101 protein-coding genes and 1 tRNA gene (1 of these 102 running past the window's edge) are annotated in these 115,343 nt (G+C 35.1%); 41 read left to right on the top strand and 61 right to left on the bottom strand.

The features are described from left to right. Nucleotides 1-794 precede the first annotated feature (794 nt). The 8 genes from AC5YGG_RS17800 to AC5YGG_RS17835 form a co-directional block, all read right to left on the bottom strand. A complete protein-coding gene (locus AC5YGG_RS17800) occupies nucleotides 795-1,091 on the bottom strand; it encodes a VanZ family protein (RefSeq protein WP_496145782.1) in 297 nt (98 codons plus the stop codon). Between the two features lie 55 nt (nucleotides 1,092-1,146). Continuing rightward, nucleotides 1,147-1,524 (bottom strand): glycine cleavage system protein GcvH, encoded by a 378-nt coding sequence (gcvH, locus tag AC5YGG_RS17805; RefSeq protein WP_045492676.1) that lies wholly within the window; start codon nucleotides 1,522-1,524, stop codon nucleotides 1,147-1,149. A 107-nt stretch (nucleotides 1,525-1,631) separates the two neighbouring features. Next, nucleotides 1,632-8,693, bottom strand: coding sequence for a T9SS outer membrane translocon Sov/SprA (sov, locus tag AC5YGG_RS17810; RefSeq protein ID WP_496145873.1), 7,062 nt, complete (start codon nucleotides 8,691-8,693; stop codon nucleotides 1,632-1,634). Between the two features lie 57 nt (nucleotides 8,694-8,750). Next, entirely contained in the window at nucleotides 8,751-9,335 is a 585-nt protein-coding gene (ruvA, locus tag AC5YGG_RS17815; RefSeq protein ID WP_496145783.1) for a Holliday junction branch migration protein RuvA, read from the bottom strand. 195 nt (nucleotides 9,336-9,530) lie between these two features. Continuing rightward, entirely contained in the window at nucleotides 9,531-10,829 is a 1,299-nt protein-coding gene (locus AC5YGG_RS17820; RefSeq protein ID WP_496145784.1) for a carbohydrate porin, read from the bottom strand. Between the two features lie 504 nt (nucleotides 10,830-11,333). Then, nucleotides 11,334-13,622, bottom strand: a complete 2,289-nt coding sequence (locus AC5YGG_RS17825; protein WP_496145785.1) for an NADP-dependent malic enzyme — start codon at nucleotides 13,620-13,622, stop codon at nucleotides 11,334-11,336. Between the two features lie 15 nt (nucleotides 13,623-13,637). Then, a complete protein-coding gene (locus AC5YGG_RS17830; protein ID WP_496145786.1) occupies nucleotides 13,638-14,489 on the bottom strand; it encodes a BadF/BadG/BcrA/BcrD ATPase family protein in 852 nt (283 codons plus the stop codon). Between the two features lie 85 nt (nucleotides 14,490-14,574). Further along, on the bottom strand, nucleotides 14,575-14,838 hold the full coding sequence (locus tag AC5YGG_RS17835; protein ID WP_496145787.1) for a hypothetical protein: 264 nt from the start codon (nucleotides 14,836-14,838) through the stop codon (nucleotides 14,575-14,577). 354 nt (nucleotides 14,839-15,192) lie between these two features. Between AC5YGG_RS17835 and AC5YGG_RS17840 the strand changes: the two genes are divergently transcribed. From AC5YGG_RS17840 to AC5YGG_RS17875, 8 genes are all read left to right on the top strand, one after another. Further along, nucleotides 15,193-15,651 (top strand): GtrA family protein, encoded by a 459-nt coding sequence (locus AC5YGG_RS17840; protein ID WP_496145788.1) that lies wholly within the window; start codon nucleotides 15,193-15,195, stop codon nucleotides 15,649-15,651. A gap of 3 nt (nucleotides 15,652-15,654) precedes the next feature. Continuing rightward, nucleotides 15,655-16,383 (top strand): lysophospholipid acyltransferase family protein, encoded by a 729-nt coding sequence (locus AC5YGG_RS17845; protein ID WP_496145789.1) that lies wholly within the window; start codon nucleotides 15,655-15,657, stop codon nucleotides 16,381-16,383. A gap of 40 nt (nucleotides 16,384-16,423) precedes the next feature. Then, complete coding sequence (locus AC5YGG_RS17850) at nucleotides 16,424-18,193, top strand: MFS transporter (protein WP_496145790.1); 1,770 nt, start codon at nucleotides 16,424-16,426, stop codon at nucleotides 18,191-18,193. Between the two features lie 94 nt (nucleotides 18,194-18,287). Beyond that, nucleotides 18,288-19,244, top strand: a complete 957-nt coding sequence (locus AC5YGG_RS17855) for a DUF3810 domain-containing protein (protein WP_496145791.1) — start codon at nucleotides 18,288-18,290, stop codon at nucleotides 19,242-19,244. Between the two features lie 743 nt (nucleotides 19,245-19,987). Beyond that, entirely contained in the window at nucleotides 19,988-21,496 is a 1,509-nt protein-coding gene (locus tag AC5YGG_RS17860; protein ID WP_496145792.1) for a thioredoxin domain-containing protein, read from the top strand. Nucleotides 21,497-21,568: 72 nt separating this feature from the next. Beyond that, nucleotides 21,569-21,733: a bacteriocin-like protein gene (locus tag AC5YGG_RS17865; protein ID WP_164463080.1), complete on the top strand. Its 165-nt coding sequence runs from the start codon at nucleotides 21,569-21,571 to the stop codon at nucleotides 21,731-21,733. Nucleotides 21,734-21,816: 83 nt separating this feature from the next. Next, nucleotides 21,817-24,009, top strand: coding sequence for a peptidase domain-containing ABC transporter (locus AC5YGG_RS17870; RefSeq protein ID WP_496145793.1), 2,193 nt, complete (start codon nucleotides 21,817-21,819; stop codon nucleotides 24,007-24,009). Between the two features lie 74 nt (nucleotides 24,010-24,083). Then, a complete protein-coding gene (locus AC5YGG_RS17875; RefSeq protein WP_496145794.1) occupies nucleotides 24,084-25,382 on the top strand; it encodes an HlyD family secretion protein in 1,299 nt (432 codons plus the stop codon). 844 nt (nucleotides 25,383-26,226) lie between these two features. Here the strand turns inward: AC5YGG_RS17875 and AC5YGG_RS17880 are convergent. The 7 genes from AC5YGG_RS17880 to greA all read right to left on the bottom strand — a co-directional run bounded on the left by AC5YGG_RS17880 (nucleotide 26,227) and on the right by greA (nucleotide 32,156). After that, nucleotides 26,227-26,300, bottom strand: a tRNA-Met gene (locus AC5YGG_RS17880). Between the two features lie 44 nt (nucleotides 26,301-26,344). After that, the gene (locus AC5YGG_RS17885) at nucleotides 26,345-27,637 is read right to left on the bottom strand and encodes a TlpA family protein disulfide reductase (RefSeq protein WP_496145795.1); all 1,293 of its coding nucleotides are present in this window, start codon (nucleotides 27,635-27,637) and stop codon (nucleotides 26,345-26,347) included. Nucleotides 27,638-27,698: 61 nt separating this feature from the next. After that, nucleotides 27,699-27,923, bottom strand: coding sequence for a signal peptidase (locus tag AC5YGG_RS17890; RefSeq protein ID WP_496145796.1), 225 nt, complete (start codon nucleotides 27,921-27,923; stop codon nucleotides 27,699-27,701). A gap of 8 nt (nucleotides 27,924-27,931) precedes the next feature. After that, nucleotides 27,932-29,905 carry a T9SS type A sorting domain-containing protein gene (locus AC5YGG_RS17895; RefSeq protein WP_496145797.1) on the bottom strand — a complete coding sequence of 658 codons (1,974 nt, stop codon included), beginning with the start codon at nucleotides 29,903-29,905 and terminating at the stop codon, nucleotides 27,932-27,934. A gap of 75 nt (nucleotides 29,906-29,980) precedes the next feature. Then, nucleotides 29,981-31,168 (bottom strand): ATP-dependent Clp protease ATP-binding subunit ClpX, encoded by a 1,188-nt coding sequence (gene clpX, locus AC5YGG_RS17900; protein ID WP_496145798.1) that lies wholly within the window; start codon nucleotides 31,166-31,168, stop codon nucleotides 29,981-29,983. A gap of 68 nt (nucleotides 31,169-31,236) precedes the next feature. Further along, nucleotides 31,237-31,626 carry an HIT family protein gene (locus AC5YGG_RS17905; RefSeq protein WP_076553673.1) on the bottom strand — a complete coding sequence of 130 codons (390 nt, stop codon included), beginning with the start codon at nucleotides 31,624-31,626 and terminating at the stop codon, nucleotides 31,237-31,239. Nucleotides 31,627-31,685: 59 nt separating this feature from the next. Further along, a complete protein-coding gene (greA, locus tag AC5YGG_RS17910; RefSeq protein ID WP_076553674.1) occupies nucleotides 31,686-32,156 on the bottom strand; it encodes a transcription elongation factor GreA in 471 nt (156 codons plus the stop codon). A gap of 109 nt (nucleotides 32,157-32,265) precedes the next feature. On the opposite strand from greA, the gene AC5YGG_RS17915 reads away from it, so the two are divergent. The 4 genes from AC5YGG_RS17915 (at nucleotide 32,266) to AC5YGG_RS17930 (ending at nucleotide 35,624) form a co-directional block, all read left to right on the top strand. Beyond that, the gene (locus AC5YGG_RS17915) at nucleotides 32,266-32,724 is read left to right on the top strand and encodes a hypothetical protein (protein WP_496145799.1); all 459 of its coding nucleotides are present in this window, start codon (nucleotides 32,266-32,268) and stop codon (nucleotides 32,722-32,724) included. 9 nt (nucleotides 32,725-32,733) lie between these two features. Continuing rightward, nucleotides 32,734-33,183, top strand: coding sequence for a D-aminoacyl-tRNA deacylase (gene dtd / locus AC5YGG_RS17920; protein WP_496145800.1), 450 nt, complete (start codon nucleotides 32,734-32,736; stop codon nucleotides 33,181-33,183). Between the two features lie 9 nt (nucleotides 33,184-33,192). After that, nucleotides 33,193-33,786 carry a hypothetical protein gene (locus AC5YGG_RS17925; protein WP_496145801.1) on the top strand — a complete coding sequence of 198 codons (594 nt, stop codon included), beginning with the start codon at nucleotides 33,193-33,195 and terminating at the stop codon, nucleotides 33,784-33,786. A 194-nt stretch (nucleotides 33,787-33,980) separates the two neighbouring features. Beyond that, nucleotides 33,981-35,624 (top strand): S8 family peptidase, encoded by a 1,644-nt coding sequence (locus AC5YGG_RS17930; protein WP_496145802.1) that lies wholly within the window; start codon nucleotides 33,981-33,983, stop codon nucleotides 35,622-35,624. A 62-nt stretch (nucleotides 35,625-35,686) separates the two neighbouring features. Here AC5YGG_RS17930 and AC5YGG_RS17935 read toward each other — a convergent pair whose 3' ends face one another. The 8 genes from AC5YGG_RS17935 to AC5YGG_RS17970 form a co-directional block, all read right to left on the bottom strand. Further along, nucleotides 35,687-36,199 (bottom strand): hypothetical protein, encoded by a 513-nt coding sequence (locus AC5YGG_RS17935; protein WP_496145803.1) that lies wholly within the window; start codon nucleotides 36,197-36,199, stop codon nucleotides 35,687-35,689. A gap of 57 nt (nucleotides 36,200-36,256) precedes the next feature. After that, nucleotides 36,257-36,796 (bottom strand): hypothetical protein, encoded by a 540-nt coding sequence (locus AC5YGG_RS17940; protein WP_496145804.1) that lies wholly within the window; start codon nucleotides 36,794-36,796, stop codon nucleotides 36,257-36,259. Between the two features lie 154 nt (nucleotides 36,797-36,950). Then, nucleotides 36,951-38,324: a DUF4153 domain-containing protein gene (locus tag AC5YGG_RS17945; RefSeq protein ID WP_496145805.1), complete on the bottom strand. Its 1,374-nt coding sequence runs from the start codon at nucleotides 38,322-38,324 to the stop codon at nucleotides 36,951-36,953. A gap of 42 nt (nucleotides 38,325-38,366) precedes the next feature. Then, nucleotides 38,367-38,852, bottom strand: coding sequence for a Coq4 family protein (locus tag AC5YGG_RS17950; RefSeq protein WP_496145806.1), 486 nt, complete (start codon nucleotides 38,850-38,852; stop codon nucleotides 38,367-38,369). Between the two features lie 75 nt (nucleotides 38,853-38,927). After that, a complete protein-coding gene (locus AC5YGG_RS17955; protein WP_496145807.1) occupies nucleotides 38,928-39,224 on the bottom strand; it encodes a hypothetical protein in 297 nt (98 codons plus the stop codon). 73 nt (nucleotides 39,225-39,297) lie between these two features. Beyond that, entirely contained in the window at nucleotides 39,298-39,588 is a 291-nt protein-coding gene (locus tag AC5YGG_RS17960) for a winged helix-turn-helix domain-containing protein (protein ID WP_045492574.1), read from the bottom strand. A 73-nt stretch (nucleotides 39,589-39,661) separates the two neighbouring features. After that, nucleotides 39,662-40,279, bottom strand: coding sequence for a hypothetical protein (locus AC5YGG_RS17965; RefSeq protein ID WP_496145808.1), 618 nt, complete (start codon nucleotides 40,277-40,279; stop codon nucleotides 39,662-39,664). Between the two features lie 148 nt (nucleotides 40,280-40,427). Next, nucleotides 40,428-41,192 carry an enoyl-CoA hydratase/isomerase family protein gene (locus AC5YGG_RS17970; RefSeq protein ID WP_496145809.1) on the bottom strand — a complete coding sequence of 255 codons (765 nt, stop codon included), beginning with the start codon at nucleotides 41,190-41,192 and terminating at the stop codon, nucleotides 40,428-40,430. A 313-nt stretch (nucleotides 41,193-41,505) separates the two neighbouring features. Between AC5YGG_RS17970 and AC5YGG_RS17975 the strand changes: the two genes are divergently transcribed. Then, nucleotides 41,506-42,054, top strand: coding sequence for a phage tail protein (locus AC5YGG_RS17975; protein ID WP_496145810.1), 549 nt, complete (start codon nucleotides 41,506-41,508; stop codon nucleotides 42,052-42,054). 194 nt (nucleotides 42,055-42,248) lie between these two features. Continuing rightward, nucleotides 42,249-43,076, top strand: coding sequence for a T9SS type A sorting domain-containing protein (locus AC5YGG_RS17980; RefSeq protein ID WP_496145811.1), 828 nt, complete (start codon nucleotides 42,249-42,251; stop codon nucleotides 43,074-43,076). Between the two features lie 87 nt (nucleotides 43,077-43,163). On the opposite strand, the gene AC5YGG_RS17985 is transcribed toward AC5YGG_RS17980, so the two are convergent. Genes AC5YGG_RS17985 through AC5YGG_RS17995 form a run of 3 tightly spaced genes read right to left on the bottom strand, consistent with a single transcriptional unit; the run spans nucleotide 43,164 to nucleotide 47,378 of the window. Then, nucleotides 43,164-45,851 carry a DEAD/DEAH box helicase family protein gene (locus AC5YGG_RS17985; protein ID WP_496145812.1) on the bottom strand — a complete coding sequence of 896 codons (2,688 nt, stop codon included), beginning with the start codon at nucleotides 45,849-45,851 and terminating at the stop codon, nucleotides 43,164-43,166. Between the two features lie 49 nt (nucleotides 45,852-45,900). Next, nucleotides 45,901-46,596 carry an SMUG2 DNA glycosylase family protein gene (locus AC5YGG_RS17990; protein ID WP_496145813.1) on the bottom strand — a complete coding sequence of 232 codons (696 nt, stop codon included), beginning with the start codon at nucleotides 46,594-46,596 and terminating at the stop codon, nucleotides 45,901-45,903. A gap of 5 nt (nucleotides 46,597-46,601) precedes the next feature. Further along, nucleotides 46,602-47,378, bottom strand: a complete 777-nt coding sequence (locus tag AC5YGG_RS17995; protein WP_496145814.1) for a DUF4241 domain-containing protein — start codon at nucleotides 47,376-47,378, stop codon at nucleotides 46,602-46,604. A gap of 300 nt (nucleotides 47,379-47,678) precedes the next feature. Here AC5YGG_RS17995 and AC5YGG_RS18000 point away from each other — a divergent pair, with 300 nt between their 5' ends. Next, complete coding sequence (locus AC5YGG_RS18000) at nucleotides 47,679-48,356, top strand: CPBP family intramembrane glutamic endopeptidase (protein ID WP_496145815.1); 678 nt, start codon at nucleotides 47,679-47,681, stop codon at nucleotides 48,354-48,356. 88 nt (nucleotides 48,357-48,444) lie between these two features. Here the strand turns inward: AC5YGG_RS18000 and paaZ are convergent, their stop codons facing one another. The 18 genes from paaZ to AC5YGG_RS18090 form a co-directional block, all read right to left on the bottom strand. Continuing rightward, complete coding sequence (gene paaZ, locus AC5YGG_RS18005) at nucleotides 48,445-50,940, bottom strand: phenylacetic acid degradation bifunctional protein PaaZ (protein ID WP_496145816.1); 2,496 nt, start codon at nucleotides 50,938-50,940, stop codon at nucleotides 48,445-48,447. 114 nt (nucleotides 50,941-51,054) lie between these two features. Beyond that, a complete protein-coding gene (locus tag AC5YGG_RS18010) occupies nucleotides 51,055-51,882 on the bottom strand; it encodes an alpha/beta hydrolase (protein WP_496145817.1) in 828 nt (275 codons plus the stop codon). A gap of 60 nt (nucleotides 51,883-51,942) precedes the next feature. Continuing rightward, nucleotides 51,943-52,521, bottom strand: coding sequence for a transposase (locus AC5YGG_RS18015; protein ID WP_496145818.1), 579 nt, complete (start codon nucleotides 52,519-52,521; stop codon nucleotides 51,943-51,945). Between the two features lie 67 nt (nucleotides 52,522-52,588). Next, a complete protein-coding gene (locus AC5YGG_RS18020) occupies nucleotides 52,589-53,182 on the bottom strand; it encodes an acyltransferase (RefSeq protein ID WP_047382988.1) in 594 nt (197 codons plus the stop codon). Nucleotides 53,183-53,301: 119 nt separating this feature from the next. Beyond that, the gene (gene pcaF, locus AC5YGG_RS18025; protein WP_496145819.1) at nucleotides 53,302-54,507 is read right to left on the bottom strand and encodes a 3-oxoadipyl-CoA thiolase; all 1,206 of its coding nucleotides are present in this window, start codon (nucleotides 54,505-54,507) and stop codon (nucleotides 53,302-53,304) included. A gap of 138 nt (nucleotides 54,508-54,645) precedes the next feature. Beyond that, a complete protein-coding gene (locus AC5YGG_RS18030) occupies nucleotides 54,646-55,353 on the bottom strand; it encodes a DUF6624 domain-containing protein (protein WP_496145820.1) in 708 nt (235 codons plus the stop codon). Nucleotides 55,354-55,377: 24 nt separating this feature from the next. Next, a complete protein-coding gene (locus AC5YGG_RS18035; RefSeq protein ID WP_065393403.1) occupies nucleotides 55,378-55,791 on the bottom strand; it encodes a PaaI family thioesterase in 414 nt (137 codons plus the stop codon). Nucleotides 55,792-55,793: 2 nt separating this feature from the next. Then, nucleotides 55,794-56,108 carry a hypothetical protein gene (locus tag AC5YGG_RS18040; RefSeq protein ID WP_496145821.1) on the bottom strand — a complete coding sequence of 105 codons (315 nt, stop codon included), beginning with the start codon at nucleotides 56,106-56,108 and terminating at the stop codon, nucleotides 55,794-55,796. 102 nt (nucleotides 56,109-56,210) lie between these two features. Then, the gene (locus tag AC5YGG_RS18045; RefSeq protein ID WP_496145822.1) at nucleotides 56,211-57,341 is read right to left on the bottom strand and encodes a 3-hydroxyacyl-CoA dehydrogenase NAD-binding domain-containing protein; all 1,131 of its coding nucleotides are present in this window, start codon (nucleotides 57,339-57,341) and stop codon (nucleotides 56,211-56,213) included. 134 nt (nucleotides 57,342-57,475) lie between these two features. Next, nucleotides 57,476-58,276, bottom strand: coding sequence for an enoyl-CoA hydratase/isomerase family protein (locus AC5YGG_RS18050; protein ID WP_496145823.1), 801 nt, complete (start codon nucleotides 58,274-58,276; stop codon nucleotides 57,476-57,478). A gap of 149 nt (nucleotides 58,277-58,425) precedes the next feature. Further along, nucleotides 58,426-58,863 carry a 1,2-phenylacetyl-CoA epoxidase subunit PaaD gene (paaD, locus tag AC5YGG_RS18055; RefSeq protein WP_496145874.1) on the bottom strand — a complete coding sequence of 146 codons (438 nt, stop codon included), beginning with the start codon at nucleotides 58,861-58,863 and terminating at the stop codon, nucleotides 58,426-58,428. A 280-nt stretch (nucleotides 58,864-59,143) separates the two neighbouring features. Continuing rightward, complete coding sequence (gene paaC / locus AC5YGG_RS18060; protein WP_496145824.1) at nucleotides 59,144-59,893, bottom strand: 1,2-phenylacetyl-CoA epoxidase subunit PaaC; 750 nt, start codon at nucleotides 59,891-59,893, stop codon at nucleotides 59,144-59,146. Nucleotides 59,894-60,000: 107 nt separating this feature from the next. Then, nucleotides 60,001-60,282 carry a 1,2-phenylacetyl-CoA epoxidase subunit PaaB gene (paaB, locus tag AC5YGG_RS18065; protein WP_002981782.1) on the bottom strand — a complete coding sequence of 94 codons (282 nt, stop codon included), beginning with the start codon at nucleotides 60,280-60,282 and terminating at the stop codon, nucleotides 60,001-60,003. Between the two features lie 6 nt (nucleotides 60,283-60,288). Further along, a complete protein-coding gene (locus AC5YGG_RS18070) occupies nucleotides 60,289-60,720 on the bottom strand; it encodes a hypothetical protein (protein ID WP_496145825.1) in 432 nt (143 codons plus the stop codon). A gap of 11 nt (nucleotides 60,721-60,731) precedes the next feature. After that, nucleotides 60,732-61,667, bottom strand: a complete 936-nt coding sequence (gene paaA, locus AC5YGG_RS18075; protein ID WP_496145826.1) for a 1,2-phenylacetyl-CoA epoxidase subunit PaaA — start codon at nucleotides 61,665-61,667, stop codon at nucleotides 60,732-60,734. Between the two features lie 96 nt (nucleotides 61,668-61,763). Next, nucleotides 61,764-62,849, bottom strand: coding sequence for a 2Fe-2S iron-sulfur cluster-binding protein (locus tag AC5YGG_RS18080; RefSeq protein ID WP_496145827.1), 1,086 nt, complete (start codon nucleotides 62,847-62,849; stop codon nucleotides 61,764-61,766). Further along, nucleotides 62,849-64,165, bottom strand: coding sequence for a phenylacetate--CoA ligase family protein (locus AC5YGG_RS18085; protein ID WP_496145828.1), 1,317 nt, complete (start codon nucleotides 64,163-64,165; stop codon nucleotides 62,849-62,851). The genes AC5YGG_RS18080 and AC5YGG_RS18085 overlap by 1 nt, the downstream gene beginning before the upstream one ends. Nucleotides 64,166-64,417: 252 nt before the next feature. After that, nucleotides 64,418-64,996 (bottom strand): TetR/AcrR family transcriptional regulator, encoded by a 579-nt coding sequence (locus AC5YGG_RS18090; protein WP_496145829.1) that lies wholly within the window; start codon nucleotides 64,994-64,996, stop codon nucleotides 64,418-64,420. 391 nt (nucleotides 64,997-65,387) lie between these two features. Here AC5YGG_RS18090 and clpB point away from each other — a divergent pair, with 391 nt between their 5' ends. The 8 genes from clpB (at nucleotide 65,388) to AC5YGG_RS18130 (ending at nucleotide 74,725) form a co-directional block, all read left to right on the top strand. After that, entirely contained in the window at nucleotides 65,388-67,982 is a 2,595-nt protein-coding gene (gene clpB, locus AC5YGG_RS18095; RefSeq protein ID WP_496145830.1) for an ATP-dependent chaperone ClpB, read from the top strand. Between the two features lie 196 nt (nucleotides 67,983-68,178). After that, nucleotides 68,179-69,183, top strand: a complete 1,005-nt coding sequence (locus AC5YGG_RS18100; RefSeq protein WP_496145831.1) for a zinc metalloprotease — start codon at nucleotides 68,179-68,181, stop codon at nucleotides 69,181-69,183. Nucleotides 69,184-69,373: 190 nt separating this feature from the next. Then, nucleotides 69,374-69,910: a hypothetical protein gene (locus tag AC5YGG_RS18105; protein ID WP_496145832.1), complete on the top strand. Its 537-nt coding sequence runs from the start codon at nucleotides 69,374-69,376 to the stop codon at nucleotides 69,908-69,910. A gap of 20 nt (nucleotides 69,911-69,930) precedes the next feature. Further along, complete coding sequence (locus AC5YGG_RS18110) at nucleotides 69,931-70,578, top strand: hypothetical protein (protein ID WP_496145833.1); 648 nt, start codon at nucleotides 69,931-69,933, stop codon at nucleotides 70,576-70,578. A gap of 107 nt (nucleotides 70,579-70,685) precedes the next feature. Then, nucleotides 70,686-71,342, top strand: a complete 657-nt coding sequence (locus tag AC5YGG_RS18115; RefSeq protein ID WP_496145834.1) for a sensor histidine kinase — start codon at nucleotides 70,686-70,688, stop codon at nucleotides 71,340-71,342. Beyond that, complete coding sequence (locus tag AC5YGG_RS18120; RefSeq protein ID WP_496145835.1) at nucleotides 71,339-71,980, top strand: response regulator transcription factor; 642 nt, start codon at nucleotides 71,339-71,341, stop codon at nucleotides 71,978-71,980. Before AC5YGG_RS18115 ends, AC5YGG_RS18120 begins: the two co-directional genes overlap by 4 nt. 246 nt (nucleotides 71,981-72,226) lie before the next feature. After that, nucleotides 72,227-73,243: a zinc metalloprotease gene (locus AC5YGG_RS18125; protein ID WP_496145836.1), complete on the top strand. Its 1,017-nt coding sequence runs from the start codon at nucleotides 72,227-72,229 to the stop codon at nucleotides 73,241-73,243. Between the two features lie 96 nt (nucleotides 73,244-73,339). Continuing rightward, nucleotides 73,340-74,725 carry a phosphatase PAP2 family protein gene (locus AC5YGG_RS18130; RefSeq protein ID WP_496145837.1) on the top strand — a complete coding sequence of 462 codons (1,386 nt, stop codon included), beginning with the start codon at nucleotides 73,340-73,342 and terminating at the stop codon, nucleotides 74,723-74,725. A 35-nt stretch (nucleotides 74,726-74,760) separates the two neighbouring features. Here the strand turns inward: AC5YGG_RS18130 and AC5YGG_RS18135 are convergent, their stop codons facing one another. The 3 genes from AC5YGG_RS18135 to AC5YGG_RS18145 form a co-directional block, all read right to left on the bottom strand. Next, entirely contained in the window at nucleotides 74,761-76,626 is a 1,866-nt protein-coding gene (locus tag AC5YGG_RS18135; RefSeq protein WP_496145838.1) for a M1 family metallopeptidase, read from the bottom strand. A 108-nt stretch (nucleotides 76,627-76,734) separates the two neighbouring features. Further along, on the bottom strand, nucleotides 76,735-79,107 hold the full coding sequence (locus AC5YGG_RS18140; protein WP_496145839.1) for a TonB-dependent receptor: 2,373 nt from the start codon (nucleotides 79,105-79,107) through the stop codon (nucleotides 76,735-76,737). A 170-nt stretch (nucleotides 79,108-79,277) separates the two neighbouring features. Continuing rightward, on the bottom strand, nucleotides 79,278-80,111 hold the full coding sequence (locus tag AC5YGG_RS18145; RefSeq protein ID WP_496145840.1) for a GLPGLI family protein: 834 nt from the start codon (nucleotides 80,109-80,111) through the stop codon (nucleotides 79,278-79,280). Nucleotides 80,112-80,221: 110 nt separating this feature from the next. On the opposite strand from AC5YGG_RS18145, the gene AC5YGG_RS18150 reads away from it, so the two are divergent. Then, on the top strand, nucleotides 80,222-81,541 hold the full coding sequence (locus tag AC5YGG_RS18150; RefSeq protein ID WP_496145841.1) for a sensor histidine kinase: 1,320 nt from the start codon (nucleotides 80,222-80,224) through the stop codon (nucleotides 81,539-81,541). Continuing rightward, nucleotides 81,531-82,223: a response regulator transcription factor gene (locus tag AC5YGG_RS18155; protein WP_496145842.1), complete on the top strand. Its 693-nt coding sequence runs from the start codon at nucleotides 81,531-81,533 to the stop codon at nucleotides 82,221-82,223. The genes AC5YGG_RS18150 and AC5YGG_RS18155 overlap by 11 nt, the downstream gene beginning before the upstream one ends. Here the strand turns inward: AC5YGG_RS18155 and AC5YGG_RS18160 are convergent. The 3 genes from AC5YGG_RS18160 to AC5YGG_RS18170 form a co-directional block, all read right to left on the bottom strand. After that, complete coding sequence (locus AC5YGG_RS18160; RefSeq protein ID WP_496145843.1) at nucleotides 82,220-83,047, bottom strand: endonuclease/exonuclease/phosphatase family protein; 828 nt, start codon at nucleotides 83,045-83,047, stop codon at nucleotides 82,220-82,222. The genes AC5YGG_RS18155 and AC5YGG_RS18160 overlap by 4 nt on opposite strands. Before the next feature lie 104 nt (nucleotides 83,048-83,151). Further along, on the bottom strand, nucleotides 83,152-85,353 hold the full coding sequence (locus AC5YGG_RS18165) for a M1 family metallopeptidase (RefSeq protein WP_496145844.1): 2,202 nt from the start codon (nucleotides 85,351-85,353) through the stop codon (nucleotides 83,152-83,154). Between the two features lie 77 nt (nucleotides 85,354-85,430). After that, the gene (locus tag AC5YGG_RS18170) at nucleotides 85,431-86,312 is read right to left on the bottom strand and encodes an SDR family oxidoreductase (RefSeq protein WP_496145845.1); all 882 of its coding nucleotides are present in this window, start codon (nucleotides 86,310-86,312) and stop codon (nucleotides 85,431-85,433) included. Between the two features lie 125 nt (nucleotides 86,313-86,437). Between AC5YGG_RS18170 and AC5YGG_RS18175 the strand changes: the two genes are divergently transcribed. After that, nucleotides 86,438-88,735, top strand: coding sequence for a GH92 family glycosyl hydrolase (locus AC5YGG_RS18175; RefSeq protein WP_496145846.1), 2,298 nt, complete (start codon nucleotides 86,438-86,440; stop codon nucleotides 88,733-88,735). Between the two features lie 170 nt (nucleotides 88,736-88,905). On the opposite strand, the gene AC5YGG_RS18180 is transcribed toward AC5YGG_RS18175, so the two are convergent. Together AC5YGG_RS18180 and AC5YGG_RS18185 are read right to left on the bottom strand one after the other, a co-directional pair. After that, nucleotides 88,906-89,889, bottom strand: coding sequence for a tetratricopeptide repeat protein (locus AC5YGG_RS18180; RefSeq protein ID WP_496145848.1), 984 nt, complete (start codon nucleotides 89,887-89,889; stop codon nucleotides 88,906-88,908). Between the two features lie 210 nt (nucleotides 89,890-90,099). Beyond that, a complete protein-coding gene (locus AC5YGG_RS18185) occupies nucleotides 90,100-91,440 on the bottom strand; it encodes a dihydroorotase (RefSeq protein ID WP_496145849.1) in 1,341 nt (446 codons plus the stop codon). A 199-nt stretch (nucleotides 91,441-91,639) separates the two neighbouring features. Between AC5YGG_RS18185 and AC5YGG_RS18190 the strand changes: the two genes are divergently transcribed. The 8 genes from AC5YGG_RS18190 to ribA all read left to right on the top strand — a co-directional run bounded on the left by AC5YGG_RS18190 (nucleotide 91,640) and on the right by ribA (nucleotide 98,730). Then, nucleotides 91,640-93,094: a lipopolysaccharide biosynthesis protein gene (locus tag AC5YGG_RS18190; protein ID WP_496145850.1), complete on the top strand. Its 1,455-nt coding sequence runs from the start codon at nucleotides 91,640-91,642 to the stop codon at nucleotides 93,092-93,094. A 149-nt stretch (nucleotides 93,095-93,243) separates the two neighbouring features. Then, entirely contained in the window at nucleotides 93,244-94,260 is a 1,017-nt protein-coding gene (locus AC5YGG_RS18195; RefSeq protein ID WP_496145851.1) for a sugar phosphate nucleotidyltransferase, read from the top strand. 115 nt (nucleotides 94,261-94,375) lie between these two features. Continuing rightward, on the top strand, nucleotides 94,376-95,221 hold the full coding sequence (gene lolB1, locus AC5YGG_RS18200) for a lipoprotein insertase outer membrane protein LolB1 (RefSeq protein WP_496145852.1): 846 nt from the start codon (nucleotides 94,376-94,378) through the stop codon (nucleotides 95,219-95,221). After that, on the top strand, nucleotides 95,218-96,780 hold the full coding sequence (locus AC5YGG_RS18205) for a peptidoglycan DD-metalloendopeptidase family protein (RefSeq protein WP_496145853.1): 1,563 nt from the start codon (nucleotides 95,218-95,220) through the stop codon (nucleotides 96,778-96,780). The genes lolB1 and AC5YGG_RS18205 overlap by 4 nt, the downstream gene beginning before the upstream one ends. A gap of 31 nt (nucleotides 96,781-96,811) precedes the next feature. After that, a complete protein-coding gene (locus AC5YGG_RS18210; protein WP_065393432.1) occupies nucleotides 96,812-97,027 on the top strand; it encodes a twin-arginine translocase TatA/TatE family subunit in 216 nt (71 codons plus the stop codon). A 15-nt stretch (nucleotides 97,028-97,042) separates the two neighbouring features. After that, complete coding sequence (locus AC5YGG_RS18215; protein WP_496145854.1) at nucleotides 97,043-97,657, top strand: DUF4254 domain-containing protein; 615 nt, start codon at nucleotides 97,043-97,045, stop codon at nucleotides 97,655-97,657. Further along, entirely contained in the window at nucleotides 97,654-98,112 is a 459-nt protein-coding gene (locus AC5YGG_RS18220; protein WP_496145855.1) for a hypothetical protein, read from the top strand. Before AC5YGG_RS18215 ends, AC5YGG_RS18220 begins: the two co-directional genes overlap by 4 nt. Before the next feature lie 21 nt (nucleotides 98,113-98,133). Then, nucleotides 98,134-98,730 carry a GTP cyclohydrolase II gene (ribA, locus tag AC5YGG_RS18225; RefSeq protein WP_496145856.1) on the top strand — a complete coding sequence of 199 codons (597 nt, stop codon included), beginning with the start codon at nucleotides 98,134-98,136 and terminating at the stop codon, nucleotides 98,728-98,730. Between the two features lie 261 nt (nucleotides 98,731-98,991). Here the strand turns inward: ribA and AC5YGG_RS18230 are convergent, their stop codons facing one another. Beyond that, on the bottom strand, nucleotides 98,992-99,522 hold the full coding sequence (locus AC5YGG_RS18230; protein ID WP_496145857.1) for a hypothetical protein: 531 nt from the start codon (nucleotides 99,520-99,522) through the stop codon (nucleotides 98,992-98,994). A 116-nt stretch (nucleotides 99,523-99,638) separates the two neighbouring features. Between AC5YGG_RS18230 and AC5YGG_RS18235 the strand changes: the two genes are divergently transcribed. From AC5YGG_RS18235 to AC5YGG_RS18255, 5 genes are read left to right on the top strand one after another with little or no spacing between them, the layout of a single operon-like run. Continuing rightward, on the top strand, nucleotides 99,639-101,369 hold the full coding sequence (locus AC5YGG_RS18235; RefSeq protein WP_496145858.1) for a glycoside hydrolase family 3 protein: 1,731 nt from the start codon (nucleotides 99,639-99,641) through the stop codon (nucleotides 101,367-101,369). Nucleotides 101,370-101,373: 4 nt separating this feature from the next. Continuing rightward, a complete protein-coding gene (gene bshA, locus AC5YGG_RS18240) occupies nucleotides 101,374-102,522 on the top strand; it encodes an N-acetyl-alpha-D-glucosaminyl L-malate synthase BshA (protein WP_496145859.1) in 1,149 nt (382 codons plus the stop codon). 27 nt (nucleotides 102,523-102,549) lie between these two features. Beyond that, nucleotides 102,550-103,812, top strand: a complete 1,263-nt coding sequence (locus AC5YGG_RS18245; protein WP_496145860.1) for a DUF2851 family protein — start codon at nucleotides 102,550-102,552, stop codon at nucleotides 103,810-103,812. A 1-nt stretch (nucleotide 103,813) separates the two neighbouring features. Further along, nucleotides 103,814-104,035, top strand: a complete 222-nt coding sequence (locus AC5YGG_RS18250) for a PspC family transcriptional regulator (RefSeq protein ID WP_034695702.1) — start codon at nucleotides 103,814-103,816, stop codon at nucleotides 104,033-104,035. Between the two features lie 2 nt (nucleotides 104,036-104,037). After that, nucleotides 104,038-104,550 (top strand): GNAT family N-acetyltransferase, encoded by a 513-nt coding sequence (locus tag AC5YGG_RS18255; RefSeq protein ID WP_496145861.1) that lies wholly within the window; start codon nucleotides 104,038-104,040, stop codon nucleotides 104,548-104,550. Nucleotides 104,551-104,605: 55 nt separating this feature from the next. Here the strand turns inward: AC5YGG_RS18255 and AC5YGG_RS18260 are convergent, their stop codons facing one another. The 4 genes from AC5YGG_RS18260 to AC5YGG_RS18275 form a co-directional block, all read right to left on the bottom strand. Beyond that, the gene (locus AC5YGG_RS18260) at nucleotides 104,606-105,340 is read right to left on the bottom strand and encodes an SIMPL domain-containing protein (protein WP_065393441.1); all 735 of its coding nucleotides are present in this window, start codon (nucleotides 105,338-105,340) and stop codon (nucleotides 104,606-104,608) included. A 91-nt stretch (nucleotides 105,341-105,431) separates the two neighbouring features. Beyond that, a complete protein-coding gene (locus AC5YGG_RS18265; RefSeq protein ID WP_496145862.1) occupies nucleotides 105,432-106,160 on the bottom strand; it encodes a carboxypeptidase-like regulatory domain-containing protein in 729 nt (242 codons plus the stop codon). 112 nt (nucleotides 106,161-106,272) lie between these two features. Then, complete coding sequence (locus tag AC5YGG_RS18270; RefSeq protein ID WP_496145863.1) at nucleotides 106,273-107,088, bottom strand: hypothetical protein; 816 nt, start codon at nucleotides 107,086-107,088, stop codon at nucleotides 106,273-106,275. 3 nt (nucleotides 107,089-107,091) lie between these two features. Beyond that, nucleotides 107,092-107,835: a hypothetical protein gene (locus AC5YGG_RS18275; protein WP_496145864.1), complete on the bottom strand. Its 744-nt coding sequence runs from the start codon at nucleotides 107,833-107,835 to the stop codon at nucleotides 107,092-107,094. Between the two features lie 181 nt (nucleotides 107,836-108,016). Here AC5YGG_RS18275 and AC5YGG_RS18280 point away from each other — a divergent pair, with 181 nt between their 5' ends. Next, nucleotides 108,017-111,157 (top strand): UvrD-helicase domain-containing protein, encoded by a 3,141-nt coding sequence (locus AC5YGG_RS18280; RefSeq protein WP_496145865.1) that lies wholly within the window; start codon nucleotides 108,017-108,019, stop codon nucleotides 111,155-111,157. A 168-nt stretch (nucleotides 111,158-111,325) separates the two neighbouring features. Then, the gene (locus AC5YGG_RS18285) at nucleotides 111,326-111,550 is read left to right on the top strand and encodes a hypothetical protein (protein ID WP_496145867.1); all 225 of its coding nucleotides are present in this window, start codon (nucleotides 111,326-111,328) and stop codon (nucleotides 111,548-111,550) included. Between the two features lie 238 nt (nucleotides 111,551-111,788). Here the strand turns inward: AC5YGG_RS18285 and AC5YGG_RS18290 are convergent, their stop codons facing one another. The 4 genes from AC5YGG_RS18290 to AC5YGG_RS18305 form a co-directional block, all read right to left on the bottom strand. Further along, nucleotides 111,789-112,298 carry a ferritin gene (locus AC5YGG_RS18290; protein WP_496145868.1) on the bottom strand — a complete coding sequence of 170 codons (510 nt, stop codon included), beginning with the start codon at nucleotides 112,296-112,298 and terminating at the stop codon, nucleotides 111,789-111,791. A 127-nt stretch (nucleotides 112,299-112,425) separates the two neighbouring features. Then, nucleotides 112,426-112,872, bottom strand: coding sequence for a DUF4890 domain-containing protein (locus tag AC5YGG_RS18295; RefSeq protein WP_496145869.1), 447 nt, complete (start codon nucleotides 112,870-112,872; stop codon nucleotides 112,426-112,428). 178 nt (nucleotides 112,873-113,050) lie between these two features. Next, nucleotides 113,051-114,001, bottom strand: a complete 951-nt coding sequence (locus AC5YGG_RS18300) for a hypothetical protein (RefSeq protein ID WP_496145870.1) — start codon at nucleotides 113,999-114,001, stop codon at nucleotides 113,051-113,053. Between the two features lie 139 nt (nucleotides 114,002-114,140). Beyond that, nucleotides 114,141-115,343, bottom strand: partial view of a 4-alpha-glucanotransferase gene (locus tag AC5YGG_RS18305; RefSeq protein WP_496145871.1) — the final stretch only. Its footprint extends 1,449 nt past the window's final position; only the last 1,203 of its 2,652 coding nucleotides appear in the window; the start codon falls outside the window, past its right edge; the stop codon is at nucleotides 114,141-114,143.

Raw genomic sequence — 115,343 nt, forward strand, 5'->3', positions numbered from 1 at the left:
GGAAAAATTTTAAACATTTGTTTGAGGGATGGGAGTTCGAGAGCGTGGAGGGTTGGAGAGTTGGAGGGTGGAAGAGTTTTATAGGGGAATGCTATAGATATGGTAGAGCAATGTTGGGGTATTGTTGCTTAGTTGCTGGTTATTGGTTGCGGGTGTTAAGTTGCGGGTTGCTCGTTCTTAAGTCTTATTCTCAAAAAACGTCAATAGTAAGGTTTGGCTAAAGCCGGGGGAAGGGAGAATATTTGTTTGAGCGGGCTAAAGCCCATTCCTATTGATGGGGTTTGTGAATGGTAGATGGACAGAGGTATGTTTTTTAACCACATAGCTTGATTCTGCCAATAGTTGCATTTCTCTCTATATATTATAGAATATAGAAATGAGAAAATGGGAGTATGAAAATTTAGAAAGTTTAAGGAGAAATTGGATTATACTATAAAAACAGAATAGCTATTCTTATTATATATACATAACCATTCTTATATAATATATAAAGATAACAAGTGGAGAGAAGCCAAGTTCAAAAAGTGGCACAAACTATTACATATAACAACCTCTTCCCTAGCCCCGATAGAAACGGTTACCCCACAGCAGGAGATGGGAAAGTTCGAGGGGATGAGCGTTGGAGAGTAAAGGTGCGAGGAGTATGAGTGGATAGCGGGACTAAGCTCCTGAAAAAAGTCAATAACTGAGAATTTGAATATCCGAGAGTGGAAGGATTTGAGGAGAATGAGGATATTGGAGAATCAATACAGATAGATACCTCATCCGGATAAGATTGATTTCTAAAAATAGAATTAGAAAAATCGTTTGATTAAAAATTTATAGGTCCAATAGCCAATGATACAGCCTACCGTATCAGCAACGATGTCTAAAGTTTCCATAGATCTGCCCAGTCCCATTTCTTCCTGAAGAATTTCGGTAAGAAATGCATATATAAGGATGATCTGAAAAAAGTATGAGAATTTTATTTTTGGAAAAGCAGCAATGAAAGAAAATCCTAAAGCCGCAAATATACTTACATGCAAAACCTTGTCAATACCGTTGAACATAAACCAATATTCATGATTTTCTTCCCCCGGCTTGAGGAGCATATAAGTAAGAAATGCCCAATAAATGGGCAATATCTTACTAAATATTTTTGAAATCTTATCCAATGATAGCTTGGTAATCTTCAGCAGAAAGTAATTCAGACTGATCTGCACCGTCAGCAAGTTCTAATTTGATGATCCATCCGTTTCCATAAGGATCTGTATTTAACAGCTCAGGCTGGTCCTCCAATTCTGAATTGAATTCGATAACTTTTCCTGAAATAGGTAAGAATAAATCTGAAACAGTTTTTACTGCTTCTACACTTCCGAAAACGTCTCCGCCATTAAGATCATCATCTACAGTATCTACATCTACGTATACGATATCTCCAAGTTCTCCCTGAGCAAAGTCTGTAATACCGATTGTAGCTACATTCCCCTCAATCTTGATCCATTCGTGATCTTTAGTGTACTTTAATTCTGATGGTGTGTTCATTTTTAAATTTTTATTTTGTACAAATGTATTCAAAATTATACTAGCTTCAAATATTGGATATAAAAAAAGTCCTTCAAAACTGAAGGACTTTTAAATTTATATTATTTCTAGAATCCGCCGCCGGAATCTCCGAATGTAAATGTAGCGGAAATACCTGCTCTGATCGTAGACAGCGGGAATGCTGTTGAGATCTTGTACTTGGAAGTCATCTGTTCGTAGAAAACTCTCAGGTTCAGGTTTTCGGAAACATTGTAGTCTGCAGAAAGCTTGATATTCATTAATCTCTGCCCTCCTGTTACCTGTGCATCATTCAACAGAATGTTCATAATGGAGGTTTTGCTGTCTCTTAATGAAATATCTCCTCTGATGTTAAGATCGCTTCCCTTTCCTCTTGTTCCTCGTCCTCTGATATTAGCTGTTCCTAATCTGAAGTTTCTGATGATGTATCCAAGTCTTACTACATATTCTGAGTTTGAATCTTCAGTAAGGGTGTGGTTTACTAATCCCAATACCATCATTCTGTTTTTATTATACTGGATTCCAAACTGCATATTGTTTCTCATCGTAACATCTATCCCTAAAAGCGGCGAGAATGATTCTACATAGCCCACCTGAGCAAAGGTATATGGATTAATTTTATCCCCTCCGTTTTTATCAATAACGCCAGCATCGTCTACAGTCTGATAGAAACCGTTTGGATTGCTATGATAGTCAATGTTTCTTTGAATTCCTGTAGCCGTATAAGTGGAAGTATACACATGTGAAATGTCAAATTTTGTAAACTGTCCGCTGATCATTGGAATATTCTTTAATCCTGAATACGTAATTCTCCAGTTTGGCAATGGCATTCCTGATTTTTTAGGATTACCCATCGGTGACATAGATCTACCTTCAAGAGCTGCTCTAAATGCAGGAATCAATACATAAGAATTGGCAATACTGTAATGTTTCGCAAATCCATCATTTCCTACTTCTGCGTTAGGTCCTGCCAACTGTAATGACATTATTCTTGCATTATCCCTGATTGCCTGATAAATTGCCTGTCCATCTTTAAATGATGAATTAAGAAGTACCGTAGAATTGGAATACGTTGTCATATCCGTAGCGAATGTAAATTCCGGATCAGGAACTCCTCCGTTGGTATAATTGAATCCTGTATGGGAGAAATTACTGTTATAATTATGTAATACATTAAAATCAATTCTTAAGTCATTCATTGGCATCATCTGTAGATTCGCTCTGAACTCTTTAGTGGATGTTTTTACGTATGGATCTGTCATAAACTCAGAGTTACTTACCCAGCCTCTTTCCATTACCGTTCTTCTGATATCAGCCTGAGATCCGAAAAGAAACCCAATTGTAGGACCACCTAATGTCTGCCCTGAACCATACCAGTTAGGCGCTGACAATAATCCAGGAAGTACGGTACCATCACTTTCTGTATAGCTGAAATCCAATTGCTTGAATGAAGTCAGAAAGAATGCTGCACTTTGAAGAACCGTAAGCTTGTTTTTGAATTTATAGTTCTTATATCTATATCTATTTTTCTCCCATTGCTTTGTATAAACAGTATTAAGGGAATCCATTTCCTGCTTACGTTTCTGAAGCTTGGTACTTATATTTTTAAAATATTTAAACTGACCGAAAAATTTAGGTATGTCTGCTGTTCCTCTTGCTTCTAAAACACTTGTGTTTTGCCCAATGGAACCTAAGCTTTCTACATGATTATTATTCGGATTTACCATAGTGTATAAAGCTGTACTTCGTGCATTCCAATTGTATGTAAATGCATAGCCTAATTCTGCCTCAAGGAAGTCCATATAAGGAAGATACTGGAATGGCAGCTTATAACTTAGCTGTGCTTTATGGTTATACAATACTGGTCGTCCTGCTCTGAATACATTTCCGAAAATAGACTTATTGTCCATAGTATTTACATCAATGTTATCATTTAAGGTTCTGGTTGCAGAACTGATCTCAAGTTTTAATGATTTTGTGAAATTAAATCCTAAACCATACTGCCATCCGAAATAGAAATTTCTGTTTCTAATCGCTTCCATATCTCCACCTACATTCCCTCCTAAAATCGCTTCAATATTTCTGAATTCAAGTTCATTGTAATTTCTGTCAATTTCAGTTCGGAAAGAGATTCTTGTAGGGATAGGATTAATATTAAATTCTTTCACCCATCTCAGATACTTCGTTGATTTTGCAGTATCACTAATCATTTTATTGAATGGTTTTACTGACCAAGGTGTGAAGGTATAATTATAGTCAATATATCCTCTCAGATACTGTCTGTAATTTCTCTTGGTATAAATATCTCTGAAATAATCATCGTTGTATACCGCAGTTACCGAAACGTTTTCAATATCGTAAAACTTATTCTTTCTGTTCTGGTTTACTTTCTCTTTACGCATATTCACAACTCCGATACTTCTTTGCTGGGTATATGTTCTTGCTACTTTTTTCAGCTGTTCTCTGTTTGGAGCTTTACTGAATTCCACATCGGTATCTAAAGGATTATACTTCGGATCTTCGATTGTTTGTGAATAAGAGTAGTTTAATGGAATTTTAAGCCCTGTTTTTTCCGGAAGAAGTTTATCTACATTCACCGCAGTATTAATGCTGAACGCTGATTGTGTAGACTGATTTCTTTCTGCCGGTTTTGAATCTATATTTCCAAAGCCTACTGATGTATAAGATGCATTCGTATTTACGGTTGCAAAGTCTCCAAGGTTGAAATTTAAGCTTGCATTCGCTGCATAACCTCCATCATTATCAATATCAGAAAGACGGATTTCGTTTACCCAAAGAACTCTGCTTATAGCGGTTGTTGGCAATCCTCTGGTAATTCCGTTTTTAACCCCAATCATGATGGTTGTAATATTTCCTAAACTCGGACGTCCTTTAACATAAATTCTTTTAAAATGATCTCCCGGTTCAAAAACAGGATCTAAAAATCTTTTTGCAATATCGTTTGGATACGCTTTATCTCTTCTGATTTTAGCATCAACAAAATTCTGAATATCAAGATTCACTTCATTCTCCATTGGCCATATTTCCATTGGAGCAGTAGCATTTATTGAAGTTAGATTCAATGATGCTTCATATTCATAATAGTTGTCCGTTGCATCACTACCAAAACGAATAAAGAATTTAGTATTTGCATCAAATCCTTCTTTTCCTCTCAATGCATCATGAGCATGTACAAAAAGTTTAAGCTTTTTATATCTTCTCATATCCAAAGTAGTATTCTTAAATACTCCTTTAGATTTACCAGAAGCAAGCTCGTTAATCTTCATATATAATGAAGCTTCATTCTGTCTTTGTGCTCCTGCGTTTCCGCTTAATACCTGTCTGTCAATTCCCGGAGGCAGTACATATGGAGGTCTGTTAAGTGCATTCTCTTCAATATTTACACTTCCTACTTCCAACTGATTGATTTCATTATCTTCAACTACTCCTTCATTTGGAGCTGGATCAATAGGTGCGTCTGAATAAGTAGCAAGAGTATTGGTATATTTTCTCCAGTCTGATCTTACAAGGTCCATTGTACCAAATCTCAACGTAGAAGTATTTTCAAACCCTGCTAGCATTAATCTTGCAAATCTTACATTATTAAGTACGTTGGGTTTGTGAGTTCCTTCCTGAGTATCATATTGAGAAACCGGTATTCTGAATAAGAACCATTTCACATCGGAAGACTGTCCGTTCTGGAAATCTGCTTTTACCGTTTTTACATCTACGATATTGTTTGTTCCCAATGAAAGACTTGCCTGATCTAATTTTACGACATACTGATTATAGTTCTCAACCTGATCAAGGTTATAGTCTCTGTTAATATCTTCAGCATCCGGAGACTGTGAAGATACATTCAGGGAGTTAGCTTCTGAGTTTCCTTCAGGGTTTCTGAAATATTTATATCGCTGAACCAATGAAGCTGCCTGGCTGCCTGTAAATTTATCTGACAAATAGAATACAAAGTCATCCACAGCAGGGTCTACCATATTCGTTACCGGATTCACAAATGTATTCCCGAATCTCATGGCTTCCTGATCTGAGCTTAAACCATCATATCCAACATCCTGAGTTTTTCTTTCTTCTCCTTCAGTAGAGAATGCATATAAAATTGGAGGTTGTTTTGGCTGTATCCCCCAATTTGAATTGGTAGTGGAAGATGGTGTTGATGCAGTAGGAAGTCCGTTTTCATACAACATTTTTCCATCCTTAAGGATATCTTCAGAAACGTTACCTAAGTGTAATAAAAGTCTTGCATTTGTTCCCAACTGATTACCATCAGCATAAGGGTCCATCATCCAGAATTCTACATATTCAATATTTGAGCTGATAAAATTCGGAACACTGATGGGTCTCATAATCCCCGCCCATCTGCTTTCTGGAGTTTCAGCTCCAGGGTTTACGTTGTATGGCCCTTTTTCACCAGGATAATAAGAAATATCGAACGTATTGGTATAAGTTTGTTCTCCTGCTACAAAGTCTCTGTTATTATAAATCTCAGAATATTGTACTCTTCTTGAAGCGTGATTCGATACGGATTGTTGGGTAATTCCTGTAGGTGCTTTTCCTCCAATACCCCAAAATCTCGGGTCAATATTATACCATGATAACAATCCTCTTCCATAGCCGCTTGTTAAGTCATCACTCGCTGGAGGAATATTAAATGGTGCTATCGAATTTTTTTCCGGTCTTGATGCTAAACTCCAAGCTCCAGGTTCTTTTAATGAGATTTTAGAAGTTGTCTGTTCAAAATCATCAATATAAGACTGGCTGTTGGTCGCCTTATTTAATCCTGGGATAAGATAAGCTCCTTCCATTCTGAAATTAATATTGGAAGGCGCTTCAGTTTTCACCAATGGAAGTTTATCGGTAAGTCTTGTCAGGAACGGTGCCTGATTGTTATACATCAAATTAATACCTGCCATGGTATTATTTACAGCTTCCTGTCCAAAATTTACTTTTTGGGTAAGCGGCGATTCTGAATAGTTAACAACTGTACCCCCTAATATAAAGTTCTCACTAAATCTTCTCTCCAAATTTAATCCTAAGAATCTTTTTCTTTGGGTATTAAAAGTCAACTGGTTTTCTAATGAAATATTAATAGCCTGTCCCGATTGTTTTACGTTCTCATTAATTATCGTAACGGTACCAAGCATATAGTCTACGGTATAGTCTACCCCTTCGGCAAGCTGTACTCCATTTGCAGAAACTTTTACAGATCCCTGAGGTACATTTACCGCTCCCAGGGAAATACCTTGCCCCTGCACCCCTTTATATCTACCTTCGATGGTATAACGTTGAGGAACCTGAGATTGTTGACCTGCTGAAGGTTTTATCTGATCGTAAATATCATGAAACACATATTGTGGATCATTAGTTCCTAATACCTGCTGCATGTAATTACCGAAAGGCTGTACTTTGGTGAAGATAATCCTCCCGGTTTCCGGTCTGATGGTAACCCCATTCACAAAGTCAAAAATTCCATCACCTTTGGTCCCATCTTTATTGCTCTGAATATCTCCATTCATATTAAGACGATCCCAGTTCAATAGTTTCAATAAGTTGATATCCTTTACAGGTGTATCCGGAAGGTAATTTACTTTACCACCAGTTTTTTGATCCTTATAATAGATATTCAGCATGAAGTTATCCGGAGATACCTGCCCTGCATCAAGGGAATAAATATTCTTCATCATCAGATCCCATGTTGGGGAGCTCGTATCTGTAGTGGTATTTGATCTTAATATTTTAGTAATCAGAACAGGGCTTTCTTCAGAGAATTCCCCTACTTTATATACTTTATTGCTTCCATTAACGGTATAAGAATATGATACAGCCAAAAGTTGAGTGTCATTTAACTTCTGGTTCAAAGAAATATACCCTAACTGAGGTTGGAATGTATATTCGTTGGAATTCAGCCTTCTTGCTTTCGTATTAAAAGTATAATGTTCACCATTTATATAAGGCTCCGCAGTTCCCGGAAATACTTTACCCTGAAAGGTCGCATTATAATCCTTACCCGATTCTCTGGTTCCTGCTGCTGCCGAAATAGCATCATACAATCCATTGAGAGAGTTATCAGGCGAAGATCCTCCGTTTTCACCAAGATCTCTGACCCCGATAATACTCTTCTGATAAGCAAGATTACTATTTCCCTGGTCCAGTACCCAAACTTCTAATCTGGTAATATTGATCGTTGAATTGATTTGTGGATAATTAAGTAATGCATTATCATACTTATTGAGGAAATAATGTCCTAAAAAGTAGTGCTGGTTTTCTTCATAATCAATGGCATTGACTTTAAAGTTATTCATTACACCACCACCTTGCACAACAATATTTCGGGCTTCACCCTGCTGTTGAGAAAGAACAACTGTTCCAAAGGTTTTCCCTAGCTGGAATTCTGTTTTTACCCCAAATAACGATTGTGATCCACGGATTAAACTCGTTGAAAGCGGCATGTTTACGTTACCAAACTCAATCCTTTTAATGATTTTATCTTCTCCGCCTTCGTTAGGCTTATCAACATTTCCAAGCCCTTTGCTCTGAAGATCTTTCCAGCTTCCTTTTGCCTGCCAGACAAGATTCATTCTGTTTTCGAAAGCAAAACCACTCTGGGTGTCATAATTGGCTTTCAACTGAAGGTTTTCTCCCACTTTACCCAATAATCCCAACTGAATTCTCTGATCTATATCAAAAGTAAAGCTGGTCCTGTTCTGTGGCAGGATCAGCGGGTTGTCTATTTTCTGGTAAAGTCCTCCGAAGTCAATGGATGCATATCCTGAAGGGATGATCTCTATTTTATTTCCACCGAATATGGTTTCAAATAGTTTGTTATTGATCATTAATGAAGGGATAAGCCCTTTCTTTCTGGCATCAGTTTTGTCTTTTCTGAAGAGGAGATTATATTTATCAGATTTCTCCTTATAATACGCTTTTGTCTGGGTAGCGAGCATATATTCTTTATACTCTTCCGGAGACATGGCTGTAGGAGGACCTGTAATTGTATTTCCTATTTTGGGATATACATAGTACATCCCGGTTTTGATATCGTAGTAGGCTTCATACCTCGTGGGGTCTGCCACCTCATATTGTTTTCTTATAATCGCTGTATCTTTGGTCTGCTGCGCAAAAGCACTTACAGACATACACAGGAACGACAGGAACAAAAATATCTTAAAATGCTTATTATTCGCCACCAAATGTTAAATGTTTTTTAAAATTTGTTTAACCAATTCTTCAACCGAGACGCTTGGATTTTGTTTTAAAATTTTATCAGCAATCTTCTCACTTGTTCGTTTAGGAATTCCTAAAACTTCTAATGCAGATAACGATTCTTCCTTGATTTTATTATCCACCAATGTGGAAATACCCTCTGCAGGACCACTGAATTTCTGGACTTTATCTTTAAGATCAACAATAATTCTTTCGGCTGTTTTGGCTCCGATCCCTTTTGCTTTCTGTATCAGTGCACTATTCCCAGAAAGTATGCCTGAAGCAATTTCATCAAGACTTAAAGTAGACAACAGAATAAGCGCTGAAACAGCTCCTACTCCGTTAACACTTATTAACAGATTGAACATTTCTTTTTCTGAACGAGTGTTAAAACCGAACAGAAGGTGAGCATCCTCACGGATTATTTGTTGAATGAATAAAAAAGTTTGTTGATTTAAAACCAGTGTCTGTGAGGTCATTAAGCTGATCCCAACATAGTAGCCAACGCCTTGTACGTTGATTACGGCATAGGTAGGTGTAAGTTCTTGAACTGTACCTTGTAAAGAAAATATCATTATTAATTTTTGAAACTCCCCAAATATAGCAATTTAAACTAATTAATAATTTCATTTGACGTACGAATGATTTTTAACTTAAATTTTGAGTCAATATTCAATCTTTTAAATATAAACGTAAAAAATTTTGAAATTCAGAAGCTTCGTATTCTATCGTTTCGGAATTGAGCTCAATTTTGAGTATTCATTCTTTTCTTACCACCATACTTCAAGCTGTAATCCAAAAGATATCCCATTGTTTTTCTTTGAAAGTTTCGTATTAAAATCTGAAACCCCAACTAATCCCGTGAAATCATCGGACCAATGGGCATACGTAATAAATGGTCTTAAAACAGGTCTGGAATAATAGCCGTAGTTCCAGGAAATCTGAGGTGAAAATGTTACTTTCTGCAAGCTTCCTTCTAATCCGGACTTGTTATTTTTCATATAATCATTCCCTGCTTCCAGAGCCAGATTAAAATGTTTATTGATATAATACATATAACGAAAGCCAAGGCTGAACCAGTTTCCTGAAATATTCTTATCCAGCAATATTCTGCTTTGATCTGTATTCTTAAGACCTAAATTCCTGTATTGATAGGTAAGAGCTACCTGTATAGCGTTCCTTCTTTTATCATCATATACAAAATTGTTGACTACATCAAATGAACTGGAATGATCGAGATCATAGATCGTATTCTGATTAAGATTTTCAGATATTGTTTTCCCGGAATACCCACTTTCTGTGATTGAACTTCCTTTTCTGAATATTAAAGTGGAAGTATGAGTTATATTTTTTTTGGAATACGTCCACCATCCGCCGACAGAATATCCTGAAGATTTTGGTGTTCCTGTTATACTATTCGATGTTTTAAGGCTGTATTGCCCGAGAAGATTAAGCTTGGAATATTCTGAAACCGGTAGATCCAGGTATCTGAAATCGGCAACGTAAGAATGAGCATCATTATTTCCATATTTAAATCGCATGAAAGCCAAATTTAAATTACCGGAATTTTTCACCTGATAATTTTCTAATCCTATTCCCAACTGGGAGTTTTGAGCAGAATTGATCCAAAAATAATCAAGCATTTCTACATTTCTTCGATCATAATATCTTTTTCCAACCCACAAATTAGCATTTTTAACGACTTTATTTATTTTCCCATACAATTGTGCCGTTTCCGGGAAATGTTTATACTCATCGCTTCCATAAGGAATAAATTTAGACATCATATAAGACACTTCATACAGATTCACAGAGTCTTTATCTTTATATCGATAATTGAACTGAAGTTCACCATAATGATTGGCTTCATTTCCCATTCTGAACTTATGTACGCTTTCCGGAGTATTGAAGTTAACCATTTGTCCTCCGTCTGACCATCCTATTCCGGTTCTGAGATAACCGTTTACTGAAAGTTCATGAGAGTGTAAATTGATTTTTTGCGATTTGCACAATATCCCTGTTAATGCAAACAGAGAGAACCCGATTTTTTTAAATATATTGTTTTTCAATGGCTTAATTCTTAAAAGAATCAACTAAAAAACAATACAAATCCTTAACAGATGCTGACCTGTTATAATATGAAAGATTAAAATTATTCTGGAGATTTTATTAAAGGCTTCGTTCCTGTTTCTTATGATAAGACAAGCAGTGAGCTTATGGAGCAACGGTCTCTATCTTGAATACCTTTTTATTTTTTCATGCATTTGTATTTCTGTATTTTAGTATATCTTGTGTTTTTATAGGGTCTAAGATATTAAATAATCCTAATGCCATTAAAAAAAACAGTGTTATTACATTAAAAAGACAACAACCTTGTAAATTTTACACTTTTATCTTAAATCTTAAATAACAACTAAAAAGATAACTTATAAAGAAGTAAAAAGATACACCGCTATTTTTTTTAAAAAACAGCTTAAGCATATCCAAAAAAGTAATTTTTCGTCGATCATCAATAAAAAAGCCAGATGAAAATTTTCATCTGGCTGCATGTCAGTCATAAGACTGTTATCATTTTATTGCTTTTTCTCTCTTCTTTGAGCATCAAGAACAGCAATTGTTGCAAGGTTTACGATTTCATCTACGCTTGAACGCATCTGAAGAACATGTACCGGCTGTTTTAATCCCATAAGGATAGGACCGATAACCTGAGCGACCTTCATACCTCTAAGAATCTTGTAAGATAAGTTGGCACTTTCAAGATTCGGGAAGATGAATGTGTTTGCCGGAGTGGTTCCCAGTTTAGAGAAAGGATAATCGCTTAAATGATCTGCATTCATTGCAAAATCCGGTTGGATCTCACCATCTACGATCATTTTAGGATATTTTTCGTGAAGTATACCTACTGCTTTCGCTACTTTTTTAGAAGTTTCAGAAATCGCAGCAAAGTTTTCAAATCCAAGCATTGCAATTCTTGGTTCGATAGCAAAAGATTTCACTGTAAATTCTGCCATTTTAGCAATATTCACAAGATCTTCAGCTGTAGGATTCTGGTTGATCGATGTATCCGCAAAGAAAATAGGTTTCTTTTCAGAAAGAATCATCATCATTGCAGCTACTTTATCTACACCTTTATCTTTTTCAATCACTTCTAAAACAGGACGTAGTACAGAAGTATAGTTTTTAGAGAATCCTACGATAAGACCATCGGTATCTCCATGCTTCAGCATTAAAGGACCGAAATAATCTCTCTGACGAACATATCTCTTAGCTTTGTACTCGTTCATTCCTTTTCTCTGACGAAGTTTCCAAAGAGTTTCTCTGTATTTTTTTCTGTTTTCTTTCTGGTCGTCATCGCTTGGGTCAATGATTGGAATATCCAGGTTGATCCCATAACGTTCCATCTGCTCTTTGATGTATTTTTTATCACCTAAAAGGCTTGGATACGCAATTCCTTCTTCATAAAGAATCTGTGCAGCTTTCAGTACATTGTATTCTTCAGCATTTCCAAGGGTAATTCTCTTCGGATTGGATTTTGCGCGACTCTGCATCATTCTTACCAATCTTTCATCTCTTCCCATTCTGTCTAAAAGCTGGTGTTCGTATTCTTCAAAATCAGAAATAGATTTTCTTGCCACTCCACTTTCAATAGCCGCTTTTGCTACAGCACTTGATACTTTTGTGATCAATCTGTTGTCAAAAGGTTTTGGAATAAAATATTCTCTTCCGAATTGTAAATTTTGAACGTTGTAAGCCAAGATTACAGCTTCCGGTACTGGTTCTTTTGCCAGATCTGCAATCGCATGTACTGCAGCAAGCTTCATTTCTTCATTGATTCCTGTTGCCTGAACATCTAATGCTCCACGGAAAATGTAAGGGAATCCTAATACGTTATTTACCTGATTAGGGAAATCACTTCTTCCTGTTGCCATGATTACATCTTTACGGGTAGCAAGCGCAAGATCATAAGCAATTTCAGGATCTGGGTTTGCTAAAGCAAATACGATAGGGTTTTCGTTCATGCTCAACAACATCTCAGGAGTCATTACATTTCCTTTGGATAATCCAACGAAAACATCAGATCCTTTTACGGCATCTTCTAATGTCTCGATATCAGTCTGAGCGATAAAGTCTAACTTCTCAGGAGTAAGGTTCTCTCTTTTATGATTGATTACTCCTTTACTGTCGCACATCAAAACGTTTTCTTTCTTCAATCCTAATGAGATATAAAGTTTGGTACAAGCAATAGCCGCTGCTCCGGCTCCGTTTACTACCATTTTCACTTTATCAATATCTTTATTAGCGATCTGTAGTGAATTGATCAAAGCTGCAGCAGAAATAATTGCTGTTCCGTGCTGATCATCATGCATCAAAGGAATATTAAGCTCTTCCTTTAATCTTTGTTCTATATAAAATGCTTCTGGAGCTTTAATATCTTCAAGATTAATTCCTCCGAATGTAGGCGCGATACCTTTTACAATTTCAATAAATTTGTCTGGATCCTTTTCATCAATTTCGATATCAAACACGTTGATATCAGCAAAGATCTTGAATAAAAGACCTTTTCCTTCCATTACCGGTTTTGAAGCTTCTGCTCCGATATCACCTAAACCAAGTACTGCTGTACCGTTTGAGATTACAGCTACCAAGTTTCCTTTTCCTGTATAATCGTATACCGTTTCAGGTTTGTCATGGATTTCCATACAAGGAACCGCAACTCCCGGAGAATATGCCAATGATAAATCTCTTTGAGAAGAGTGTGGCTTGGATGGTATAACTTCTATTTTTCCTTTAGGTTCTGCTTTATGATAATCTAACGCGGCCTGACTAAAATTCTTTTCGTCGCGATTGTTGTTACTTGACATAGGTTTTATTTTTTGTTAGAGTATATATTTAATGTGGTAATCTACTAAGCTTTCAATTGGTTTCTGCACTACATGTCCCACATTTAAATTAAATTCTGTTGCTACAGAACGTAGTATATTTTCATAATAATAAGCAATAGAGCCAATGAAATTGATCTCGGCTTCTGTTGCTTCATGATAAGGTAGAACCTGATATTCAAAGAAACTTTTCATCTCTTCGAAAACCATGTCCTTAAAATAAGGGTGATCTTTTCTTTCAATCACAAATTTGGTAAAATCCGCCAGATAGGCATTTGGTCTGGGTTTGTGATACATGTTTTTCAATGCATCTTCTACGGTAAGCTTATATTCTGATTCAAATTCAGTATGAAGGTCTGAAGGCAGTTTTTTCATAAAATATCTTCGTACCAGCTGTTTTCCGATTGCACTTCCGCTTCCTTCGTCTCCAATTAGGAATCCAAGGGATGGTAATTCAATTTTTACTTTTTCACCATCGAAATAACAGGAATTTGATCCTGTTCCCAGAATACATACAATAGCAGGTTTACCGCTATATGCGGCATATGCAGCAGCCATTAAATCTTCTTTTACGATGATTTCTGCTTTTGTGAATACCTTAACAAGTTCTTCCTGTATAGTTTCGCAGTTTTTTTTCACACCACATCCTGAACCATAGAAAAATACTTTGGTAATTGAATTTTTGACCAACATCAGGTTGCTGTTCTTCTGAATTTCAGGAGCGATAAGTTCTCTGTTGATAAAGTTCGGATTGAAACCAATAGTTTCCGTTTTCAAAAATACTTTCTTAAAGTCATCAAGTATTACCCAATCCGATTTCGTAGAACCACTATCTACAATAGCAACCATATTTTAGATTTTAATTTAAGGGTGCTAAATTATGAATTTATCTTCAATTAGCGTTTAAAAACAACCTGGAAGCTGTCTAAAATCATTAATGCTTAATATTGGTTTTCTTTTCATTGAACTGAATAAGCCAGTCTTCTATTTCATCTTCCAGATAAGAAGCTTGTAATACCATAGCGTTGATAAAGTCATCGGGAACAGGTTCTCCTGTAGAGTTTTCAAGATTCCAAAGTTCATTGGACATATTTTCATATTCAGAATACACTCGTTTGAAGCGGGAGTTTTCTTTCTCAAGAGCTTCAATATTTTTCTGTTGAAGCTGGAATTTTCTGTATTTGTTTTGACGTTTCATACAAATATTGTTATCAATTAGGACATAAAATTTAGGAGGCGTATGCTTTCAATCGCACATTACAAGATAGAAAAAACCATTAACACAAGGATTTGAAAATGAATTTATTATCAGGTTATTGTAACATCATTCTGCTTATTAAAATTAGAAATAATTTTTATTTAAAAAAATATTTTAACAACTTTTTTCAGTGTTTAACATATAGTTATAAATTTGCATATTCATATAATAAGATACCACAATTATTAATACGTGAAAACCATTATTAATACACGGAACACCAAAAGTCAGCATTTACTTCACTTATAAATGTTCTAAGGGTCAATATTATATGATGTATATTATATCAATTAAATGAAAGAAATACTCTTACGCCAGAAACAGGTTCTGTTCTTCATTATTGCAGGAGGACTGAGCGCCATTGTTGAAATTGGCAGCTTCAAAATATTCAGCACTTATCTCCCACACTTCTTCGCTAAAGAAACTAACTTTCATGGGGTTCATTATCCTTTAAGTAATATTTTCTCTACCTGCTGTGGGATTATCACCAATTATTTTCTGAGCATCTGGTTCGTATTTGAAAGAGGAAAGCATTCTAAGAAAAAAGAATTTGCTTATTTTATGGCAGTTTCCTTCTTTTCAACCTTATTAAGTCTTGGGTTTTTCCAGATATTCTATAGTTTTATATTTAAAGATAATATCAATTTAATTTTTTATACCTTGAGCCCGGAAATGATCAGCAAGATTGCAGCAATCTTATTGGTTTCCATTCTTAATTATTCGGTAAAGAAGAAAGTAATTTTTAACGGTTAGGCTGTGGCAAAAATTTTAAACTATCTCTGGAGATTTTGGCTGTTGTTATTAGCATTTGTTTTAACGACTACTATTGGAATCCCTGTGTATCTTTTATCTTTTAATAAAAAACATTACAAATATTCCTATAAGTTTATCCGCTTATGGTGTTTTGGAATGTTTTACGGGATGGGTTTCCGGTATAAACTTATCAAACTTTCTGAGCAGGAAAAAGACCGAAATAAGGAATATGTTTTTATATCCAACCACACTTCTATCATGGATATTATGCTTACCTGCATTCTTTTTCCTCATCACCCAATTTGTTTTGTTGGAAAAAAAGAACTTGTAAAGATTCCTATCTTCGGAACTATTTATAAAAGAGTCTGCGTCATGGTAGACAGATCCAGCGCGAAAAGCCGTGCTGATGTATACCGAAGATGTGCGGAAAAAATGGAGGAAGGCAACAGTATTGCCATTTTCCCTGAAGGCGGAGTTCCTGATGACACCTCTGTCATTCTCGATGATTTTAAAGATGGGGCGTTTATGCTATCTTCAAAACACAACTCTCCTATTGCTGTTTACACTTTTGTAGGGCTTAAGGAAATGTTTCCTTTTGAAAACTCTAAAGGCTATCCCGGAAGAGTAAAAGTCTATTTCAATGGAATTATAGAGCCTACTGAATCTCCAAAAGACTCAAAGGCAGAGGCTTATCAAGTAATTAAAAAAACCTTGATGGAACATTCTATTTAAAAGAAATAGCTATATTTGTTTGCGAAATTTTCAATAAAATATGTCAAAAACCAACCAGCCGACTAATTACCCGGCGCTGTACACACTTGTACTTGTATTTTTTTTCTGGGGGTTTATTGCTGCCGGCAATAGTATTTTCATCCCTTTCTGTAAAAACTATTTTTCTCTTGACCAGTTTCAGTCTCAGCTAATAGATTTTGCTTTTTATACTGCTTATTTTCTGGGAGCGTTACTGCTTTTCATATTCAGTACTATAAAAGGAATTGATATTATCGGTAAATGGGGGTATAAAAAGAGTATCGTTTACGGACTTCTGCTATCCGCCTTTGGAGCAGCCATTATGATTATTGCAGTGAAAAGCAATGTCTATTATGGAATGCTTATCGGGCTTTTTGTGGTGGCATTAGGGTTTTCTATTCAGCAGACTGCTGCGAATCCGTTTGCCGTTCTTCTGGGGGATCCTAAAACCGGAGCGAGCAGACAGAACCTTGCCGGAGGAATTAACTCTTTTGGAACATCCATTGGTCCTATCATCGTAGGATTGGCGCTTTTCGGAACTACTGCTACAGTAGATGATGATCAAATCAAGCATCTGGCTCTTGATAAGGTAATTTTACTTTATACAGCTGTAGGTGCTCTTTTCTTAATTGCTGCAGGGGTCTTCTATTTTTCAAAGAAACTTCCTGACGGTATTTCTACTGAACCTATGGAAAAAGCAGGTAAAGCAAGAAAAACACTGATCGCAATGACAGTTCTTGTTATTCTTTTCTTTATTCCGGTATTCAGCAGTTACAATTCTGAAGAAGCAAAAAATATCGAGACGTTAAGCCAGCAGATAACTACTTTGGAGAGCAATGTAGAGAAAGAAACCAATACGGCTACAATTGATTCTTATAAAGCACAGATTGTAAAAACAAAATCAGATCTGGAAGCTATCAAGCATCCATTGGAGAAAAAAAGAATGATGTACCTGGGTGGTGCATTACTTGTTGTTATTATTTCTCTTTTATTTGCAAACTCTAGCGCTAAGAAAAATGCTGAAGGCTGGGGTGCTATGAAATATCCGCAGCTTGTATTGGGAATGATTGCTATTCTTGCTTATGTAGGGGTAGAAGTGGCTATCGGAAGTAATCTTGGAGAACTTCTGAGTATGCCTGAATTCGGAGGACATCAGTCTTCGGATCTTGCACCTTATATTTCCATGTATTGGGGAAGTTTAATGATCGGAAGATGGACAGGTGCCATTGCAGTTTTCAACCTGAATAAACAACAGCAGACCATTGCTACTATTATTGTTCCTTTCATTGCATTTTCAGTGATCATCGGAATTAATACAATTGCTCAAAAGGATATGTCTCACCTGTATTTTTATGCAATTTGTGTAGCTATTCAGGTTTTATTATTCTTAGTGAGTAAGAACAAGCCTGCTTTAACATTGATTATTTTCGGATTATTCGGAACTGTTGCGATGATTGTAGGATTATTGAGCACAGGAAACTTTGCTATTTATGCATTCCTTTCAGGAGGTCTTGCCTGCAGTATCATGTGGCCTTCTATTTTCACACTTGCCATCACAGGTTTAGGAAAATACACTGCTCAAGGATCGGCATTCCTTGTGATGATGATCTTAGGTGGAGGTATAATTCCGCCGCTTCAGGGTAAACTTTCTGATATTATCGGAATTCACAGCTCGTATATCATTCCTGTATTATGCTTTGTATACATTACTGCATTTGCATATTTGGCTAAAAAATCTTTATTTAGACAGGGAATTAACGTTGACGTTTTAGAATCCGAAGGTGCTCATTAAGAATATACAACACATATATAAGAAGAAGAGATTTTGGGCAGGTATTTTACTTGTCCAATTTCTTTTATTTTACTGTTTTTCAAAGTCTAAGACTATGATTGCTTTTTTTGAAAGTTTCTTTGATTTTCAAAAAGGTTTTCATCAGCTATTGTTCGGCTGGCTTCCATTTTCTGCGGGTGATATTATTTATATCTTATTAGGGATTAGCCTTTTATACTGTTTCATTACTTTATTTAAAAAGAAAAGCAGAAATACGTCTATCATAAGACTTCTTTTGATCATCAATATCTTTTATTTTACTTATCAGATATTCTGGGGAATGCTTTACTTTCAGACTCCGATCATTAAAAAACTTTCCAGCCAGGACAATCCTGATATGGGCAAAGCTAAAAAACTGGCTCTTCAATATCTTGAAAAGTGTAAAATTTCACGACAGGCTGTAAAGGAAGACCAAAGAGGTGTTTTCATCATAACAGACCTAAGATCCGTACAGCTGGAAATCCTACAGCAACAGACAAAAATCCCTAAATACATTTCAAATAAGAAAGTAACACAGATTGCTTCTATAAAACCCAGTGTATTTAAAAAAGTAATGAATTTCACGGGTATTTTAGGTTACTATAATCCCTTTACTGCAGAAGCACAATATAACGGTGAACTGCCACCCACTTTCATCCCGTTTACAACAGCCCATGAAAGTGCTCATCAGCTTGGTTTTGCCAGAGAACAGGAAGCTAATTTTGTAGGGTATCTGATGGGGGTTCACTCTCATCATCCAGATTTGAGATACAGCACTGAATACTTTACTTTAAAAAGTCTTTTAAAATTTATAGTTGATGAAGATCCTGAGTTTGTAAAATCGGTTATCAACAATTATTCTTCTGCTATGAAAAGAGATCGTGCTTATGAGAAAGATTTCATTTTCAGACATCAGGGATGGCTGGATAACTTTTTTGGATTCACCAATAATCTTTTCCTAAAAAGCAATCAACAGGAAGGTTCAGTCACTTATTCCTACTTTATAGACCTGCTTTTAAACTACGAAAAATAGATATAAAAAAGAATCGTATCAGGCGATACGATTCTAAAAACACAAATGATGAAAAAAAATTTATTACCTTGACTTGTTCCCTCATTCAAGGCGATGTAAAAGTACGACATATTTTATAAATACAAAAACATTTTATTTCTTTTTTAAAACTTTATGAAAACTTTATGATTTTTTAAGTTTTTTTGAGTTTATAGTACAACAATATTAATCTCAATCAATCCTGAGATATGATAATAAAAATTCAACTAAGTTATACTTAATGCGTTAAAAAATCACAGATTCAATGTTTTACTTACCTATGAAATATTCGAGTTATCCCCTATTCTTCGTAATAGAAAAATTAGAGTTATCTTGTTTAAAAGAAAACATATCTCTAAAATTTCAAATGATTAAATTGCATTATTAAAAGACCTTTTTGTGGCAACTATTGTTTATCGAAACTATTGATTTTGTTTTTTTCAGAAAACGTTTACTCTTTAGTAATATAAACGTCATATTATTATTGTTATAGATTTCAGGCAAAAGAGAAAATCAGGATGAAGAAAAAAATTCACTTTTGCAAACCATATCATGGTTCTGAACAGCTGAAAAAATTTAATCTTCGAAAATATTTTCTATTGAAATAAAATATAAAATATTGAAAATTAAACCAAATACCCCTACTTCTCTCTATATCTCACTAATAAAAGAAAAATTTTTTTGTTAATTTAAAACATCTGTGTATTTTAGTTAAAAATATTAATATGATTTTTGACAAACTAATTAACTATCTAAAACTCGATAAGCAGGAGTTTATTTTCCAGTTTAATTCCCATCCGAATTATCCATCTGCACTGGCATTTAGCGATACGCTGAACTTTATGGGAGTAAAAAATGACGCCTATGAACTTGATAAAGAATATTGGAATGAACTTCCTGAAGAATTCATTGCAATTGTAGAAAATTCTTTCTCTTTGGTAAAAAAATCAGGAAACAGTTACTCAGTTTACTCAGAAAAAGCAAAAACATTAAACAAAGAAGAGTTATACAATAAGTCTACAAATTTTGTACTTCTGTTTGAAAAAACTGAAAATGCAGAAAGTAAAATGGTTTTCAATTTTAAACCTGTTTTATATGCTATTTTTGCCGTTATACTTATTTATACCCTTCTTAATCAAACGATACAGGAAGCTATTTTCAATTTGCTTTCATTAGCAGGTGTATATATTTCACTGGAATTATTCAATCAGAAATTTGGAAATGCCTCTACGGTCATCGGGAGTATATGTGGAGCTCCTACCGTTACACAGACAGTCAATGCTTGTGACAAAATCATCAAACAAGATAAAACCAGTATTTTAGGTTTAAAATTTTCAGATTTTTCATTAATTTATTTCACAGGACTTGCCGTATTGGGATTATTCTTACCTGCCACCGCTTATATTGTAAAAGGATTTACCATTGTGTCTATACTGGCAATTGGTTATTCACTTTACGTTCAGGCTTTTGTAGAGAAAACATTCTGTAAGGTTTGCCTTTTAATTATTTCTATTCTGGTGGGACAGTTGGTTATCAGCAGTTTCTTTTTTGAAAATTACTCGTTTGCAATTGGTACGCTTTTACTGACGGTTATCCTATGGGCTCTTATTTTTTCTGCAGTGATCTATTTCAATACTTTACTTGAGCAAAAAGAGGAAATTCAAAAATCAAATGCAAAGAACCTGAGATTCAAAAGGAATTATGAACTGTTCAAAAGCCAGTTATTAACAAAAGATAAAATTGACTTTCAGGACACTCAGACTTTTTCGGTAGGAAAAAAAGATGCTAAAGTTCGTATTTCCATTGTTTCCAACCCATATTGTGGTTTCTGTAAAGATGCTCATAAAATCGTGGAAAATCTCTTAGAAAAATATCCTGATGATATTTCATTACAAATGAGATTCAATTATATTCCGGAGAGAGCAAATGAAAAATACAACCAGCTGATCTCAGATCTTACTCACATCTACAATAATAAACCTGAAAAAGAATTCCTTCATGCCATAGAAAAATGGTTTGAAACAAAGGACGAAAGCCAGATCAACACTCTTGCAGGCGGAGTCCCTACATCAGAAAATGTAAGCCCTCTTGTAGCAATGTCTATGGAAAACAGTGACGCCGGATTAAACTTTACCCCTGTATTTATTATCAACGGATATCAGTATCCTGAAAGATATGATCGCGAAGATATTGTATTCTTTGTTGATGAATTAATAGAAGATGAAGACTTTTAGTAAATAAATATTCACAATTCTAAATTTTCACTATCTTAGGAAAAATAAAGCATTAACCAAAAACTATATATTATGAAAAATCTTAAAAGACTTTCGAGAGAGAATTTAAGAACACTGAAAGGTGGTATTACGGAGGAATGTGCAAGAATCCAAAGTGAGGCAAGCTACTGCGAATCCAAAATAAACCCACCTAAGGAAGGAGCTATTAATGCATGTAACAAATGGTGCTACTACTAGGCAGCCATTTCATTGAATTATAATATTGAATAAAGCAAAAAATGTCGTCAGAATATGACGACATTTTATAATGAGTATTAGTTTTGAAAAAATTCCCCTTTTATAAGCAGCCAGACACTAAAGACTGCGGACCCACCTGTCTGAGAATCGTAAGTAAATATTACGGTAAAAATATATCCCTGCAACAAATTCGATCTCTTTCTGAGACCACGCGTGAAGGAAGTAGCCTTTTGGGGCTGAGTGATGCTGCAGAAAACCTCGGATTCCGATCAATGGGAGTTCAGGTTGACTTCAAAACCCTCGTAGAAGAAGTACCTCTTCCCTGTGTTGCCCACTGGAACAAAAATCACTTTGTTGTAGTTTATAAAACAGATAAAAATAACAACGTTTATATATCAGACCCCAGCTACGGTTTAATCTCTTACACTCAGGAAGAGTTTATCAAAGCGTGGATTGGAGAAAATGCCAATGAAAATACAGAAGAAGGAATTGTTCTTATTCTGGAAACCACCCCCGCATTTTTCCAGACTGAATTTGATTCTGAGGAAAGTAAAGCCAGCTTTTCATTCCTTTCCAAATATCTTTTAAAATATAAGTCTCTTGTCATTCAATTGGCTGTAGGACTATTGGCGGGAAGTTTACTTTCACTAGTATTCCCTTTCCTTACACAAAGTATTGTGGATGTAGGTATACAGAATCAGGACATCAATTTTATTTATGTGGTGCTTCTTGCCCAAATTATGCTATTCCTTGGAAGAATGGGAATTGAAGTGATCCGAAGCTGGATTCTTCTTCACCTTTCAGCCAGAATAAATATTTCTATTATTTCCGATTTCTTTATTAAGCTAATGAAGCTTCCTATAAGCTTTTTTGATACCAGGATGACAGGAGATATCATGCAGAGAATTAATGATCACCACAGGATAGAACAGCTTTTAACAAGTTCTTCGCTGAACACTTTGTTCTCTCTTGTGAACCTTATCATTTTCAGTATTGTTTTACTACTCTATGATTACAGGCTTTTCATTGTCTACCTGATTGGTGCCGGATTATATATCGGATGGATCACGTTCTTCCTTAAAAAAAGAAAAGAGCTTGATTATAAAAGATTTTCACAGGTTTCTCAGGAACAAAGTAAAGTTATTGAATTAATCAACGGGATGCAGGAAATCAAAATGCATAACGCTGAGAAGCAAAAACGATGGGATTGGGAATTTCTTCAGGTAAAACTGTTTAAAATAAGGATAAAATCACTTTCTTTAGAGCAATGGCAGTCTGTAGGAGGGAATTTCATTAATCAGATTAAGGATATTCTTGTAAGTTTCTTATCTGCAAAACTTGTATTAAGCGGAAACCTGACATTAGGGATGATGCTTTCTGTACAATACATCATTGGACAATTGAATAGCCCGCTTTTACAGCTTATCGACTTTATTAAACAAACGCAGGACGCCAAAATATCCCTTGAAAGATTAGGTGAGATCCATGATAAGGAGGATGAAGAAAATAAAGATGAGCAGTACGCTATGGACATTCCACACAGAGATATCGAAATTACAGATATGTCTTTCAGATATGTAGGATCAGACGTTCCAGTCTTTGAAAACCTGAACCTTACAATCCCTTATCAGAAAACTACTGCTATCGTAGGAGCAAGCGGAAGTGGAAAAACCACCTTACTAAAGCTTTTGATGAAGTTTTATGATCCTGATAAAGGAGATATTAGAATAGGAAATACAAGTATGAAAAACATCTCTCCACGTTTCTGGAGAGATCATTGTGGTGTAGTAATGCAGGAAGGATATGTATTTAATGATACTATTGCCAATAATATCGCAGTGGGTGAAGACCATATTGACAAACGAAAACTAAGAAGAGCCGTAGAAATTGCAAATATTAAAGACTTTATAGAAGGTTTACCTCTAAGCTACAACACAAAAATCGGAAACGAAGGAGTTGGAGTAAGCGGAGGGCAAAAACAAAGACTTTTTATAGCAAGAGCCGTGTATAAATCACCTCAATATATTTTGTTTGACGAAGCAACATCTGCACTGGATGCCAATAATGAAAAAGTGATTATGGAAAATCTAGAACAGTTCTTCCAGGGGAAGACAGCTGTAGTTATTGCTCACAGACTTTCCACTGTGAAACATGCTGACAAAATTATTGTACTGGACAAAGGAAGGGTTGTAGAGGAAGGAAGCCATGCAGAATTGGTAGATTTAAGAGGCGAATACTACAGATTGGTTAGAAATCAATTAGAATTAGGAAATTAAAATTATTTGGACTGAACACCCATTTATGTTAATAATATTCTTTTCAAACAGAAAAGAAATTTTATCTCAAGAAAATGAAAGAAGACGTTTTAGACAATATCGAACTCCGCTCAGAAAGTGTACAGGATATTCTTACCCAGCCCCCAAATTGGATGATACGTTGGGGAAACACACTTATTTTTGTGATTATCCTGCTTATTTTCGTCATGAGTTATATTATAAAGTATCCAGAGTTTGTTCCGGCTCCCATTATTGTAACTTCTCAAAATCCTCCGGAAAAAATAGAAGCCCGAATCGGAACCAGAATAGAGAAAATCTTTATTAAAGATCACCAGGAAGTTAAAAAAAATGATGTGCTGATGGTGATGCAGTCAGCAGCCAACTATAAAGATGTTCTGGAATTAAAAAAAATCGTTGATTCTATCTCTCCGAACCAGCTATACTCTTTTCCTCTTACGCAGGCCTCCAGATTTAAGCTTGGAGAGCTGCAGGGAGAATATAACAACTTTGCAAAAGCTTTTCAGGATGAAGAACTTTTCAGAAGATTACAGCCTTATGTTCCCGAAAACCTGGCTGCTCAAAAGAGTATTTCTGAGTACAAATTAAGAATGACAACTTTAAGACAGCAGAAAAATCTGGAATCGGTAAAATATGATCTTACTAAAAAGAATTTTAACAGATCTCAGGAACTCTTTAATCAAGGAGTAATTTCTTCGGTAGAACTGGAAAATGAAAAGATCAAATATCTTCAGGCACAGCAGAATCTTGAGAATATCAATATATCGATATCCCAGGCAGAAGAAGGAATCTCAAATATCAACAAAACCCAAAGCGTTACTGCCATCAACTCAGAAAAGGAAAGGATCACTTACTCTGCACAGACTTTACAGCTATTTGAGCAACTTAGAAAATCATTAAAGCAATGGGAGCAAAATTACCTTGTTATTTCTTCCACGAATGGTGTTGCTAGCTTTCAGCAGTTTTTCGGGGAAAATCAATTTGTAAAGCCTGGAGAACCCATAGTTTCTATACTTCCGAAGAATAAAGACAGAATAGTAGGAAGAATGTCTGTTCCGACAGCCAATTCCGGTAAGATTATTCCTGGAGAAAAAGTACTTATCAAACTTGACAACTTCCGTTTTCAGGAATATGGTATTATTGAAGGAAAAGTTCAGAATATATCTCTTATCCCTGATGATAAAGGAAATTATTATGTAGATGTAATCTTACCAAACGGTTTAAAAACAAGTTATAACAAAACCTTGAAATTTGATAAAGAACTTAGAGGTAATGCTGAAATTGTCACAAAAGATCTCAGACTTATTGAGAGATTTTTCTATCAAATCAGAGAATTGCTAGGCTATCAGGCTTAATAGCATAAACAAACATAAAAACCGTTTCTCCATGAAACGGTTTTTTTATAATATTTGATCAAAAAATAATAAACTGGAGGAATTTTACTCATCCTAAGGTATCATATATACATCCGCTTCTCTCCTACCACTCTTTTTATCCCTATTTAACCCGTTTTTCCATTGCTACATACAAATTCCTTATTCAAAACAGAAAAACCGCCTAAAAGCCCTGTTTCAGCCTCAGTCGGTATTTTGTAACTGAATATGTAGGACAATAAAATTGATTCTTATTAAGCAAATACATATCCACTAAGATTTTTCAGCAAGAAAGTTGCATTTCTTAGCTTCGTAAAATAATCTGTCTTTGCGATTAAAAAATAAACTATTGGTTCAATAAAAAATATAGATTTTGTTTAGCTTTCAAATTTTGAGACTGATCCGATAAAATAGGATCAAACGCAAAAATTATGGGCTTAGAATATTTAGATCAGTTTAATTTTAAAATTTAACGCAAAGATTTCTATTATCTGGTGTTGTATTTTAGGAAGCAAAGCTTGAATCAATTGTATTGATTCTTTCTAAGCGTACGCGTATCTACATCGCTTCATCAGCGACTTTTGTCGCTTTCTTAGCTCCCTTATCAATAATCAATTCCATCATGTCTTTGCGTTTAAATAAAATTTAAGTATAAAGCTTAGAGGAGTAAAAAGATAATTTGTTTTTTTCTTCAGATTAACCAAACTTTTTACTTAGTCCCCAACTTTTGAGACTGATCCGAAAAATAACAGAATAACTGTATCGGATTGAGCAACCGTATAAAAATCGAAAACCGCAATCATTAGTTAATGATTGCGGTTTATTGTAGCGAAGACGGGAATTGAACCCGTGACCTCAGGGTTATGAATCCTGCGCTCTAACCAACTGAGCTACCTCGCCGTTTTGGTGGTGCAAATATAGAAATTATATTTTAACTACCAAAATTATTTTAACTTAAAATATTCTAAAACATCTCCAACATGATCTGGTTTGTTGATTATCTTGTTGTTAGCATCTAAAATAAAATACGTCGGAGTTGCATGAACATTGTAAGTTTCTACATAATTACTGTTCCATCCTCTTAATTCAGAATCATTGATCCAAGGAAATGCAGTAATTTTTTTGGTATAAGAATTTTTATCTACATCTAAAGACAGAGCAATTACCTGAATATTTTTTGCTTTTAGGTCATTATATTTTTCTAATAGCTTAGGAAGTTCTGTTTCACAATGCGAACATGTAGACGACCAGAAGACAATTACCTTTTTATCTGCCTTCACATCATAAATAGATTTGGCATTGGTATTCGTTGCCGACTGAAACTTATAATTCGGGAAAGTAGCTCCCATTTCCACATTAGCATTAGACTTCAGGGTAGAGGCAAGTCTGTCTGTAATTGTGCATTTAAGATTTTTAGCTAAACCAAGATATTTGTTTTTAAACTCATCCATTTGGTATACATCAAAAATATCGATAAGCTCCGACAATACTGTCTGCCCTCTTGGTGTTTCTACCTTTAAACGATCTAAAAGTTTATCTACTGAAGTTCCAACATTGGTATTCCCTCCTGAGTTTAAATAAGCTACCAATACAGGTCTCAGTAACGATGAGCTTTCCAGCATATCATTGGACTTGTCTAAGAAGTTGATAACTTCCTCCTGATCCACCTTTTTCACACCATCAGGGCTATTGGAAAGGAATTTACTATAGTTCGTATTATAAAATGAAATAAATGGGTGCTGTGAAGCATCTATAGAAGATGATGATCCGGAAAGTCTTTCAATCTCCAGTTTCAATGCTTTACCAAACTCCGTATTATCTTTGTAGTATTCTTTAATCTGTCCTAAAGCTGGTAAGATAAGCTCTTTCTTTTGTGAGCCATCTTGTTGCTTACTCATTAATTCGTTCGCTTCATCAAGATAAACTACATCTTTCACTTTATCCTTCTGAATATCCAGTTTGAAGTTTACGTCCTTATTTTCCGAAATAAAACTCACGGTATTATTAGATCCCGGAAAATAGACCTTCATCATTCCCATATAATGATTAGGATATTTAAAAGTCCATGTATTATTTTTACTTTGTTCCTTGGAAACGATAATATCTTTAGATCCGTTTAAGGTATATAGAATTGCATCTTTATCTTTAAAATCTGCCGGTGTCTGAATAGTAACTGTAAATTGAGCCTGCAAAGCAAATGCAGCCAACATTGCAGATAGTGTATAAATCTTTTTCATAGAGTAAAAATAAAAAAACTCTCTGACTAATCAGAGAGTTTCTTGTTATTTTAATAAAATTTTATGCTTTAACGTTTTTATACTTTTTTGTATAGTATACGATGAATGCAAATGCTACAATCGAAAGTAAATACACATACATATCAATTGGTGATGAAGGAGCTCCTCCGGTACCGTGTCCTCCGGTACCTCCTCCTCCTGGAACTGGCATATCATCTATATCTGCCCTTACCAATAAAGTGGCAAAGAAAAATAACGCAAGTACTAGTTTATTTATGGTTTTCATATTAATTTTTATTTTAAGATTTTGGTATTTACTACTACTCCTTTATCTGAAACAACTTTTACGACATAAGTACTCTTCACTGAATCATTAAGTTCAATAACAAAGTCTTTAGATGTCTCAACAGCTTTCTTAGAGATAATAAGTTTACCACTCATATCATAAACTTCAATATCTGCTTTCTTCCAATCTGGATCAAATCTAACGATGTAGTTACTGATTGCAGGATTATAAACAACTGTTGTTCTAGAAGTGATATTCGTTTCTCTAGTTGCCAGAGTTCCTCTGTCAGGTGCTCCATAGTATAGATTATATGATTTAGAAGTTACAGGAACTACATCACCTTGTTTTGCTTCTTGTACTGAACCATTAGATGCTTTGTAGAAGAATCCTGTTCCTGAAGACAACTGGTGTGCTCCGGCAGCAATCATTTCTGCATTTTCTCTGATTTCAAACTTGTAAGAAACAATTTTCTTGTCTGGCTTACTAAAATCATAGTTCCATAGTAATACATCTTTTCCTAAGAAGTTATCTTCATTAGCTTCATTAATATATAACCAATATTTTAAATTTTGTTGCGGGTCATATCCACCAGTTGGCAATTCTTCAAATGTACCAATCAGGTTGCTTGGAGTAGCTGCTGCTTGTACTGTAGTAGCAATAGACAGCTGGTGACCTGTAGTGGCAGTAGGAGAAACTACATAATAAGTTCTTCCGATTTCATTACCATTAGCGTCAAGACCAATAACTCCCAGCTGTTTAACAGTTCCGCCAGTTTTATTATTGCTGACTCTGGCTGCAGTTACCCCATAATCTGTTCCGTCTTGTCTTACAACATCCTTAAATCTTCTAAGAGTGCTGAAATTAAGAGTTTGAGCTGAATTATCTCTAAGCTTAATAATAAATGGCTGCATTGGCTTGATAATTAAACCAATATCTCCTACAGGAGTTCCATTTGAATTAAATGTCTGAATTAATGCACCAGTAGTATAAGTATATCCATTAGCTTGTGTTACCACTGAACCTGCTGAATATTCAATACCCATGATATTAGCAACATTATTACCATCTGTAACAGTTCCTCCTTCTATATAACCGATTTTAGAAAGATCTAAGTTCGTTAAGAATGGGTTACCAAACTGGTAAATGTTTTTACCATAAGTAGCATTCCATGCACCATTAGGAAGATCAAACTGATCTTGAAGGTAAGAGTTATAAGCTTCACCATAACTGTTTGCTCCGTTACCATTAGGTCCAAAGCTCACATTTCCTGCATTCTGTAAGCTTACAGGTGCAAAAGTTGCATATGGTCTACCATTTAAAGTAAGTACAGTGTTTGCTCCAATCGGTGTATTAAGGTTTAGGTTATTATTTCTGGAACCTAACATATAATATCCCGGACCATTACTTGTTGTATTTGACAAGTTGGTTACATGATCAGATTTAGCCTGAGTGTTATTCCATTGTAAAATAAGATCGTTGTTTACAAAACCTGTATTCTGGAGGTTTCTTGTAGTACCGAATGCTTTTCCTAATTCTGTGGATAATGAACTGTACGCCTTCCCATAGAAAGGAAGGGCAATTTGTTGGAAGTAATTACCGTTACCATGCTTATCGGTCAAGTATTCTTTACTTACAATACCTGTAATGTTGGATTGGGATAATCCATCGATGAACAACTGACCGTATGTAGAAGAATTATAGTTTCCAGGGGTATTAAGCCTTAAAACAATGTTTCCTCCATCGGTTTTATCTCCACCTGCGTCGTTAATTGTTTTGAAAGCATCTGTACCAGATCCTACAACCATAATATTTCCATGTACGTCCAAAAGACCATTGCCTTTTGTTTGTACACCACCACCGCTATAAACTAGGGTGCCTTCGCTCACATACATATTAGCATTAGTGTCAACATGACATAGTATCTGCGCCTGAACAGAGTAACTAATTGCTAAAAGACCTATAGCAAATAAACTTTTTCTCATTGTATAAATTATTTGTGTGTTAATACAATCTTCACCCGCAAAGGTATTATTTTTTTCTTTAAAAAAAAAACATTTTTATCTATTAATCAAAATATTATCTTCCGTTAATATAATCTCTTTCTCCTCTCCGATTGAAAACATATAGTCTTCCAAAACTTTTTCTGTGGTCCCTCTAAGACCTCTTGCTCCTAATCCTTTTTCAATAGTTTCTTCTACTATTTTTTCGATTGCACCGTCTGTGATTACCAAATCTGTGCCATCCATCTTGAATAGCTCCACAAATTGGTTCACGATTGAATTTTTAGGTTCCTTCATGATTCTTACCAAGGTTTCTTTTGTTAATTTATCAAGATAAGTGATGATTGGAAATCTTCCTAAAAGTTCGGGAATTAATCCAAATGAACGAAGATCTATTGCATTAATATTTGTTAATACATATTCCTCTTCATCTGTTTTATTGATTTTCTCAGAGCTAAAACCGATTGCCTGCTTATTCATTCTTCTTTCGATAATCTCTTTGATTCCGTCAAAAGCTCCGCCGGCAATGAAAAGAATATTTTGCGTATTTACCTGAATGTATTTCTGGTCAGGGTGTTTTCTTCCTCCCTGTGGCGGAACATTTACAATACTTCCTTCCAACAATTTCAATAATCCCTGTTGTACTCCCTCTCCTGAAACATCTCTTGTAATACTTGGGTTATCTGATTTTCTGGCAATCTTATCGATCTCATCAATAAAGACAATTCCTTTTTCTGCTTTTTCTACATCGTAATCAGCCACCATTAATAACCTTGAAAGAATACTTTCAACATCTTCTCCTACATATCCTGCTTCTGTTAGAATAGTTGCATCTACAATACAGAAAGGAACATTAAGTTCTCTGGCGATGGTTTTTGCAAGAAGGGTTTTTCCGGTTCCGGTTTCCCCTATCATAATAATGTTAGACTTTTCAAGCTCCACCTCTCTGTTTTCATCCTGCGCATGAAGCAATCTCTTATAATGGTTGTATACAGCAATTGAAAGTTGCTTTTTTGCCTGATCCTGTCCAATGACATATTGATCAAGAAATACTTTGATCTCTTTTGGCTTTTTAAGGTCTTCCATATTATCTGCAGGAGCATATCCTGATTTGGAAGCACTGTCTTTAACGATAGTGTGTGCCTGTTCTATACAATTTTCACAAATAAAACCGTTCTGCCCTGAAATCAGCATCTGTACTTCATTTCTTTTTCTACCGCAGAAAGAACACTGGTTTGAATTCATATGATATAATATATGTGTATATGTTAAAGAAAATCGTAAAAAATTTCTTTTTTACGATTTTCTGCTTTTTAAGAATTAATAATTGAGGTTTGAATCTCTGTATATTCTTCGTTCGTTAATTTTAATCTTTCATTTCTGAAGTTCATATCCTCCATCTTATTTAAAGGAATCAAATGGATGTGGGCATGAGGAACTTCAAGTCCTACAACTGCTACTCCTACTCTTACACATGGAATTGCAGTTTTAATCTTCTTGGCTACCTCTTGGGCAAATCCCCAAAGGTTTTTGTATTCTTCACTTTCAAGATCAAAAATCAAATCCACTTCTTTTTTAGGAACTACCAGAGTATGTCCTTTCACCAAAGGCATTGCATCCAGGAAAGCTATAAAGTTTTCGTCTTCAGCAATTTTATATGAGGGAATTTCACCGTTGATGATTTTTGTGAATATAGTGCTCATTGTATTTAGAAGTTAGTAGTTAAATATTAGAAGTTTAGAAATAGAAAGGTTGTATCAGACTATAGAGAAATGTCTAATACTTCAAAAGAAAGTTTGTTTCCGTTTGGTAAAGTAATTTCGGCAGTTTCACCTTTAGCTTTACCTAATAGTCCTTTAGCAATCGGAGTATTTACAGAAATTTTTCCTGTCTTAAGATCACTTTCGTTATCTGGTACCAATGTAAATACCTGCTCTTGCTTAGTCGCATTATTCTTAAGCTTCACCGTTGTAAGGATAGAAACTTTTGAAGTATCTAATTGGCTTTCGTCTATAATTTTAGAAGTTGAGATAACATCTTTCAGCTTGGAAATTCTCATTTCAAGCATCCCCTGAGCCTCTTTAGCCGCATCATATTCTGCATTTTCAGACAAATCTCCTTTGTCTCTTGCTTCTGCGATCTGCTGAGTAATTTTTGGTCTCTCTACAGTTTCCAACTGTTCCAGCTCAGCTTTCATTTTCTCTAGGCCCTCCTTTGTAACATAGCTTGCCATAATTTTCAAAATTTAGTTTTAGTATAAAAAAATAATCCGACATTTGCCGGACAATGTTTTCGTGTTGTAATCGTTTAATTTTTACAAATATATAAAAATTTAAATTGAAATGAAAAAAACTTTTTCGATATTATCTATTTTCATTTTATTGGTTTTCAGTACATTATCCACCAACTCATGTGGAAGCCGAGAAGATACCGTAAGTTGCTTTCCCAGTGTTCCTATCAATGTTTCTATTAATTTGAATCTTCCTGCTTATAACAAATTAAATTATGATAATGGATGGATTTATCTTAATGAACAACAATCCGGAACAAGAGGATTAATTGTTGTACGTACAGCAGATAAATTTCAGATTTATGATAGAAATGCACCGCATCTGTGCCCGGATAATAATACGACTCTTGAAGTAAAAGATGATATTGCTATTGTATGTCCAAAAGATGGTACAAAGTGGATTCTAAGAAATGGACAGCCGCAGCCAGGTTCTAAAACGGGGCTTTCTCCAAGAGTTTATACATCTTACAATTATGATCCGGTAAGCAAAAATTTGAGTATTTACTATTAAAAACAGACAATGAAGATCGTTATACAGAGAGTTTCTGAAGCCAGTGTAAAGGTAGACGGAAAAATCGTAGGTGAAATAGGAAAAGGATTAATGCTGCTGGTAGGTATTGATGAAAATGATGAAAAAACAGATGCGGATTGGCTGGTACAAAAAGTCTTACATCTCAGAATCTTTGGAGATGAAGATGACAAACTCAATCTTTCCGTTAAAGATATTTCAGGAGAAATATTGTGCATTAGCCAATTCACCCTGATTGCCGATTATAAAAAAGGAAACCGTCCTTCTTTCATCAAAGCTGCAAAACCAAATAAAGCAGTTCCATTATTTGATTATTTTAAAGAAGAAATCGCTAAATCCGGTTTAAAAACTGAAAGTGGAATTTTCGGAGCAGATATGAAGGTTTCGTTAATCAATGACGGACCTGTGACCATCGTCATGGATTCTATTACCAAAAGCTGATTGTAGAAGATGTCCAATAAAAAAATAGCTATTGCTTATCTCGTTATCTCATTGATTTTATTGTTTGGGATTATCATGAGTGTTAACAATTACAGCTTCTCCGGATATTATACTGATAAAATTATCGGCTGGCTTTGGCTGGCGATGACGGTTTTTATCATCATCCGGTTCTGGAAAAAGAAAATTATTAAGGTTTATTTTACGCTGATCATTTCGGGAATTATTTTGAGTATTCTGCCTATGATGATTCCATTTTTCGGATTGGTGCATTATTTTTCTACGATTGGAAGTTATCAGCGAATTGAGCTTGATGACACCTACAGAATTGATAGAAATCGTCCGGGAGCATTGTATAAACCACAAATAACAGTCTATAGGCAGGAAGGAATTCTTGAAAAACAAATTTCAAGGATATCTTATGATAAAATTGCTGAGGACGTTTTAGAACTTACTCCTGAGAGTCCGATAATGGGAAGTGACCAGCCTATTCAGAATGCAAGACTTGTAAATGTAGCCAGAGACAGCATTGGTATTGAATATCAAATTATGAATAAAAAGAAGATTTTTTATCATAAAACTAAAGAAAATTGGTTTGAAGAATAGATCTACATTCCTATTAAATTTTAAAAACCTTTCAAAATTATTGAAAGGTTTTTTTATGGAATTCCTACAAATCGTTTAAATAACAGCAACATTTAAATAATAAAAATTAAATTCACAAAAACGTGATTTGTTTTCATTTTATTATTATTTTTGATATAACACAAAATTATTCACAACCATTTAACAAAAATAATATGAAAACAAAATTTAGAATTCTAACACTTTTTGTGTTCTGTTTCTTCTTTTCTTTCGGACAATCACGTCCGGATCAAAATTCAATAATCTATGTATGTTTTTCAAAAGGTATTACTTCAGAAAAAGCTGCCTTTGCCAAAAACTCTGAGCTGGAAAAGTTTTCCAGAGAACATGGAATTACATTTACTTATGATCTTGAATTCAGTGATGAAAAAATCAATGAAATGATAATCAGCAGCAGAATGAACGGAAATTCCGGAGAATCTGTTCAAAAACTGAAAAGAATATTTAAGGCTGATATTCCTTTAGGCAATGCAGATGTCTCTCAAAAGCTGATTCAAACTCTTGAAAAATTTTCTGAGATAGAATATGTATCTGTGATGAGTGGTACGCCGATTGAACCTCCGTTTGTTAATATGTTTGTTGCTACTCCTGATCTTGAAAGCCTTCAGACTTATCTGAATGACAATCCGGGGATCAATGCTAAATACGCATGGTCAAGAGGAATTACGGGACAAAATATAAGAATCAGAGATGTAGAATATGGTTTCTATAAAACTCATGAAATGTTAACCAATCAAAATTCTATACAACTGGAGCCCGGGTATTCTCCCAATTCAGGATTAGCCAATAATAATTATCGTGATCACGGAACTGCTGTGGTAAGTATTCTAGGTTCTGTAAAGGATAATATCGGACTTACCGGTGCCGTGTACAATGCTTCAGAAATAAAAGGTTATATGGAATGGACTACCGTTGGCTACAACAGAGCTTCGGCAGTGAGCAGATCCATCAATGCTTCTCAGGCAGGAGATATTATTCTTTATGAAATGCAAACTGGCGGAAAAGACGGACAATACTGCCCTGCTGAATATGACAATGTGATCTGGGACCTGACAAAAGCAGCTACAGATTCGGGAATCATTATCGTTGCTGCAGCAGGAAATGGAAACCAGGACCTTGATGATCCTTTTTATGCAACTTACAGAGCAAGAGGAAACAGTGGTGCTATCATTGTAGGAGCAGGAACTCCTAATACTACGCATTCCAAACAAAGTTTCAGCACTTACGGAAGCAGAGTTGATGTACAGGGATGGGGAAGCAGCGTTCTTGCGGCAGGATATGGATCGTACGCGAAGTATGATAATGACAACAACAGAACTTATAATTATTTCAGCGGAACCAGCTCTGCAACACCTACTGTAGCTTCAGCAGCGGTTTTAATTCAATCTTTTTACAAGCAAACCACAGGACAATATTTAAGCCCTGCAGCTATGAGAAGCCTTTTGGTTTCTACAGGAATTCCTCAGGGAGGAACGGATACCAATAAGAAAATAGGTCCTCTTCCGAATGTAAGAAATGCAATATTACAGTTGGAAGGTAAATCCAAAACTACGGGTATTGCTTTAGCTCCACTGGAAGTTAAAATTTATCCAAATCCATCCAGCAGCTTTATAGCAATTCAAAGTAAGGACAATAAAAAACTGGACATAGAAATCGTGAGTATGCAGGGAAGATCAATGATAAAAAGCACAATTTCTTCGGGTGAAAAAGTTGATATTTCCCAGCTTCCAACGGGACAGTATGTTATCAACATTCATGAGGGGCAGAGAAGAGTTGTTGAGAAATTCACCAAATTATAATATAAATAAAAACACCTTTCAGCAAGCTGAAAGGTGTTTTCTCTTCATAAACTATTATAAAATTATTTCGCAGGAATGCTGCTGAAATTAAGAGCTACTTTAATGTTCATATCTGAACTCGTCTGGTTTTTCAGTTCGTAAACCGTTCTTACCGTTAAACCTGAACTTTTTACAATTTCATCAAGAAACCCTGTATCGTTAAGATCCAGATTTAAGCTGGAAGAATTATTAGACATATTGGAACGTGATGCAATTAATCTTTCTCCCGTTCCATTGGAAGAAACATATATTTTTACGGATTTAAATGCACTCAGGTTTCCTCCTGAAGGGCTTGCTACAGAGATCTTAGCTTCAGAAATTCTTACATCTTTGATCTTAGCATTATTGTTTCCGCCAAACCATGTTTGTACATTAGTAGCGGTTGATGTGGAAGAAACTTCCTTATCTGCGGGTACTCCTGTAGAAACTAAAACATTCGCTGTGTATGGGAACGTATTCTGAACCAACGACTGTACTGTTCCGCAACTTACAAGTGAGACTGAGGCAACCATTGCTGTTAGAACTATATTTTTCATAATATTTAATTTAAATTTTGGATATAGTTTGCAGAAATTGTACCAAAATTGATTGGTCTATTCTACACTTACGGTAAAATGCCCTTTGGTGTTTCCGGAAGCCATATTACTTTTTCCGATAATAAGCCATACTTCTCCTTTTTCTTTTATATCATAAGTAATGTCTCTTCCGAAAGGACCGTCATAATCTCCATTAGGAAGCTTAATCTGATTAAATCTGATATTAAAATCTTTCTCTTTTGTAGCAATCGTAGCTTTTATTTTAGACTGTTCAAAGTTTGTTAGTTTTAAAACCAGTTCCTGATCATCTTTGGTAAACTCCTCTCCTAGTGTAAACGGAAGTTGTGAAGCATCTGCTGTTCTTACGATCTGACCTTCTTTTTCATTTCTCATTACCCCTTTACGCAGAACTTCTTTAGTAGCGGGAGCATTGTTAATGATTGAGTCTCTTTTTTTCAATGCTATAGAGTCTGTTTTATAAACTGAATCCGGCATTTCTGTTGCTGCAACAGAATCTTTTCCTGGTGTTTCTGTCACTGCAGGATCTTTTTTACAGGAAATGATAATCAATGGAATTAACAATAAGCTTTTTTTCATAATAATTAAATTTAAGGATGTGAGCCAGGATGGAAGTCTTAAGTTTCCAGTCTTTCTCTTTATTCACTCCTGGTTAAAATAGTTCTTTTTAAATGCTAAAATTGTTCCAATTCACGATTAATGATCCGGTTTTCAATGTTCTATTTTGTTTTATTTATTGTTTAACGGTTTGATAATACACGATCTTTGAAAGAAATGGTTTGGACTTTTCATTCTGGAGTTTATTTATCAGATCATTTTTGAGCTTCTGATTATTGTTCTTTTTGGCATATTCCATAAGACATTTTTCACTGAAATTGATAGAAGTAAAGTGATAATTAACAACAAAATCTTTGCGTTTCATATTCTGTGAAGTGATAAAGCCTCCCCAATTAATATAACTGCAACCTAAAATAGTTGCATAAAAATACCATACCATAGTATTGAACAGGAATGCATTTCTTTTTCTCTTTTGAATTTTAATAAATGTCAAAGCAAGCCCAATCAAAGATAAAAGCAGGAAAGCAAAAACTCCGAGTCTTTTGTAGGTAAAACCATAGTTGAGGATATATTCATAATTTTTCACAGCCGCGGATATGATGAGTACAGCGTTCAGAAAGATCCAGATCTTGGCTAATACTTTCAACAATTTTGCTTTAGGATCGAAATTGAATCCGGATTTAAAATAAAACATAATGACTAAAATTGCCATAATGATCGACATGATCACTGCATTTACTCTTTCATGGGTTTCTTCGGAAAGTTGTACGGGTGTTTTTGATACTTCATAAAACTGTTCGTAATTGTAGGTAATAATGAAGAAGATCAATAAAATATTCAGGCAGAAGAAAGATATTATTCCGCTTGTTCTTTCGGAGTCTAAATCAAGGAATGAGTAAGTAGACTTTGGTATTTGAGCATCTTTATTAAAATCATTATCTAAAACATGATTGGCTTTGTAGATTAGTTTTTCAACGGCATAATTCCAGTAATTAAAGGCAATAAAAAATCCTAGAGTGGTAAGACAGAAAACCTGCCAAAGGTTTATATCCAATTCATAATCTGTAAAAAGGGATGCAAAATGATCACTTCCAGCGGCATAAATTACAAAGAAAACGGATAAAAGTATCAACGGAATCAATACAAAAGCCATGATCTTCTGCCACAATCCGGAAACATTTCTCTGAGGCATCCATTTATCAAAATCAAAAAACCGACAAATGGAGGTAAAGCAATTAACAATAAAAACAGGTATAAGGAAAAGGATCTTCATCTTTCTGTTTTTTGCTTTATAGGAAAGTAAAAGCAGTGAGCTTGCAACGGCAAGAAAAGACAGAAAATCTCCATACCAGGCAAAGGCAATACTGGAGAGAATGCTTGTAGCTGTAAGAATGTAGAACGTTTGGGTTTTGTTTCTTTTTATGGTCTTAAAAAAGGTGAGAACAGCATACAGAATTCCAAGAATTCCGAAGTTTAATCCAAGATCCTGATCATAGAAGAGAACAACAAATGCCAGGGTTGTGAGGAATATATAATGATGTGTTTTCATGATATTTTAGAAATTTACGATTAGTGTAAGCGATAAAAGACTTTAGTATAAAACAATGGTATCCTTCTGTTGGACAAAATTTTTCAGATGATCAAAATTCTGCCATAACAGCTCTTCAAAATCCCAATGATGAAAAGTTCTCATGTTTTGTCCTTTCCTATAAGCTTTGATATATATTTTCACATATTCAGGAAGGATGATTGTTCCTAAAACGATTGCAGCAAGAAGATGGGCATTGAGTTTTCCATTTCCCAGTAAGAGATATTGCATGGCGATTTCGTCTTCGAAGTTGGTTCCACAACCTGTAATCAGGTGATGAACGTCGTGATTTTCCATTTTGGGAATCATAGAAAATCCATGTTTATAATAAAATTCTCCGAGTTTCCGTCCTAATGAGTCTTCCTGAAATTCCAGCAATTGTTTTTCATTGAACTGCCATTGTCTTTTTTTCTTTTTGAAATATTTTCTGTAGAGCTTTTGGGTTTTATCGTACACAAAAAGCAGAAACTGAACGCGTATTTTTTTCATAATATAGGTATTTAAAAAATTAGATTCCATCCTATTATTATATTCCATAGAGATAGGCAATAGGAATATTTCAATCTATGCCCCCATTGACTGAAGACCTATCACTGTATATAAAATTGCAATGGGAATATTGATGGAGAGAATCCCAATAGCCAGCAAACAAGATTTCAAGTGCTGCCTGTAAACAAATCCATGGATCAAAAATCCCAGTACAAACAATACATTTATCGGAGTAGCTAAAAGGAGCAGCAGATAACCAGCCACGGCACATGTATCTTCTTTCAATAATCCGCCTATTAGGCAAATGCTTCCCAATGAAAAGCATACTCCAAATACAGATTTACTAAGGTTTATAATTTCCCGGTCTTTCATAATTTTATAATAGTTTTAAATCAACAAACAAAGAACTTTGAATTACAAAGTTAAAATTCAAAAAAATATAGAACTATCGTCCCAACAATTTTTCAAGTGCATCCAGATGATCTGTAAATGCCTGTCTCCCACTTTGGGTAACCCGATAAGAAGTTTTGGGCTTTTTACCTACAAATTCTTTTTTCACTTCTATATATCCTACTTTCTCCAAGGCGTTACTATGGCTGGCAAGGTTTCCGTCTGTAATTTCCAGCAGTCCTTTCATTTCGGAGAAATCAACCCAATCATTCACCATAAGAACGGACATAATGCCCAGTCTTACACGGCTTTCAAATTCTTTATTGAGTTGACTGATCTTGATCATAATAGGTAAAGGTTGCAGATTTTAAAATGCAGATTATGAAGAATAGCATTCTAAGGGACTGCAAATTTAGTTTTTATTTATATTTTTTGTGCATAATAAGTCCATAAACTATATGCAAAACACCAAAGCCTACTGCCCAGAAGAATAATCCCCATCCTAAAAAGAATAATGAAAATAAACCAAGAGTAACTTCACAATATCCTAGATATTTTACGTCTGGCAAAGTATATCTTTCAGCACTTATTAATCCTAATCCATAGAATACCAAAGTTGTAGGCGCTACCCATACTATCAATTGATGATAAATAAGCGAAGTGCAAAAGATTCCTCCGGCTGCTAACGGGACGGCAAAAGTTGTTAAAAGACGTTTGGTAGTAGCATCCCAAATTTTAAGCCCCTTCTTTTTACTTTTATGGGCAGTAAAAATATAACCACTGAAAACAGCCACTATCAGAACTACTAATCCTGTGATAACTAATTCCTGAACCAATTCCGGTGTAAAGCTTAACCTGCCTCCGTTAATGTATCCAACTTTTTTACTTTCCATAGCAAAATAGGCATATCCGGCACCTAAAAGGGCTACTATGCCGGCTACTACGCCTGAAAGACCACTCAAAGAAATAAATCTGGAAGAGCGCTCCATCATGGAACGGATGTGGGATAAGTCTTCGTGATAGTTTTTTGATTCCATAAAAAGAACTTTGAATTACAAAGTTATAATTTTTTTTCGATCAACAAAATATTTTTTGAAATATTAATTTGTATAATAATTAGGACTAACAATTAATAAAAAAACCGCTGAATAGATCAACGGTTCAATATTTTAAATCGACTGAAAATTATTTTGCTCTCAGTTTTTCTTTAATGGCTTCTATATTTTTCTTGGCTGAATCTTCTAAAATAAGACTTGCACTCATATGAATTCTTGCCGGCATCAATTCATTAAAGTGATCTGTACCTTCCCATGATACTTTTTTGATCAAGGCTAATGCTTCACTGCTTCTTGATGCTAAAGTCTGTAAAAACTTCTCCAGTTTTTCATCCATTTCCTGAATATTTTCTGATACAGAGTGGTAAACGTTGTGCTGTTCTGCCCATTCTGCGGATCTGAAGTCTGCATCAATAGCCATTGCAGAGAATTGTGATTTTCCGATTTTTCTTTCCACATAAGGTCCGATTACGAAAGGTCCGATGCCTAAATTGATCTCAGTAAGTGCCAGTGCTGAGTCTTTTGTGGCAAAACAATAATCTGCTCCGCATGCAATTCCTACTCCACCTCCTGTAGTTTTTCCCTGAACTCTTACTACTACAATTTTCCCACAGTTTCTCATGGCATTCAGAACTTTTGCAAAACCTCCGAAGAATTTTGTGGATGCTTCCAGTTCTTCAATGGCTAAAAGCTCATTGAAGCTGGCTCCTGCACAGAAGGCTTTTTCTCCTTCACTTTTTACTAAGATTGCTTTCACCTCATCTTTTGCTCCTTCTTCTAAAATAGTCTGAGCCAGTTTTTCTAAAATAGCACCCGGAAGAGAATTACTTTTTGGAGTTCCGAAAGTGATTTCAGCAATATTATTTTTAATTTCTGATACTACGAATTCGTTCATTTTTATTTTTATTGGATTCTTACAAAAATACTAATTACAGCGGTTTTGGAGAAACTTGGAGAGAATAATTTTTAGCATAAAAATCAGAAAATCAAGGCTGGAAATTATTATTGAAGAAGGAATTACTGATTACTGGCTGAAAAGTATAAGAATATCTCTTTACGTAGAAATACGGAGTGCTTAATTTGGTATTTTCTACTCTAACACTGCCTTTGGAATAGTTGTTCCTTTGGGTAAGAAAATAACCATTAAAGGCGGAATCTGAAAAGCCCGGTAACAGAGTAAGAAATTTAAGCTCAAAAAAACGATTATTATGGAAGAGTACATTGGAATCATCAAATTGTTTGCAGGAAATTTTGCGCCAAGAGGCTGGATGTTCTGTGACGGAAGTTTATTAAGAATTTCACAAAACAGTGCTTTGTTTTCGATTTTGGGAACAACTTACGGAGGAAATGGAATTGATACTTTCGCTCTTCCAAACCTTAAAGGAAAAATGGCTTTGGGTGCCGGTAATGTAAATGCCAATGAGTATTATCCTTTGGGAGTAATGGCTGGTACTACTCAAAATACACTTTTAGCAGCTAACTTACCAAGTATTGCAGGAGGTTTTCAACTTAAAATCAAAAATCAGAATGCCAATAGCGTAACTCCTAGTGCCACTTCTTCTTTTGCGATTACAGGAATTCCTAACGGTAGAGACTTCAGCCCGGTTCCTAATTTTATAGATGCAGATCCTGACACCACTCTCAATATGAAATCGATAATGTATACCGGACAGAATATTCCTGTCAACAATATGCCGCCTTATCTTGGGCTGAATTACATTATCTGTGTTGAAGGCATTTATCCTCCCCGCAGCTGAAAATATTAAAAACTAATAACAGAAATTCACTATCAGAAAACAGTTCGCTTTATTAAAGTCTGATAGGGCTGGTAAAGGTAAAGACGCAACGCTCTTCGTTTACAGAACAGGTTTTTAAAATGTAAAATTTCTGTGTCTTTACTTTTACCTTCAACTATAAATTATTTATAAACTAATTTTTTAAAACAGAAATCATGAAAAGCACTACTTTTTTTATTATCTGTAGCATGCTCATTTCAATTTTTTCATTTGGGCAAACGAGTACAGAGTTATTTGAAACTGAATTTCCCGGATCTACAAGTTTTACAGACAATGGTGTCATATTCAACATTCTTTCCCATACGTCAAGTTTTGATATTATCAGCAGACCTTCCACCGGATGGAACGGATCTAGTAACTCGGTTGACAACAGATATATTGATAATACCGGAAGTGTAGGTCCCCAATCTGCATCTTTCAGTATAAGAACGACTTCAAATCTGTTTAAAGTCAACAGATTCTGGGTTTATGTTGCTAACCAATATTCTAACCAGGTAGATACAGGAACTCTTACTGTAACAGGGAAATTAAGCGGCGTAACTAAGTTTTCCCGAACCAAAACCAGTAATTTTAATTCGTCAATAAATACCAACAATGGGTTTACCCTGATTGATCTAACTAATCTGGATGGGCAAAATTATTCAAATATCGTCATTGACCAGCTTCAACTGACTCTTGGCGGTAATTTTTACTATTTGGCAGTAGACTCATTTAATTGGGTGAAGGACAGTAATATTGTATTGGGCACATCAGAAACTAAGGGGTCTTCCAAAAGTTTGAACGTCTATCCAAATCCTACAAAAGGACCTATTTCAATAATAGCGGCTCAAAATTCTGAAGCGAAAGTTTATAGCATTGATGGTAAAATTCTAAAAACTGCTCAGATTCAGAAAGGTTCTAATGATATTTCTATCGCTGACCTTCCAAAAGGAGTTTATTTTATAAAAACAGCCACTGAATCTACAAAAGTCATTAAAGACTAATATTATTAAACACCCAAGTGCTTGTTCCCCTAAAGATTCTAATTCAAGAATGACAAAATCCCTTAAATGTTTAAGGGGTTTGTTTTTTTATCTTGTCCATTTATGAAGATGTTCTATTCTTCCGTTTCTTTTTAGCAGGGCTTCAAATCTTAGTTTTAACAATATCTTTCTTCCTTCAATACTTCTTGTGAAAACGAGTTCGGATTTTCCGATGATTTTATTCCAGCTTTTACTAAAGAAGTCTGCACTTTTTTTATTTTTTGAAAAGATTTCCGGAATCGGATAGTAAAGATCTTTTTTCATGAAGAAAAAGCTTTTCTTCTGTTTGAGTAGGTACTTCGGATTATCCACCTGTGAAACCAATTCCTGAAGCGTCTGTATGAATTGTGTATTTTCATATTGGCTGCCTCCTTTAAGGTAACAAAATGCTCCTTCATTAGTATTGGCAGCACTTACAATGATGAGTTTTTCCAATGGTGTTCGTATTACCCGCTCATGGATAAGCCCGTTCAATACAACCTCAGCAAGAGAACCAAGCTGCTTTCCAACGTCTTTATATTTGATGTACTGTCTTGCTGATGTGTAGAGTTTTCTTCCGTAGACAATAAAGCCAGCTCCTCCAAATAGGGAAATGATTATCGAAAAGCTTTTCATAGAATCAATTGCCTGTATATTTCTTAGCATTCCAAATAAAAGATTCTGCCAGAATAATAGCACAGAAGATGCCATTACTTTGACCATATTTCCGGACATTTTACTGACGTAATCCATCTTCATTTCTTCCATAGCGGTCATATTGATGGCAGGGACCTGTATTTCCTCCACTAAAATATTTCCCTGATCAAGAGCTTTTGTCCATCGTCCTGTAAGTTCTGTCCTATTTTCGGCAAGATGAAAAAACGTTTGATTAACTGCTGAAATTTCGTCTTTATGAGCAATGACATTCATATTGAGTCTTTCAAAGTTATTCTCAATGGTTGGATTTTCTTTATTTGAGATACCAACAAAGGTTTTAAATCTTCGTTTCATAATTCCTAAATCCTGCCCTCCGTTCTTATCCTTAGAATCAAAGCAGACAAGATGCCATATATTTCCTGTTTTATCGGGATGGTCTTTATCTGTTCTTATCACCCGCCCTCTCATTTGATTGGAAAGCACAAAAGAACTTACAAAACTTGCAAGAATCAGGGTGTTCATTTTCGGAGCATCCCAGCCTTCACCCAGTAATGATTTTGTTCCGATTAAAATCTCAATCCCTCCGCTTTGGAAAACTTCTGTGATTATATATACAATGGCGTGTTTTATTTGATCTGTAAGACTAACGACAAGATATTCGGGATCATAACTCAAGGGTGAAACGGATATTCCTGACAATGATTTTTTTGCACAAAATTCATCAAACATCTCTTTTGAACTTGCCGGAATAATCACGAGACTTCCAGTAAGAACTCCTATTTTCTTATGTTGGGAATTCTCTCTTCTCAACTTTTCAAAGATTGGAACAGCACCTATTTTATCAAGGTTAAGAGTATTCTGCGTTCCGGCAGTAAGATATTCCTTTTTAATAAAATCGGTAAGGATTACCATTCTGAGGTTTTCCTTCAATACTGAAAATTCATGATCAGCAATATCTTTTATTCCCTGAAGTTTACCGATACTTGAATTGAGGATTTGATTTAAATTTTTACTATTAAAAAAGCTCAGCGTTTTCTGTTCTAAAAAACCATGTCTTTTTAATCTGTTTCCGAGATCTGTACGATGTTCTTCAAAATCTTTGAAATGAACTTCATCAATCAGCAGATAAAAGTCCAGAAGTTCTTCCAGCCAAAGGAAATCAAACTCAGGAACGTATTTTTGCTGATCACCAATTATTTCAAAATGAACTTCTGCAATTTCTTTTCCTCTGAAGTTAAGGTATACCAACCCTGAAGTATAGGAGGAAATATTTTCATAAATCCATTCCAGATGTTCTAACGGAGTATTATAAACAGGGTGCTGTTCAATAGCTTTTAAAAGAGTTTCATCATTTTTGATCTCTTCAAAAAAACCAAGCGCCTGGGTGTGATAATATTCTATTTTTTTCTGTTCTTCCTCCGATGGTAATGTAAAATGTACGAGATCCTGATGCGGACAAAGATCTCCTTCTATCATCAGTTCCGGAACAGAAATTTCTACATCTATAGGACCGTTTAGCTTGATATATTTTTGCCACTCATTCCCTGATACATCAAAAGGCGGTGTCGCAGTAAGAGAAACTACGGTAGGCTCAATTTTTTCCTTAAGCTCCATGAGACTTCTCCACCACGCATTTTTCAGATGGTGGGCTTCATCCAGAATAAGAGTTCCTACTTTTTGTTTTTGCAGTTTCTTTATAATCTCTGAAACAGGGACTTTTGAAGATTTTTTTGCATTGTCACTCTCTTCCTCCTCTGCTGTTTCAGAAGCAGAATGTATTCCCTGATAGGTAGTCACAGTAATTATTCCCGGGTTTTTAATGTCTGATGATATCCAGTCGGGAACACTTTCTGTATGGAGGAAAAGCTCACAAAACCTTTGAATCCATTGGTTTTTGATTGCCAGTGTAGGGGCGACAATCAAAGCCGGTTTGCCTAGTCTTACCATTATTTCCAGTCCAAGTACGGTTTTTCCTGATCCCGGAGGTGCAGAAACATGCAGATGGTTATCTGCAAGATAAGTATCAAGGTTATCAAGAAATCTTTTCTGATATGTACGCCAACTGTATTTAAAGATTGTGTCTTTTGGGAAAACATTCATGATCACAATTTAATAAAAAACTGTCATTGAATCATGAAAAATAGGATGGTCATGGATTTTCTCCTTTCAACGCAAGAATGTATTTGTCTATATACAGCTGTTTTTCTTTAGATTTATATTGCTGAATATATCTGGGATGTTCCAGAACGGTCATTTTCTCAAATAATTGAGCTTCTTTATTGAGTTTTGAAATAAAGTCTGCGTTCTTTTTCCCTAGGATAAAAACTTCTGAAGTATCAAGATTCAGGCTGAGGTGTTGTTTTAATGATTCAATCATAAAGTCTTTTACGGCTTCGAAAAGTTCTTTATCATCATAGTAATTGGCATTCAGCCATCCATTCTTCGTTTTTCTGACAATAGCAAGCGGAAATGGAGAATTGATATAAATGTCTTTATAAAACAGTTCTGCTCCACCATAATCTGCAATCATATCGTACATGAATACGGAAGAGACTTCGTGAGTATGGGCAGATTCCATTTTTATATTACAAACCGTTTCCAGTCTTTTGGTATCGGTGAACGGAACACCCGTAACTCCCGCTCCATGACGGCTGGGATTGATTCCAATAATGAATTTCCTTTTGTTGGAATCATTGTAGTATTGATGATAAAACTTTTGCATAACGATCATTGTTTCCGGATTATCCAGATATGGGTTCAAAACATCAAAACCTTCAGGAAGTTCTCCTAAATATGTTAGATTTTCATTGAATGCAATGACCTGATCTGCAAAAGTTTTATTCATTGGATTTATTTTAGAAAAACAAAATTATCCTCCGGACCTGATGCTTCATCGTCGTCATCCTCTTCTTCATCGTATTCTGACAATTCTAATTCAATATCAATGAAATGAATGTATAATCCACAAATTTTGTCTTGCTCATCATAGGCAAAATATACGGGATATACTCCATCACCTATTCCACTGGCAAATATCGGGATCTGATATTCTGTACCGGGAACTGTCCAGTTGATCCAATCACCCAGCTCTCTCTGGTTTATTGGGTTTTCTTTGTAGCTTTTTGCAAACAGTTCCGCAAAATAATCATCGTAAATATTTCCTACCTCCAGCTCATCAATAAACTTATCCACATGGGGAACAACTTCCGGATCGGTAATACACGCTAATCCGGCATCTACATTAAATCCAAAAAAAGCGTCTTCATCGGTATCGTCAATGTTTTCAATACCAATAAGGGCTTCTCTGTAAATAGCTGGTTTTTCTTTGGTAAATTCTACCTTTACAGCGGCATAACGATCTCCCCAGTCCTCTAATTTTACAACAGCAATGGTAACGGGAAAATTACCTTTGGGTACTTCAATAAAGAAGGGCTGTTCTTTCTGATTCAGATATACAAGAGGATCTCTTACAATTACTTTTCCAGATGGCAGAGAAACATTACCTATTCCCATTGTTTCCATCTTCTGCTCCATAATCTCTTCTGAGGTGAAATAAGTTTCAATATCTACCGGAGATATCAGCTTATCTTTTATCTCTTCCCATTTTTGCATCCAGCTTTCGTTCATTGCTTTTATTTTATGATTGAAGTTTAAAAATACTATTCATTTATTGATTTTCAAAATACTTTGATCTGGTTTTTCTGTTGAAATTCTTTTTTATCCTTGTTTACTTTTGTTATCCTTGTCAAGGTTTAGAACCTTGACATGGTTAGCTAGAAAAATAAAACATTTAGTAAACTGAGATGAAAATTATTTTCACAATGCATTGTTTCACAATACTTTTTTATGTAATTTAGTTTCAATGAAATACGGGTTATGTTATAAATGATTTGAAAAGATTATTTCATTGTTCAAAACTTATAACCTATGCTTGGAATTATAGCTGAACTTTTCATTTCATGGCTCCTGCTGCATTTTATCGTAAAAAGAAATCTTTCAGCTTTGGGTCTTGCTCCTAGTGCAATAAGGATAAAGAATTTTGGAATAGGATTCTTACTGGCTGCCATTTCCTGTATTCTTTATCAGCTAATGTCCACACTTTTTATCAATAACAGCTGGATTCTCAATAAGGAGATAACGTTTTATGGCATCATAACATCTATTTGGTGGATTTTAAAATCTGTTGTATTTGAAGAACTGCTTTTTAGAGGTGCTCTGCTTTATATTGCCATTCAAAAATTAGGGTATAAAAAGGCATGCATCCTTTCTGCTATCTGCTTTGGAGTTTATCACTGGTTTTCTTATAATGCTTTCGGTAATCCTGTGCAGATGGGTATTATTTTCTTTATGACAGGTATTTTTGGGTATGTTCTTGCCATTTCTTTTACCAAAACACAATCTTTATATCTTCCTGTCGGATTACATTTGGGCTGGAATTTATTTAATATTCTTGTCTTTTCTAATGGACCTTTGGGAAAACAAATTCTGATGAAAGCCAACGACCATCATCTTGAAGGTATTGTATCGATGATTGTTTTTCTGTTTCAAATATTTGCTTTGCCTGCTTTTGTTTACGCCTATTTCAGGTTCTTTAAAGTTAAATAGCTAAATGATTAAGTTAACTGTGTTCCGTATAAAATAAAAGCTCCCTTTCAGCAGTGTGTTGAAAGGGAGCTTTATTATTTATTTTGAATTAAATCAATCCAAATTGTTCAAAGTGGTGGGTAAAGTGCTTTTTATGCATTAGTTCCCACATTTCTTTATTCAGTTTTCCAAACACGAAATTCATATGTTCTGCTTGAGGGTTTTCCTTGTAGTACACTACAAATCTCTTCAGGTTATCAATGAATGATTGTTTTGCCGCCTCAAGATTTTTGTGTTTTGCTTCCGGAAGTGATCCATCCTGTGGTAAGAATGGAGCGGTAAATTCTTTTGGCATTGCTCTGTGATTATAAAGAGAATCCTGCCATTTTTCAAGGTGCTCTTCAGGAGTGAAACATTTTTCAGCTTCCGGTTCTCCTAGGCTTACCAATACAGCTTCATCCAAATGTTCAATCATTTGCTGCGGTGACATTTTCCCCCAAAGTGCCGGAGTACTTTCCGTTAACCCACCTAAAATCTTTTGAACATTTTTCACATTCAGATCAATGAAAGGAGATTGTTTTGCCACCAATGTAAGAATTGTAGCTACACAAACCACCTCATCTCTTTGGTTGATCACTTCTACTAACCATTTTACAACTCCGGACGGAATATTTCTTCCTTTTACTCCTCTGTTTATCTTTTCCTTTGCTGTTAAATAAACTGTAATGGTATCACCAGCGTATACAGGTTTGAAGAAGCTGCATTCTTCTAATCCGTAATTGGCGATTACAGGTCCTTTTTTACCGGAAACAAATAATCCTGCCGCCGCTGAAAGGATAAAATATCCGTGAGCAACTGTTTTATCGAAAATAGTTCCCGTTAAACTAGTAGCATCGGTATGCGCATAGAAATGATCCCACGAAACATTGGAGAAGTTCACGATATCGGCATCGGTAACGGTTCTTCCTGCTGTTTCTAAAGAGTCTCCTACCTCAACTTCTTCAAAGTATTTCTGGAAAGGATGCTTGTCTGAGAATTTCTTCTCTGCTCCTTGCTGATAGATTTTCGTAATAGCCTTTAATACATCAGGTGATCCTTGAATAGCTGTTTTCTGTAAGAAAAAATGCAGACCGCTCAAACCTCCCATTTCTTCACCTCCACCTGCTCTACCGGGACCTCCATGCATTAATGTTGGAAGTGGTGAACCGTGACCTGTACTTTCCTTAGCATTGTCTCTGTTCAAAACAAAGATTCTTCCGTGCTGAGAAGCCATTTTCCATGAAGTTTCTGCAATAAAGTTTTCATCATGGGAAACAATAGATCCTACTAAACTTCCTTTTCCTCTTTTTGCCAAAGCTGCTGCTGCTTCCGCATCTTTATAAGGCATTAAAGTAGATACCGGACCAAAAGCCTCTACATCATGAGAAATATTTTTCTCGAAAGGCTTGTCATTCAGGAATAGCTTAGGGCTCATAAACGCTCCATTTTCATAGTTTGCATCTATCAGCTCGTGTTTTCCGTCATAGACAAGTTCTGTTTCGGATTTTAAGATATTTACTTTTCTTAAAACTTCTTCGTATTGCTGTCTTCCCACCAAAGATCCCATTCTTGTTTCTCTGCTTAATGGATTTCCGATCTTTGTCTGGTCCAAAGCCTTAGATAAAGCATTCTGAACGTCACCGATTAAATGCTCAGGAACGATAATTCTTCTGATTGCCGTACATTTCTGACCTGCTTTTGTAGTCATTTCGTTACGAACTTCTTTGATGAATAAATCAAATTCAGGCGTTCCAGGTTTTGCTTCCAATCCCAGAATTGAACAGTTTAGAGAATCTGCTTCCATATTAAAACGAACAGCATTTCCTGCAACGGATGGAAGTGATTTCAGCTTTCTTCCTGTATGAGCAGACCCTGTAAATAATACAGAGTCTCCATCTTGTACATAATCCAAAATATTTCCAGGTTCTCCACAAACCAACTGAACAGCTCCTTCCGGTAATACTCCGCTTTCAATCATATCCTGAAATACTGCATTGGTAAGATAAGATCCGAAAGGTGATGGCTTAACGATAGCCGGAACACCAGCTAACAATGAGGTGGATAACTTTTCCAACATTCCCCAAACCGGAAAGTTGTAAGCATTAATCTGTACAGAAACACCTTCACTTGGCGTAAGAATATGAGCTCCAAGATGAGTTCCGTTTGCCGAAATCTTCTGCGTGTCTCCATCTACCCAAAAAGGAGTGTTAGGAAGCATTCTCTTCGCTAACCCTGAATAGGTAAAGAAAGTTCCGAAACCTCCTTCAATATCCACCCATGAATCTACATGAGTTGCCCCTGTTTTATATGATAATTCGTAATATTTCTTCTTTCTTTCCAGCAGGTAAAGAGCTACTTTTTTCAACATTTCTCCACGATCATAGAACGTCATGGAAGAAAGGTTCTTGTAGCCTATTGTTCTACCGTAATCAAGGGCTTGCTCAAAATTAAGTCCTTCTGTATCAGAAACAGCTACCTGTTCTCCGGTTACGGCGTTGTATAGAGGAATTCCTGCTCCGTTTCCTTCTACCCACTGCCCGTAGATATAGTTTTTTAGTTTTTCCATATAGAATTTAATTTAACAATGTATCAATCTAACATTTTATCAATAGACACCTGCTGGATGCTGCATGAAAAGAATTGTTACATTTCTACATTGGTATATTGTTACATTTATAATTTATTTCGGTTCCTGATATGGAAACAATTTCACCAATCCTTCGTATAAGCTTCTATGAAGAATTGTTGCGTGATTATCTGTTTCCATCATTTTATATTCTACGGTCCAGTTTTTCTTTCCCACTTTTTTCAAAACATCATATAAATCTTCTGCATCTTTAATCATCACAGGATGCTCTCCTTTTCCTACAGAAACATAAACGAATTTTTTAGTATCCTGAGATTTTGAAAGAAGTTGAGGCGCCTGCTTTAAAAGACTTTCATCATCCCACCATAAACTCGGGCTGATAATGAAATAATTATTGAACATTTCTGGCTTCTTCAATAAAATTTCAGTTGCCAAAAGACCACCTAGAGATTGTCCAAAAAGATACTTTTCTGTAGTTTTAAACTGACTTTCAACATAAGGTTTTAATTCCTTTTCAAAAAAAGTGATAAACTTATCTGAATGCCCTGTTGTAGGATAATCTTTTTGTAAATCCTTTAAATCCGTGTGAAAAGTAAAATCTCTTTTTCTATCAACATTCGCAATTCCCACCACAATGGTTTCCGGCATGGAATACATCTGATTAAAGAACTGCACCAATCCTGTTACATGCATAAAGTCTTCATTCATACTTCCATCTAAAAGATAGATAATGGGGTATGCTTTTGTTTTATCAAAATTTTGAGGAAGATAGATGTTCAATATTCTCTCTTCATTGAGAACCTTAGATTTTATGGTTCTTACTTCTCCTATTGTAAGTGGTTTTTTAGTGACAGTCTGTGCTGAAACCATAGAATTTACCGCGAACATCATACTGCATATAAGAGCAATTTTCTTAATCATATTTATTTTTTTTTGAAACCTAACGGGTTTTAAAAACCCGTTAGGTTTAGATTTTCACAATTATTCTACATCTAAATAATCATATTCAACGTTTGAATGATGGTAAACCATAAAATCATTTATTGTTTCAAAATAATCTAATATCGTTTTTCTATCCAATTTGCTTTCCTTTTCTAAATTTAAAAAAGATTGATAAGAAGAATATTTCCAATTTTCAATATTGCTAACAAAGCCATGATGTAGAGGATTGTTATGTATATAGTGTACAACTTTCAACAAATACTTTTCGTCATTCACTTTTCTTCTTTTTATTGTATTAAGAAAAAGAGCTCCTTTTCTGTTATATTTTTTATTGTATGCTTTAGCATAAGAATTTAGAAAGTCTCCAAAATTTTTCATCAAATATTGATGTTCATCTTCTGTTCCAATATCATTAAAACTTTTAAATCTTAATAGCAAATGAAAATGGTTGGGTAACAGGCAATATGTATAGATATCTGCAATCGGAAGAATATATTTGTTTAACTGTTTTAGGAAAAAATGATAATTTGTTTCTTCACGAAAAATCAATTCCTTCCCATTTACATGAGAAAAAATATGATAGATTCTTTCAAATTCAAAACTTTCTGTGTTAATCATTTAATCTAATACTTATACAAACCTAACGGGTTTTAAAAACCCGTTAGGTTTAGTAAAGATTCCTAAGTTATTTCACATCATCCCAAATACTGTAATCCACAATCTTTGTAGGGATCTGCTGTACATACTCAGTAAAAGGTTCACAAGGCAGAATCGCTTCTTTTCCTTCTCTGGCAAGCTCCTGGTATAGTTTTGTTCCTTCTGTTTTCCAATGGATCATTTCATCAGAAACATCACGGATAATTTTTGCCGGACTTCCGACAATCAGTTTTCTAGGTTCACATCTGAAGTTAGCAGGAACAAATGCTAAAGCTCCGACAATACTTTCATCACCGATATAAGCTTTATCCATTACCACAGAATTCATTCCAATGAGACAATTTTTTCCGATATGTCCTGAGTGAATAATGGCTCCATGTCCGATGTGCGCAGATTCTTCTAAAATCGTTTCTATATTTGGAAAAACGTGCAGCGTACAGTTCTCCTGCACATTGGCTCCGTCTTTAATGATAATTTTCCCCCAGTCTCCGCGTATTACAGCATTGGGACCAATATATACTTCTTCACCTATTTCCACATTTCCGATAATTACAGCCTGTGGGTGAATGTAAGCAGAGGGCTTTATGATAGGACGGATTCCGTGATATGAGTAAATGTTCATAAAATTTTTATTAAAAATTTAATTTAACAATGTCTCAGTTTACCAATGTACCCATTTGGAAAACTATGTACTTATATTGTTATACTGATACATTGTTATATGTTACATGATTGAAAAAATTATACTTTTTCAATCACCATTGCATATCCTTGTCCGACACCGATACAAAGGGTACACAATGCGTATTTTTTATTCTGTTTCTGAAGTTCTATAGCAGCTGAACCAATGATTCTCGCTCCTGAAACTCCTAGTGGGTGCCCCATAGCAATAGCTCCGCCATTTGGATTAATTCTTGCGTCATCATCCTCTAAACCTAAGCTTCTAGTTACTGCTAAAGCTTGTGCAGCAAAGGCTTCGTTTAATTCAATAACGTCCATATCCTCCAGAGAGAGATTTAATCTTTTTAATAGCTTTTGAGTAGCTTCTACAGGACCGATTCCCATAATTCTTGGTTCTACACCCGCTACGGAAGATCCTAAAATTTTAGCTTTTGGCTTTAATCCATATTTTTTAACGGCTTCTTCACTGGCTAAGATCAATGCAGCGGCTCCATCGTTCATTCCTGAAGCATTTCCGGCGGTTACCGTTCCTTCTTTTCTGAATGCAGGACGAAGTTTTCCTAATCCTTCCATGGAGGAAGCGGGCTTAATAAACTCATCTTTTTCAAAAACGATTGGATCACCTTTTCTCTGCGGAATTTCAACTTTTACAATTTCTTCTGCCAATCTCCCGCTTTCCTGAGCTTTGGTTGCTTTTTGCTGGGACCAAAGGGCAAATTTATCCTGGTCTTCTCTGTTGATCTGGTGCATATCTGCAAGGTTTTCTGCCGTTTCACCCATTCCGTCTACACCATACATTTCTTTCATTTTCGGATTGATAAAACGCCATCCGAAAGTCGTATCATACATCTGACTATCTCTTCCAAAAGCAGCACTAGGTTTTGACATTACGTAGGGAGAACGCGTCATGTGCTCTACTCCTCCAGCAATATAGATTTCACCTTCACCAGCTGCAATAGAACGGAAAGCATTGGCAACAGCTGACATCCCTGAAGCACAAAGTCTATTTACTGTTTCACCTCCTATTTTATAAGGAAGCCCAGCTAACAAAAGTCCCATTCTAGCTACATTTCTATTATCTTCACCTGCCTGATTTGCGCATCCGAAAATTACATCCTCAATTTCCTCAACGGGAACTTCAGGGTTCCTTGCTACCACTTCTTTGATAACAATAGCCGCAAGGTCATCTGCTCTTACTTCTGATAATCCTCCCTGTAATTTTGAAATGGGAGTTCTGACATAGTCTATGATGTATACGTTGTTCATTGTTTTCTAATTTAATGATGTATCAGTTTAGCGATATAACAATAAGTATTTCTCTGTTATTGTTAATCTGTACATTTCATTTAAGGATATTAATTTTATCGTTTTAAATATTTCTAGTTCTGTTTTTCGACTACTATTTCAGTGTCTTATTTCTTTCACTTCTATTCTGTTGTTTTTGACATCATCCAATGTATAAACTTTATAAACAAAGTCTTCTCCATAGAGTTTTTTAGCATTTTCTTCAACCGTAGTGGAAAATCCAGCTTTTTTTCTTCTCTTATTTACATTTAACGGGTCTTTTATTGGCCAGATATATTGTGTTTCATATTCTTTTCCATTGTCTTCCCAGAATGTCCCATTTCCCTGGCTTCCATAAATCTGTTCTCTACCGGTCTGTTTCAGATAGCGGTCTTCCATAACAGCTACCAGCTTAAAGGGAATTTCTTGGTTTTCTGAGGCTTCACGAATAATTGGCAAATATGTTTCTATTTTGTCAGAATGCTGAATAACATACCATGCAGATTCGTTTGTAGGCTCTCCCACCATACTTTTCCCGGGGTAACCATATCGTGAGATTATCTTTTCTATCTTTTGAAGATTGATACTGTCTTGAGCTGCAACTAAAGCCCAACCTTCCTTTTTTAATAAGCTTTTATCAATATGGAATTCTTTTAATAGCGCTTCTTTTTTTTCAGGAGTGGTTCCATGATCAAAAAGAGCTCTGTATCCCTGATCCAATTTCAATATTTCGTCAAGCTCCTTTTTCAATTCTATATTAATTTTTTTTTCTTGAGCATTGATGAACGCTGTAAACAAGATCAAAACGATTAGCAAGAAGTTTCTCATTCTATAGAATTTATATTGGGAAGTTTACAGCTCGGTTACTTTCTTTCCTATTTTATATACTGTTCCTACAAATTTTGCGATCAGTTCTTCGTTTTGATTGGTAATTTTAATGTCATAAACAGCTGTTTTTCTTGTGTCATTGACCAAAATACTTTCTGCTCTGAAAATATCACCTTCCTTTCCGGCTTTGGTAAAATTGATGATGCAGTTTAAAGCTACAGCTGCATCTCCTGTATTGTTGGAAGAAAAAGCTAACGCAGAGTCTGCAAAAGCGAAAGTAACGCCTCCATGCACTGTTTTAAGCCCATTAATCATATCCTTTTTGATAGGCATTTCTATCAGGCAATAATTTTCTTTAACTTCAATCATCTTGATATTCATCCATTGGGAAAAATAATCCTGATTGAACATATAATCTGCAACTTGTCTTGGATTCATTTCTATATGTTTGTTATTTCTTCATATAATTCATCAGATAATTTATCATAAATACTCATGGTTTTACCGAGAATTACCTGTTCATATGAAAGTTTGGGGTCAGAATTGGCAGAACTGTTTTCCTCTTCATACAATGCATTTAAGTCAATCCCATTTTCATTGGCTAATCTATTGATCAGCATTCTGTATTTTTCATTAAACTCTCCCAATAATTCAAGTCTTTCATTACTATCCGTGGAAGAAGCTCTCTCAGTTAAATACTGCTTTTCAATAGCAAGCCTTGTTTCTAATTCAGCTCTGAATTCTTCTATATTCATTTATTCAATCTAATAATTTAACAATGTAACAATCTACTAATGAGATGCTTCGACAAGTTCGGCATGTCAGCGCAATTGCTACATTGTTAGATTGGTATATTATTACATTTTACGTAGTAACGGACTTTGTCTATACCTTTCTTCCTGGTATTCGTTATAAAGATTCTGTAGAGTTTCGGAGATTTTTGAATACCCGATTTCCTGTCCCCAACCTAATAATCCTTTTGGGTAGTTTACTCCTTTCTGCATTGCCAGTTCAATATCTTCATCATTAGCAACTCCTAATCTTTTTGCCTCCACAGCTTCATTAATCAGCATTGAAATGATTCTTAAAAAGATTTGTTGATAAAGTGCATCATCTTTCTGTGCTTCAGGTTTTACAGCATCTTCACTGTAGTCATAGAAGCCTTTTCCTGTTTTTCTACCGTGAAGTTTTGCTTCAGACATTCTCTGTTGAAGTAAAGAAGGCTTATATTTCGGATCATAGAAATAATCTTTGTAAACTGTTGTTGTTACAGCAAAATTCACATCTACTCCAATAAGATCCATCAATTCAAAAGGACCCATTTTGAAGTTTCCAAGCGTCTTCATTGCGTCATCCACCTGTTCCGGTGTTGCAATATTTTCTTCAACAATTCTTAATGCTTCACCATAGTATGGACGGGCAATTCTGTTAACAATAAATCCTGGAATATCCTTAGCGATAACAGGTGTCTTCCCCCAATCTTTCATGAGGTTGTATATTTTTTCTGCTAAGCTTTTTTCTGTTAATAAAGATGGAATGACTTCCACTAAAGGCATCAACGGCGCCGGGTTGAAGAAATGAATCCCGATGAAACGCTCCGGTTTCTTTAGTTCCGCGCCAAGAGAGGTGATAGAAATGGATGAGGTATTGGAACCGATGATACAGTTTTCAGAAACATATGTTTCAAGTTCTGTAAAAACTTTTGTTTTAATATCTTTATTTTCAATGATCGCTTCGATAACTAAATCAGAATCTTTTAAATCCTGCAATGCTTCACCTTTCACGATATTGTTTCTTATTTCTGTAGCTTTTTCCTGAGAGATTTTACCTTTTTCAGTTAATTTCTGAAGAGTTTTCTCTAACCCTGAAAGTGCTTTATCTATTTGTGGAGCATTTGCATCGAATAAAACGACCTTGCATCCTGCTGTGGCAGCTACCTGAGCAATTCCAACGCCCATAGTTCCTGCCCCAATAATTCCAATATTCATAGTTAAAAAAAGTAATGGAGCAATGTATCAGTTTACCAATGTAACAATTTTATAAAAAAATTGAATTTTGCCTAAGCATTTACATTGATTGGTAAACTGTTACATTGATAAATTGATAAATTGTTATATTAATCTTATTTTCCTTTATAATTAGGTTTTCTTTTCTGTAAAAAGGCATTTACACCTTCAATGAAGTCTTCTGTTTCTGCTGCTTCCTGTTGAAGATCGCCTTCTAATTCAAGTTGTTCTTTTAACGTATTTGTATAAGAACTTGCAAATGCTTTTTTCGTAAGCTTAATTGCAGCTGTTGGCATGTTTGCCATTCTTTCAAGAATTTCCATTGATTTTGGACCGAATTCTTCTTCACTGAAAACTTCTGCAACAAGACCATAAGATTTAGATTCTTCAGCAGATAATTTCTTTCCTGTAAAAGCTAAATAGTTTGCCAATTGTCTACCTAAAAGTTTCGGTAAAAAATAAGTTCCTCCTGTATCAGGAATTAAACCGATATTTGAAAACGCCTGAGCAAAGTAAGCCTTCTCGTTAGCTAACACGAAATCAGAAATTAAGGCAAGCATCGCTCCTGCTCCTACAGCCGGACCATTTACTAATGCTATAACGGGTTTCTTACAACGCGTAACTTCCATTACCAAAGGATTGTAGTAATCTACCACAATTTTTCTGATGATATCATTGTCATGGTGTTCTTTGCCCACCACGAAAGCTTCATCAAGGTTCTGCCCTGAGCAGAAAGCTCTTCCTCTTCCGGAAATGGCAACGCATCTTACCGTATCATCATTACTGCACTCTTTTACGAAGTCTCTTAAATCTGCCAAAGCAGGTTTCGTCAGGGCATTCATTGTTTCAGGCTGATTCAGATAAGCAATTTTTAGCTTCCCGTCAAAATGCGATTCAATATCGAGTTGTGTATACATAAAAATATCTATTTAAATTCAGATAAATATAATAATTTAACAGGATAACAATGTAACAAATTACCAATTAGAGCGCGATTATTTCAATGCTATGCATTATTGATATTATAAGATTGTTAGATCATCAGATTGCTATATTATTACATTTTTTAATGGCATTTAAAATAATCAAAAGGTTCCAGACAATCTAAGCATTGATAAGAAGCCTTACATAAGGTAGACCCGAATCTGCTGATCTGTTTGGTGTGTTCAGAACCGCAGCGCGGACATTTTTTCGGTTTCCCGATGTGATGTTCGTCTGCTCCTTTTTCAGGAGGTGTGATTCCGTAGACACGCAGTTTTTCTCTCGCATCATCTGTCAGCCAGTCTGTTGTCCATATCGGAAACATTTTGGTGACTACTTTGGCTTCCCATCCGTTTTCTTTCATAATCTTTATGATGTCTTCTTCTATGGTAAACATTGCCGGACATGCTGAATAGGTAGGAGTAATTGTCACCTCACAGGAATTTTCTCCTGTAACCTGTGCATCTCTTACAATTCCAAGCTCCACAATGTTAATCACCGGAATTTCCGGATCGGGAACCATTTCTAATATTTCTAAAGGATTTTTCAATCTCTTATTATTTTTCTTCTAAACATTAATAAAACAGCAATTAAAACAACATTGGTAATAATCCATATTTTTATCTGTTCTATATCCTGACATAAATTCCTGTTTGTAATCTGCGAAATGCAGTCTCCAGGACCATTGGTTTCATACTTTAGGCTGACCTGAGTGTTGATTATTCCAAAATAAAATATAGGAATTAAAATAATCAATACAATGATCAGTATTTTAAAATATCTCTTTTTCAAATTTAAATATTTTACCAGGTACACCCAGGATACGCTCTCTGCATATATTGTAGCTCACAAAGGATAAATCCGAAGTATTCTGTATGATATCCTGTTCTTGATTTCGGCTGCATGAATGGATTTGTTGGATATTCCAATCCGAAGCTTTGGAAATCTTTTTCCGTAATAGCAACAAACTCTTTGTACAGCTCATCAACATTAGGAACAATATTCAGAGCAACAAGATCATCTTCACCTTCTGATTTGGCAAATAGTCCTTTTGTGTATTCCCAGATATTTTCAATAGCATTTTCTACACGGGTACGGCTTTCCTCTGTTCCCTGAGCGAAAATTTTCATCCAGGATGCCGCGTGTGTATAGTGATATCTTACTTCTTTTAATGATTTTTGAGCAATAGCAGACAATTCTTCATTAGCTGAGTTAGATAATGCTTCGTACATCAGTTTCTGATATACTGAGAAAACATAAACCTTTAAAATAGTCTGAGCATAATCTTCATTCGGAAGTTCTGTCCAGTGAGCGTTTATATATTCATGTTCGTATCTTAGGAAAGCAATATCGTCTTCACTTTTACCATTGTCGATTACTCTTGAAGCATAAACATAAAAGTTATTAGCCTGTCCGAGCTCATCCAACGCAATATTCGTTAATGCAATATCTTCCTCTAAATAAGGTCCTTCACCGCACCACGCAGAGAGACGCTGTCCCATAATGAAACTGTCGTCTGCTAGTTTTAATAAATAATTATATAATGGGTTCATTGTTTAATAGATTTGAAGACCAATAGATAATAAACGAATAGATAATAGATAGGTAAACTTTAATGTCTTTTATCTATTCGTCTATTATCTCCAAGTCTTATTCTTTATTACATATTTTTTACGTCGTTTGGAATTTCATAGAAAGTTGGGTGACGGTATAGTTTGTCATCAGCCGGATCAAAGAATGCTTCTTTATCCACTCCTTCTGAAGTTACAATATATTTGCTTGGAACTACCCAAACAGAGGTTCCTTCTTTTCTTCTTGTATACACGTCTCTTGCGTTTTGTAAAGCCATTTCTGCTGTTGGCGCCTGTACAATTCCAACGTGTTTGTGAGATAATCCCGGTTTAGTCTGAATAAACACTTCCCACATATCTAAATTTGCCATATTTTTTTAAAGTTTAAGTTTTTCTGAGTTTAAATTTTTCTTGAAGAACAATAGTCCAGTCATTAAAAACAAACTATAGGTTAACATAAATGGAATTCCACCAATTTTAGCTTCTTTGCTAAACATATTTTCACCAAAAAATAAGTAGTATGAAATATTTGTTGTAATTAATGAAAGAATTGAAACTGTAAACAATACGTTTCTGTTTGATATTTTCATTTTACTTACTATCCTATATACAATTTCAGTGATTATATAGGAGGGAATTGCCACTGCAAACCCGTAAATAATTGACAAAATTATAAACAGTGTAGAATCATCCAGCCCAAACTTTACATCATCAAACAAAAAAATTAATGTATAAAAACAAGGTGAAATGATTACAACAAAGAGCCATACTTTAGCAATGTAATATTCCCCAAATCTCCCTTTATACATAATTAACTTTCTTAAATTTTCTCTGTTTTCTTTTCTGCAAAAGCTATTGCTGCTTCTTTTACCCAGGAATTTTCTCTCTGCGCTTTTCTCTTCGTTTCAATACGCTTTTTATTGCAAGGTCCGTTTCCTTTTAAGATTTCCATGAATTCATCCCAAGGAAGTTCTCCGAAATCGTAATGTTGTCTTTCCTCATTCCATTTTAAATCTTTATCTGGAATGGTTAATCCTAAGAACTCAGCCTGAGAAACAGTTACATCAATAAATCTCTGACGAAGACTGTCATTACTTTCTCTTTTCACTCTGTAGTTCATAGAGATTTTAGAGTTTGGCGAACTGTCATCATTCGGTCCGAACATCATTAAAGCTGGCCACCAGAAACGGTTTAACGAAGCCTGAGCCATTTCTTTCTGTTGTTTGGTACCACGGCAAAGTGCCATCAGGATCTCATACCCTTGTCTTTGGTGGAAAGATTCTTCTTTACAGATCTTTACCATCGCTCTTGAATAAGGACCATAAGAATTCCCCATCAGCATTACCTGGTTCATAATCGCTGCACCATCAACTAACCAGCCGATAGCACCGATATCTGCCCAGCTTAACGTTGGATAATTGAAGATACTTGAATATTTCGCTTTTCCTTCCAGCATATCATCGTAAGTAGCATCTCTGTCTGCTCTGATGCTTCCGTCTCCTAAAGTTTCGGTTGCAGAGTAAAGGTATAAACCATGTCCTGCTTCATCCTGAACTTTGGCAAGAAGTGCCATTTTTCTTCTCAATGAAGGGGCTCTGGAAATCCAGTTTGCTTCCGGCAACATTCCTACAATTTCAGAATGGGCATGCTGTGAAATCTGACGAACCAATAATTTTCTGTAATCATCTGGCATTACATCTTTTGGTTCTACTTTATTTTCTTCGTGAACGTATTGAACAAATCTTTCTAAGTCCATAATTAAAATTTTAAAAATTTTAAAATGTAACAATATATCAATTTAACAGTCTAGCAATAATTGGTACATTGGTAAACTGCTATATTGCTACATTAATTACACATCATAATTAAGCATCACCACATTCGTTGTCGGGTGACATTGGCAGGTAAGAACATAACCTCTGGCTACTTCTTCTTCGGTAAGTGCGTAGTTTTTCTCCATGAAAACTTCTCCTTCCAAAACTTCCGCTTTACACGTACAGCAAACTCCTCCTTTACAAGCAAAAGGTACAGGAAGATTGTCTTTCAATGCTTTATCTAAGATACTCTCTTTTTTGGAATTCAGGTGGAACGAATATTCATCGTCGTCTATGATTACCGTTACCATGCTTTCAATATTGGCAATCGCTTTGAATTCATCACTCATTTCTTCCGTATTTTCTTCGTCAGGAGCTGTGAAATATTCAAATAATACCTGAATAGCAGGTACTTTTTTATCTTTTTTCAGATAATCCGCGATACCTTTGATCATTTCTGAGGGACCACAAATAAAATAAGTAGCCTCTTTTACATCAATCTCCGTATATCTTTCAAATAGCTGATCTAATTTTTCTGCAGAAATTCTTCCTTCAAAAACGGGATCTTCGTGTTTCTCACGGCTTACCAGATAAATCACTTTTAGCCTTCCATTGAACTGCTCTACCAGCTTATCAATTTCTGCTTTTCTCAAAACATGATTCATGCTTCTGTTACTGTAGAACAGATAAGCATTACTGTTAGGTTCCTGATAAAGACTTTCTTTGATATTGGATAAAACCGGTGTAATTCCGCTTCCTGCAGCCAGCCCTACATAAGTTTTTACGTTGGTCGGGTGATAAGAAGTATTGAAACCGCCCATTGGAGGCATTACTTCCAGTATTTCATCCATATGAAGATGCTCATTGAAATATCCTGATACTTTTCCGTTCTCAAGCAATTTCACTAAAACTTCCAGTGTATTGCTTTTTTCACTTGGAGCATTACAGATAGAATAAGAACGTCTTTCCTCATTTCCGTTGATCATCATTCGGAAATTAAGGTACTGTCCTTGTTTGAACCTGAACTTGTCTTTCAGCTCTTCAGGAATTTCCACCGCTACATTCACAGCGTCCGGAGTATCCTTTTGAACCTTTACAGTTTTAAGTTTATAAAATGAATTCATTATTTTTTTAGTATTCTATTAATTTTTCCACCTTCGCACTTCGGCAAACTGTCTTGGGCATGTACTTTCACCTTTGTGGTGATCCCTACCCTCTTTTTAATTTCGTTTTCAATATTTTTCCCGAAGCTTCCGACAAAATTAAAATAATCATCGGTATTTGCCTGGATTTTTTGTGCCTTTATCAATTCATCGTCAATTTCGATGTCAATATCTAATGCCACACACATATGTTCTTTCTCTATAGGCGTCAGATAGTAATTAGGGACCACTCCTTTTACATGAGAAAATGCATCTTCAATCTGACTTGGATATACATTTACACCTCTTACAATCAGCATATCATCTGCTCTGCCTACAATAGGTTTCATCTTCACCATTGTTCTTTTGGCATTTTCATCGTAATAAAGGCTTGTAATATCGTTTGTCCAATAACGCAGAAGCGGCATTGCTTTTTTCGTTAAAGTGGTAATCACCAGCACTCCTTCTTCCCCGAAAGGAACCGGCTGCCTGGTAATCGGATCCAAAATTTCAGGATAAAAATGGTCTTCCCAAATGTAAGAGCCTCCTTTTTCCTCAAAATCCTCCATGGAAACTCCCGGACCAATAATTTCACTTAACCCATAAATATTGGTTGCATGTACACCCAATCTTTCTTCGATGTGTCCTCTGATAATTTCCGTCCATGGCTCAGATCCCAGCACTGCATATTTAAGGCTTATTTCGTCTGCTGAAATTCCTCTGTTGGCAAATTCATCGGCAATCGTCAAAGCATAGGATGGTGAACAGCAGATTACTTCCGGTTTAAAATCCATAATTAAATCTACCTGTCTTGCTGTCATCCCTCCTGAAATCGGAAGAACGCTCATTCCCAGCATTTCGGCTCCATAATGAAGTCCCAATCCTCCTGTAAAAATTCCGTAACCGTAAGCATTATGAAGCTGCATTCCAGCTCTGGCTCCTGCTGCATGTAATGATCTTGCCACCACCTCACTGAAAAGCTCTACATCTTCTTTAGTATATCCCACTACTGTAGGTTTTCCTGTGGTTCCGCTTGAACAGTGAATTCTCTGAAGTTCATTTTTAGGAACGGTGAATAAACCAAATGGATAATTATCTCTTAAATCCTGTTTATAAGTAATAGGAAGTTTCGTGATATCTTCAATCGACCTTATATCCTGTGGAGATATTTGCAATTCATCAAACTTTCTTTTATAAAATTCTGACTTCTCTCCCAGATAACCAATAAGATTGGTCAATCGGTCAGATTGAAGCTGTCTCAACTGATCCAACTTCAGATATTCAACTGAAAAATCCATAAAACTAACTAACATTTGTTAGGTGTAAATTTAAAAAGATTTTGGAAGCTGGCAAAATTTTTATGATTTTCGTCATATTTTGAATGATTCTAAATAACTTTTTTAAAAATGACTAATACATTAACTTACAATAAAGTATTTGCAACCCCTTGCTGAATGTCATTCAGAGTGAAACGAAGTGTGGTGTGAAATCTAAAATAAGTGGGTAAAGAAATGACGAGATTCTTCTTTTGTCGAATAATAAAGTACTTATTAATTATTTTGATTACCTAAAAGTCCATAAAGAATCTTATCCCTTATTTCATCGGTAATTTCATCCGTAGAATCACTGCTTCTTTTAAACCAGAAATAGGAATTATTTAAAGTATGAAGAATGAATCTGGTTGTAAATGACGGAGATTTGAGTTCCCAGTTTTCTGCCTGGTAGATTTCGGAAATTAACTTTTCCACTTCCTGTTGATAACTTTTTCTTAACTCTACAAACTCAGAAAGCCTCTCCTCCAGATGCCTCCATTCTATTGAATAGATGTGGGTAACGTCACGATTTTTGAGAACCACTGATAAATGCTTATCTAAAAACAGATTCAGTTTTTCTCTTGGAGCAATATCTGTATTTTTTACTTCCTGAAGCTCATCAAAAAACTCTTGTGCAATACCAAAGCAAACCCATTCCAGAATTTCTTCCTTTGAACGGATGTGTGCATATAATGATGCTGCTTTTATATTAAGTTTCGTAGCCAAATCTCTTACAGAGCTTCCCATATAGCCCTTTTCTTTGAAAAGTTCTACTGCTACGTCTAATATTTTCCTTTGTTTTTCTTTAAGTTCCATTTGCAAAATGCAAAAGTAGTTATTCTGATTTAAACTGTTGTTTTTTTGATTGTAAATAAGAATAAAGTTTCAAAAACATTCCTTACCTCCATTAGCTTTGCCCTTCATTCTTTTTGTAAGTTTAATAAATATGACGTTTTGTTCATGTATTTTCAAGGAAATCATTATGAATCGGAAAATTTGTCAAGTTAATTTTACGTTAAAAATAGTAAATCCGGAAAATTTGTCTGTTTTTTTTGTAAATTTAATAATTGAACAGTTTTTGCGATATAGTCATCGATTAAATGATTAAATAATTGATAGGCATTAAGAAGCTGAGCCTGAAAATTTAGTTTCTTGATGTTTTTTAAAACTAAACTTTAAACGAATCATTACCAAAAATATATAAAATATGAACTTAAACCAATATACTGTAAAATCACAAGAAGCCATCCAGGCAGCTCAACAGGTTGCAATGGAATTTGGCAATCAAAGTATTGAACCTCAACATCTCCTTGAAGGAATTTTTCAGGTAGATGAAAATATATCGCCTTTTTTACTAAAAAAATCTGAAGCAGATGCCAATTTAGTAAGAGAGCGAAACCGTGAAAATTTAGAAAGACTTCCTAAAGTACAGGGAGGAAACGTTTATCTTTCACAATCAGCAAATAAAGTATTACTGGATGCACCCAACATCGCTAAAAAAATGGGTGATGAGTATGTAACGATTGAACATTTATGGTTATCTCTTATTGAAACCAGTTCTGAAGTGTCTCAAATGTTGAAAGACATGGGAGTAACGAAAAAGTTATTGGAAGGAGCCATTAAAGAATTAAGAAAAGGAAGTAAAGCTACTTCTGCAAGTTCAGAAGAAACTTACCAGTCTTTAAATAAATATGCTAAAAATTTCAATGAACTAGCAGCTGAAGGAAAACTGGATCCGGTAATCGGACGTGATGAAGAAATCAGGAGAGTATTACAGATTCTTTCCAGAAGAACTAAAAACAACCCTATCCTTATTGGGGAACCGGGAGTTGGTAAAACAGCAATCGCAGAAGGAATTGCTCACAGAATCATCAGTGGTGACGTTCCTGAAAACCTGATGGATAAAACATTGTACTCATTGGATATGGGAGCATTGATCGCCGGAGCAAAATACAAAGGTGAATTTGAAGAGCGTCTGAAATCTGTAGTGAACGAGGTTATTAAGTCTGACGGACAGATTATTCTTTTCATTGATGAGATCCACACATTAGTTGGAGCCGGTGGTGGCGAAGGTGCTATGGATGCGGCAAATATCCTTAAACCAGCTCTTGCAAGAGGTGAACTGAGAGCGATTGGAGCTACAACTTTAAATGAGTACCAAAAGTATTTTGAAAAGGATAAAGCTTTAGAAAGACGTTTCCAGAAAGTAATGGTGGAAGAACCGGATACGGAATCGGCAATTTCTATTCTTCGTGGGATTAAAGATAAATATGAAGCTCACCACAAGGTAAGAATCAAAGATGAGGCAATTATTGCTGCTGTGGAAATGTCCCAAAGATATATTTCAGACCGTTTTTTACCGGATAAAGCGATTGACCTTATTGATGAGGCTTCTGCTAAATTGAGAATGGAAATCAATTCTAAACCTGAAGAGCTTGATGTTTTAGACAGAAAACTGATGCAGCTGGAAATTGAATTGGCGGCTATTTCAAGAGAAGGCAACCAAACAAAAATCGACCATTTAAAAGAAGACATTTCTAAAATTTCTGAACAGAGAAATGAAATCAATGCAAAATGGCTGAAAGAAAAACAGAAAAGTGAAGATCTTACCCAGATCAAAAAAGATATTGAATCTCTTAAACTAGAAGCTGAAAGAGCTTCAAGAGCCGGAGATTATGCTAAAGTAGCGGAAATCCAATATGGAAAACTTCGTGAAAAAGAGGATGAGCTTGCAAAAATGGAACTGGAAATGCAGAACCATCAGAATGAGCTGATCAAGGAGGAAGTAACTTCTGAAAATATCTCTGAAGTTATTGCTAAATGGACAGGTATTCCTGTAACAAAGCTATTGCAATCTGAAAGAGACAAATTATTGAATCTGGAAGCCGAACTTCACCACAGGGTTGTTGGGCAGGATGAAGCTATTGAAGCTGTAGCAGATGCAATCAGAAGAAACAGAGCGGGATTGAGTGATGATAAAAAACCTATCGGATCTTTCTTATTCTTAGGAACAACCGGTGTCGGTAAAACGGAGCTTGCCAAAGCGTTGGCTGAATTCCTGTTTGATGATGAAAACAATATGACAAGAATTGATATGAGTGAATATCAGGAACGTCACAGTGTTTCCAGATTAGTGGGTGCGCCTCCGGGATATGTAGGCTATGATGAAGGCGGACAATTGACGGAAGCGGTAAGAAGAAGACCTTATTCTGTGGTACTTTTAGATGAGATTGAAAAAGCCCATCCGGATGTTTTCAATACTTTATTACAGGTTTTGGATGATGGTAGACTGACGGATAATAAAGGTCGCGTAGTGAATTTCAAAAATTCAATTATCATTATGACCTCGAACTTAGGTTCTCACCTGATTCAGGAAAATTTTGAAAATCTAACTGAGGAAAATCAGAATGAAGTTGTAGATAAAACGAAAGAAGAAGTTTTCGACTTACTGAAACAAACTTTACGTCCGGAATTCCTGAACAGAATTGATGAGATTGTATTGTTCCAACCTTTAAGAAAGAAAGAAATTGGAAAAATTGTTCAGTATCAGTTGAGAGGATTCAATGAAATGTTGGCAAAACGTAATATTATCATGACTTTCACTCAGGATGCGGTAGATTATCTGATGGATAAAGGTTATGACCCGGCATTCGGAGCAAGACCATTAAAAAGAGTAATCCAACAGGAAGTATTGAATAAACTGTCAAAAGAGATCCTTGCAGGAAATGTAAACGATGGAGACAGAATTACCCTGGATTATTTTGTAGAAACCGGATTGGTATTCCGCCCTACTGAACAATAAATAAATAGTTTTTTTTCATATACATTAATTTTTGTAGATAAGTGCTGTAGAGAAATCTGCGGCACTTATTTTATTATATATCAGACAGTATCAAAATAACAATCGCCCAATTTAACATAAAAAAATTTCACTGTTTTTTGAAATAATGTATGATAAAAAGTTTTAATTTAGTCACCAAACCAAAAAACATTTACACATGAAAAAAGTAATTTTAGGAGTTTTAGTGACTCTTTTTATCTCTTGTAATAACAACGAAACAGAAAATGTTACCCCTGAAAACACAAATGCAGAACAAACAGACATGGCTAGCAGTAAAGCGGCTCTTTGTGGCTCTGACATTCTGAGACAGAAACGTCTTGCTGAGGATCCTGCAGCAATGCAACGAATGCTCCAGATAGAAAACCAGACAAACAATTTTATTGAACAGAAAAAGATGGGAAAAGTGCTGGCAGATGGCAGTGTTGAAATCCCAGTAATTTTCAATGTATTGTACAGCAATGCGACCAGTAATGTTTCCGATGCAAGAATAAACTCTCAAATCGATGTTTTAAACAAAGCTTTCGCGTCAAGCCATGCAGATGTTTCAAGTATACCGGCAGAATTTAAACCCGTAAATGCTGGTGATACTAAAATAAAATTCAGATTGGCAGGAATCAACAGAAAATCAACGACGAAAGCTAACTGGGCACCGGATGACAATATGAAAAACGCTTCTACGGGAGGTATTAATGCTACAGATCCTTCAAAATATCTAAACATTTGGGTCGTAAACTATATGCCTTATTCCACAGGATATGTATTAGGATATGCCACTTTCCCTGAAGATGCCGGTCTTTGGAATGATGGTGTTGTAATGATGGATGAATATGTAGGCGCTGGCGGACCTATCGCAACACATAACAAGGGCAGAGTTACAGTGCATGAAGTAGGACATTACCTTAATCTGAGACATATCTGGGGAGATTCAAACTGCGGAAATGACTTTGTGAATGACACCCCTCAGCAGGTGACCTTACACAGAGGTGTACCTACTTATCCAAAGTATGAAACATGTGGCGGAGTTTCACGTTCAGTGATGTTTATGAACTATATGGACTATTCTGATGAAACGACTCTGTTTATGTTTACCAAGCAACAAAATGACAGAATGCAGGCTGCTATTTCAGCATCCGGTCCCAGAGCAGGTTTGAGAATACTATAAATAAGAGCTTTTACCAATAAAAAGTTCACTAAAATATAGAAAGGTCCGTTATCATTTGATACGGACTTTTATTATTTTCATACACAATCCGTAAAAACACGGAAAAAATAACAGTATAATTCCCTATTCATTACTATATTTTTTTACGAAATTTGCCGAAATATGGATATTTCCAATATAAAACTAAGTTATGAATACAGAATCTACTAACGAAAAAGATCTTCCAAGATCAGGGTTAATGTCAAATGAATTGATAAAGACTCTTATTGAAAATTACCGTACCAATCACCTGAATGCTATTAATGATTCATTAGGAATTCAGGATGCTCATTCCATTTGGTTTGATCTCCCTAAGCTGAAGAACTTCATTGCTTTAATAGAGCAGGAAGCAGCTAAAGTAAATCCTCAGCATAATCAGGAAGATCTGGGAATAAGATTTTATTATGCAGCTTATCCAAAACTTGAAAATTGGGATATTATGGATACTCACCCTGTTCCACAGGAATATTCAGAAAAACATACCTTTGTGATGATCCCAACCATGAAAGGAAAAAATAGTGAAGGAGAATTACATGATTTTGATTTCAATCTTATTCAGTCAAACGAAGGGAAATCTGTAGCTTTAGCTGCTCGTGGTGGCACAGGACCAAGTTATGACGATGGAAACCTTGGCGAAAACAGCGGCACACTCGTTCCTCCATCACCTATCACTGGTGAAGCTTATTAATTACCATTTCTGAACACAATATGACTGAGATTCAAAAAATTTTTTCTTCAATCATGTATGGAGGTGAAGCTATTGCAGCTTTAGTCTCTATAATTTATTATAACCGTGTAAAAAAAACACCCTGGAAATATCTGGCAATTTATCTTGTTATTATTTTCCTCTGCGAATCATCTGTAAAATGGGGTGAAGAGCAACTTAGAATAGACAGAATACTTTTTTATAATTACTTTGTGATTCCATTACAGTTTATATTTTTTTATTGGCTGTACGCAAAAGAATCTTTAAAGAAAACGAAACTGTTCTATATTATGACCGGAGCATATCTCTTGACCTATGTTCTCAGGGCGCTTTTTTTCCCGGAAAAAAAAACTATCTTTTCTTTCAATTACAATACAGGCTGTCTTTTCTTAATGGCTCTCGTCATTATGGAATATTATAAACAGGTTAATTCATCTGAAATTCTCAATTTCAGTAAAAATAAAATGTTTTATATTAATCTGGGAGTAACGCTTTTTTATATTGCTAACCTTCCATTTATGACATTTAATTCTCTTCTTTACAGATATATAGAAATCTGGGATATTTATTTCATATATTTCCAGGTTTCGGGAGCAGTTATGTATATTTTATTTGCCAGTTCATTGATATGGGGAAAACAGAACTCTTAATAACTTTTATTTCATTCAACATCTTTTTTTTGATGTTTGTAATAGCTGTATTTATCTATATCCGGAATTACCGACAACGAAAAAAAGAATATCTGAATGAAATTGAGATGAAAAATGAACTTCATCAGAGAGAACTTCTGTCTACTCAACTGGAAATCCAGCAAGCTACGATGCAGCAGATCGGGCGTGAATTACATGATAATATAGGACAAAAACTGACATTAGTGAGTCTCTATGTTCAGCAGATGCTTTATGAAAACAAAGTTCCTGAGGCAGTAGAAAGGATAGACCAGGTTTCACAGATTATTAATCAGTCTTTACAGGATTTACGGAGTCTTTCAAAAACATTGACGGATGATAATATCAGCCAGAAGGAAATTATAACTTTGATTCAGGAAGAAGTAGACAATACCAATTCATTGAAGAAATGTCTTGTAAGTTTTGAACATAATTTTGATCAGCTTGATCTTGGTTTCGTACATAAAAATCTATTGCTCAGAATTACTCAGGAATTTATCCAAAACAGTATAAAACACTCTAATTGTAAGAATATTTTCATTAATTTAAATACCTCTGAAGATATACTGTGGGAACTTAAAATCCATGATGACGGGACAGGATTTGACACATCTAATACAAAATCTAACGGCATTGGTCTTACCAACATGAAGAACAGAGCCAAAATCATTGGTGCCGACTTTATTCTTGAAAGTGAGAAAAATGCAGGTACCAAAGTTAATATCACCTTAAAAAAACAGTCATGAAAAAAACAATTGTAATTGTTGACGATCATATTCTTATTGCTAAAGCCCTGGAAGGAATCATTGGTAACTTCAATGATTTTGAAGTCATCTACGTTTGTGAAAATGGTAAAGACCTCATCCAAAAATTTGAAGAAGGGAATGCACTCCCGGATATTATTCTGCTAGATATTAGTATGCCGGTTATGGATGGTTTTGAAACAGCTTCCTGGCTTACCAAAAATCACCCTGATATTAAAGTAATGGCTCTCAGCATGCAGGGAGACGACAATAGCGTGATTAAGATGATCAAAAGCGGGGCAAAAGGTTATCTATTAAAAAACACACATCCAAAAGACCTTGAGACCGCACTTACAAGGTTAAATTCTGATGGCTTTTTCTATCCTGAATGGGCTTCAAAAATCATATTTACCAATCTTAATAAAGAAGGCGATTCTGAAATTACCATAAAGATATCAGACCGCGAAAAGGAGTTTCTTAAGTATACTGTTACGGAGCTAAGTTATAAAGAAATTGCAGACCGAATGTGCTGCAGTCCAAGAACAGTTGAAAGCTATCGCGACCAATTATGTGAAAAACTTGATCTGAAAACACGTGTCGGACTGGCTGTTTTTGCGATTAAAAATGGTTTCGCTCATTAATTTAAAGTGTAAAATTTTTATCAAAAAGAATAATTTAAAGAATAATTATTCACATAAAATTGAAAAGAAATAAAAATAAAAACACAAATTTAAAATATCATTAAAATTCAATACAATCGTTAATTTATTAACTAAAACACAACCAAAACACTGATTAAATAAGAATAATTTAAATAAATACGAAAATAATTTGGATATTAATTCTGAATAATATAATTTCACATCCTCAACCATTAAAAAAAAGATATGAAAAGAGTATTATTTGGAGCCCTTACTCTGGGTTTAATGTCCGCATGTACCAATGACAGTGTAAATTCTCAAAACGAAGTTCAACCTGAACAGGAAATTTCTTCAGCAGTAGCTTCAAAAAGAATTTGTCCGTCAGAACAAATGAGACAGGAAGAATTCCAAAAAGATCCTTCACTTAGACTAAAAGCAGAACAAATAGAAGCTAATGCAAAACAATTTGCCAATAATCTTGCAGTAGGAAAAGTTCTTGCAGACGGAACTGTTGAAATTCCAGTGGTAGTGAATGTAATTTATAAAACAACAGCACAAAACGTATCTGATGCCAGAATTGCAGAACAAATCGCTATTCTAAATGCAGACTATGGTGGTACCAATAGTGATGCATCATTAATCCCTACAGAATTTCAAGGTGTGAAAGCTGGTGATGTAAAAGTAAGATTCAGATTAGTCAATACGATAAGAAAATCTACCACAAAAACATCATGGACTTCAACAGACAGAGCAAACAATACGATGAAGAAAGCTTCTACAGGAGGTATTGATGCAACAAATCCAACTAATTATTTCAATATTTGGGTAGTAGGAAGTATGCCTGATACTCAAGGAAGCATTCTTGGATATGCTACTTTCCCTGAAAGTGCGGGTACATGGAAAGACGGTGTAGTAATTGCAGCGCCTTACTTTGGAAAGACCGGAGCTTCTGCACCATTTAATTTAGGAAGAACTGCCACTCACGAAGTGGGTCACTATTTAGGTCTTAGACATATCTGGGGAGATGCTAACTGTGGGGATGATCTAATTGCAGATACTCCAACTCAGACAACAGCTAATACAGGAAACCCTACCTATCCTCTATATAATACTTGCTATGGTGTAAAGAGATCCGTAATGTTCATGAATTATATGGATTATTCTGATGATAAATCTTTATATATGTTTAGTGCAGGACAAAAAGCAAAAATGCAATCTGTAACTTCAGCTTCCGGAGCAAGATCTGGATTAAGAGTTTACTAATAAAACAGTATAATTTAATATTATTTTAATTCCATCCCGAATCAGGGGTGGATTTTTTTTATACTTTTATGCGATTTTAATTTGACAGTCGCAACGATGAAGAAATTAGCCCTAGCAACAGGGATATTATTCCATTTATACAGTTACCAGGCACAGGATACCGTTCAATCCAGAAATCTAAAAGAGGATCTTGCATTGATCAATCCGAATTTTCAAACTAAGGAACAGGCTTCTTTTTTTAAGAAAGATTGGGTAAAGAAGTCTCTAGCTCCTACCGTACTTTTTGCCGCTGCTGCTGCTACATGGGGTGAAAAAGAAAACATTCGTGAAGTGAGAAACAGGTATCTTCCCAATTTCAAAATGAAGTATGACGATTATCTTCAATATGCTCCAGCTGTAACGGTTTACGGATTAAAACTCGCGGGAGTAAAAGGAAGGAATAATCTAGGAAGGGCTACCCTTTCTTATGCAACCAGTTTAGCTATTATGGGAATTTTAGTTAATTCCATTAAATACACCTCCAAAGTAGAGCGTCCGGACGGTTCTAAAAATAATTCATTTCCTTCAGGACATGCTGCCATGGCTTTTACAAATGCCAGTTTTTTACATAAGGAATATGGAATGGTAAATCCTGCATATAGTATCGCGGGCTATGGTTCTGCAACTCTTACCGGCTTGGGAAGAAATTTAAATAACAGACATTGGGTTCCGGATATTCTTGCAGGTGCAGGAATCGGGATTATTTCAACGGAACTTGGCTATTTTTTTATAGATAAAATTTATAAGAACAAGGGTGATAATTTAAGTATCCTATCAAAGATTGAAGGAAACGACTACCCTTCTTTCCTTTCTCTAAAGATGGGAACGGCATTGGGAACAACCAATTTCCTGAAAGAATCTGAGCTGGACGATAAAAAGCAGATAGGTTTTGAGGGTGGACTGGAAGGTGCTTATTTCTTTTCAAAGAAATGGGGTGTAGGTGCTGATGTCTCCTTCAGCAGTTTTCCTATTAAGGCTCAAAGAATAACCTTCGATGATGATCAGGGTTTTGGTGAACATACCATTAAAACACAATCGATGGGATTTCTGGGAGCCGGTATCGGACCTTATTTCTCTCATGAATTTTCTGACAAATGGCAGCTTACTTTAAAAGCAACTGCTGGATATTCAGCAACAGCAAGCGGAAAAGTGTTTGCAAAAGGAGACGGAATAGATACACCCAATCATGAGCTTCAAATAGCAAGATATAAACCTAAACCAGCCTTTCGCTGGAATACAGGTGCTTCTATGACTTATAAATTCAACCCGGGATTGGGACTTACCTTTTATACGGATTATAATCAGATCAATTCTACTATCCGTTATTATTTCAGTGATGACATTAAGGAAAGCGCAGAACTTAATCAGGAACTTAATCATCTGATTGCTAAAGAAAAGATCAATTACATTACCTTGGGATTAAGATTAACCGCCTATTTTTAAAATAAAAAAGCCTTCAAGTATGAAGGCTTTTGTTTTTATAGTGTTTTACTGTTGTCTTCCGGTGTATAATCCATGAAAATATCACCATCCAGCTTTACAGATTTTACTTTTTTCTTGATAGGAATCACAAGATCGGTCAATTTCTGATCTTTTTCCCATACAGAGGGTGAAAAATGAATTTTCTCTGTAGTACCGTCTTCATAAGATAATACGGCATCAAAAGGAATGGCAAATCCTCCTACATTGGTAACATTTACAGTAAGCAGGTCATTCATTTGTGATGCTCCCGCTACTTTTAAATCAATATAATTATTGGTATAAAACCAGTTGTGGAAAAACCAGTTAAGATTTTTTCCTGAACCCGTATTCATCGAGTTGAAATAATCCCATGGAACCGGATGTTTTCCATTCCAGTTGTCCATATAATGATGTAATGCTTTTTTGAATAAATCGTCTCCTAAATAATCTTTCAAAGCAAGATAAGACAGAGAAGATTTTACGTAAGAATTACTTCCGTATCCAGAACCGCTCACCTGTGTACTCATGGTAATAATAGGCTGATCCTGTTCTGATGAAGCATCATTGATCCATCTTTTAATACGGAAATTTTTATAGAAGTTTTTGGCTTCTTCTTCTCCGTTTTCATCAATTCCGATCAAATATTCAAGTGTTGTTGCCCATCCTTCATCCATGAAAGCATATCTTGTTTCATTGATTCCCATATAGAAAGGAAAATAAGTGTGTGCAATTTCGTGATCTGCCGTAAGTCTTGCATCCCTAAGATCATCAGGAATACTTGTATCATTGATCATCATTGGATATTCCATATCGGCATACCCCTGAATAGCGGTCATTACATTATAAGGATATTCTACCCCGGGCCAGTTTTTAGAAAACCAATCCAGATTATAACGCATCCAGTCTACATAATGTTCAAAATCTTTTGCTCCGGCTTTATATCCTGCCTGCACACTGGCTCTTTTTGTTTTAAGCTGCACGCTGGCTGCGTCCCAGACATAGTGGTTACTCATTGCAAAACAGAAATCTGTGATGTGGCTGGCTTTGAATTTCCATACATTCCATTTATTCTGCTTGGTTACTTTCCCGGACTTCATTTCTTGTTCTGTAGCGATGTGCATTAGTTTATCGCTCTTTAATGAAGCTTTATATCTTTTCAGATATTCCGGTTGAAGCACGGCTTCCGGGTTTAGAAAATCTCCGGTTGCCCACACCACATAGTTTTTAGGAGCTGTAATAGCAAAACTATAGTCGTTAAAATCATTATAAAATTCCTGTCTTTCCGAGTGAAGAATCATATCCCATCCGTTGTAGTCATCATACACTGAGATTCTTGGAAAAGAATAGGCTACATAAAAAGTCTCCGGATCTATCTGTCCTTCTCTTCCACTCTGCACTGAAAGCGGATATTCCCATTCTATTTTAACCTCAGCTTTTGATTTTGACTTTAAAGCTGATTTTAATTTTACTTTTTCTACTGTTCCCCAGTCATCACTATCAATGTCATAGCTTTCACCATTTACAATAAATGATTTAATCTTAAGCCCTGAAGATAAGAAGTCTTTGGAGACCCCTCCTGATCTTGGAGATTCTGGCTTGTGCAGGTTATTCACAAACCGTATTGCCAGCTCATTCAGATTATCCGGACTGTTATTTGTGTATACGATGGTTTCTTTTCCGGACACTATTTTTGTATTGGCATCTACTTTTACGTCTATATTGTAAACTCCTTTATTCTGCCAATAGTTTTTACCAGGTGCTCCGGAGGCATCTCTTGTCCCTTTTTCAAAAGCTTTTTTAATGTTTCTCGGCATATACAATTCCTGAGCAGAAAGTTGCAGCAATGAAACAACCATCAGCATTCCGGAAAAAATTCTCTTCATAATGATCTCTTTTTAAAGATTGGTATCAAAAATAGGGAAAATGTGACATGAAGCAGTAATTTCTTTTATAATAATGTTTTACGATGGTTATTTTTTCAGCATAAAGCTTTAAAGTCTATCCTGTTCGGAAGTCTTTTTGATTGTTTTTGCATTTTTCACAGACTGATTTCCGAAATTAAATTTTAAAGACAGTGAAAATCCCTGCGTATCGGTATAGTCTAAGAAATAATTATCCTGATTTGCATATTTCGTGGCAACCTTCTGACCTGTAGTTCTGAAAATATCAGTAACGACTAAAGCGGCTTCCAATTTTTTATTAAAAAACTTACGGTTCATTACAAAATAAGCGTTCCAAGTACTTGAAATTCTGAAAGGTCCCTGTACACCTCCTGAGAAATACCGATGTCCCACTTCCATTTTCCAGTCACTTCTTTTATCTAAAGTAAAGCTGGTTGAAATATTGGAATCAAGATTCCATACTTTATTCTGATGCAGTAATCCGTCTACTCCATTAAAGTAATTTTCATTATGCTCCAAATTTTCAGAAACGATAATATTCCACCAAGGCTTTATCTGGAAGTTTTTGTATAAACTAAGCCCATATGCCTGTCCTTTTTCAATATTGGTAAAATGATAAACAACGTTATTATTCTCCGGTACCTGATAAGAGATTTCCATAGACGGATAAAGCTCTTTACGGTAGTACAATTCCAAATTCCAGTTTTTCCAGGAATAAGTAAGGTTAAGATTATGAATAATGGTTGCTTTCAATTGTGGATCTCCCTGAAAATATGAGAACAGATTATAATAAGATTTTGCAGGGTTCAGCCAAGAGTATGAAGGTCTGCTGATTCTTTTTCCATAGGAAAATCCAAATTCATGTTTATTTTCTGTAGTATATTGTGCATAGAATGTGGGGAAAAAGTTCCAGTAATTACTTTTATTAAGGTCATAAGGTTCTGAAACTACCCCTTCAAGATCTGTCATTTCTGCACGAAGTCCCCCTTTAAAGTTCCACTTTCCGATATTGTAAGCAAGGGAGGTGTACAGTGCAAAATTGTGTTCTTTATAATCAAAGATGCTACTTTTTTCAGGACGATATTGTAATTCTCCGCTTTGATTATCTGAGAATTTTAAATTGCTATTCGTTTTCACGAAACTATATTTTGTTCCGGACTCAAGTTCCCATTTTTCATTTTTCCATTGGTAATCCAACTGTGTGGAAAATAATTTTATATCCGCTTTATTTTGAGTCAAAAAGTGGTCTTCACGGGGAAGTTCTCCTGCAAAATTCAGATGGGTTGCTACATCCTGATATTTGCTGGAATTGTTTCCTGTAAAATAATTGATCCAGGACAGGCTGCTTTTTTTATTAAGTTTTCTGTCTATCTGGAAACTCACAGAGTTATTCGCTGAGCGGGATTCGTGATCATTAAGAGTTCTATAATTTGATTCTACAATGTCCTGATTGTTATAAATCAAAGTCGGCACATCATAGATTCCATAAGATTTCGGAGAAAAATACCCTGAATAGTTGAGGCTTAGGTTCGTGAGACTATCCAATTCATATTCCACATTAAAATTCAGGGTATTCTGGTTATAGTTTTTATCCTTTCTGTTCATTGTACTCTCCCATCTGGTCTGGCTTTCAGGATAGTTCACGTAATCAAGCCCTTCACGGAAATACGTTCCCATTCCTTTGTAGTAGCTTGCCATTACGGAGAGCTTATCCTTCTTATAGTATTGCGACAGTCCGAAAACTGCTTTTGCATATTGTGTCTGAACATATTTTGAAGACAGAATTCCACGATAGCCTTCTATCTTGTTCTTTTTCATTACGATATTCAATACCGCACTTCCTGCTGCTTCATATTTTGCAGGTGGATTCGTAATCACTTCTATGGATTTCACGTCATCACCTTGTGTATTTTCCAGTAGATTTTTAAGTTCATCACCCGTCAGCATTACTTTCTTGTCATTGATTGTCACCAGAATCCCTGTACTTCCTTTTACGGTAAGGACACTATTGTTTACACTTACATTGGGAGTATTTTTTAAAATTTCCCAGGCGTTCAATGATGAAATATTACTGTTTTCTACATTAAATTCAAGGCGGTCAACTTTTCGTTTTACCAAAGGCTTTCGTTTGGTCATTACAACCTCTTCTATTTCCTTAGCGTCTTCTTTTTTAAGGATTATCTGTAAAGGTTCGGAGTTTTCAAGATTCAGATTCTTTTCATATACAAGATAGCCTTCGCGTTTTACCACAAGTTTTACATTCTGTTCAGAAAGACCTTCAAATGCAAATCCTCCTTTGCCATCGGTTTTCAATTCTGAGATCAATTCATTTCCTGAATTATACATACCTATGATCACCGCAGAAAGTTTTTCATTTTCTGTATTCATTACCGTTCCGGCTAGCTTTTGCTTTTGCGCAAACACCAACATAGGAAAGCACAGAAAAAGAAGAATTTTGTTCATGATTACGTTTTTAAAATGATATAAAACGGTACAATTGTTTTACAGGACAAAATTCAAGATTGATCGGGAGAATTTCGGTTAACGAAGAGTTAATGATAGGTTAATGCCTTTTTTCTTAAAATAAAAGCCTGAATCAGAGACTCAGGCTTTACAGACAATATGATATTTTTTTATGGATACGGAATGGCTTTATCAAGTTCTATCGGGTTATAATACTTTTTTATATTTGCCTGAGTCTGCTTGGTAAGCCCTGTAAATTCATCTTTGCTTTTGATTTGCCGTCCATCAATCCTCACATTCCAGTCCGGTTGAAAATCCGTTCTCATTCTCGCATAAGGATCATTATAGAATTCCAGATTGAGTTTTACCCATTTTTTAAAATCTATTGTAAGGGCATCTAAAGAATAATGCTTTTCAAGAAATGCTTTTGTATCATAGGTTTTAGGTAGGTTTATGTTTCGGGAAAAAGAATATATGAAGTCTTTCTTATCATCCTCCACAAACAAAACCAGTCCCGGCAATCCCCTGAATTTATAAGGTCCTTCAGGAATATTGATATCCGGCGTAAACCAAGCGGTCCATTTTCTTCCGCCAAATGTTGTTGTTGCCTTCTGCAGGTTATAATTATTAATCTTTTTTGTATCCGCTTCTACGTTCCACTGAATATTATCCACTGTTTCAAAAACATAATAATAAGGCATCATCATGATCTGAACGTAATTTTGATTTTTATTGGAGTTTCTTTTCCTGATAATGGTTTGCTTAGATTGGCTTGTATGCTGATTAGATCCGCCTCCATGAAGAATATTAAGAGAATCGCTCACCAGAAATTCAATTTCATAGAACTTTACTTCTTCGGGATTAATATCCAGCACCATTTCTTCCTTATCATAAGTGGTATCATTGGCATACGCCCTGTACTGAAGTTCATAGATAAATCGATGGGTCTGAGCCTTTATTATGCAGCTCATCAGCAGCATAAAAAGAATAGTCTGTTTTTTCATGGTTATTTTAGTATAAAAATAAAGAAAAACATTTACTTCGTAAGGTTAATAATAAGTTAATGAACAAAATACTATTTCAGTAAAATGTTAAAACTTTATCTTTGTTTCTGATGATATCCAAGAGTAAAAAACTGATCTATCTTTTCGCCACATTATTCCTTCTTCTACTGGGAATACAGGTTTACTTTATGTATAAGACCTATCAGGTTAAAGAAAGAGATATCTACAGAACAATCAATGACAGAATTTCCAATTTTACAGACAGACTGGAAAATGTGCATGATTCTCAGGAAATGAAAAGTGATTCTCTACAGAAAATCATTGTTGATTATTATAATAAGAAAATCAGTAAAAAAGAATTTCTTCATCATTTTATGGAAGACAGAAAAGCTTCCAGGGAAAAGCTTAACCGTTATGTTGATGACCGTTTAAAAAAAGACGGATACCAAATTTCTGTAAGAATTCAATACAACTCTATTATCCATCTTCCGGACAGTATCAAGGTCATTGACAAGCCCATAGTTATTTATGAAAGCAAGGATAAGGTAAAAAAGCCGAAAATTACCAGTACCGGAACCTGGAGAACCTCATCTACCAAAGAGCTTAAAGGAGAAGAAGAAACTACAGAGAGAGATACATTCTTTGTGACCAGCCAGACTGATTTTGAAATTAAAAATATAAAAAGCCTTGTTTTCAAAGAGCTTACTTTACTGATCATCTGCTGTATTATTCTGCTTGCCAGTGTACTTTTACTGTATATTTCAACAATTAAAAACCTGATTAAGCAACAGAAACAGGTAGAAGTTCTCCACACTATTGTGGATAATATTTCCCATGAGTTTAAAACCCCTATTGCTACGTTAAAAATAGCTTCCAAAACACTGAAAAAAGGCTGGAATCCTGAAACACTTCCACTTATTGACCGACAAATTTCACGATTGGAAAATCTGATGCTACAATTGCATAAAGATGAGATTCCTGATGAGATAATTGCCGTAACGCCGGAGGATTGGGATTTCTTCGTTCAGGATTTGGCGTTTACTTATCCACAAATAGATTTTAAATCTGAAAATAAGGTTTCTGAAAAACTTCCTTTTGATAAAAACCTCATGGAAACTGTGATTAAGAACCTTTGCGAAAATAGTATAAAATACGGAGCCTCTATGGTCTCTGTACAGACTAATATACTTTCTAAACATCTTGAAATCAAAGTTTCGGATAACGGGCAAGGTATGGAAACCAGAGAATTAAAAAACATTTTTGAAAAATTCTACAGAATACAATCCAATAATATTCACAACAGCAAAGGACTTGGGCTAGGACTTTATTTTGTAAAGAAAATAATTGTTTCCTATCATGGTAAAATAGATGTTTCCAGCCAGCCCGGAAAAGGAAGTACCTTTAAAATATTCATCCCTTATGAAAACTAAAATCCTCCTGGCAGAAGACGATCCTGACTTTGGAATGATCCTTAAACAATATCTTGAACTTGAAGATTTTGAGGTTGACTGGTTTCAAAATCCGGAAGACATTATTCCTCTTCTCTCTTCCGATTTTCCTTTTCAGATAGGAATTCTGGACGTAATGATGCCTAATATTGATGGGTTTTCCCTTGCTAAAATGATATTAAAGGAGAAAAAAGATTTCCCTCTTTTATTTTTAACAGCAAAAAATCAGAAGATAGACAGATTAACCGGATTAAAAATAGGAGCTGATGACTATATTGCCAAACCCTGCGACCCTGAAGAGCTGGTGCTAAGGATTAAAAATATCCTGAAAAGAATAGCGCCCGCCATAATAGAGAACCATGTGAACATCGGGCAATATTCTTTGGATACTAAAAAACTGCTGCTTTCTCATCCCAGCGGAAATACAAGAATGACCATTCGTGAGCAGGAACTTCTTTTATACCTATTGAAGCATAATCATTCCACTATTACCAGAGACGAAATTCTTGATCAGCTATGGGAAACCAATGATTACTTTACCGGAAGAAGTCTGGATGTATTTATCAGCAGGCTGAGAAAGTATTTCAGCCATGATCCGGAAGTAAAAATCCAATCCCTAAGAGGAATTGGATTTGAAATTGATTTTCCGATCAATTCATATTAAAGAGAAAGTTCTACAAGAACCGGGAAGTGATCCGACGGGTAGAGTAAATTTTCTCTTCTATCATTGATATGTCTGTGTGATTTAATTTTAAAACCATTGGTAAAGATATAGTCAATTCTTTCTTTTGGAATTTCATTAACATTAAAAGCCGTGAAAGTTCCTACCGGTCCGTAATGTTTAGTTTCAGAATGGTAAAAAGTATCTTTCATATATTGGGAAAGAATTTTAATTGGTTCAGCATCTTCTGTCAGATTAAAATCTCCGCTTAATGTTACGGGTAGGTTTTTCGGATTAAGCTCTTTGATCTTTTTCAGGATCAGTTCGGAAGATTTTACTCTTGCGACATTCCCGATATGATCAAAATGAAGGTTCATCGCAAGAAATTCTTTTTTTGATTTTTTATCTTTAAAAATGGCGTAGGTACAAATTCTGTTCAAAGCAGCATCCCAGCCTTTTGAAGGTTTCTCAGGGGTTTCCGATAGCCAGAACGTCCCGGATTTTACAACTGAAAGTCTGTTTGTATCATAAAAAATAGCGGAAAACTCACCTTTTTCTTTACCATCATCTCTTCCTACTCCGATATAATCATAATTTTTCAATCCGTTTTTAATATCTTTCATCTGCTCCGGAAGTGCTTCCTGAACCCCAAAATAATCGGGATGGTAATACGTTAACAGATCGGCAACATCCTGCTTTCTCTCTGTCCAGGCATTTTCTTTATCCGAAGCTACATTAAGCCTGATATTAAAACTCATTACGGTAAGGTCTTGTGAAAATCCAAGTGCAAAAAGCATCAGGAAGATCATTGAAAGTCTGAAATTCATAGTCTATTTTATCAATTTGAGACAAAAATAAGACTTCTCTGTCATAGAGAAGTCTTATTCGTATCATTATATTGTTAAATTATTTTTAAACAGAAAAAAAGTTGCTATTCTTTGTTAAATTTAAATTCTTTTCCTCCTTCTTTCAAAGTAACCGACTTTTTATCTTTGCTGAAAACAATGGTCATATTGCCTTTTTCAAAATAAAAGGTATTATCACCATTGTATTCAAATGGAAATTCCATACTGCCATCGGCTGCAGCCCCATAAAGTTGTCCGTCTTTTTCTTTGAACAGGATTTTAAGATTGCTCTTTGGATCTGCATAAGTTCCTGTAAAGTCTTTAATATTAATTTTATCAATCTGTTTTGCCGTAGAAGCTAACCAGATATTATTTTTCATATTAATATCCGGAACTACAGACTCAGGGTCCAGCTTTACCTGGTCTATTTCTTTGTTAGAATCTAGTTTAAAGGTCCATTCTGTATTTCTCTTCCAAACTTCCACAGGTATTTTGACAACTTTGGCTGTTCCGTCTTTAAATTTCACCTCAACGGTAGTAGGCATAGGCATTTGTTCAAGATTCTGAACGGTAATTTGTGCTCCGTTTTTGAAATCTCCGTTGATGTATTTTACGTTTTTAATAGCCTGATCAATCTTCCATTTATTGATAAACCATCCTCTCCAGAACCAATTAAGTTCTTCACCGGAAACGTTTTCCATAGTGTGAAAGAAATCCCAAGGTGTAGGATGTTTGAATGCCCAGCGATCAATATAAGTTCTGAAAGCTTTATCAAATTTTTCAGGACCCAAAACTGCTTCTCTTAGAACAGCCATTCCTGTTCCCGGTTTATAATATGCCAAAGCCCCGATATTTCTTTCCCTCATATTATCAGGTCCTACCATAATAGGCTCAAGATTATCACCCATCAGAAGAGATCCGGACATGGCAAGATTTTCTTTGGTATAGTATTCACCATTATTGAAAGCTTTTGTGGAAAGCCCGTTGATAAATGTATTAAAACCTTCGTCCATCCAGGCAAATAACCTTTCATTAGACCCTACGATCATAGGAAACCAGTTGTGTCCGAACTCATGATCCGTTACTCCCCACAGATCATCACCTTTTGAATCCATATGGCAGAAAACAATTCCCGGATATTCCATTCCGCCCTCATTTCCTGCAACATTGGTAGCTGCCGGATAGGTATATTCGTACCATTTTCCTGAATAATGTTCTATGGCAGCTTTAGTATATTCTGTAGATCTTCCCCATGCTTTATCTCCTCCACTTTCTACAGGATATGCAGAAATAGCCAATGATTTCTTCCCGCTTGGCAGATTTATTTTAGCAGCATCCAGAATAAAGGCTTTGGAAGATGCCCATGAAAAATCTCTTGCCTGATTAATTTTAAACTTCCAGGTTTTGGTTCCGGAAGCTATATTTTTTCCAATTTCAGACTCAGGTCGAATCATAACAGTTTTATCGCTGTTTCTTGCCTGGTTCCATCTGCTGACTTCCTCTTTACTGTACACTTCTTTTTCATTCAGAAGCTCCCCGGATGCTACCACATAATGACTTGCCGGAACGGTGATATTGGCTGTGATATTTCCGTATTCTAAAAAGAATTCAGAGGCGCCTAGATAAGGTAAGGTATTCCATCCTGTAATGTCATCATACACACACATTCTGGGATACCATTGCGCAATTGTAAAAATGGCTCCATTCTTTGTATCCTTCACTCCCATTCTGTCTGATCCGTATTCAGGAGAAACAAAAGAATATTCAATATTGATTTTAGCAACTCCGCCCTTATCTTTAAGTTCCTTTTGCAGATCAATCTGCATTCTTGTATCGGTGATCGTGTATTTTACAGCTTTACCATCTACTTTAACTGATTTAATATTGTACCCACCGTTAAAATCTTCACCATGAGCACCATTTCTACTCCCGGATAAAGGAACGACTCCATTCCCGCGGGAATCTTTTGCAAACAGGTTTTGATCAAGCTGCAACCAAAGAAAACCTAATTTATCAGGGCTGTTATTCTTGTAAGTGATTTCAGCAGTTCCTGCAATTTCTTTTTTATCTTCATTTAAAGTTACATTCAAATGGTAGTCGGCTGAGTTTTGCCAATATGCATGCCCTGGCTGACCACTTGCAGAGCGGGTTTCTGTTCCTGTTTGCGGATAGAAAAAAGGTTTAAATGCTTCTACATAATCATATTTTGATGCCTCCTGCGCATAGAATGATTCTGAGAAAAGGAAAGCAGCAATGGTAGAAATAAGTACCGGAAGTTTACAATTCATCTCAAAAGTTTTTACATAGGTAAACAAAACTCCCGGATTTATCACAAATCCGGGAGCCTTTTTCAGTATAAATTTAATTAATTTGATTTTTTAGCTTTAATCATTGCTTCCAACGCATCCCACATTTCACCCGGAATTGCTTCAAGCATATTAAATTCTCCAGCTCCCTGCAGCCATTCTCCACCATCAATAGTCACAACTTCACCATTCATATAGGCAGAATAATCTGAAACAAGATAAGCCGCTAGGTTTGCAAGCTCCTGATGTTCTCCTACTCTTCTCAATGGCACTTTCTTTTTCATATCAAATTTTTCCTGAAGATCTCCAGGAAGAAGTCTGTCCCAAGCTCCTTTTGTAGGGAAAGGTCCCGGAGCAATCGCATTGAAACGGATTCCATATTTTGCCCATTCTACGGCTAAAGATCTCGTCATTGCCAAAACACCGGCTTTCGCACAGGCAGATGGTACTACGTATGCAGAACCTGTCCATGCATAAGTAGTGACAATATTCAATACAGTTCCCGGAGTTTTAGAATCTATCCAATGTTTTCCTACAGAAAGTGTACAGTTTTTTGTTCCTTTTAAAACAATATCTAAAATAGAGTCAAAGGCAGAGTGCGTAAGTTTTTCTGTGGGAGAAATAAAGTTTCCGGCAGCATTATTCAATAAAATATCAATCTTACCAAACTCTCTCAAAGTAGCTTCCTTCATTGCTTCTACCTCATCCCAATTCCTCACATCACAAGCTACACAAAGGACCTTCCCTCCTGTTTCATCTTCCAGTTCTTTTGCGGTAGTCTGTAGTTTTTCAAGGTTTCTGGAAGTAATTACTACTTTAGCTCCCAGCTCAAGAAAGTATTTAGTCATTGCTTTTCCAAGACCGCTTCCGCCTCCTGTTACAATGGCTACTTTATCTTTTAGTGCACCTTCGCGCAACATGGGTTGTGTATATAGACTCATAAAATATTTTTTCTTAAAAATAATAAATATTGAATGGATCTGGTTTAAAATAACAGTATAAATAATGTTATAAATAATATTCGTTGATTTTTATTTAATTTTATCTCGTAATAATCCATTTGTAAATGAAAAATCCGGGAACTTCTATTTTCTTAACCTTACTACTTTTAAGTGTTTATGCTAAAGCCCAAAAGTTTGAAAGACTCTATCAATATGTAAATCCGTTAATCGGAACGGAGAAAATGGGACATACTTATCCGGGTGCCACTGTTCCTTTCGGAGCAATACAGCTAAGTCCGGAAACAGATACCATTTCCTATGAGCTGAATGGAAAATATAATGGCGAAGTATATAAATATTGTGCCGGCTATCGATATGAGGATAAAACCATTGTAGGTTTCAGCTCCACCCATTTCAGCGGAACCGGACATTCCGATCTTGGAGATTTTCTGATTATGCCTACTGTAGGCACACTACAGCTGAATCCAGGGACGGCCGCACATCCTGAAAAGGGCTATAGAAGCAGATTTTCACATCAAAACGAAAAAGCAGCCGCAGGTTATTACCGTGTAAAGCTTGAAGATCATGATATTGTTGCGGAATTAACGGCTACACAAAGAGTCGGGGTACATCGATATACTTTTCCCAAGTCTGAACAGTCTCACATCATTTTAGATCTGATGTCCGGTATTTACAATTATGATGGAAAAAATGTCTGGACTTATGCTCGCGTAGAAGATAGGCAAACCATCACCGGATATAGGCAAACCAACGGCTGGGCAAGAACAAGAACGGTTTATTTTGCGATGAGGTTTTCAAAGCCATTCAAATCCTATGGGCAAAAAAATTATGATGAAAAACAAATTTACAAAGGCTTCTGGAGAAAATTTGACCAGACAAAAAACTTTCCGGAGATCGCAGGAAAGAATCTGAAGATGTATTTTGATTTTGAAACTAATGAAAGTGAATCTATTGAAGTTAAACTTGCCATTTCTCCCGTAAGTCAGGCAAATGCATTGGAAAATCTTGAAAGAGAAGCCGGAGATTTAACATTTGATCAGATTAAAGCAAAAGCACAGCAGGATTGGGATAAGGAATTAAGTAAAATCATTATTAAGGGTTCCGAAACTCAAAAGACCAATTTCTATACAGCCATGTACCATACTTTTATCAATCCGACAGTTTATATGGATGTTAACGGAGAATATAAAGGTTTGGATCAAAACGTTCATAAAGCAGAAAACTTCACTAACTATACCACATTTTCTCTTTGGGATACTTACCGCGCGCTTCATCCTTTCTTTAATATTATTCAGCCTAAACGGAACAATGATATGGTAAAATCGATGATGGCTCATTACAATCAATTTTCTATGAAAATGCTGCCGATATGGTCACATTATGCTAATGATAACTGGTGTATGAGTGGCTATCACAGTGTAAGTGTAATTGCTGATGCAATTATTAAAGGAAATTACGCCGGTGATCCCAAAGAAGCATTAAAAGCCTGCGTTGCCACTGCTAATAAGAGAGATTACGAGGGGATCGGGCAATATATTGATCTTGGCTATATTCCGGCTGAGAAAAATGGCACTTCAGTTTCCAACACTCTGGAATACGCTTATGACGATTGGGCTATTGCTCAACTGGCAAAATATTTAGGCGAAACAGAAATCTACAATCAGTTTATTAAACGTTCTGAAAACTGGAAGAATAATTTTGATAAAACGATAGGGTTTATGCGTCCTCGTCTTTCTGATGGAAGTTTTAAGAAAGATTTTGATGTATTAAGTACTCACGGACAGGGATTCATTGAAGGAAATTCCTGGAACTACAGCTTTTTCGTTCCACAAAACCCAAGTGAGCTTATTACAATGATGGGTGGCAAGAAGAAATTTGCGTCTAAACTCGACGAACTGTTTACCATGCATCTGCCTGATGAGTTTTTTGCAGATACCGAAGATATTACCAGAGAAGGAATTATTGGAGGCTATGTTCACGGAAATGAGCCGGCACATCATGTGGCATATCTCTACAATTGGGCAGGACAGCCATGGAAAACGCAGTCGCAGATCCGTCATATTCTGGAAATGCAGTATAAGGCAACTCCTGATGGCTTAGGCGGTAATGATGATACCGGGCAAATGAGCGCATGGTATATTCTAAGTTCTTTAGGACTCTATCCGGTTGCTCCAGGTTCAGAAGATTATTCTATCGGAAGCCCGGCAATTGATCATGCTGTTTTAAATTTAGAAAATGGTAAAACTTTTGAAATTGAAGCCATCGATCAAAGTCCACAAAATGTATATGTTCAAAAGGTTCTTTTAAATGGAAAAGAAATCAAAAATTTCACTTTAAAACATTCTGAAATCATGAATGGTGGAAAACTTAGTTTTTATATGGGAAGTAAGGCGAAAAAATAAGGACATTAAAATGTTAGCTAGTGTCTCGCAGATTATACAGATAAAGCTTATCATTGTGTTATAAAATATGAAATAAACACTCCGTAGCTAATTAAATTGTTAATAAGTTTGGGCTAAAGCCAATGGAGATTTTAAAATTAAAAGCGGGCTTTAGCCCGCTTCTATTGAATTTATTTTTTTTCTGAACATTTTTCATTGTATAATTTTACACCTTCTGTTTGCTCTAGATCTTTTAGTCTTTTTAATACAATACAAGCATCTGAAATATTATTCTGAGCTAGTAAAATAGATTGTGCATTATATAAACTATCAGTATTGGTATTATCATATTCATGAGCTTTAATGAAGAACTCAATGGCTTTATCGAACTTTTGACTGTTTATAGCACTGACTCCCTTGTTAAAGTTTTCTATAGAAGCTCTTTTATCTTTCACATTTATAATAAAATTCTGAGCTATCCCTGTGTAATCATTATCAAATAAAATTATATCATGTGCATCTAAGTTACTGTTACCTTTCCACATCTTACTGAAATATTCATAAGGAATAACAACTTTATCATAATTTCCAAAACCTGTAAGATCCCATAAATAATAACTTTGTTCCAGAGTTGTCTTAAAATAATCAATGCTGGACTGATTATCTTTTGACTCTTCTTTTTTATTATTTATTGTTATTTTAATTTTTTGCTTTTTTGGAAAGAATTCGATATTTCCTTTTAAATTAAAATCATGAGTTCTCTCTTGTTTTACGTATTTATCGTAGATATCTGAAAACACATTTCTTTCTAATGTTGGTGTAAAATTTTTAATGGCTGTTACAGCAGAATCATTTTTATTGTTACTTTTAAAGTCATTTTCTATGAGTGACTTATTTACAAACCACATTTTTTTCACCTTATCTGGAGCATCTATCCCATTCACCTTAAGTATTACAACTAAAGAATCAGATGTTAATTTTTCAATCTGGTATCCAGCTTCTTGCGACGTCCTAATAATTCCTCTTTCTAATTTAATATTTGTACCACCAATTCCTTGTCTAAATACTGGATGACTGTACTCATAAAGTTTGTTTTCTTTAAATTTCCATAATAAAAAGCTCTCTTCAACATGCGTCAAGTCTCTACTGCCATCAAGCATTCTCAGTTTCACCATTATCCACGAAGAATTTGGAAGGAATTGAGTATTTACCTGCGCATTGATATGACAGAAAAGGAAAAGAAATAGAATTAAAAGAGATCTATACATCGTTATTTGTTTTTAGTTTTTTTGAAGTGCAAAACTACATAAATTATCAGTACTTATTAACAATAAAAAAAGAGCGATAAATTCGCTCTTTATAATACTTATAGTATATTTTTAATTTTAATCTTGCTGAACTTCAAAAAGCAATCGCTCTCCAAACTTCTCATCAGTAATTCTTCCGTTATCATAAACCAGATGTCCGTTTACAAAAGTATGGGTAACTTTTGTGTGGAAATTACTTCCTTCTAGAGGGCTCCAACCACATTTGTATAATATATTGTCTTTTGAAACCGTCCAGTCAGCATTTAAATCTACCAACACAAGATCTGCTTTATATCCTTCTTTCACAAATCCTCTTTTCTCTACTCTGAAAAGAATTGCCGGATTGTGGCTCATTTTTTCAACGATTTTCTCAAGAGATATTTTTCCGTTTTTATAGTTTTCAAGCATCACAACCAATGAATGTTGTACCAAAGGAGCTCCCGAAGGACATTTCGTGTACACATTATTCTTCTCTTCTGCTGTATGCGGAGCGTGATCTGTAGCAATAACATCAATTCTGTCATCCAGTAAAGCTTCCCAAAGAGCATCTTTATCTTTTTGTGTCTTTACTGCAGGGTTCCATTTGATCAACCCTCCTTTTGTTTCATAATCTTCATTGGTAAAAGTCAGGTGATGTACACATACCTCAGCCGTGATCTTCTTGTCTTTTAAAGGAATATCATTTCTGAAAAGCTCCATTTCCTTAGCTGTTGAAAGGTGAAAGACATGGAGCCTAGCTCCTGTTTTCTGTGCCAGTTCAATCGCTTTGGAAGAAGATTTATAACAAGCCTCCTCACTTCTTATCAGGTGGTGAAACTTTACAGGGATATCTTCACCATATTCATCTACATATTTCTGAGTATTAGCTCTGATAGTAGCCTCATCTTCACAATGAACAGCAATCAACATTTTAGTATTACTGAATATATTTTCAAGTGTTTCAGGATTATCTACCAACATATTTCCTGTAGATGATCCTAAGAACAATTTAATTCCCGGAACATTTCTTGGGTTTGTTTTTAAAACCTCTTCAAGATTATCATTTGTACCTCCCATCATGAAACCATAATTAGCATAAGCCTTTTGGGAAGCTATTTCGTATTTATCAGCTAATAACTCCTGTGTAACGGCATTGGGAACCGTATTCGGCTGATCGATAAAGCTTGTTATTCCTCCAGCAATTGCAGCCCTTGATTCACTTTCAATATCTCCCTTATGAGTAAGCCCGGGCTCACGGAAATGTACCTGATCATCAATGACCCCAGGTAAAAGATATTTTCCGGAACCATCAATAATCTGATCAGCATCCTCAGAAATATTAGCTGCTATTTTAGAAATTAAATCATTTTCTATTAAGATATCGCTCTCAAAGGTTTTCCCTTCATTGACGATGTTTACATTTTTGATTAGGGTCTTCATTTTACTTTTTAGAAATTATATTAGATCGTAAAAGACAACACTTTAGAAACATTAATGCTCAGTAAAAATATGATTACCTATTTTAAATTTCTAAAATCCGACTTCTATAAAAAGCAAAATTAAGGTTTATGAATGAATTTTAATATCACCCGTTACAAATCAATTTCTAAATATTTACATTTGCATAAAATTTTTCGAATTGTATAAGAAATTATTTGGACAGACGGCAGTATATGGGCTAAGCTCAGTATTAGTAAGAATTTTCCCATTTATCATTGCTCCAATTGTTACCTCATTTTTTGGACCTGCAGCCTCATCTCCTTTTGTAGACTGGTATTCTATTGCAGGGGTGATTACAGTATTACTGACTCACGGTATGGAAACCTCTTTCTTTCGCTTTGCGCAGGAAGAGAATATTGATAAGAAAACTTTGATTTCCACCTGTTCAGTAAGTATTATAAGCATAGGGCTTATTTATCTTATTTTAGGATATGTCTTCCGATATCAGCTGGCACAGGCATTTGAAACACCGGATCAGGTAAACTTTCTTGTTATCTTTTTGTTCATTCTTTCATTGGATGCTTTTGCCACTATTCCATCAGCAATTCTAAGACTTCAGGGCAAGCCGTTTAAATACATGCTTTCTAAAGTAGCCGGCTCAACGGTCTATTTTTTATTGGTATTATTTTTCATTAAATGGCTTCCGAAACATCCTGAAGGGATATTAGGCTTCAAATACAATCCTGATTTCGGAATCGGATATGTTTTCGTTGCAAACCTTATACAAAGTATCATCACCCTTTTGATCGTCGGAAAAGAATTCTTCAGCTTTAGTTTTTCTAAGTTTGATTTCAACTTATGGAAAAGAATAATGAATTATTCCTGGCCCGTTATGATTGCTGGTCTTGCCGGTATTGTAAATCAAACCCTAGACAGACAGTTTCTGAAATATTTGCTTCCTGAAGATGAAGCACGTCACCAAATCGGTGTATATGGCGCCGTTTATAAAATCGCTACTTTTATTACCGTTTTCAGGCAGGCATATCAACTGGGTATTGAACCTTATTTCTTCTCTAGTTTTAAAAACAAAGATTCCCATAAAACATATGCTGTACTGATGGATGTTTTTGTCATCTGTAGCTGTATTATTTATATGGGGCTTATGGTAAACCTACAATGGATCTCAGAAAAATATCTTGGAAACCCTCTTTATTATGAAGGAATTAAAATCATTCCTTTTGTAATGCTTGGTGCTTTGTTTTTAGGCATCTACCTAAACCTTTCCATATGGTACAAGCTTTCAGATCAGACAAGAGTTGGGTTATATATATCTATTATCGGAGCTTGTATTACTATTTTAATCAACTTCCTGTTCATTCCTCAATACGGATATTGGGCGAGTGCTATGGCTGCTTTGATCACATTTACCTCGATGATGGTTATTTCTTACATCTGGGGACAAAGGCAATACCCTATTCATTATAACACAGGAAAAATAGTCATGTATCTTGCCTTTACTATTACGTTCTCATTATTATCTTTCTATGAATTCAGAACCAATTATCTGGTAGGAAATTTATTCCTTTTACTATTCCTTGGTCTGGTTGCATTTAAAGAAAAAGCTATATTATCTAAAATTATTAAACGAGGATAAAAATTGGTCCCTCTTTTGATAACCATTAAGCTAAAAAACATTAAACAGAGTCGTTGAATATCATAAGTATTAAGCTTATAAAGCTTTTTAATTACTATATTTAACAAAAAATAACCTATATATAAACAAAAAACATTTTTATATCATCTATGAAAATTATTGTTCCTATGGCTGGACGTGGTTCAAGATTACGTCCACATACACTGACAGTTCCAAAACCTCTTATTCCTATTGCTGGGAAACCTATCGTACAGAGATTAGTGGAAGATATTGCTAAAGTTGCTGGAGAAGAAATTGAAGAGGTAGCATTTATCATCGGAGATTTTGGTCCGGAGATTGAAAAATCTCTCCTTCAGATTGCTGAAAAATTAGGAGCAAAAGGAAGTATATATTATCAAAATGATCCCCTGGGAACAGCTCATGCAATCAAATGTGCTGAACAATCCATGCAGGGAGATGTTGTTATCGCTTTTGCCGATACACTTTTCCGCGCAGACTTCCAGTTGGATAAAAATTCTGATGGCGTGATCTGGGTGAAAAGTGTTGAAGATCCATCCGCTTTCGGAGTGGTAAAACTGGACAACTACGGTTTCATTACAGACTTCGTTGAAAAACCAAACACATTCGTATCAGATCTTGCTATTATTGGAATCTACTACTTCAACAGCGCTGAAAAGCTAATGGATGAGATCAATTATATCATGGATAATGATATTAAAAACGGAGGAGAATATCAATTAACAACAGCTTTAGAAAACCTGAGAGCTAAAGGAGCTAAGTTTACTTTAGGCAAAGTGAATGACTGGATGGACTGCGGTAACAAAAACGCGACAGTAGAAACCAACAGCAAAATCTTGGCTTATGAAAAAGAAGAAATGGCACAATATCCGGCATCTGCCGTTATTGAAAACTCTTTGATCATTCAACCGTGCTTTATCGGAGAAAATGTTAAGATTTCGAATTCTAAAGTTGGTCCCGGAGTTTCACTAGGAAACAATACCACAGTGGTAAATTCCAATATAGAAAATTCATTGATTCAGGAAAATACAAGGATTAATCATGGAAACCTTTCTAACTCAATGATTGGTAACTCTGCACAATACTTCGGAGTAGCAAGAGAAATTTCTCTGGGAGATTACTCAGTTTTAGATTTTCTTTCAAAATAAATAAGATCAGAAATTCTTTAATTTAAACAAGATATAATCAAACCACACAAAATGTTTTGTGTGGTTTGGCGTTAATATTGCACCGTATTTTTTTTAATTGAAAAAAGATAAATACATGAAAAATTGGATTCCACTTCTTTTATTACTTCTTTCTTTATCGTCATGTAAAACCCGTAATGCTGTAAAAAGTGATACTGGCAATACACGCGATAGCATTACAACAACAGAAGACAACCGAAATCCAAAAGATGTAAACCAACCGGTAAGGGATAAACTTACCTTTTACGAACATGTATTGATCCCACCAAAATTCGATCAGATTAAGATTGACAGTAAAGTTCGTGTGGAAACAGGCAGCTTCGTTCCAACATTGGACGCAACTATTTATATTGAAAATGATAAAAAGGTATGGATGAATCTCAGAGCCCTTTTCATTAATGTAGCGAGAGGAATTGCCACTCCGGACGGAATAAAAGGACAGGACAAAACAAGTAAAACCTATATTGATTCTGACTTCGAGTATCTAAACAATCTATTGAATGTCAATTTTATCGATTATAAATCTCTGGAAAAAATTCTATTGGGAAGAACCTTTGTAAAAATCAGTGATTCACAATTTACCTTAACGCAGAATGCACAGGGATATAAAATGGTTTCTAATGTCAATCAAAAAATTGTAACCGATGAAAAAACCAGAGAATATAAAATTGCCCTTCAGTACGATTCCAATTATGACTTATTAAATGTCAATCTAAAGGATGTTTTATCCCCTGATGAATTAGAAATATCTTACAGTGATTGGAACGAGCACAATGGAATTCGACTTCCGCAAAATGTTAAAATAATTATAAAAGGATCAAAATCCAGTCAAATTTTACTAGAAAATACGAAATTTGACTTTTCGAGGATGGAAACACCTTATTCTGTACCATCCAGTTATAAGAAAATTGAGATTAAATGATTAAAAAATTTAGCTTTTTAATAGGTGTTCTTATGTTCGGGCTGCACCAAGGGCAGCAGAAAAAGGAACAATTGCAAAAACAGAACGCCGAACTTAAAAAACAAATTGCACAAATAAATACGGATTTAGCTAAAACAAGAAGCGAATCCAAACTTTCTATAGCCTATCTTACCAGCGTTAATCAAAAGCTAGTTTTAAGAGAAAAAGTCTATAATAATACTCAGAAAGAAAAGAGATTTATTGAAGATGACATCTACTTAAAACAACTTGAGATCAATCGCCAGAATAAAGAATTGGCTGTTCTTAGAAAGAACTACGCTGAAGTCTTGGTAAATGCTTATAAAAATAAAGGGGTACAGAATAAAGTAACCTTCATTCTTTCGTCTAAAAACCTGGGTGAAGCAATACGAAGAGTACAATACCTAAAGCAGTATTCAGATTATCAGGATAAAAAAGCGGCTGAAATATCTGATGCAGCCAATCAAATCAAAAAAACCATTACGCAAAGACAAAACTCTGTAAAAGAGAAAGAAAATCTTCTAGTAAATCAACAGAAGGATTTGGCAACAATTAATGCGGAAAGAGCTCAGAAAGAGCAATTGGTAGCTGATTTTAAAAAGAATGAATCCAAACTTACTGCTGAATTAAAACAAAAACAAGTTCAGTCCAAGGCTCTTGAAGGACAGATCAGAGCCATTATTGCTGAAGAAATCAGAATAGCTAAGGCTGAAGAAGAAGCAAGAAAGAAGGCTGAGGCAGAAAAAATACGTCTGGCTAAGCTTGCTGCAGAAAGAGAAAAAGCGAGAATTGAAGCCGAGGCTAAAGCAAGAGCCGAAGCACTGGAAAGAGAAAGAAGAATTGCCGAAGCTGAAGCTAAAAGAGCAGCAGAACTTGCCGCAAAAAGAGCTGAAGAAGAAAGAAAACGTAATGAAGAAGCTGCAAGAGCTGAAGCTAATGCAAAAGACGAAGCAAGAAAAATTGCTGCTAAAAAAGCATCTGATGAAGCCGCAGCCAATGCAAAGGTAGCTGCAGATAAACTGGCAGCAGCAAGAGCAGCAGAAGCAGCTCTGACGAAGAAAAAAGAAGAAGAGAAAAAAGCTGCAGAATCCAAAGCTATGACTAGCTATGGAGTAACTACAGCAGTAGGCAACAGCTTTGCTGAGAATAGAGGAAGACTTGGTTATCCAGCAGACAGAGCCGGACAGATCACTCACCGTTTCGGAAGACAGCCACACCCTGTTTTCAAAAATATTACAGAAGAAAATAACGGTATTAAAATTTCCGTACCATCAGGAACCCGTGCAAAATCAGTATATCCTGGATCCGTATCATCCGTATTAGCCAATAATGACGGAACTAAAACGGTGATCATCAAACACGGAAGCTATTTTACCATTTATTCCAACTTGGGAAGTGTAAGTGTTTCCAAAGGACAGCAGGTTTCTTCAGGAACGCCTGTAGGATCTGTAGCTCAGGATTTCGATGGTGCTTATACCCTTGATTTCCAAGTATGGAACGGAAGTACACCAGTTGATCCGCTAGGTTGGATTTCATATTAAAAAAAGTGTAACTTTGCAAAAATTTTAAGAGATGAATACACTAACAATACTTGCCTTATCTTGGCAACATATCCTTATCGTAGCAATACTTTTAGTATTACTTTTTGGAGGAAAGAAAATTCCGGAATTAATGAGAGGAGTAGGTTCAGGAATCAAAGAATTTAAAGATGCGGTAAAAGAAGAAGACAAACCAGGTTCTGAAAACAAATCGTCTTCTACAACAAACAACAATTCTTCTAGCAACTAAAATTCCTTAGAATTAATGAAATTTACTGAGACTGCATGGAAAGTCTTCAATCAATCTATTGAAGACTATCACGTGTCTGATGACGTTAACACTCTAATTAATAACCCGTTCGAAAAAGATAGTTTGGAACGGATTTTGTATGCAAAGAACTGGATTGATACCGTTCAATGGCATTTAGAAGATATTATTAGAGATGAAAATATCGATCCGGTTGAAGCTCTTCAATTAAAGAGAACAATAGACGCCTCCAATCAGAAAAGAACTGATCTGGTAGAATATATTGACAGCTGGTTCCTTAATAAGTTTGAAAATATAACTCCTAACCCTGATGCAAAGATAAATACGGAAACTCCCGCTTGGGCAGTAGACAGATTATCTATTCTCGCATTAAAGGTCTATCATATGTCATTAGAAGCCAATAGAGAATCCGCTTCTGAAGAACACAGAAATAATTGCCAGGCTAAACTGGATGTTCTGCTTACTCAGAAGGAAGATCTATCAACTTCTATAAATCAGTTGCTTGCTGATATTGAGAACGGTAACGTTAAGATGAAAGTATACAAACAAATGAAAATGTATAATGATGAAAGTCTTAACCCAATCCTTTATCAAAAAGGGCAACAAAAATGAAAAGACTAGTTTTTTTTGGAGTATTACTAATATTAACATCTTCCTGCGCAACGGAGAAGCTTAACCTTTCTCCGCTGTCAAATAACTTTTATAGCGATACAAAAGGATCTGATTCTGATAGAGGCTCAAAGAAGAGTTTTAATATCAATATCAAGGAAAACGTAAACGCTTCTGAAATTTCAAATATTATATCAACTTTTCCAAGGTTTAAAAACAATGGGCTGAATGATGAAATAACAAGTTTGAAATACAGTCTACAGAATTATTTATATGCTATAGATGCTAATAATTCTACAGGTAAAAGCAGAGCACTGAAAAGCTTCGAAAAATCATACAGAAAAATTCAAAAGCAGAGACAAAGTCTTGAGAAGGATGATGATGAAGTTCTAAACAGATATCTGGTTCGTTTAAAAACCAATATCTCTGTTATTGAAGACGCTTTACCAGGAAGTTAAAAACTAATTGAAAAACTATCAATGATTAAAATTCAGGCGGAAGCCAATGTTCCCACCGAGCACGGTACATTCCGAATGATCGCTTTCTCCGAAAATGTAAACGATTGGATGCCGCATATGGCTATCATTGCTGAAAATACGGATTTTTCCAAACCAGTAAATGTTCGTTTTCATTCAGAATGTATTACAGGAGAAGTTTTTCATTCAAAAAAATGTGAGTGTGGTCAGCAGCTAGATGCTGCTATGAAATATATTCACGAGAATGGAGGTATCATCATATATCTTCGTCAGGAAGGCAGAAACATTGGTATTATCAATAAATTAAAAGCGTATTCATTACAGGAAAAAGGGCTTGATACAGTACAGGCAAACCTTGAATTAGGACTTCCTGCTGATGACAGAAACTTCGGGGTAGCTATTGAAATTCTTAATCTGTTAGAAGTAAAAGATATCAACCTCCTTACCAATAATCCTGAAAAGGTAAAATATGTGGTAGACAGCAACGTTCATCTGAACTCCAGAATTCCTTTACAAATCCCGGCAAATGAGATAAGCAAAGGTTACTTAAAAACTAAAAAAGATTTCTTTGGACATCTGCTTGATGACAATGATAAATAAATAAAACAAAAGCTTCAGAATATCTGAAGCTTTTTTATTGTAGTAGATTTTAAGATTCAGTATACATTTGTCATCCAAGATCTGATTGGATAAATTTGATAGATTACATAATGAAAGAGACTACCTGAATTCTACTAACTCCTTTGGTATATGTATCATAAGTTAATACCAGTTATATAAATATATTGTTAATTATAAATCAAAAGCTCCAGGATTTCTCCCGGAGCTTTTTTTAATTATAAAAAACTGAAAAGATATTTACTAATTTACTCTTGTTACTGGAACATGAGAATCATCTAGGTTATAATATTTAACAACAGCATTATAGTCACTATAGTCTACATCTGCTTTTCTGGCTCTACTACCTGACCCATTTGCTGGTACAAGTACAATTCTAAAAGTTTGGTTTGTTAAATACTGAGCAGTTTCACCGGATGTCATTTGCGTTGACTGATTAAAATTTGCTTTAGTTTCAACATTTACGTTTCTTGTATCAAACTGAAAGTTATAATCTAGTTCTCTACCTGTTGGAAGACCATTTACATCATCAAGGTAATATGTTTTAGGAATTTGTTGCCAAAGATTACCTTCTTTTCTATACACTAGAACGACATCTGTGTTTTCAATACTAATACCTTGCGTTAATCTAAAGTTATTTCCGCTGCTAAAAGTTCCTGTTGCATCTTGCATTAAGCTTATTGTATCACCGTCTCCAACACTATCGTTGTTATCACAGCTCATAACGAATAAACCAACAAATGCTAGCAGTATAAGTGGAAGAATTTTTTTCATTTTTATAAAAGTTTAGTTATTATTTATATTGCGTATTCAAATCATATACCAAAAATTTAAAAAACTTTGTTTTCGTCAATTTTTTTAATTGTATTTTTGTTCTTATTCAAAAAGTCATGAAGAAATTATTATATACTTCAATCTTTATTGCTGCATTGATAAGCCCTAAGATCAATGCCCAGTATCAGCCCAAAAACACTTCTAAGGAAGATCTCAAAAAAGCTCAGGAATGGGTAGACAACACCTATAAAAGTCTTTCTCAGGATGAAAAGCTGGGACAATTGTTTATTGTTGCTCTTTATACAAATAAAGGTGAAAACTATATCAATCAGGTAAGAGATATTGTTACCAATGATAAAATTGGAGGCTTAATCTTAATGCAGGATGATGCAGCAAAAGAAATTAATCTTGTGAATGAATTTCAACAGACTTCTAAAATTCCACTAATGATCGGAATGGATGCTGAATGGGGATTATTCCAAAGAATTGCAAGAGCACATAAATTTCCTTGGGCAATGACACTTGGTGCTATTCAGGATAAAAATCTTGTGTACCAAATGGCAGCAAAAATAGCAGAAGACTGTCATAGAATGGGAATCAACTGGGATTTTGCTCCTGTTGTAGATGTCAATACTAACCCTAACAATCCTATTATCGGTAACAGAAGTTTTGGTTCTGAAGTAGACAATGTCATCAGCTCTGCGCTTTCTTACTCGAAAGGTCTTCAGGATAACAATATATTAGCTGCTATTAAACATTTCCCTGGTCATGGTGATACAAGTACTGATTCACACCTCGATCTTCCGGTAGTTTCTCACAATATGGAAAGACTGAGTTCAATAGAACTGGCTCCTTTCAAAGCTTTGATGAGTGAAGGAATCGGAGGAGTAATGGTAGCCCATTTATATGTTCCTAGCCTTGAATCTGGAAAAGGAATCCCGGCTTCTGTTTCTAAAAATATTATTACCGGTCTATTGAAAGGTAAATTAGGCTATAAAGGATTAATCATTACTGATGCTTTAAATATGGGTGCAGTTGCCAATAAATATAAACCTGGCGAACTGGATGCTCTAGCATTTAAAGCTGGTAACGATATTATGCTTTTCTCTCAGGGGGTATCTGAAGGGAAAAAACTGATCCAAAAAGCAATCGACAGTAAAGAAATCCCCCAATCCAGAGTGGATGAAAGTGTAAAGAAAATCTTATTAACAAAATATTTTTTAGGACTTACTAAATACACTGCAAAAAATCCGGAAAACATCAATGCTGATCTTGATAACAATTCTCATACTACATTGGTTCAAAACCTATATGCTAATGCATTAACTTTAATAAAGGATGATAAAAGCTTACTTCCATTGACAGGAAAACAAGTTTACTACATTCCATTGGAAGAAGCCCCTTATCAGACTTTTTCAAATAAAATGGGAGCTAATATTGTTATTAAAAAAGCTAACGAAATCAATAGCATTCCTGCAGGTTCTACAATAATCGTAGGGCTTCATAAGGATAACTCAACAGCTTATAAGCCTTATAAGATTTCTGATGAGTCCAAAAAAATTCTTGCAAATCTGACAGCTAAAAAACAAAATATAATCCTTAATGTATTTGGCAGCGCTTATGCTCTAAAGGATCTTGATATCTCAAAAATTTCAACTGTTCTTGTTTCTTATGAAAACAATGACGATTCAATGAATGCGACTGCAGAGGCTTTACTTGGAAAAACAAAAATCTGGGGAAGACTTCCTGTTTTAGTTAACGATCAATTGAAAGCAGGAATAGGTATGGACCTTGAGGCAGCAGTTACTAATACAGTACAAAATAATACAACATCAAAACAAAAATAATCTAATGAAAATAGGCATACTTTGCTATCCGACATATGGAGGAAGCGGAATTGTAGCAACGGAACTGGGAATGTCTCTTGCCAATAAAGGATATGAAGTCCATTTTATAAGTTCGGCACTTCCCGCAAGATTAGATATCACCAATCCAAATATTTTCTTTCACAGAGTGAATGTTCAGACCTACCCTCTTTTCCAGTATCAGCCTTATGATATTGCGTTAAGCTCAATGATCTACAGGGTTGTCAACCTTTACAAGCTGGATCTTTTACATGCACATTACGCTATTCCTTATGCATATGCTGCTTTTACGGCAAAGCAAATGTTACAAGAAGACAATAATGACATTCCTTTGGTGACAACACTACACGGAACGGATATTACCCTTGTAGGACAGCATCCAAGCTACAAACACGCTGTAGAATTTTCTATCAATAAATCTGATGCTATTACTTCAGTTTCTGAAAGTCTGAAAAAAGATACTCTTCAGTTTTTCAATATTAAAAAAGAAATTCAGGTAATCACCAATTTTATTGACAATACAGAGTTTGATGACTGCTCAGAATGTCAGAGAACACAGTTTGCCAATCCTGATGAGAAAATATTGATTCACGTATCAAATCTACGTCCTGTAAAGCGTGTGGATGAAGTGCTTCAGATCTTTAAGAATGTAGAAAAAAAGGTAAAATCCAAACTTATCATTATTGGGGAAGGTCCTGATATGGAAAAGGTAAATCAGTTCCTTGAAGAAAACCCGGATCTTATTTCGAAAATCCGTCTTTTGGGGAAAGTAAATGATCTTTATAAAATTCTTCAGCTTTCCGATGTATTTCTTCTTCCTTCCGAGCAGGAAAGTTTCGGATTGGCAGCATTAGAGGCTATGGCAGCTTATACACCAGTGATCAGTTCAAACGCGGGAGGAATTCCTGAAGTGAATATTCAGGGTGAAACAGGTTATTTGGCGGAGATCGGGAATGTAGAAGCGATGAGTAACTATACGATTAAGTTATTAAGCAATGAAGAACTTTTAACCAAGATGAAAGAAAATGCGAAAGAACAGGCTATAAAATTCGATTTGAAAAACATTCTTCCTATCTATGAGAAAATGTATAGAACGACTATAGAAAATTTTAAAAAGGAGTTGACGAAAGTATAATATTTCTATTATATTTATCGTCACACTATGACGGAAAAATTACTTCAATATCTTTGGAACTATAAAGTTTTCAAATATTTTGACTTCAAGGATATTGAAGGAAATTCCGTTGAAATTATACAATTCGGGAAATGGAATAAGGATGCAGGTCCTGATTTCCTGGATGCAAAAATAAAAATCAACGGATTGGTTCTCGCCGGAAATATAGAGCTTCATATCCGTTCTTCAGACTGGATTTTCCATAATCATTCTCAAGATCCCAACTATCAAAATATTATTCTGCATGTGGTTTTTCTACATGATACTGAAATCTCTGAATTTACAGATAAAAGAATTCCTACTTTAGAACTGAAGCATTATATTGATGAAAATGTCATCAGTAAATATGAAAAATTTATTAATGGAGATCAGTTCATCGCCTGTGAAGATATTTTTAATAAGGACAAAATTCCTGTCAACTTTCACGAAGAAAATATTCTGAAAAAATTAGAGGAAAAATCATCAGAGCTTGAGCAGGCTTTAGAAATTCAAAAAAATAATTTCGAAGCCGTTTTATTTCACAGTTTTGCTTATTCCTTTGGGTTAAAAGTGAATGCTCATATCTTCAGACAGATTGCAGAAAGTATTGATTACAGTATTGTAAATAAAATCCGTCAGAATCCTTTACAACTTGAAGCATTACTTTTTGGTATTTCTGGATGGCTGGAGAATGCAGAAGATAACCAGATGAGAATATGGAAAAGAGAATTTGACTTCATTAAAGCAAAATTCAGAATTTCAGATTTAAAATTTCATCCCAAATTTTTAAGACTTCGTCCGCCTAACTTCCCCACGATCCGCCTTTCACAGCTTGCTAATCTTTATTACCAACATCAGAATTTATTTTCAAAAATAATGACTGCTGAAAAGATTGAGGAATTATATGATATTTTTAAACCTATAAAAGCCTCTGAGTATTGGGATTGCCATTTCAATTTCGGAACGGTTTCAAAGCTGCAGTCTAAAGCTTTAAGTAAAGAATTTACAGACCTCATCATCCTTAACACGGTTCTTCCTTTAAAGTACACCTATCACAAGTATCACAATGAAGAAATTACAGATCAGATCATGGAGTTCTATAGAAATATTCCGGGGGAAAAAAATTCAGTCATTCTGCGCTGGAAAAATCTTGGTTTGCCTGTCTCTAATGCTTTGGAAAGCCAGAGTCTTATTTATCACCATAAAAATTTATGTGACGAAAAAAATTGCTTAACTTGCAGTATTGGATTTAAACTTTTAAAAGAATCTTGAAATGCTAAGTAATATTCGTCATAAAATGGAAAGAGAATGGTTTGGTGTTCTGACGAGAACGGGCGCTAAGCTGGGAATTCCTGTATCCAAATTAAGAATCTTCTTTATCTATTCTACCTTTGCTACAGCAGGTTTTTTTTTCCTGATCTATCTAGGTTTGGCATTTACTTTGTGGATTAAAGATATTTTTATTACAAGAAGACCAAGTGTCTTTGATTTATAATTATGGAATTTTTACCGATTACTTCAGCTGAAGATCATAGAGTTCAGGAAATCTATACTTCATATACGACCACTTTTCCTGTAGATGAGCAAAGAGATCAAGAACAGTTTACGGCTTTATTTTCAATTCCGAAAGCAAAAATCATGTCTGTAGTGCATGAGTCTGAAGCTGTAGGTTATCTTATTGTGTGGGAATTAAGCTCTTTTGTATTTGTAGAACATTTTGAGGTATTTGAAGCTTTCAGAAGTAAAAAACTTGGATCTCAAATTATGGGACATTTATTGGAAAGCTATCCCAGAATAATCCTGGAAATTGAACCGGAAGGCTTAAATGAAGACGCTAAAAGACGTTATTCTTTCTATCAAAGAAACAGTTTTGGACTCATTGATACAACGTATGTACAGCCAAGCTATGGAGAAGGAAAAAAATCTCTGAACCTATGGCTATTGGCAAACTATACTCCTGATAATGTAGAGGAACTTAAAAGCGAAATTTGCAATACAGTTTATCTTTAATATAAAACGCCGGAATATTTCCGGCGTCATTTTTTTGTTGAAATCAAATAGGGTTTTAATTGACTTCATATTCTAATTTTATTGTAATACTCGCCTCTTTTTCCTTTGATGAAGTATTGAATGTTCCTCCATAAGAATAATCTTCATTGGAATTCGGAGCCGTAATCTGGATAACTCCCATAGTAGCTTTTTTCAGATTTCCTAAGCTGCTTCCTGAGTTTTCCGCAATTTTTTCGGCACGTTCTTTAGCATCTTTTGTAGCACTGGCAATCATTTCCTGCTTTACAGTAGCTAATTTTGTGTAAAAATAAGATGGTGAAGAGGAAGTAAATTCAATTCCGCGATTAATAATTTCAGTAATATTTCTGGAAAGATTCTCAATTTTTCCTACTTCCTTACTTTCAATGGAAACGGTCTGGGTAAGATTGTATCCGGAAAATTCTCCCTGTACATAATTTCCGTTGGTATCATTATAACTTCTGAACTGCTTCTGAATATCTACGGATGAAAATACAATTTCACTTTGTTTTATTCCTTTTGACAGCAGATAATCGTTAATCACTTTTCTGTCCTGTGCCAGTTCGTCGTAAGCAGATTTCAGATCAAAATTATTTTTAGAAAAACTTCCGGACCATGTAATCAGATCGGAGATAAACTGCTTTGTTCCCAAACCTGTTACTGATATTGTATTCTCAGATTTATTCCTGTTTTTAATAGCATTTCCCAAAAAGCCAAGCCCCAGTACAAACCCCAGAGCTCCTACTGCAACTGCAATAATATTTTTATTCATAAAACATTAAAATTGTGTTTGATTATGAGAATATTGCATCAATTTTTATTCCAAATTTTAAGATTTTCTTAACATTATTAGTAACAAAAATTTATCTGTGAGCATTTTTCAGTCTTTCAAGGAAAAGAGGGACGGTTTCTTCCATTCTAAGCATAACGCCTGATAAGTTCCTTGCTTTTACATAGGTTCTTACCTGAGGTTTTATTAAAAATGAAAATTCTATAAACTCAGAAATTTTATCTGCGGGAATTCCAGCCTGAATAAAATAATCATTGCTGATTCTATTTCTCACCCAGGCAATATGTTCCTGAAGATCATCATATCGGTATTGTCTTTTCTGTTTTCTTGCTTTACCGCTTATCAGATCATAAACTCCCTGTACATTAAGATTTCCCAGCAATATAGGTAAAAGTACGCTTTTCACTTCTGCCGGTTTTTCCCTCATCTTCCCAACAGGCTGCGGAAGTCCTACTGCCTGCCTCACTTGTTCTCCTTTGTCTACTTTTGCTACAATTCTGGAATCCTGTTCTAGATCTCCGGTAAGCTTTTTTACAATCTTTACTTCACCTACATCTTTTGGAATCTGATACAACGTTATCAACAATTGTGGATTAATACCATCAGTAAGCACTCTTTTGGATACCCTTCTGAAGTCTTCTTTTACAAATCTCAGCTCATCACCGGGATTTGCTTCAATAGAAAACAAACCTTGTGAATTGGAAAATATTTTTTTATCAGTAGAAATATTAACAATAGTTACTGCACTCAGGCTTTCTCCATTATCATCAACAATTTTCCCCGTTACAGTCTGCTGAGACAAAAAGAAATTACTACACAGAAAAATAAGAAAAAGAAAAATCTTTTTCCCATGTGCTTTTATATTTCTGAATTCATTACCCACTCCTATTCTTCGAATCTTAAAAATACGAATATTAATTTTTATTTGGGGTTAGCCGGTGCGTTTTGCTATATTCTGTAAATACTTTCTTCAGTTCAGCTTCCAGGGCTGTTTTTCTAAAGTCTTTTCTGTATTTTTTAGATAATTCCTGAGCATCTTCAGCGTAGTAAAGAAATTCATCGATCTGCTCCTCATCCATTCCATATTTTTTTAGAAAGCTTACATCGACTTCATTTTTAAGTCTTGTCATAAAAATTTGATATTCACCATATGTTGCCTTTGTGATTTTAGGTTTGGTAGCTTTATTAAATAATCCTATTGCGGCTCCTATCACCTTTAAAACATCTGCCTGCCCAGCACTGAAATCATGTCCGCTGAACGTTTTTGAAATGGTATTTTTAGGTATTGGCTCATTCAAAGGTCTTTTTAAATATTCGTCCATATCAGACTTTAGGTTTTTCAATTTTTTAGATTCATTGAAACGCTTACTGTCTTTTTCGAGATTTCCGGTGGGTTTAAAGGCAACTTTTACTTCCTGGATTTCAATTTCGTCTCTTGTAAGAATGATCAATAAAGGAGTATTGAAATCATCTTTAGAAATTTTTTTTGTAGATCGATAATATCCGTCTTTTACAAATCTTATCTCATCATTTTCCGAAGCATCAATTGTAAATTTTCCGGAGGTATCACTCAATGTATTGGTGCCTTTTGAAATATTAACAATCAATACAGGGTTTATATTTATATTACTATTATCAGTAACCATCCCTGTAATTTTTTGTTGTGAAAATACTGTACCGGATATTAAAAGCATAGCCGTATACAAACTTAATTGGGTTATTGTTTTCATGGGTTATTTTTGCGTCTGCGGTGCCCGATATGATGAAATTCTTGTGAGTACAAAACGTTGAAATCTATTGAGATCAGCATCACTGCAAAATCCATATTTTAAAATCTTTTTTCTTTCAAAACCGCCTGCCAGAACATAGGAAATAAAATGATCTATAAGTGGTTTTTCTATCTTAAGGTTGGTAAAATATTCCTCTCCCAAGCTAGCTTTGATATACTTTATCAGATCAATATCATCCCATTTATCCTTAACACTTCCAATCACAAAACCTTCACCTTTCGGCTGTACAAACTCGCCTGGTTTTGCAGCCAGTATTCTGGGATCTGATTTCTGTGAAATATATTGGCTTATGTCTGCATTCAGTTTTAAAACTTTTTTAGGTCTGCTATAATTTCTTGAGTCAATCTTCAGATTTCCTGTGATTCCGTTCTTTAGTTCTATTTCAGGAATTTCAATAGTAGCTCGTACAAGATTAATATTCAATGGAGATTGGGTATCTTCCTGAGAAACTCTCCTGCTCAGTCTTTCGTAACCTGCTTTTACAAAACGAAGTTCATCTCCTGCTTTTCCGGAAATCATAAAATGTCCGTCTCTGTTTGATAGCACCAATTCGGATGTTCGGATATTGATTACATTCACATTTTCCATTTCAGAACCTTCAGAAGTAATCCTTCCGAAAATATAGCTTTGCGCTTTTGCCTGAAGAAAAAGAAGAAGAGATAAAATAAAGAATAGTTTAAGTTTCACGGGCTGTTTTTATAAAGCAAAGCTAAAATTATTTTTAAATTATATGATAAGTTTAACCTCACTTAACGCCTTTTAATATTTCTTTTCGGTTTTTGCCAATGAAACTGTTAAATAGCCGGATCAAATTGTTAAAGTTTCTTTTAAATTTTAGCTAACTTGCAGTCTCAATTCTCTTTTTACAATGCAAAATTCTTACACAGTCATCAATGCTTCAGCCGGATCAGGGAAAACATATGCCCTGGTTCAGAGACTCCTGATGATCTGTCTCCGTTATCCGAATCAACAGCAATCGATAAGGAATATTCTCGCACTGACCTTCACCAATAAGGCAGCGAATGAGATGAAGGAAAGAATTTTGTCCTGGCTTGGAAATTTTGCTGCCGGTAATTATGCAGAGAATGCAGATCTTAAGAATATCCAGAAAGCTTTCGAAGAGCAGGGACTTAAAATTACCATTGATGAACTACATAATCGATCTAAAAAGTTACTGGATCACATTCTTCACAATTATTCCACATTGAATATCGGCACGATTGACCGTTTTAATTCAAGATTGGTAAGAAGCTTTTCCTATGAACTGGGATTGGCAAAAAACTTTAATCTAGAAATTGAAGCGGAACCGTTTTTAATTGAAGCAGTAGATAAAATGCTGGATCAGATCGGTGAAAATGAAACGATTTCCAATTCTTTTATGGATTATGTAGATTATAGCCTTGAAAATAATGAAAGGATCAATCTTAATAAAAATCTATATGATTCTGCAAAAGAGTTTGTAAAAGATATTCACTATGAACATCTGAAAAATAACGAAAGTTTTGATGATGCTAATTATGAAGATATAAAAAATACCCTCCGTAAGGAAATCATTCTGAATAAAAAACAATCCGCCGAACTTGCAACAGCAGCAATTGATTTATTCAAATCCAGAAATATTGAGATAGAGGATTTTGCACAAGGAAAAAACGGAATAGGTGGATTCTTTACAAAAGTAATAGACTTTTACCAACAGAAAAGAGCTGGGTTCCCTTTTCCTACCACATTGGAAGAATCTGTGATCAATAATTACAGAAAGGGAGCTTCTTCAAAAGCAAAGCATAAGGAAGCAGATATTTTTGAAATTCTTGATCAGCTTATTGAATGTAGAATGAGATTGATTCTCCTGTATATTGAGACACAGAAAAAGGAGAAAGTTTTATCTGCTTTGCTGCCTTTAAAGGTTAATAAAGATATTCAGGATGAGCTTAAAAAGATTGAGGAAGAAAATGATCTTGTTTTACTTTCAAAATTTAATATTCTGATCAATGAAAACCTTAAAAACGAACCTTCCGCTTTTATTTATGAAAAAGTAGGTTCACAGTTTCAGCATTACTTCTTTGATGAGTTTCAGGATACCTCAGAACTTCAATGGCAGAATTTTGTTCCGTTAAGGGATCACAGTGTTTCATCTGAAAATACATCATTTACGCTGGTTGGAGATCCCAAGCAGAGTATCTACAGATTCCGTGGTGGAGAAAGTAAACTAATGCTGGATATTATCAATAAAAAGGAATTTTCACCCAAGGAAGCAGATCTTCTTGTTTTAAAGGACAACTGGCGAAGTGCAAGGAATATTGTACAATTTAATAATGAATTGTACCGGTACCATTCCGAAAATCTTGAAGAAGAACATAAAAATATTTTCGGTACGGATGCAGAACAAAGTCCCAGATCAAAGATTGACGGCAGAGTAAAAGTAAATTTAATAGAAAATCTTACAAACGAAGAGTTTTATGATGATACTTCGGAGAGTATGCGCAAGGATATTCAGGAATGTCTGAACAATGGCTTTAAGTTTTCTGATATTACGATTCTTTGTCGTGGAAATTTTGATATTTTCAGTTATTCTCAAAAACTGGGTAATTTAAAAGTAAATTATAACGGTGAAGAAACCAATATTAAAACAATTTCTGATAAAGGTCTTACACTGGAACTTTCCAATACACTGAAAGCGGTTGTTGAATTTTTAAGATGGGAAATTAATCCTAAAAATAAAACTTGCCTGATCATGATGATGTATCATTTGAATACACTCGGGAAAATTCAAATGGCAGATTTTACGCTTGATATGCTGGAAATACTGAGTATTGAAAATCATGATGAGATTCTCCAGTTTATTCAGCAGAAATACTCTTTACAGCTTAAACAGGATAATTTCCCAAGGTTTAATCTTTATAATTTTATTGAATATTACATCAATGAATTTTCTGTAGAGAATAAAGAGACTGACTTTCTTCTGAACTTTTTGGAAATGCTTTTCAACTTTACTCAAAATGCTGGGGTAAGTACAAAGGAGTTTTTAAAATATTGGGATGAGGAGGCTTCCTCGTATACCATTCAGGCTTCTGAAAATATTGATGCGATTCAGATCATGACGATTCACAAATCTAAGGGACTAGAATTTCCAATTGTCTTTATCCCTATGATCAATAAAAACAGGGATAGTGAATTCACGAACTGGTTTGAGACGAGTGAAAGTGCTGCTTTAAAATCGGTAAATATAAACCAGTTCAGCAAAAATCTTGAAGTTTATGATGAGCAAATACAATCCTTTAATAAGAAAAACTCTTATAAAAATCTGATCGACAGATTATGTTTGCAATATGTGGCAACAACAAGACCCGTTGAACAGTTATTTTTCTATCTTCAAAAAGCCAATAAAACCTCTAATAATCTGGAGCTGTTAGAATTTATTCAAACAAAAAATCCTGAAAATGCGGATGAGTTTGATCTTTATGAAGTGAATCCTGAAATGTTGAAAAAACATTCGAAAACCAAAAGCTCATCTTTTAAAACACAGAATATTCAGAATCTGAAAAATGTAAATGAAAAGACGACCTCCATCAAAATTGCCACTCCATCCAAAAACTACCAGGTCCGTAATGAAAAAGTAAGAATTGGACTTTTCGTTCACGAACTTTTATCAAAGATCAATACTGAAAAAGATATCAACAAAGTATTGGAAGGATATGCTCTGGAAGGACAGATTACTATTGAAGAGAAGAATGAAATTCAGGCAACTTTGCAGGAAATTATTAAAAAGTATGCGGAGTTTTTTGATGAAAAATGGGAGGTAATCAATGAAAAAGATATTATGATCTCTGAAAATGGGGAAAGTCATATTTCAAGACCAGACCGTATTCTTAAAAGTGAAGAAGGTTATATTATTGTTGATTTTAAAACCGGTGAACCGAAAGATAAGGATGAATTACAAGTACAGGGATATAAAAATATACTGCAAAGGCTTGGCAAAAAGGTGTTGAAGACACAAATTATTTACTTATAGACTTCTCTATTTGTAATCCTAAAAAATATTACAGAATTAAAATAAAAAACAATTAAAATAGAAAAGGTTTGATTATTTTTATTGGCATTACTATTTAACCCATTATGTAATTGAACGGATAAGAATTCAAGGTAGAAAGTTTAACAATTTTCTTAGTAACAAAAAACCATGAAAATATATTTAATCTCTTTTCTCATAAGCATCATCACGATGACTCTTTCCGGAGTTGTCCTGTTTAATATTCTCGATTATACAGATCCACCGGTAACGAAAGAAGGCTTTCGATATATGCCTACAGAAAATATTGTGAAATCTTTTTTGTCAAGCTGTATCATTGGAGCTGTTGTTTTTATATTAGCCATCAGAATACAGAGACAAAGGCAGAATAAATGAATTGTATGCCTTACAATTTCATCTAATTTATCTTTAAAGACTTTAAACTAAAAACATAGATTTAAAATAAAGATCTACAAATCAAAATCATACATCATTTAAAACAAACTTTTAAATAAAGCAGACTAATCGCTCATTTCTATATTAAGTTAAACTAAACTTCAATGATGAAATTGATTTTTACTTATAAAAAAACCGCTGATCTATGGAACAGCGGTTTTTTATTGTTTAAAGTTTTTTAAGCAGTTGTATCCGGAGTAAATACTCTTTGAGATAATTCCTGGTCAAAAAGGTATAATGCAGATGGGTTATCGCACACCATTTTGATCTTTGTTACATATTGAGAGGCACTAGCCTCTTCTTCTACCTGTTCATTGATGAACCATTGAAGGAACGATGTTGTTGCAAAATCTCCCTCTTCGTTAGCATTCTTTACTATGTTGAAAATACTTTTAGTAACTACTTTCTCATGTGCCAATGCTTTTTCAAAAATATCTGTTGCATTTTCGAACTCATGTGGAGGTTTTGGAATCTCTCCGATGATGATTTCTCCACCTACGTCATTCAGATAATCAAACATTTTATCTGCGTGCATTAATTCTTCCTTGCTTTGTACTCTGAAATAGTTGGCAATTCCATCCAGATCTTTACCTGAAAACCATGCAGACATTGAAAGATAATATTGAGCGGCGTATTGTTCGTGAGAAATTTGTTCGTTAATTAATTTTGCAATTTTTTCGCTAACCATAAGTATTAAATTTATATTCAAAAGTAGGGAATAAATGCCCGAAATCAAAAGTTTTACAGAAAATTAATACAGAAAGGATGGAAAAAATCCCATCCTTTACTCATTAAAAAATTAAAATTACGAATTGTTATTTTGCTTCCGGAGTAGCAGTAGTCATCGGCTTTTTCATCATTTTTCTTTCCTTCATTGCCATTCTCTTCTGTTCCATTTTAGCTTTTCTGTCTGCCTGCCATTTATCATATTGTTCAGGGGTAAGAATTTTTTTCATGTCAGCATCCATTTGAGCTCTTTTAGCCTTCATATCCTCCATCTTCGCTTGTCTTACTTCTTTATTCTTGTCAAACTCTGCTTTCATCTCAGCTTTTCTTTTTTCTTGCAATGCTTTTACTTGAGCCACTTGTGATGGATTAAGGTTAAGATCTTTTTGCATCTGTGCCATATGTTCCTGCTCTCTTTGTTGCATTTTCTGTTGCATTTCTGCTTTCCTTGCTTCTCTGTCCTGTGGAGTTGTCTGTTGTGCCATTGCAAAACTTCCCATACCGATAAATGCTATTGCTAAAACTAATTTTTTCATCTTTTAAAATTTAATTAATTGTTATTATATCTTTTGGATTAATCAAAAAACAACAAGTTAAATTAACATATTCATAAATATTGTTAATTTTTAATAAAAATAAATTAAATATAAAGCTAAAAAAAGGACAGATTATAAAAACCTGTCCTTCACACCACTTAAATATAATATATGAAAATTAATTCCTTACTAAGCTTCCTCTGAAACCGCCACCATTACTACGATTTTGAGTTGGAGCGGGGCTTTCAGATCTTTGTTGTCTGAATCCGCCGCTATTTCCATTTCTGAATCCACTGTTATTTTCTCTAGCCGGAGCAGGTTCTTTTCTTACTTCATTATTATTTCTAAATCCACCTCCATTGCTGCTTCTGAAGCCTCTGTTATTATTTGAGTTACCTCTGAATCCATTGTTATCAGAATTATTTCTGAAACCTTCGGAATTATTTCTGAAACCTCCATTATTATTCTCTCCGCGAAAACTTCCGTTTGAGTTTCTGAAACCATTATTGGGTCTGCTTGAACTTCTTATAATCTCGAAAGTAGGATTATCCGCTCTTCTATATCTTGATCTGTCTATTCGGTATACATTGATATTTATGTTTCTATATCTTGGCATTACTGAATATCTTGGTCCATAATATGATCTTCTGTAATTCTGGAAATATACAATAGGACTCGCTCCTCTGTAATAGTTGTTCTGAAATACAACAAACACTCTTGGTCCCATGATTCTTTCCAGAGCATAAAATCTATCATAATACCATCTATCCGGATTATATCTATAGAAATTGTCCCAGGCTGTAAAACTCGCATACAGATTATTCAATCTCATAATCTGATCTACCTGCCATCGGTTTAATCTATTTTGAATAAAGAAACCGTTCCAGTCTATATTTATGATACTATTTCTATAATCATTATAATAACTTTGGTAGTAATCACCTGGATAATAATCCTGAGGATAATTGTAATAATAATCATCAGGAAAATAATTTCTGTCGTCTTCATCGCCATAATAGCCGCCACCATTCTGATAATAACCATCATCTCCCCAACCATTATTCGGATACTGCTGAGCAGACGTCAAAACGCCTAACCCAAAAGCTAATCCCAAAAATATTTTTTTCATCTCTATAGTTGTTAATTGGTTAATATATAACAGAATATCTTAATTCTATCTTTTTGATACAAATAAAAAAAAGAAGTTAAATCCTAAGATTAAACTTCTTTTAAAATATTATTAAACTCCTGATAATCAAGTGTTAAATTTACAACCTACCACTATCTTTAATCCAGTGTGCTATTTTTTCATTAAAGACTTTTTGTTCTTTTAGATCCTCAAGCTTCAGATGCATTCTATAACGCCAGTAATGAGGAAAAACAGCAGGATTGTTAATCCTTTCGTTATCTATTTTACTATTGGTAAGCCTTTCATCCGTTGCCAGAAACTCCTGAATTGGGAAAATTGCCAACATAGATTCATTATAAAGATGTTGCTTCATAATAATTTCTGCCAAATACGGTGTTAATTCCTGAGGCGCTTTTCCATATTGAATCAACTGTTGATTAAAATACTTCTGTGTCAAAGCAGGATCTTCTTTCCACCATTGTCTTAATGTAGAGCTGTCATGAGATGAAGCCGTTACTACATTCATATAATTGGCATTTCTAGGATCATAGAAAGGAATATTTTCAGCAGGCATACGTTGAACTTTAAGCGCAATGATCGCAAGTTCATCCATTACAACTGGTACACAAGCTGGAACCATACCCAAATCTTCACCACAGATCAGCATTTTTGTAGCATTCAGGATCACCGGAAGTTTTTCCATCGCTTTTTCGTACCATAAATGATCTTGTCTTCTGAAGAAATAATCGTGGTAAAGATCATATATATTTTTCTGTTCGGCTTCCGGAAGATATTTATATGATTCTGTACTGTAAACATTGAACCTTGGATGATAAACTGTTTCTCCGTTTCTTTCTTCTGTTAAGAATAAAACATTAGCACAAAGTGAAACCAATTTTTCCTCAAAAAGTCCTAATGTTTTTTTCTTGAAAGAATCTACCAGCTTTCTCTGGGTATTAAACTCTTCTTTGAAGGAATAGGTGCCATCTTCATTACGATCCATAAAAGCAATCGCTTTTTCACTATCTCCTGCAAAATATTTCCACAAAATTTCATTGTTAATAAATGGCTTACAATACCTGTCAAATTTGAACGGAATCTGCCAAGCTTTAAATTCATCCAGCACAATAGGGACAGCCGGATAAAAGTACCCTAAAATTCCTTGTACGGCAGATATTGGCATTCTCCAGATTCTGAAAAAGCCTAAGATATGGTCTATTCTCATTGCATCGAAATATTGTTCCAATGCTTTAAACCTATTTTTCCACCATCTGTAGTGATCCGCTTTCATTGCTTCCCAGTTGTAAGTTGGGAATTCCCAGTTCTGCCCAAGTTCTGTAAA

This window comes from Chryseobacterium sp. CS2K3, from assembly GCF_059515185.1.

What these genes read in the sequence shown, in the direction of transcription:
- AC5YGG_RS17800 (WP_496145782.1), bottom strand. Translation starts at nt 1,091, where the DNA reads ATGCTCCTCAAGCCGGGGGAAGAAAATCATGAATATTGGTTTATGTTC.
- gcvH (WP_045492676.1), bottom strand. Translation starts at nt 1,524, where the DNA reads ATGAACACACCATCAGAATTAAAGTACACTAAAGATCACGAATGGATC.
- sov (WP_496145873.1), bottom strand. Translation starts at nt 8,693, where the DNA reads ATGTCTGTAAGTGCTTTTGCGCAGCAGACCAAAGATACAGCGATTATA.
- ruvA (WP_496145783.1), bottom strand. Translation starts at nt 9,335, where the DNA reads ATGATATTTTCTTTACAAGGTACAGTTCAAGAACTTACACCTACCTAT.
- AC5YGG_RS17825 (WP_496145785.1), bottom strand. Translation starts at nt 13,622, where the DNA reads ATGTCAAGTAACAACAATCGCGACGAAAAGAATTTTAGTCAGGCCGCG.
- AC5YGG_RS17830 (WP_496145786.1), bottom strand. Translation starts at nt 14,489, where the DNA reads ATGGTTGCTATTGTAGATAGTGGTTCTACGAAATCGGATTGGGTAATA.
- AC5YGG_RS17835 (WP_496145787.1), bottom strand. Translation starts at nt 14,838, where the DNA reads ATGAAACGTCAAAACAAATACAGAAAATTCCAGCTTCAACAGAAAAAT.
- AC5YGG_RS17840 (WP_496145788.1), top strand. Translation starts at nt 15,193, where the DNA reads ATGAAAGAAATACTCTTACGCCAGAAACAGGTTCTGTTCTTCATTATT.
- AC5YGG_RS17850 (WP_496145790.1), top strand. Translation starts at nt 16,424, where the DNA reads ATGTCAAAAACCAACCAGCCGACTAATTACCCGGCGCTGTACACACTT.
- AC5YGG_RS17855 (WP_496145791.1), top strand. Translation starts at nt 18,288, where the DNA reads ATGATTGCTTTTTTTGAAAGTTTCTTTGATTTTCAAAAAGGTTTTCAT.
- AC5YGG_RS17860 (WP_496145792.1), top strand. Translation starts at nt 19,988, where the DNA reads ATGATTTTTGACAAACTAATTAACTATCTAAAACTCGATAAGCAGGAG.
- AC5YGG_RS17865 (WP_164463080.1), top strand. Translation starts at nt 21,569, where the DNA reads ATGAAAAATCTTAAAAGACTTTCGAGAGAGAATTTAAGAACACTGAAA.
- AC5YGG_RS17875 (WP_496145794.1), top strand. Translation starts at nt 24,084, where the DNA reads ATGAAAGAAGACGTTTTAGACAATATCGAACTCCGCTCAGAAAGTGTA.
- AC5YGG_RS17885 (WP_496145795.1), bottom strand. Translation starts at nt 27,637, where the DNA reads ATGAAAAAGATTTATACACTATCTGCAATGTTGGCTGCATTTGCTTTG.
- AC5YGG_RS17890 (WP_496145796.1), bottom strand. Translation starts at nt 27,923, where the DNA reads ATGAAAACCATAAATAAACTAGTACTTGCGTTATTTTTCTTTGCCACT.
- AC5YGG_RS17895 (WP_496145797.1), bottom strand. Translation starts at nt 29,905, where the DNA reads ATGAGAAAAAGTTTATTTGCTATAGGTCTTTTAGCAATTAGTTACTCT.
- clpX (WP_496145798.1), bottom strand. Translation starts at nt 31,168, where the DNA reads ATGAATTCAAACCAGTGTTCTTTCTGCGGTAGAAAAAGAAATGAAGTA.
- AC5YGG_RS17905 (WP_076553673.1), bottom strand. Translation starts at nt 31,626, where the DNA reads ATGAGCACTATATTCACAAAAATCATCAACGGTGAAATTCCCTCATAT.
- greA (WP_076553674.1), bottom strand. Translation starts at nt 32,156, where the DNA reads ATGGCAAGCTATGTTACAAAGGAGGGCCTAGAGAAAATGAAAGCTGAG.
- AC5YGG_RS17915 (WP_496145799.1), top strand. Translation starts at nt 32,266, where the DNA reads ATGAAAAAAACTTTTTCGATATTATCTATTTTCATTTTATTGGTTTTC.
- dtd (WP_496145800.1), top strand. Translation starts at nt 32,734, where the DNA reads ATGAAGATCGTTATACAGAGAGTTTCTGAAGCCAGTGTAAAGGTAGAC.
- AC5YGG_RS17925 (WP_496145801.1), top strand. Translation starts at nt 33,193, where the DNA reads ATGTCCAATAAAAAAATAGCTATTGCTTATCTCGTTATCTCATTGATT.
- AC5YGG_RS17930 (WP_496145802.1), top strand. Translation starts at nt 33,981, where the DNA reads ATGAAAACAAAATTTAGAATTCTAACACTTTTTGTGTTCTGTTTCTTC.
- AC5YGG_RS17935 (WP_496145803.1), bottom strand. Translation starts at nt 36,199, where the DNA reads ATGAAAAATATAGTTCTAACAGCAATGGTTGCCTCAGTCTCACTTGTA.
- AC5YGG_RS17940 (WP_496145804.1), bottom strand. Translation starts at nt 36,796, where the DNA reads ATGAAAAAAAGCTTATTGTTAATTCCATTGATTATCATTTCCTGTAAA.
- AC5YGG_RS17945 (WP_496145805.1), bottom strand. Translation starts at nt 38,324, where the DNA reads ATGAAAACACATCATTATATATTCCTCACAACCCTGGCATTTGTTGTT.
- AC5YGG_RS17950 (WP_496145806.1), bottom strand. Translation starts at nt 38,852, where the DNA reads ATGAAAAAAATACGCGTTCAGTTTCTGCTTTTTGTGTACGATAAAACC.
- AC5YGG_RS17955 (WP_496145807.1), bottom strand. Translation starts at nt 39,224, where the DNA reads ATGAAAGACCGGGAAATTATAAACCTTAGTAAATCTGTATTTGGAGTA.
- AC5YGG_RS17960 (WP_045492574.1), bottom strand. Translation starts at nt 39,588, where the DNA reads ATGATCAAGATCAGTCAACTCAATAAAGAATTTGAAAGCCGTGTAAGA.
- AC5YGG_RS17965 (WP_496145808.1), bottom strand. Translation starts at nt 40,279, where the DNA reads ATGGAATCAAAAAACTATCACGAAGACTTATCCCACATCCGTTCCATG.
- AC5YGG_RS17970 (WP_496145809.1), bottom strand. Translation starts at nt 41,192, where the DNA reads ATGAACGAATTCGTAGTATCAGAAATTAAAAATAATATTGCTGAAATC.
- AC5YGG_RS17975 (WP_496145810.1), top strand. Translation starts at nt 41,506, where the DNA reads ATGGAAGAGTACATTGGAATCATCAAATTGTTTGCAGGAAATTTTGCG.
- AC5YGG_RS17980 (WP_496145811.1), top strand. Translation starts at nt 42,249, where the DNA reads ATGAAAAGCACTACTTTTTTTATTATCTGTAGCATGCTCATTTCAATT.
- AC5YGG_RS17985 (WP_496145812.1), bottom strand. Translation starts at nt 45,851, where the DNA reads ATGAATGTTTTCCCAAAAGACACAATCTTTAAATACAGTTGGCGTACA.
- AC5YGG_RS17990 (WP_496145813.1), bottom strand. Translation starts at nt 46,596, where the DNA reads ATGAATAAAACTTTTGCAGATCAGGTCATTGCATTCAATGAAAATCTA.
- AC5YGG_RS17995 (WP_496145814.1), bottom strand. Translation starts at nt 47,378, where the DNA reads ATGAACGAAAGCTGGATGCAAAAATGGGAAGAGATAAAAGATAAGCTG.
- AC5YGG_RS18000 (WP_496145815.1), top strand. Translation starts at nt 47,679, where the DNA reads ATGCTTGGAATTATAGCTGAACTTTTCATTTCATGGCTCCTGCTGCAT.
- paaZ (WP_496145816.1), bottom strand. Translation starts at nt 50,940, where the DNA reads ATGGAAAAACTAAAAAACTATATCTACGGGCAGTGGGTAGAAGGAAAC.
- AC5YGG_RS18010 (WP_496145817.1), bottom strand. Translation starts at nt 51,882, where the DNA reads ATGATTAAGAAAATTGCTCTTATATGCAGTATGATGTTCGCGGTAAAT.
- AC5YGG_RS18015 (WP_496145818.1), bottom strand. Translation starts at nt 52,521, where the DNA reads ATGATTAACACAGAAAGTTTTGAATTTGAAAGAATCTATCATATTTTT.
- AC5YGG_RS18020 (WP_047382988.1), bottom strand. Translation starts at nt 53,182, where the DNA reads ATGAACATTTACTCATATCACGGAATCCGTCCTATCATAAAGCCCTCT.
- pcaF (WP_496145819.1), bottom strand. Translation starts at nt 54,507, where the DNA reads ATGAACAACGTATACATCATAGACTATGTCAGAACTCCCATTTCAAAA.
- AC5YGG_RS18030 (WP_496145820.1), bottom strand. Translation starts at nt 55,353, where the DNA reads ATGAGAAACTTCTTGCTAATCGTTTTGATCTTGTTTACAGCGTTCATC.
- AC5YGG_RS18035 (WP_065393403.1), bottom strand. Translation starts at nt 55,791, where the DNA reads ATGAATCCAAGACAAGTTGCAGATTATATGTTCAATCAGGATTATTTT.
- AC5YGG_RS18040 (WP_496145821.1), bottom strand. Translation starts at nt 56,108, where the DNA reads ATGAATATAGAAGAATTCAGAGCTGAATTAGAAACAAGGCTTGCTATT.
- AC5YGG_RS18045 (WP_496145822.1), bottom strand. Translation starts at nt 57,341, where the DNA reads ATGAATATTGGAATTATTGGGGCAGGAACTATGGGCGTTGGAATTGCT.
- AC5YGG_RS18050 (WP_496145823.1), bottom strand. Translation starts at nt 58,276, where the DNA reads ATGTATACACAACTCGATATTGAATCGCATTTTGACGGGAAGCTAAAA.
- paaD (WP_496145874.1), bottom strand. Translation starts at nt 58,863, where the DNA reads ATGGTTCCCGATCCGGAAATTCCGGTGATTAACATTGTGGAGCTTGGA.
- paaC (WP_496145824.1), bottom strand. Translation starts at nt 59,893, where the DNA reads ATGAACCCATTATATAATTATTTATTAAAACTAGCAGACGACAGTTTC.
- paaB (WP_002981782.1), bottom strand. Translation starts at nt 60,282, where the DNA reads ATGGCAAATTTAGATATGTGGGAAGTGTTTATTCAGACTAAACCGGGA.
- AC5YGG_RS18070 (WP_496145825.1), bottom strand. Translation starts at nt 60,720, where the DNA reads ATGTATAAAGGGAGATTTGGGGAATATTACATTGCTAAAGTATGGCTC.
- paaA (WP_496145826.1), bottom strand. Translation starts at nt 61,667, where the DNA reads ATGGACTTAGAAAGATTTGTTCAATACGTTCACGAAGAAAATAAAGTA.
- AC5YGG_RS18080 (WP_496145827.1), bottom strand. Translation starts at nt 62,849, where the DNA reads ATGAATTCATTTTATAAACTTAAAACTGTAAAGGTTCAAAAGGATACT.
- AC5YGG_RS18085 (WP_496145828.1), bottom strand. Translation starts at nt 64,165, where the DNA reads ATGGATTTTTCAGTTGAATATCTGAAGTTGGATCAGTTGAGACAGCTT.
- AC5YGG_RS18090 (WP_496145829.1), bottom strand. Translation starts at nt 64,996, where the DNA reads ATGGAACTTAAAGAAAAACAAAGGAAAATATTAGACGTAGCAGTAGAA.
- clpB (WP_496145830.1), top strand. Translation starts at nt 65,388, where the DNA reads ATGAACTTAAACCAATATACTGTAAAATCACAAGAAGCCATCCAGGCA.
- AC5YGG_RS18100 (WP_496145831.1), top strand. Translation starts at nt 68,179, where the DNA reads ATGAAAAAAGTAATTTTAGGAGTTTTAGTGACTCTTTTTATCTCTTGT.
- AC5YGG_RS18105 (WP_496145832.1), top strand. Translation starts at nt 69,374, where the DNA reads ATGAATACAGAATCTACTAACGAAAAAGATCTTCCAAGATCAGGGTTA.
- AC5YGG_RS18110 (WP_496145833.1), top strand. Translation starts at nt 69,931, where the DNA reads ATGACTGAGATTCAAAAAATTTTTTCTTCAATCATGTATGGAGGTGAA.
- AC5YGG_RS18115 (WP_496145834.1), top strand. Translation starts at nt 70,686, where the DNA reads ATGAAAAATGAACTTCATCAGAGAGAACTTCTGTCTACTCAACTGGAA.
- AC5YGG_RS18120 (WP_496145835.1), top strand. Translation starts at nt 71,339, where the DNA reads ATGAAAAAAACAATTGTAATTGTTGACGATCATATTCTTATTGCTAAA.
- AC5YGG_RS18125 (WP_496145836.1), top strand. Translation starts at nt 72,227, where the DNA reads ATGAAAAGAGTATTATTTGGAGCCCTTACTCTGGGTTTAATGTCCGCA.
- AC5YGG_RS18130 (WP_496145837.1), top strand. Translation starts at nt 73,340, where the DNA reads ATGAAGAAATTAGCCCTAGCAACAGGGATATTATTCCATTTATACAGT.
- AC5YGG_RS18135 (WP_496145838.1), bottom strand. Translation starts at nt 76,626, where the DNA reads ATGAAGAGAATTTTTTCCGGAATGCTGATGGTTGTTTCATTGCTGCAA.
- AC5YGG_RS18140 (WP_496145839.1), bottom strand. Translation starts at nt 79,107, where the DNA reads ATGAACAAAATTCTTCTTTTTCTGTGCTTTCCTATGTTGGTGTTTGCG.
- AC5YGG_RS18145 (WP_496145840.1), bottom strand. Translation starts at nt 80,111, where the DNA reads ATGAAAAAACAGACTATTCTTTTTATGCTGCTGATGAGCTGCATAATA.
- AC5YGG_RS18150 (WP_496145841.1), top strand. Translation starts at nt 80,222, where the DNA reads ATGATATCCAAGAGTAAAAAACTGATCTATCTTTTCGCCACATTATTC.
- AC5YGG_RS18155 (WP_496145842.1), top strand. Translation starts at nt 81,531, where the DNA reads ATGAAAACTAAAATCCTCCTGGCAGAAGACGATCCTGACTTTGGAATG.
- AC5YGG_RS18160 (WP_496145843.1), bottom strand. Translation starts at nt 83,047, where the DNA reads ATGAATTTCAGACTTTCAATGATCTTCCTGATGCTTTTTGCACTTGGA.
- AC5YGG_RS18165 (WP_496145844.1), bottom strand. Translation starts at nt 85,353, where the DNA reads ATGAATTGTAAACTTCCGGTACTTATTTCTACCATTGCTGCTTTCCTT.
- AC5YGG_RS18170 (WP_496145845.1), bottom strand. Translation starts at nt 86,312, where the DNA reads ATGAGTCTATATACACAACCCATGTTGCGCGAAGGTGCACTAAAAGAT.
- AC5YGG_RS18175 (WP_496145846.1), top strand. Translation starts at nt 86,438, where the DNA reads ATGAAAAATCCGGGAACTTCTATTTTCTTAACCTTACTACTTTTAAGT.
- AC5YGG_RS18180 (WP_496145848.1), bottom strand. Translation starts at nt 89,889, where the DNA reads ATGGTGAAACTGAGAATGCTTGATGGCAGTAGAGACTTGACGCATGTT.
- AC5YGG_RS18185 (WP_496145849.1), bottom strand. Translation starts at nt 91,440, where the DNA reads ATGAAGACCCTAATCAAAAATGTAAACATCGTCAATGAAGGGAAAACC.
- AC5YGG_RS18195 (WP_496145851.1), top strand. Translation starts at nt 93,244, where the DNA reads ATGAAAATTATTGTTCCTATGGCTGGACGTGGTTCAAGATTACGTCCA.
- lolB1 (WP_496145852.1), top strand. Translation starts at nt 94,376, where the DNA reads ATGAAAAATTGGATTCCACTTCTTTTATTACTTCTTTCTTTATCGTCA.
- AC5YGG_RS18205 (WP_496145853.1), top strand. Translation starts at nt 95,218, where the DNA reads ATGATTAAAAAATTTAGCTTTTTAATAGGTGTTCTTATGTTCGGGCTG.
- AC5YGG_RS18210 (WP_065393432.1), top strand. Translation starts at nt 96,812, where the DNA reads ATGAATACACTAACAATACTTGCCTTATCTTGGCAACATATCCTTATC.
- AC5YGG_RS18215 (WP_496145854.1), top strand. Translation starts at nt 97,043, where the DNA reads ATGAAATTTACTGAGACTGCATGGAAAGTCTTCAATCAATCTATTGAA.
- AC5YGG_RS18220 (WP_496145855.1), top strand. Translation starts at nt 97,654, where the DNA reads ATGAAAAGACTAGTTTTTTTTGGAGTATTACTAATATTAACATCTTCC.
- ribA (WP_496145856.1), top strand. Translation starts at nt 98,134, where the DNA reads ATGATTAAAATTCAGGCGGAAGCCAATGTTCCCACCGAGCACGGTACA.
- AC5YGG_RS18230 (WP_496145857.1), bottom strand. Translation starts at nt 99,522, where the DNA reads ATGAAAAAAATTCTTCCACTTATACTGCTAGCATTTGTTGGTTTATTC.
- AC5YGG_RS18235 (WP_496145858.1), top strand. Translation starts at nt 99,639, where the DNA reads ATGAAGAAATTATTATATACTTCAATCTTTATTGCTGCATTGATAAGC.
- bshA (WP_496145859.1), top strand. Translation starts at nt 101,374, where the DNA reads ATGAAAATAGGCATACTTTGCTATCCGACATATGGAGGAAGCGGAATT.
- AC5YGG_RS18245 (WP_496145860.1), top strand. Translation starts at nt 102,550, where the DNA reads ATGACGGAAAAATTACTTCAATATCTTTGGAACTATAAAGTTTTCAAA.
- AC5YGG_RS18250 (WP_034695702.1), top strand. Translation starts at nt 103,814, where the DNA reads ATGCTAAGTAATATTCGTCATAAAATGGAAAGAGAATGGTTTGGTGTT.
- AC5YGG_RS18255 (WP_496145861.1), top strand. Translation starts at nt 104,038, where the DNA reads ATGGAATTTTTACCGATTACTTCAGCTGAAGATCATAGAGTTCAGGAA.
- AC5YGG_RS18260 (WP_065393441.1), bottom strand. Translation starts at nt 105,340, where the DNA reads ATGAATAAAAATATTATTGCAGTTGCAGTAGGAGCTCTGGGGTTTGTA.
- AC5YGG_RS18270 (WP_496145863.1), bottom strand. Translation starts at nt 107,088, where the DNA reads ATGAAAACAATAACCCAATTAAGTTTGTATACGGCTATGCTTTTAATA.
- AC5YGG_RS18280 (WP_496145865.1), top strand. Translation starts at nt 108,017, where the DNA reads ATGCAAAATTCTTACACAGTCATCAATGCTTCAGCCGGATCAGGGAAA.
- AC5YGG_RS18285 (WP_496145867.1), top strand. Translation starts at nt 111,326, where the DNA reads ATGAAAATATATTTAATCTCTTTTCTCATAAGCATCATCACGATGACT.
- AC5YGG_RS18290 (WP_496145868.1), bottom strand. Translation starts at nt 112,298, where the DNA reads ATGGTTAGCGAAAAAATTGCAAAATTAATTAACGAACAAATTTCTCAC.
- AC5YGG_RS18295 (WP_496145869.1), bottom strand. Translation starts at nt 112,872, where the DNA reads ATGAAAAAATTAGTTTTAGCAATAGCATTTATCGGTATGGGAAGTTTT.
- AC5YGG_RS18300 (WP_496145870.1), bottom strand. Translation starts at nt 114,001, where the DNA reads ATGAAAAAAATATTTTTGGGATTAGCTTTTGGGTTAGGCGTTTTGACG.